Annotated in this window: 110 protein-coding genes, 1 tRNA gene, 1 pseudogene and 1 riboswitch (2 of these 113 running past the window's edge); of the genes and pseudogenes, 63 read left to right on the top strand and 49 right to left on the bottom strand. The window is 59.9% G+C overall.

Going from position 1 to position 112,168, the window contains the following annotated elements:
* From HTT03_RS17920 to HTT03_RS17935, 4 genes are all read left to right on the top strand, one after another.
* Positions 1-521, top strand: partial view of a M20/M25/M40 family metallo-hydrolase gene (locus tag HTT03_RS17920; protein ID WP_174861136.1) — the 3' end only. The gene continues 616 nt to the left of window position 1, outside the view; the window shows 521 of its 1,137 coding nt (coding positions 617-1,137); the start codon falls outside the window, past its left edge; the stop codon is at positions 519-521.
* Between the two features lie 121 nt (positions 522-642).
* Positions 643-858, top strand: a complete 216-nt coding sequence (locus HTT03_RS17925; protein ID WP_174861137.1) for a hypothetical protein — start codon at positions 643-645, stop codon at positions 856-858.
* A 124-nt stretch (positions 859-982) separates the two neighbouring features.
* Positions 983-1,957, top strand: a complete 975-nt coding sequence (locus tag HTT03_RS17930; RefSeq protein ID WP_174861138.1) for a glucokinase — start codon at positions 983-985, stop codon at positions 1,955-1,957.
* A 48-nt stretch (positions 1,958-2,005) separates the two neighbouring features.
* Entirely contained in the window at positions 2,006-3,286 is a 1,281-nt protein-coding gene (locus HTT03_RS17935) for a glycerate kinase type-2 family protein (RefSeq protein ID WP_174861139.1), read from the top strand.
* Positions 3,287-3,289: 3 nt separating this feature from the next.
* On the opposite strand, the gene HTT03_RS17940 is transcribed toward HTT03_RS17935, so the two are convergent.
* From HTT03_RS17940 to HTT03_RS17970, 7 genes are all read right to left on the bottom strand, one after another.
* On the bottom strand, positions 3,290-4,381 hold the full coding sequence (locus tag HTT03_RS17940) for a Zn-dependent alcohol dehydrogenase (RefSeq protein ID WP_174861140.1): 1,092 nt from the start codon (positions 4,379-4,381) through the stop codon (positions 3,290-3,292).
* 70 nt (positions 4,382-4,451) lie between these two features.
* Positions 4,452-5,663 (bottom strand): TCR/Tet family MFS transporter, encoded by a 1,212-nt coding sequence (locus HTT03_RS17945; RefSeq protein ID WP_174861141.1) that lies wholly within the window; start codon positions 5,661-5,663, stop codon positions 4,452-4,454.
* Positions 5,664-5,667: 4 nt separating this feature from the next.
* The gene (locus HTT03_RS17950; RefSeq protein WP_174861142.1) at positions 5,668-6,993 is read right to left on the bottom strand and encodes a lyase family protein; all 1,326 of its coding nucleotides are present in this window, start codon (positions 6,991-6,993) and stop codon (positions 5,668-5,670) included.
* A 2-nt stretch (positions 6,994-6,995) separates the two neighbouring features.
* Positions 6,996-7,799 carry a 3-oxoadipate enol-lactonase gene (gene pcaD / locus HTT03_RS17955; RefSeq protein WP_174861143.1) on the bottom strand — a complete coding sequence of 268 codons (804 nt, stop codon included), beginning with the start codon at positions 7,797-7,799 and terminating at the stop codon, positions 6,996-6,998.
* Positions 7,800-8,019: 220 nt separating this feature from the next.
* The gene (locus HTT03_RS17960; RefSeq protein ID WP_174861144.1) at positions 8,020-8,991 is read right to left on the bottom strand and encodes a threonine ammonia-lyase; all 972 of its coding nucleotides are present in this window, start codon (positions 8,989-8,991) and stop codon (positions 8,020-8,022) included.
* Complete coding sequence (locus HTT03_RS17965; protein WP_174861145.1) at positions 8,988-9,812, bottom strand: alpha/beta fold hydrolase; 825 nt, start codon at positions 9,810-9,812, stop codon at positions 8,988-8,990. Before HTT03_RS17965 ends, HTT03_RS17960 begins: the two co-directional genes overlap by 4 nt.
* The gene (locus tag HTT03_RS17970) at positions 9,812-10,498 is read right to left on the bottom strand and encodes a haloacid dehalogenase type II (protein WP_174861146.1); all 687 of its coding nucleotides are present in this window, start codon (positions 10,496-10,498) and stop codon (positions 9,812-9,814) included. The genes HTT03_RS17965 and HTT03_RS17970 overlap by 1 nt, the downstream gene beginning before the upstream one ends.
* Before the next feature lie 193 nt (positions 10,499-10,691).
* Between HTT03_RS17970 and HTT03_RS17975 the strand changes: the two genes are divergently transcribed.
* A complete protein-coding gene (locus HTT03_RS17975) occupies positions 10,692-11,129 on the top strand; it encodes an FKBP-type peptidyl-prolyl cis-trans isomerase (RefSeq protein WP_174861147.1) in 438 nt (145 codons plus the stop codon).
* 97 nt (positions 11,130-11,226) lie between these two features.
* Positions 11,227-12,342, top strand: a complete 1,116-nt coding sequence (locus HTT03_RS17980; protein ID WP_174861148.1) for a THUMP domain-containing class I SAM-dependent RNA methyltransferase — start codon at positions 11,227-11,229, stop codon at positions 12,340-12,342.
* A 182-nt stretch (positions 12,343-12,524) separates the two neighbouring features.
* Here HTT03_RS17980 and HTT03_RS17985 read toward each other — a convergent pair whose 3' ends face one another.
* Positions 12,525-13,316, bottom strand: a complete 792-nt coding sequence (locus tag HTT03_RS17985; RefSeq protein ID WP_174861149.1) for an enoyl-ACP reductase FabI — start codon at positions 13,314-13,316, stop codon at positions 12,525-12,527.
* A 9-nt stretch (positions 13,317-13,325) separates the two neighbouring features.
* Complete coding sequence (gene fabB, locus HTT03_RS17990; RefSeq protein WP_174861150.1) at positions 13,326-14,555, bottom strand: beta-ketoacyl-ACP synthase I; 1,230 nt, start codon at positions 14,553-14,555, stop codon at positions 13,326-13,328.
* A 166-nt stretch (positions 14,556-14,721) separates the two neighbouring features.
* On the opposite strand from fabB, the gene HTT03_RS17995 reads away from it, so the two are divergent.
* Together HTT03_RS17995 and HTT03_RS18000 are read left to right on the top strand one after the other, a co-directional pair.
* Positions 14,722-16,101, top strand: coding sequence for an NAD-dependent succinate-semialdehyde dehydrogenase (locus HTT03_RS17995; RefSeq protein ID WP_174861151.1), 1,380 nt, complete (start codon positions 14,722-14,724; stop codon positions 16,099-16,101).
* A gap of 66 nt (positions 16,102-16,167) precedes the next feature.
* Complete coding sequence (locus tag HTT03_RS18000) at positions 16,168-16,770, top strand: SDR family oxidoreductase (RefSeq protein ID WP_174861152.1); 603 nt, start codon at positions 16,168-16,170, stop codon at positions 16,768-16,770.
* Between the two features lie 297 nt (positions 16,771-17,067).
* On the opposite strand, the gene HTT03_RS18005 is transcribed toward HTT03_RS18000, so the two are convergent.
* Positions 17,068-17,424, bottom strand: coding sequence for a lysozyme inhibitor LprI family protein (locus HTT03_RS18005; RefSeq protein WP_174861153.1), 357 nt, complete (start codon positions 17,422-17,424; stop codon positions 17,068-17,070).
* Between the two features lie 167 nt (positions 17,425-17,591).
* Positions 17,592-18,101, bottom strand: coding sequence for a bifunctional 3-hydroxydecanoyl-ACP dehydratase/trans-2-decenoyl-ACP isomerase (gene fabA / locus HTT03_RS18010; protein ID WP_067261401.1), 510 nt, complete (start codon positions 18,099-18,101; stop codon positions 17,592-17,594).
* A gap of 162 nt (positions 18,102-18,263) precedes the next feature.
* Between fabA and irrA the strand changes: the two genes are divergently transcribed.
* Positions 18,264-18,683, top strand: a complete 420-nt coding sequence (gene irrA / locus HTT03_RS18015; protein ID WP_174861154.1) for an iron response transcriptional regulator IrrA — start codon at positions 18,264-18,266, stop codon at positions 18,681-18,683.
* Positions 18,684-18,737: 54 nt separating this feature from the next.
* Here irrA and HTT03_RS18020 read toward each other — a convergent pair whose 3' ends face one another.
* From HTT03_RS18020 to HTT03_RS18035, 4 genes are all read right to left on the bottom strand, one after another.
* Positions 18,738-19,355, bottom strand: coding sequence for a class I SAM-dependent methyltransferase (locus HTT03_RS18020; protein WP_174861155.1), 618 nt, complete (start codon positions 19,353-19,355; stop codon positions 18,738-18,740).
* A gap of 1 nt (position 19,356) precedes the next feature.
* Positions 19,357-20,136 (bottom strand): CDP-diacylglycerol--serine O-phosphatidyltransferase, encoded by a 780-nt coding sequence (gene pssA / locus HTT03_RS18025; protein ID WP_174861156.1) that lies wholly within the window; start codon positions 20,134-20,136, stop codon positions 19,357-19,359.
* Between the two features lie 9 nt (positions 20,137-20,145).
* The gene (locus tag HTT03_RS18030; RefSeq protein ID WP_174861157.1) at positions 20,146-20,838 is read right to left on the bottom strand and encodes a phosphatidylserine decarboxylase; all 693 of its coding nucleotides are present in this window, start codon (positions 20,836-20,838) and stop codon (positions 20,146-20,148) included.
* Between the two features lie 276 nt (positions 20,839-21,114).
* Complete coding sequence (locus HTT03_RS18035) at positions 21,115-21,984, bottom strand: hypothetical protein (RefSeq protein WP_174861158.1); 870 nt, start codon at positions 21,982-21,984, stop codon at positions 21,115-21,117.
* Between the two features lie 124 nt (positions 21,985-22,108).
* On the opposite strand from HTT03_RS18035, the gene miaB reads away from it, so the two are divergent.
* Positions 22,109-23,413 carry a tRNA (N6-isopentenyl adenosine(37)-C2)-methylthiotransferase MiaB gene (miaB, locus tag HTT03_RS18040; RefSeq protein ID WP_174861159.1) on the top strand — a complete coding sequence of 435 codons (1,305 nt, stop codon included), beginning with the start codon at positions 22,109-22,111 and terminating at the stop codon, positions 23,411-23,413.
* Positions 23,414-23,445: 32 nt separating this feature from the next.
* Here the strand turns inward: miaB and HTT03_RS18045 are convergent, their stop codons facing one another.
* Positions 23,446-23,790 (bottom strand): hypothetical protein, encoded by a 345-nt coding sequence (locus HTT03_RS18045; RefSeq protein ID WP_174861160.1) that lies wholly within the window; start codon positions 23,788-23,790, stop codon positions 23,446-23,448.
* 428 nt (positions 23,791-24,218) lie between these two features.
* Here HTT03_RS18045 and HTT03_RS18050 point away from each other — a divergent pair, with 428 nt between their 5' ends.
* The 7 genes from HTT03_RS18050 to metK all read left to right on the top strand — a co-directional run bounded on the left by HTT03_RS18050 (position 24,219) and on the right by metK (position 30,474).
* On the top strand, positions 24,219-24,794 hold the full coding sequence (locus tag HTT03_RS18050) for an OmpA family protein (protein WP_425506332.1): 576 nt from the start codon (positions 24,219-24,221) through the stop codon (positions 24,792-24,794).
* Positions 24,795-24,806: 12 nt separating this feature from the next.
* Positions 24,807-25,130 (top strand): hypothetical protein, encoded by a 324-nt coding sequence (locus HTT03_RS18055; RefSeq protein WP_174861161.1) that lies wholly within the window; start codon positions 24,807-24,809, stop codon positions 25,128-25,130.
* Between the two features lie 147 nt (positions 25,131-25,277).
* Positions 25,278-26,267, top strand: coding sequence for a PhoH family protein (locus HTT03_RS18060; RefSeq protein WP_174861162.1), 990 nt, complete (start codon positions 25,278-25,280; stop codon positions 26,265-26,267).
* A 4-nt stretch (positions 26,268-26,271) separates the two neighbouring features.
* Entirely contained in the window at positions 26,272-26,796 is a 525-nt protein-coding gene (gene ybeY, locus HTT03_RS18065) for an rRNA maturation RNase YbeY (RefSeq protein ID WP_174861270.1), read from the top strand.
* Between the two features lie 15 nt (positions 26,797-26,811).
* Positions 26,812-27,714 (top strand): hemolysin family protein, encoded by a 903-nt coding sequence (locus HTT03_RS18070; RefSeq protein WP_174861163.1) that lies wholly within the window; start codon positions 26,812-26,814, stop codon positions 27,712-27,714.
* Complete coding sequence (gene lnt, locus HTT03_RS18075) at positions 27,711-29,207, top strand: apolipoprotein N-acyltransferase (protein WP_174861164.1); 1,497 nt, start codon at positions 27,711-27,713, stop codon at positions 29,205-29,207. Before HTT03_RS18070 ends, lnt begins: the two co-directional genes overlap by 4 nt.
* A 31-nt stretch (positions 29,208-29,238) precedes the next feature.
* Positions 29,239-29,288: riboswitch (SAM-SAH riboswitch) on the top strand.
* Positions 29,289-29,292: 4 nt separating this feature from the next.
* Complete coding sequence (gene metK, locus HTT03_RS18080) at positions 29,293-30,474, top strand: methionine adenosyltransferase (RefSeq protein WP_174861165.1); 1,182 nt, start codon at positions 29,293-29,295, stop codon at positions 30,472-30,474.
* Between the two features lie 214 nt (positions 30,475-30,688).
* Here the strand turns inward: metK and HTT03_RS18085 are convergent, their stop codons facing one another.
* The 4 genes from HTT03_RS18085 to trmB all read right to left on the bottom strand — a co-directional run bounded on the left by HTT03_RS18085 (position 30,689) and on the right by trmB (position 33,983).
* Positions 30,689-31,324, bottom strand: coding sequence for a (d)CMP kinase (locus HTT03_RS18085; protein ID WP_174861166.1), 636 nt, complete (start codon positions 31,322-31,324; stop codon positions 30,689-30,691).
* Positions 31,321-31,818, bottom strand: coding sequence for a hypothetical protein (locus tag HTT03_RS18090; protein WP_174861167.1), 498 nt, complete (start codon positions 31,816-31,818; stop codon positions 31,321-31,323). Before HTT03_RS18090 ends, HTT03_RS18085 begins: the two co-directional genes overlap by 4 nt.
* A complete protein-coding gene (aroA, locus tag HTT03_RS18095) occupies positions 31,815-33,167 on the bottom strand; it encodes a 3-phosphoshikimate 1-carboxyvinyltransferase (RefSeq protein ID WP_174861168.1) in 1,353 nt (450 codons plus the stop codon). The genes HTT03_RS18090 and aroA overlap by 4 nt, the downstream gene beginning before the upstream one ends.
* Before the next feature lie 114 nt (positions 33,168-33,281).
* Positions 33,282-33,983 (bottom strand): tRNA (guanine(46)-N(7))-methyltransferase TrmB, encoded by a 702-nt coding sequence (gene trmB / locus HTT03_RS18100; protein WP_174861169.1) that lies wholly within the window; start codon positions 33,981-33,983, stop codon positions 33,282-33,284.
* Between the two features lie 143 nt (positions 33,984-34,126).
* Here trmB and HTT03_RS18105 point away from each other — a divergent pair, with 143 nt between their 5' ends.
* The 5 genes from HTT03_RS18105 to HTT03_RS18125 all read left to right on the top strand — a co-directional run bounded on the left by HTT03_RS18105 (position 34,127) and on the right by HTT03_RS18125 (position 38,597).
* Positions 34,127-34,942: a response regulator gene (locus HTT03_RS18105; RefSeq protein ID WP_174861170.1), complete on the top strand. Its 816-nt coding sequence runs from the start codon at positions 34,127-34,129 to the stop codon at positions 34,940-34,942.
* Positions 34,943-35,212: 270 nt separating this feature from the next.
* Positions 35,213-37,027: a 30S ribosomal protein S1 gene (gene rpsA, locus HTT03_RS18110; protein WP_343035880.1), complete on the top strand. Its 1,815-nt coding sequence runs from the start codon at positions 35,213-35,215 to the stop codon at positions 37,025-37,027.
* A 279-nt stretch (positions 37,028-37,306) separates the two neighbouring features.
* A complete protein-coding gene (gene ihfB, locus HTT03_RS18115; protein ID WP_174861172.1) occupies positions 37,307-37,591 on the top strand; it encodes an integration host factor subunit beta in 285 nt (94 codons plus the stop codon).
* Positions 37,591-37,941 (top strand): lipopolysaccharide assembly protein LapA domain-containing protein, encoded by a 351-nt coding sequence (locus HTT03_RS18120; RefSeq protein WP_174861173.1) that lies wholly within the window; start codon positions 37,591-37,593, stop codon positions 37,939-37,941. Before ihfB ends, HTT03_RS18120 begins: the two co-directional genes overlap by 1 nt.
* Before the next feature lie 8 nt (positions 37,942-37,949).
* The gene (locus HTT03_RS18125; RefSeq protein ID WP_174861174.1) at positions 37,950-38,597 is read left to right on the top strand and encodes a phosphoribosylanthranilate isomerase; all 648 of its coding nucleotides are present in this window, start codon (positions 37,950-37,952) and stop codon (positions 38,595-38,597) included.
* Positions 38,598-38,675: 78 nt separating this feature from the next.
* Here the strand turns inward: HTT03_RS18125 and HTT03_RS18130 are convergent, their stop codons facing one another.
* The 5 genes from HTT03_RS18130 to HTT03_RS18150 form a co-directional block, all read right to left on the bottom strand.
* On the bottom strand, positions 38,676-40,172 hold the full coding sequence (locus HTT03_RS18130) for a phosphohexomutase domain-containing protein (protein WP_174861175.1): 1,497 nt from the start codon (positions 40,170-40,172) through the stop codon (positions 38,676-38,678).
* A gap of 26 nt (positions 40,173-40,198) precedes the next feature.
* Positions 40,199-41,032: a 3-deoxy-8-phosphooctulonate synthase gene (kdsA, locus tag HTT03_RS18135; protein ID WP_174861176.1), complete on the bottom strand. Its 834-nt coding sequence runs from the start codon at positions 41,030-41,032 to the stop codon at positions 40,199-40,201.
* Positions 41,029-42,783, bottom strand: a complete 1,755-nt coding sequence (locus tag HTT03_RS18140) for a KpsE/RkpR family capsule polysaccharide export protein (RefSeq protein ID WP_174861177.1) — start codon at positions 42,781-42,783, stop codon at positions 41,029-41,031. The genes kdsA and HTT03_RS18140 overlap by 4 nt, the downstream gene beginning before the upstream one ends.
* The gene (locus tag HTT03_RS18145; protein WP_174861178.1) at positions 42,761-43,420 is read right to left on the bottom strand and encodes an ABC transporter ATP-binding protein; all 660 of its coding nucleotides are present in this window, start codon (positions 43,418-43,420) and stop codon (positions 42,761-42,763) included. Before HTT03_RS18145 ends, HTT03_RS18140 begins: the two co-directional genes overlap by 23 nt.
* Positions 43,421-43,620: 200 nt before the next feature.
* The gene (locus HTT03_RS18150; protein ID WP_246253597.1) at positions 43,621-44,427 is read right to left on the bottom strand and encodes an acyl-homoserine-lactone synthase; all 807 of its coding nucleotides are present in this window, start codon (positions 44,425-44,427) and stop codon (positions 43,621-43,623) included.
* A 228-nt stretch (positions 44,428-44,655) separates the two neighbouring features.
* Here HTT03_RS18150 and HTT03_RS18155 point away from each other — a divergent pair, with 228 nt between their 5' ends.
* Positions 44,656-46,116 (top strand): sensor histidine kinase, encoded by a 1,461-nt coding sequence (locus HTT03_RS18155; protein WP_246253600.1) that lies wholly within the window; start codon positions 44,656-44,658, stop codon positions 46,114-46,116.
* Between the two features lie 42 nt (positions 46,117-46,158).
* On the opposite strand, the gene HTT03_RS18160 is transcribed toward HTT03_RS18155, so the two are convergent.
* Complete coding sequence (locus tag HTT03_RS18160; protein ID WP_174861180.1) at positions 46,159-47,190, bottom strand: permease; 1,032 nt, start codon at positions 47,188-47,190, stop codon at positions 46,159-46,161.
* The gene (locus HTT03_RS18165) at positions 47,183-47,524 is read right to left on the bottom strand and encodes an ArsR/SmtB family transcription factor (RefSeq protein WP_174861181.1); all 342 of its coding nucleotides are present in this window, start codon (positions 47,522-47,524) and stop codon (positions 47,183-47,185) included. Before HTT03_RS18165 ends, HTT03_RS18160 begins: the two co-directional genes overlap by 8 nt.
* Positions 47,525-47,647: 123 nt before the next feature.
* Here HTT03_RS18165 and HTT03_RS18170 point away from each other — a divergent pair, with 123 nt between their 5' ends.
* Together HTT03_RS18170 and HTT03_RS18175 are read left to right on the top strand one after the other, a co-directional pair.
* Positions 47,648-48,247, top strand: a complete 600-nt coding sequence (locus HTT03_RS18170; RefSeq protein WP_174861182.1) for a uracil-DNA glycosylase family protein — start codon at positions 47,648-47,650, stop codon at positions 48,245-48,247.
* Entirely contained in the window at positions 48,228-49,022 is a 795-nt protein-coding gene (locus HTT03_RS18175) for an SseB family protein (RefSeq protein WP_174861183.1), read from the top strand. The genes HTT03_RS18170 and HTT03_RS18175 overlap by 20 nt, the downstream gene beginning before the upstream one ends.
* Positions 49,023-49,098: 76 nt before the next feature.
* On the opposite strand, the gene HTT03_RS18180 is transcribed toward HTT03_RS18175, so the two are convergent.
* On the bottom strand, positions 49,099-49,707 hold the full coding sequence (locus HTT03_RS18180) for a GcrA family cell cycle regulator (protein WP_174861184.1): 609 nt from the start codon (positions 49,705-49,707) through the stop codon (positions 49,099-49,101).
* 349 nt (positions 49,708-50,056) lie between these two features.
* On the opposite strand from HTT03_RS18180, the gene HTT03_RS18185 reads away from it, so the two are divergent.
* From HTT03_RS18185 to HTT03_RS18195, 3 genes are all read left to right on the top strand, one after another.
* On the top strand, positions 50,057-51,232 hold the full coding sequence (locus tag HTT03_RS18185) for an aspartate aminotransferase family protein (RefSeq protein ID WP_174861185.1): 1,176 nt from the start codon (positions 50,057-50,059) through the stop codon (positions 51,230-51,232).
* Positions 51,233-51,300: 68 nt separating this feature from the next.
* Entirely contained in the window at positions 51,301-52,206 is a 906-nt protein-coding gene (argF, locus tag HTT03_RS18190; protein WP_174861186.1) for an ornithine carbamoyltransferase, read from the top strand.
* Positions 52,203-53,225 (top strand): 2-dehydropantoate 2-reductase, encoded by a 1,023-nt coding sequence (locus tag HTT03_RS18195; RefSeq protein ID WP_174861187.1) that lies wholly within the window; start codon positions 52,203-52,205, stop codon positions 53,223-53,225. The genes argF and HTT03_RS18195 overlap by 4 nt, the downstream gene beginning before the upstream one ends.
* A gap of 31 nt (positions 53,226-53,256) precedes the next feature.
* Here HTT03_RS18195 and HTT03_RS18200 read toward each other — a convergent pair whose 3' ends face one another.
* Together HTT03_RS18200 and HTT03_RS18205 are read right to left on the bottom strand one after the other, a co-directional pair.
* Positions 53,257-54,738 (bottom strand): inorganic phosphate transporter, encoded by a 1,482-nt coding sequence (locus HTT03_RS18200; protein WP_174861188.1) that lies wholly within the window; start codon positions 54,736-54,738, stop codon positions 53,257-53,259.
* A 177-nt stretch (positions 54,739-54,915) separates the two neighbouring features.
* Entirely contained in the window at positions 54,916-55,377 is a 462-nt protein-coding gene (locus HTT03_RS18205) for an NUDIX hydrolase (protein ID WP_174861189.1), read from the bottom strand.
* A 137-nt stretch (positions 55,378-55,514) separates the two neighbouring features.
* Between HTT03_RS18205 and gndA the strand changes: the two genes are divergently transcribed.
* Complete coding sequence (gene gndA / locus HTT03_RS18210; protein ID WP_174861190.1) at positions 55,515-56,963, top strand: NADP-dependent phosphogluconate dehydrogenase; 1,449 nt, start codon at positions 55,515-55,517, stop codon at positions 56,961-56,963.
* Positions 56,964-57,187: 224 nt separating this feature from the next.
* Here gndA and truA read toward each other — a convergent pair whose 3' ends face one another.
* Complete coding sequence (truA, locus tag HTT03_RS18215; RefSeq protein ID WP_174861191.1) at positions 57,188-57,961, bottom strand: tRNA pseudouridine(38-40) synthase TruA; 774 nt, start codon at positions 57,959-57,961, stop codon at positions 57,188-57,190.
* Between the two features lie 89 nt (positions 57,962-58,050).
* Here truA and HTT03_RS18220 point away from each other — a divergent pair, with 89 nt between their 5' ends.
* Genes HTT03_RS18220 through HTT03_RS18230 form a run of 3 tightly spaced genes read left to right on the top strand, consistent with a single transcriptional unit; the run spans position 58,051 to position 60,943 of the window.
* Complete coding sequence (locus tag HTT03_RS18220) at positions 58,051-59,478, top strand: YcjX family GTP-binding protein (protein ID WP_174861192.1); 1,428 nt, start codon at positions 58,051-58,053, stop codon at positions 59,476-59,478.
* Entirely contained in the window at positions 59,475-59,939 is a 465-nt protein-coding gene (locus HTT03_RS18225) for a GNAT family N-acetyltransferase (protein WP_174861193.1), read from the top strand. The genes HTT03_RS18220 and HTT03_RS18225 overlap by 4 nt, the downstream gene beginning before the upstream one ends.
* Entirely contained in the window at positions 59,939-60,943 is a 1,005-nt protein-coding gene (locus tag HTT03_RS18230) for a YcjF family protein (protein ID WP_174861194.1), read from the top strand. The genes HTT03_RS18225 and HTT03_RS18230 overlap by 1 nt, the downstream gene beginning before the upstream one ends.
* Positions 60,944-60,947: 4 nt before the next feature.
* Here HTT03_RS18230 and HTT03_RS18235 read toward each other — a convergent pair whose 3' ends face one another.
* The gene (locus tag HTT03_RS18235) at positions 60,948-61,727 is read right to left on the bottom strand and encodes a sulfotransferase family protein (protein ID WP_174861195.1); all 780 of its coding nucleotides are present in this window, start codon (positions 61,725-61,727) and stop codon (positions 60,948-60,950) included.
* Positions 61,728-61,874: 147 nt separating this feature from the next.
* Here HTT03_RS18235 and HTT03_RS18240 point away from each other — a divergent pair, with 147 nt between their 5' ends.
* The 4 genes from HTT03_RS18240 to HTT03_RS18255 are packed head-to-tail and all read left to right on the top strand — an operon-like array spanning position 61,875 to position 67,147.
* The gene (locus HTT03_RS18240; protein WP_174861196.1) at positions 61,875-63,923 is read left to right on the top strand and encodes an HAD family hydrolase; all 2,049 of its coding nucleotides are present in this window, start codon (positions 61,875-61,877) and stop codon (positions 63,921-63,923) included.
* On the top strand, positions 63,920-65,077 hold the full coding sequence (locus HTT03_RS18245; RefSeq protein ID WP_174861197.1) for a glycosyltransferase: 1,158 nt from the start codon (positions 63,920-63,922) through the stop codon (positions 65,075-65,077). The genes HTT03_RS18240 and HTT03_RS18245 overlap by 4 nt, the downstream gene beginning before the upstream one ends.
* Complete coding sequence (locus HTT03_RS18250; RefSeq protein WP_174861198.1) at positions 65,049-65,993, top strand: glycosyltransferase family 2 protein; 945 nt, start codon at positions 65,049-65,051, stop codon at positions 65,991-65,993. Before HTT03_RS18245 ends, HTT03_RS18250 begins: the two co-directional genes overlap by 29 nt.
* The gene (locus tag HTT03_RS18255; RefSeq protein WP_174861199.1) at positions 65,990-67,147 is read left to right on the top strand and encodes a glycosyltransferase; all 1,158 of its coding nucleotides are present in this window, start codon (positions 65,990-65,992) and stop codon (positions 67,145-67,147) included. The genes HTT03_RS18250 and HTT03_RS18255 overlap by 4 nt, the downstream gene beginning before the upstream one ends.
* Here the strand turns inward: HTT03_RS18255 and HTT03_RS18260 are convergent.
* Positions 67,144-67,887 carry a helix-turn-helix domain-containing protein gene (locus tag HTT03_RS18260; RefSeq protein WP_174861200.1) on the bottom strand — a complete coding sequence of 248 codons (744 nt, stop codon included), beginning with the start codon at positions 67,885-67,887 and terminating at the stop codon, positions 67,144-67,146. The two genes, HTT03_RS18255 and HTT03_RS18260, sit on opposite strands and share 4 nt — an antisense overlap.
* A gap of 397 nt (positions 67,888-68,284) precedes the next feature.
* Here HTT03_RS18260 and ileS point away from each other — a divergent pair, with 397 nt between their 5' ends.
* Positions 68,285-71,302, top strand: a complete 3,018-nt coding sequence (gene ileS / locus HTT03_RS18265) for an isoleucine--tRNA ligase (RefSeq protein ID WP_174861201.1) — start codon at positions 68,285-68,287, stop codon at positions 71,300-71,302.
* 260 nt (positions 71,303-71,562) lie between these two features.
* Entirely contained in the window at positions 71,563-72,018 is a 456-nt protein-coding gene (locus HTT03_RS18270) for a methylated-DNA--[protein]-cysteine S-methyltransferase (protein ID WP_174861202.1), read from the top strand.
* Here HTT03_RS18270 and HTT03_RS18275 read toward each other — a convergent pair.
* Together HTT03_RS18275 and HTT03_RS18280 are read right to left on the bottom strand one after the other, a co-directional pair.
* The gene (locus HTT03_RS18275) at positions 72,015-73,457 is read right to left on the bottom strand and encodes an MFS transporter (protein ID WP_174861203.1); all 1,443 of its coding nucleotides are present in this window, start codon (positions 73,455-73,457) and stop codon (positions 72,015-72,017) included. The two genes, HTT03_RS18270 and HTT03_RS18275, sit on opposite strands and share 4 nt — an antisense overlap.
* Before the next feature lie 66 nt (positions 73,458-73,523).
* A complete protein-coding gene (locus HTT03_RS18280) occupies positions 73,524-74,219 on the bottom strand; it encodes a CDP-alcohol phosphatidyltransferase family protein (RefSeq protein ID WP_174861204.1) in 696 nt (231 codons plus the stop codon).
* A 269-nt stretch (positions 74,220-74,488) separates the two neighbouring features.
* Here HTT03_RS18280 and rpmB point away from each other — a divergent pair, with 269 nt between their 5' ends.
* A complete protein-coding gene (gene rpmB / locus HTT03_RS18285; protein WP_067268014.1) occupies positions 74,489-74,788 on the top strand; it encodes a 50S ribosomal protein L28 in 300 nt (99 codons plus the stop codon).
* 89 nt (positions 74,789-74,877) lie between these two features.
* Here the strand turns inward: rpmB and HTT03_RS18290 are convergent, their stop codons facing one another.
* On the bottom strand, positions 74,878-75,570 hold the full coding sequence (locus HTT03_RS18290) for an NAD-dependent deacylase (protein WP_174861205.1): 693 nt from the start codon (positions 75,568-75,570) through the stop codon (positions 74,878-74,880).
* A gap of 111 nt (positions 75,571-75,681) precedes the next feature.
* On the opposite strand from HTT03_RS18290, the gene HTT03_RS18295 reads away from it, so the two are divergent.
* From HTT03_RS18295 to HTT03_RS18320, 6 genes are all read left to right on the top strand, one after another.
* Entirely contained in the window at positions 75,682-76,557 is an 876-nt protein-coding gene (locus HTT03_RS18295; protein WP_174861206.1) for a carbon-nitrogen hydrolase family protein, read from the top strand.
* An 81-nt stretch (positions 76,558-76,638) separates the two neighbouring features.
* Entirely contained in the window at positions 76,639-76,857 is a 219-nt protein-coding gene (infA, locus tag HTT03_RS18300) for a translation initiation factor IF-1 (RefSeq protein WP_005978431.1), read from the top strand.
* Positions 76,858-76,946: 89 nt separating this feature from the next.
* On the top strand, positions 76,947-77,525 hold the full coding sequence (locus HTT03_RS18305; protein ID WP_174861207.1) for a Maf family protein: 579 nt from the start codon (positions 76,947-76,949) through the stop codon (positions 77,523-77,525).
* Positions 77,522-78,556 carry a ribonuclease E/G gene (locus HTT03_RS18310; RefSeq protein ID WP_174861208.1) on the top strand — a complete coding sequence of 345 codons (1,035 nt, stop codon included), beginning with the start codon at positions 77,522-77,524 and terminating at the stop codon, positions 78,554-78,556. The genes HTT03_RS18305 and HTT03_RS18310 overlap by 4 nt, the downstream gene beginning before the upstream one ends.
* Positions 78,553-78,744, top strand: a complete 192-nt coding sequence (locus HTT03_RS18315) for a DNA gyrase inhibitor YacG (protein WP_174861209.1) — start codon at positions 78,553-78,555, stop codon at positions 78,742-78,744. Before HTT03_RS18310 ends, HTT03_RS18315 begins: the two co-directional genes overlap by 4 nt.
* Before the next feature lie 115 nt (positions 78,745-78,859).
* Positions 78,860-78,934 (top strand) — tRNA-Phe (locus HTT03_RS18320).
* A gap of 108 nt (positions 78,935-79,042) precedes the next feature.
* Here the strand turns inward: HTT03_RS18320 and HTT03_RS18325 are convergent.
* From HTT03_RS18325 to HTT03_RS18340, 4 genes are all read right to left on the bottom strand, one after another.
* A complete protein-coding gene (locus tag HTT03_RS18325) occupies positions 79,043-79,369 on the bottom strand; it encodes a helix-turn-helix transcriptional regulator (protein WP_174861210.1) in 327 nt (108 codons plus the stop codon).
* A 485-nt stretch (positions 79,370-79,854) separates the two neighbouring features.
* Entirely contained in the window at positions 79,855-81,930 is a 2,076-nt protein-coding gene (locus HTT03_RS18330; protein WP_174861211.1) for an AAA family ATPase, read from the bottom strand.
* Positions 81,931-82,011: 81 nt separating this feature from the next.
* Positions 82,012-82,953, bottom strand: a complete 942-nt coding sequence (locus HTT03_RS18335) for a GIY-YIG nuclease family protein (RefSeq protein ID WP_246253603.1) — start codon at positions 82,951-82,953, stop codon at positions 82,012-82,014.
* Positions 82,954-83,086: 133 nt separating this feature from the next.
* Positions 83,087-83,614, bottom strand: coding sequence for a hypothetical protein (locus tag HTT03_RS18340; protein ID WP_174861212.1), 528 nt, complete (start codon positions 83,612-83,614; stop codon positions 83,087-83,089).
* 121 nt (positions 83,615-83,735) lie between these two features.
* On the opposite strand from HTT03_RS18340, the gene HTT03_RS18345 reads away from it, so the two are divergent.
* The gene (locus tag HTT03_RS18345) at positions 83,736-83,927 is read left to right on the top strand and encodes a hypothetical protein (protein ID WP_174860546.1); all 192 of its coding nucleotides are present in this window, start codon (positions 83,736-83,738) and stop codon (positions 83,925-83,927) included.
* A 23-nt stretch (positions 83,928-83,950) separates the two neighbouring features.
* Here the strand turns inward: HTT03_RS18345 and HTT03_RS18350 are convergent, their stop codons facing one another.
* A complete protein-coding gene (locus tag HTT03_RS18350) occupies positions 83,951-84,361 on the bottom strand; it encodes a response regulator transcription factor (RefSeq protein ID WP_217482856.1) in 411 nt (136 codons plus the stop codon).
* A gap of 321 nt (positions 84,362-84,682) precedes the next feature.
* Between HTT03_RS18350 and HTT03_RS18355 the strand changes: the two genes are divergently transcribed.
* From HTT03_RS18355 to HTT03_RS18365, 3 genes are all read left to right on the top strand, one after another.
* A complete protein-coding gene (locus HTT03_RS18355) occupies positions 84,683-85,279 on the top strand; it encodes a hypothetical protein (protein WP_174861213.1) in 597 nt (198 codons plus the stop codon).
* A gap of 132 nt (positions 85,280-85,411) precedes the next feature.
* Positions 85,412-85,981 carry a hypothetical protein gene (locus HTT03_RS18360; protein ID WP_174861214.1) on the top strand — a complete coding sequence of 190 codons (570 nt, stop codon included), beginning with the start codon at positions 85,412-85,414 and terminating at the stop codon, positions 85,979-85,981.
* Positions 85,982-86,096: 115 nt separating this feature from the next.
* Entirely contained in the window at positions 86,097-87,470 is a 1,374-nt protein-coding gene (locus HTT03_RS18365) for a hypothetical protein (RefSeq protein WP_174861215.1), read from the top strand.
* Between the two features lie 259 nt (positions 87,471-87,729).
* Here HTT03_RS18365 and HTT03_RS18370 read toward each other — a convergent pair whose 3' ends face one another.
* Complete coding sequence (locus tag HTT03_RS18370; protein ID WP_174861216.1) at positions 87,730-88,626, bottom strand: LysR family transcriptional regulator; 897 nt, start codon at positions 88,624-88,626, stop codon at positions 87,730-87,732.
* A gap of 84 nt (positions 88,627-88,710) precedes the next feature.
* Between HTT03_RS18370 and HTT03_RS18375 the strand changes: the two genes are divergently transcribed.
* From HTT03_RS18375 to HTT03_RS18390, 4 genes are all read left to right on the top strand, one after another.
* On the top strand, positions 88,711-89,892 hold the full coding sequence (locus HTT03_RS18375) for an MFS transporter (protein WP_174861217.1): 1,182 nt from the start codon (positions 88,711-88,713) through the stop codon (positions 89,890-89,892).
* Positions 89,893-89,955: 63 nt separating this feature from the next.
* Positions 89,956-90,927: a TIGR03571 family LLM class oxidoreductase gene (locus tag HTT03_RS18380; protein WP_174861218.1), complete on the top strand. Its 972-nt coding sequence runs from the start codon at positions 89,956-89,958 to the stop codon at positions 90,925-90,927.
* Positions 90,924-91,682: an aldo/keto reductase gene (locus HTT03_RS18385; RefSeq protein ID WP_217482857.1), complete on the top strand. Its 759-nt coding sequence runs from the start codon at positions 90,924-90,926 to the stop codon at positions 91,680-91,682. Before HTT03_RS18380 ends, HTT03_RS18385 begins: the two co-directional genes overlap by 4 nt.
* 903 nt (positions 91,683-92,585) lie before the next feature.
* Positions 92,586-93,782 carry a GAF domain-containing sensor histidine kinase gene (locus HTT03_RS18390; RefSeq protein WP_246253605.1) on the top strand — a complete coding sequence of 399 codons (1,197 nt, stop codon included), beginning with the start codon at positions 92,586-92,588 and terminating at the stop codon, positions 93,780-93,782.
* Between the two features lie 239 nt (positions 93,783-94,021).
* Here HTT03_RS18390 and HTT03_RS18395 read toward each other — a convergent pair.
* The 5 genes and pseudogenes from HTT03_RS18395 to HTT03_RS18415 form a co-directional block, all read right to left on the bottom strand.
* Positions 94,022-94,993: pseudogene (locus tag HTT03_RS18395) on the bottom strand (C45 family autoproteolytic acyltransferase/hydrolase); the annotation flags it as partial.
* A 151-nt stretch (positions 94,994-95,144) separates the two neighbouring features.
* Complete coding sequence (locus HTT03_RS18400; protein ID WP_174861219.1) at positions 95,145-96,218, bottom strand: extracellular catalytic domain type 1 short-chain-length polyhydroxyalkanoate depolymerase; 1,074 nt, start codon at positions 96,216-96,218, stop codon at positions 95,145-95,147.
* Positions 96,219-96,248: 30 nt separating this feature from the next.
* Positions 96,249-96,665, bottom strand: coding sequence for a CopG family transcriptional regulator (locus HTT03_RS18405; RefSeq protein ID WP_174861220.1), 417 nt, complete (start codon positions 96,663-96,665; stop codon positions 96,249-96,251).
* Positions 96,666-96,982: 317 nt separating this feature from the next.
* On the bottom strand, positions 96,983-97,201 hold the full coding sequence (locus tag HTT03_RS18780) for a ferritin family protein (RefSeq protein ID WP_244152098.1): 219 nt from the start codon (positions 97,199-97,201) through the stop codon (positions 96,983-96,985).
* Positions 97,202-98,026: 825 nt separating this feature from the next.
* Entirely contained in the window at positions 98,027-98,947 is a 921-nt protein-coding gene (locus HTT03_RS18415; protein WP_174861221.1) for a LysR family transcriptional regulator, read from the bottom strand.
* 228 nt (positions 98,948-99,175) lie between these two features.
* Between HTT03_RS18415 and HTT03_RS18420 the strand changes: the two genes are divergently transcribed.
* From HTT03_RS18420 to HTT03_RS18450, 7 genes are all read left to right on the top strand, one after another.
* Positions 99,176-99,571 carry a RidA family protein gene (locus HTT03_RS18420; RefSeq protein ID WP_174861222.1) on the top strand — a complete coding sequence of 132 codons (396 nt, stop codon included), beginning with the start codon at positions 99,176-99,178 and terminating at the stop codon, positions 99,569-99,571.
* Positions 99,572-99,583: 12 nt separating this feature from the next.
* Entirely contained in the window at positions 99,584-100,060 is a 477-nt protein-coding gene (locus tag HTT03_RS18425) for a VOC family protein (RefSeq protein WP_174861223.1), read from the top strand.
* 84 nt (positions 100,061-100,144) lie between these two features.
* Entirely contained in the window at positions 100,145-101,569 is a 1,425-nt protein-coding gene (locus HTT03_RS18430) for a Na+/H+ antiporter NhaC family protein (RefSeq protein WP_174861224.1), read from the top strand.
* A 34-nt stretch (positions 101,570-101,603) separates the two neighbouring features.
* Positions 101,604-102,536: a dihydrodipicolinate synthase family protein gene (locus tag HTT03_RS18435; RefSeq protein WP_174861225.1), complete on the top strand. Its 933-nt coding sequence runs from the start codon at positions 101,604-101,606 to the stop codon at positions 102,534-102,536.
* A gap of 6 nt (positions 102,537-102,542) precedes the next feature.
* Positions 102,543-103,721 (top strand): NAD(P)/FAD-dependent oxidoreductase, encoded by a 1,179-nt coding sequence (locus HTT03_RS18440; protein WP_174861226.1) that lies wholly within the window; start codon positions 102,543-102,545, stop codon positions 103,719-103,721.
* A 3-nt stretch (positions 103,722-103,724) separates the two neighbouring features.
* Positions 103,725-104,009: a (2Fe-2S)-binding protein gene (locus tag HTT03_RS18445; RefSeq protein WP_174861227.1), complete on the top strand. Its 285-nt coding sequence runs from the start codon at positions 103,725-103,727 to the stop codon at positions 104,007-104,009.
* On the top strand, positions 104,006-105,433 hold the full coding sequence (locus HTT03_RS18450; RefSeq protein WP_174861228.1) for an FAD/NAD(P)-dependent oxidoreductase: 1,428 nt from the start codon (positions 104,006-104,008) through the stop codon (positions 105,431-105,433). Before HTT03_RS18445 ends, HTT03_RS18450 begins: the two co-directional genes overlap by 4 nt.
* A 181-nt stretch (positions 105,434-105,614) precedes the next feature.
* On the opposite strand, the gene HTT03_RS18455 is transcribed toward HTT03_RS18450, so the two are convergent.
* Both HTT03_RS18455 and HTT03_RS18460 read right to left on the bottom strand, forming a co-directional pair.
* Positions 105,615-107,051 carry a hypothetical protein gene (locus HTT03_RS18455; RefSeq protein WP_174861229.1) on the bottom strand — a complete coding sequence of 479 codons (1,437 nt, stop codon included), beginning with the start codon at positions 107,049-107,051 and terminating at the stop codon, positions 105,615-105,617.
* Between the two features lies 1 nt (position 107,052).
* Positions 107,053-107,361 carry a hypothetical protein gene (locus tag HTT03_RS18460; protein WP_174861230.1) on the bottom strand — a complete coding sequence of 103 codons (309 nt, stop codon included), beginning with the start codon at positions 107,359-107,361 and terminating at the stop codon, positions 107,053-107,055.
* Positions 107,362-107,811: 450 nt separating this feature from the next.
* Here HTT03_RS18460 and HTT03_RS18465 point away from each other — a divergent pair, with 450 nt between their 5' ends.
* The 3 genes from HTT03_RS18465 to HTT03_RS18475 form a co-directional block, all read left to right on the top strand.
* Positions 107,812-111,072: a helicase-related protein gene (locus HTT03_RS18465; RefSeq protein WP_174861231.1), complete on the top strand. Its 3,261-nt coding sequence runs from the start codon at positions 107,812-107,814 to the stop codon at positions 111,070-111,072.
* A complete protein-coding gene (locus tag HTT03_RS18470) occupies positions 111,069-111,758 on the top strand; it encodes a DUF4391 domain-containing protein (RefSeq protein WP_174861232.1) in 690 nt (229 codons plus the stop codon). Before HTT03_RS18465 ends, HTT03_RS18470 begins: the two co-directional genes overlap by 4 nt.
* Before the next feature lie 71 nt (positions 111,759-111,829).
* On the top strand, positions 111,830-112,168 hold the start of the coding sequence (locus tag HTT03_RS18475) for a site-specific DNA-methyltransferase (RefSeq protein WP_217482858.1). 1,461 nt of this gene lie beyond the right edge of the window; the window shows 339 of its 1,800 coding nt (coding positions 1-339); its start codon is at positions 111,830-111,832; its stop codon lies beyond the right edge, outside the window.

Genomic DNA, 112,168 nt, shown 5'->3' on the forward strand with positions numbered 1-112,168 from the left:
CCGAAGGCCGCTCGGCGATTGCCGAAATGGCGAAGACGGTGGGAACGATAGAGGGGATGACCACCGAAGATTGTACCTTTTCGGTTGGGGTCTTTCATGCCGGTCAATGGGTGAACTGCGTGTCCTCGGTCTGCGATGCCGAAGTCTTGACCATGGCCAAGACCCAAGAGCAGCTGGATGCGGGCGTGGAAAAGATGATGGCGCTGAACTCGGACGAGGGCGATGTCATCATGGAAATCCACCGCGGCGTCACCCGCCCGGTCTGGGAGCCGGACCAGCCCGGCACGATGGCCATGCTAAAACTGGCCCAAGAGATTGGCCGCGAGATCGGGATCGAGATCACAGGCAGCTCTGCAGGCGGCGGCTCTGATGGCAACTTTACGGGCTTTCTTGGCCTGCCCACGCTCGACAGTATCGGCGTGCGCGGCAAGGGGCTGCACACGTTGGAGGAGCATATCTTTGTCGACAGTCTGACCGAACGGGCCAAACTGGCGGCAGCGCTCTTTTGTCGACTGACCTAGCAACACAGCCTGCGTATTTGGAACTTTGTGCGGGTTGAGGGGTTGGCCTGACAACGGGGCATGCGCGGCGTTTTCGCGCCTGCACCCTTCAGAACATCCGCAGCAAGGAAAGGGGCGATTTATGAGTCCGCCAGATACAAACCTCAAAAAGCAGGAGCGTCGGCATGTTGTGCCGCTTATTGGCATGGCGCTCGTTGTCATATTCGGCATTGCGATTATCGTCTGGTGGACGGGCGAGGAAGTTGCCACAGCGCCCGAAGACGGCACCGTTGTCGAGCAGGGTGAAACCGTCGAGGGCGAAGGGACCGTTGAGGTTCCGACCGCGCCGGCTGATTAATTCGCAGCTTGCCGGACAACTATTCTTAAAGCGAAGGCTCGGCGCGTGATACCGCCGGGCCTTCTTGTTGGTTGACCGTCTCTGCATTTCCGCACAGGCTGGTGCAGAGGCGCAGGGGGCATTTATGTGGTATCTCGTGGGTGATGTCGGCGGCACCAATCTGCGGTTGGCTGCGGTTGATGAAGGGGGCGAATTCAAGGCCCGCCAAAGCCGCAGCACGGCGGGAAAGGCCGCGCTAGCCGAGACCTGCGCCGCCCTGATCAGTGAGATGGGCCGCCCGCCCAAATCGGTCGCCATCGCGGCCGCTGGGGTGGTCGCAGAAGACCGAGTGACCTTTACAAACGCCGCGTTGAACATCACCAAAGCTGGCTTGGCAGAGGCTTGTGATCTCCCCGCCACTGATATCGTTCTGCTTAACGATTTCGAAGCCGCCGCATGGTCGCTTGCCACATTGGAGCCAGCGCAGGTTACCTATCTGCAAGGCGGACCGGAGCCAGAGCCAGGACCGCGGGTGATTATCGGCCCCGGCACCGGCTTGGGCGTTGGCGCATTGCTTTGGCGCAAGGGGCAGCCGTTGGCCGTTCCGGGCGAAGGGGGGCATATGCGGCTGACGCCCCATAGCATGCAGGAAGCGGCATATTTCGAAGCCCTGATTGCGGCGTGGCCTGAGGTTCAGATGGGGCAGGGGTTGGCTGTGGAAGCCGAAGCGATCCTTTCTGGCACAGGCATGCCAAAATGGTACCGCGCCATTGCCAAGGTGCGCAGGCGAGAGGCACCGCTTCAGACCGCAGCGGCAATCTTTGACGCAGCACAGGCCAAAAAGGATCAAAGCGCGATTGAGGCCGTTGCGCATTTTGCCCGCTACCTTGGCGGCCTGGCGGGTGATCTTGGGCTGATCTTTGGCGCGCGCGGAGGTGTGTTTATTACCGGTGGCGTGGCGCAGTCCAATCCTTGGCTTTTCACCCCTGATTTCTGCGATGCTTTTAACGCCGGAGGGCGGCATAGCAACTGGCGGCGCGATATGCCGCTGGGCCTGTGCCAAGACCCGGATTTCGGATTAAAAGGCGCGCGTAACTGCTTGTTCGCACGGGTGGATTGACAGCACCGCTTGAGGCAGGATGATCACGGCAACAGCCGGAGCCCCCTTATGCCAGACCGCCTTGAGCCGAAACGCCAATTCCTCGCCGATCTCTTTGACGCCGCTGTCGCTGCCGCCGATCCGCGCCGCATTTTACAAGGCGTCTTGCCGCCCCCTCCCAAAGGCCGAACCGTGGTGATCGGCGCAGGCAAGGGGGCCGCGCAGTTGGCGCAGGCTTTTGAAACGCTTTGGCCGCATCCCTGCGAAGGCGCCATCGTGACGCGCTACGGCTACGGCGCAGCCTGTCGCCATATCCGGGTGACGGAAGCAGCGCATCCGGTGCCGGATGAGGCGGGAATCAAGGCGGCGCATGCCTTGCAGGACTGCGTGGCGGATTTGGGGCCAGACGATCAGGTAATTGCCTTGATCTGCGGGGGCGGGTCATCGCTGCTGCCCGCGCCGCCCGACGGCCTCACTTTGGCGGATATACAAGAGTTGAACAGCGCGTTGCTGGCCTCTGGCGCGCCGATTTCGGTGATGAACGACATTCGCAAACAATTCAGCGCAGTGAACGGCGGACGGTTGGCCGCGCTCGCTTATCCTGCGCCGGTGTTAAGCCTTATCGTCTCGGATGTGCCGGGGGATGATCCGGGGATGGTCGCCTCTGGCCCCACGGTGCCGGGGCGGCCTGCGGCGCACGCGGTTTTGGCCGAGGTCGCGGCGCGGGGGATGGACCTGCCGCCGCGCTGTTTCGCTTATCTGCAAGCCTTGGCCGAGCAGGCACCGGCAGATGCTCCGCCCACGAATACCACCACCCGCGTGATAGCCTCTGCCGCGCTATCGCTCGAAGCTGCCGCGCAAAAGGCGCGGGGGCGGGGGGTGAACGCTTGGGTGCTGTCGGACGCGATTGAAGGCGAAGCGCAGGAGGTGGCGTTGGTCCATGCAGCACTGGCGCGTCAGACACAGCAAAGCGGGTTTCCTTATCCTGCGCCCTTGGTGCTGCTCTCGGGAGGGGAGACAACAGTCACCCTGCGCCACAAAGGTCGCGGCGGGCGCAACAGTGCGTTTGCCTTGTCGCTGGCCTTGGCGCTTGAGGGGCAGGAGGGGATCACGGCTCTGGCGGCAGACACCGATGGGATCGACGGGTCAGAAGACAACGCTGGCGCCTTTGCGGATGAAAAGACCGCCGCCCAGATGCGCAGCGCCGGGGTCGACCCACGCCATGCCCTGCAACACAACGACGCCTATGGCGCTTTCGCAGCAGTGGGAGAGCTGTTTCAAACCGGGCCGACCGGCACCAACGTCAATGATTTCCGAGCTATCTTGATCGGAGACTTGCCCGCGCAGTGACGTTTAAGTTGCTTGGTCGAACAGGATGACATTGCGCCGTGCAGCGCCGCTTTTGGTGTCTGCAATGGCCTCGTTAATCTGATCCAGCCGCCAACGGCCAGAAATCAGGCTGTCGAGTTGCAGCCGTCCTTGCTGGTAGAGGTCGACCATCCAAGGAATATCGCGCTGGATCACCACATCGCCCATCTTGGACCCGACCATCCCTTGCCCCATCGCGGCAAGGATCACTGGCTCATAGCTGGAGGCCGCACCGCTGTGGGGCATGCCGACCATAATAACCCGGCCACCGGGGGCGAGGTAGCGCATGGCCGTGTCATAGGCCGGGATCGCGCCCACGGTCACGATCACCGCATCAGCCCCGCGCCCCATGGCCTTGCTGGCGGCGCGCCAAGGTTTCGCTTCGGTTGCCAGCACCGTGTCCGTGGCCCCAAATTCGCGGGCCACTGCGAGTTTGTCTTCGGTCATATCCACCGCAACGATGCGCCGCGCGCCTGCGATCCGCGCGCCTTGGATCGCGTTCAGCCCCACGCCACCTGCACCGATCACCACCAGGTCCTGCCCCGCACGCAGCCCGGCTGCATTGACCACGGCCCCAACCCCAGTGATGACCCCGCAGGCGATGAGGCAGGCGGAGTCTTTAGGGATGTCGGGGGAAATCTTGACCACCTGCGAGCGGTCCACGACGACTTTTTCGGCAAAGCCGCCCGTTGCCATTGCTTGAAACAGCGGCGCACCGTCGCTGGTTTGCAACGGCCCTTCGGGGGCCTGCGGTGTGGTGCAGATCGTGGGCTGGCCAGAGGTGCAGCAGGCGCATTGGCCGCAAGCGCGGATCAGGGTGACCACAACGCTGTCACCTTCCGCCAAACCCTGCACATTCGGCCCCACCGCGCTGATCCGCCCGGCGGCCTCATGACCATAGACAGCAGGCAGCGGCCCGCCCCAAGCGCCTTCGGCAAAGGAGATATCCGAATGGCAAATCGCCACCGCATCCAGAGTGACTTCGACCTCGCCTGCCTTCGGCGGGCTGAGCTGGATATCTTCGATGGTCAGCGGTTGGTCGAAGGCGCGGCAGACGGCGGCTTTGATGGTTTGCAAGGGGGCTGTCCTTTGATCCGAGAGTGTTTGGGTGAGCGTGGCGCGGATTAAGGCAGGGTGCAAGTCGCGGTTACTCTGCCGCCACGTCTTTCGGCAGGGGGCGGCTGGCAAAGACCACCAGCCCGCCCACGGTCAAGAGCAGCGCCAGCAAAAAGGGCGCTCCGGGCAAGTAAAGCGGGGCGGCATCGCTGGTAAACCACGCGAAGACCGCGGTCATGGCGAGGGGTGAGATGATCATCGCCATTGCGGTGGAGGAACTGAGCGCGCCGTGTAACTCACCCTGCGCGTCGGCAGAGACGCGGGCCGACATGATGCCTTGCAGGGCGGGCGGGATCACCCCGGCCAACGCCGCGAGCGGTGTCATGATTAAAGCCCAAGTGCCTGACGTCAGCAGCGTGAGCGCCAGAAAAGCCGCGAGGGCAAAGATATGCCCCGCGATCACCGTGCCGCGTGCGCCCAACTGGCGCATAACCGGACCGATCAATCCCCCCTGAACCAGCGCCATCTGCACGCCAAACAGCCCCAGCGACAGGCCGATCATCGTCGGTGACCAGCCAAAACGTTCCTGTACGAAATAGGCCCAGACAGCCGGGTAGGCGGCAAAGCCAACGTGATAGATAAAATAAACCCCCAGCAGCCGCCCGATCCCCGGCAAACGGCCAAGCGCCTGCAAAGCCCCCAGCGGATTGGCACGGCGCCAGTCAAAGCGGCGGCGGTGTGCATGTGGCAAGGTCTCGCGCAGCACTCGCCAGCCCAGCAGCGCATTGCCCGCCGCCAGTGCCGCCGCGGCCCAGAAAGGCGCGCGGGTGCCGTATTCGCCCAAGATCCCGCCAATAAGCGGCCCCAGCACGAAACCTGCGCCAAAGGCCGCGCCGATCAGGCCAAAACGTGCCGCGCGGTCTTGGGCGGGCGAGATGTCGGCCATATAGGCCGAGGCCGTGGCATGGGTCGCCGCTGTCACCCCGCCAACCAACCGCCCGATCAGCAGCAGCCAGACGCTTCCCGCCAGCGCCATGACGCTGTAATCCACCGTCATCACCACCAGCGCCAAGAGCAGCACCGGACGGCGGCCAAAGCGGTCCGACAGCCCGCCCAGCACCGGGCCGAAAAGGAATTGCATCGCGGCAAAGCTGGTGGCCAAGACCCCGCCCCAAAGTGCGGCTTCGCTAAGATCGCCACCCCGCACCTCGCGGATCAGGTCCGGCATCACTGGCAGGATCAGCCCGACGCCCATCGCGTCGATCATCACCGTCAGCAGGATAAAGATCAGCGGCAGCGGCATCCGGTCAGAGTTTTTCCGCGCGGGCGGCGAAGGCTGTGGCGGCAGCGGGGGCTTGGCCCAATTGCGTCTCCGGGCGGAACAGGTCGATGGGCAGATCGGGGTAATCGGCCAGTGCCAAATCCGCCAGCGGCACACGTTTGTCGAGCGCGTCATGTGCAAGACCCTTGGCAACGCGCTGCGCCTCCGGGCGGGGCATACGCTCGGCCAGTGCAAAGCTCAGCGCTTCAGCATGGATCAACCCCAGCCCGCCATCAAGGTTGCGGTGCATTTGCAGCGGATGCGGCGTGATCCCGGCGCTGAGCCTTTTGGCGTGGTGCAAAGCGGAAGCAAGGCCCAGACAGACCTGCGGCAGGACCAACCATTCCGCAAACCACGCGCCGCCGTCCCGCTGATGTTGATGCGTTGCCGCCGCTTGCAGGGTGGCGCGCAATCCGCTGTGCGCATGGTTCAAAGCCACAAGTACAGAGGGCGACACCGGGTTTTGTTTCTGCGGCATGGTCGAGGACCCGCCGGATTGGCTCAGCGCCAGTTCCTGCGTTTCACTGTTGGTCAGCCCCAGCAGCGACTGCCCCATATGCGCCAGTGCCGCCATCACACGGCCCTGCCAATCGACGATGCGCAGGATCGGGCTGCGGTCGTTGTGCCAACTGCGTTTGGGGTCATTCAACCCAAGTGCGCGGGCGAGATCGGCGCGGGTCTTTGCGGGGTCGGGACCAAGGACAGATGCCGTGCCCGCCGCGCCTGAAAGCGAGACCCAAAGCGTGTCTTTGCGCAGATCGGGCAGCGCCGCGACCGCGCCGATCAGCGGCATGCCCCATTCCGCCAGCACTGCGCCAAAGGAGGTCGGCGTGGCGTGTTGGCCATAGGTGCGCGCGGGCATTGGCAGATGGGCGTGGTCCTTCGCGGCTTTGGCCAGCGCTTTGATCACCTCGCGCAGGTCCGCCTCGGCCAGCAGCAGCGCTTGGCGCAGGCGCAGCATGAGGGCGGTGTCGATAATGTCTTGCGAGGTCGCGCCCCAGTGGACGTATTGCGCATGTTCCGGCGCCTGCATCTCAGAGCGGAACTGGTCGAGCAGGGCCGGGACGCTGACGCCGTTCTGACCCGTTGCCTCAGCCAGCGCACCGGGGTCGACGCGGATCTCAAGGCTGGCGCGGTGGATCGCCGCGGCGCTGAGTTCGGGGATCACGCCTTGGGCGCCTTGCACTTTGGCCAACGCCCCTTCGACCAGCAGCATGGCGCGGACCGCCGCACTGTCAGTGAAAAGTCGCCCGGCCTCGCCGCAGTCGAACAGGCGCGCGTAAAGAGTGCTATCGAAAACGCTGGCGGCCATGGTTAGCCCTTCTGCTTGGAAATATGGCCGACGCTGGCGAGGAAGTCGTTCAGCGTATCGGCGTATTCTTGGGGTTGTTCGACGCAGGGCAAATGGCCCGCGCGGCGGATTAGTTTGAACTTGGACGCCGGGATCAGGTCCATCATCTCGCGCACCAGATCGGGCGGGGTGGAGCCGTCCTCGGACCCCGCGATGCCAAGCGCAGGCAGGCGCAGGCCGGATGTCGGGGTCATGAAATCGCTGTGTGAAATCGCCGCCGAGCATCCCGCATAGCCTGCGTCGGGCTGGCGCACCAGCATGTTGCGCCAGAGCGCCAGTTCGGGCGTGGCGCGGAAGGCCGGGGAGAACCAGCGCTCCATCACGGCATCGGCAAGGCTTTCGATGCCGCCCTGTTCCACCGCCGCAATCCGCTCGGCCCACATGTCGCGGGTGCCGATCTTGGTGGCGGTGTTGGACAGCACCAGCGCGCGGATCATGTCGAGCCGTTTGACGGCGAGCCCTTGGGCGATCATGCCGCCGATCGACAGGCCAACAAAGACGCAATCGCGCACATTGAGGTGATCGAGGAGGCGCTCGGTATCGGTGATGAGCGAGCCCATCGCATAGGGCGCGGGCGGGCAGGACGACAGGCCGTGACCGCGCTTGTCAAAACGGATGATGCGCAAGCCAGGGGCGAGCAGCGGCATGATCGGGTCCCACAGGCGCAAGTCCGTGCCGAGCGAATTGGCAAAGACCACCGGGGCGCCGTTTTCGGGGCCATCGACGCGGTAGTGGAGTTGGACGTCACCAGTGTCGAATATCTGCATGGGTGGTCTCCTTATGGCCCTTTGCCCGCCAGCATATAGCGCGATGGTCGGAGGGCAAAGGCGCAACCTTTCATAGGTGTCCCGCGCGGCGTTACGCGGGGCAGCATCATGCCAAACGCTTGTCTTCGGCCTGACCCGCCTACTGGGGCCGCGCGTCGCTTTGCCCCGGGGGTCGACGCTACTCTTCGCTCTGCCCCGTGTGCCCGCGCTACCCTGATCGTCAACCTAGCGTTTGAAGCGCCCGCGCAAACATATCCGCATCCACGTTCCCCCCAGAGATCGTAACGATCACATCATCCCCCTCAACCTCGTCCCCACGGAACAGCGCCGCCGCCAGCGCCACAGCGCCACCTGGTTCCGCCACCACCTTCAGCCGGTTAAACGCATGGCCCATCGCTCGCAAAGCCTCGTCATCGCTCACCACCAAACCCGGCCCAACCAGCCGCTGCAGGATCGGAAAGGTCAACTCCCCCGGCGCGGGGGTGACGATGGCATCACAGATCGACCCCAAAGCCTGCGCGTTGCGCTCGATCTTTCCAGACGCCAGCGAACGTTTGGTGTCGTCAAAACCTTCAGGCTCCGCCGGACGCACGCGAAACCCCGGTGCCTCGGCCTCTAACGCCAGCGCGATGCCAGAGGTCAGACCACCGCCGCCACAGCAAACGATAACCTCAGCCTGACCGATGCCCGCCTCGGCGGCCTGTTGGGCGATCTCCAGCCCGGTGGTGCCTTGGCCCGCGATCACCTGCGGCTCGTCATAGGGTTTGATCAGCGTGAGCCCGCGCTCTTTGGCAAGTTTCGCGCCGATCTCTTCGCGGCTTTCATTCGCGCGGTCATAAAGCACCACCTCGGCGCCATAGGCGCGGGTGTTGGCGATTTTCAGGCGAGGGCTGTCTGACGGCATGACGATCACCGCAGGCACGCCGTGCATCTTGGCCGCCAGTGCCACCCCCTGCGCGTGGTTGCCGCTGGAATAGGCGATCACGCCGTTCTTGCGCAGATCAGGCTCCAGCGCGGAAAGTGCCGACCACGCGCCGCGAAACTTAAAGCTGCCCGTGTGTTGCAGACACTCCGGCTTGACCCAGATGCGACGGCCTGCGATCTCGTCGAGGAATGGCGAGTTCAGCAGCGGCGTGCGACGCACATGCCCCTTCGCGCGGGCAGCAGAGGCGCGGATCATGTCGATGTTCATTGCATTTGTCCTATCCATTCGTGCAGCGCGGCAAGCGCTCCGGGTTCGTCCAGAAACGGCACATGGCCGCGTCCCGGCACCTCGACAGCAATCATGTCCGGCCGGCGGGCCTGCATTTCCAGTAGTGTTTCGCGGCTAAGCAGCGTCGAGTTTGCGCCCCGGATTGCCGCCAGTGGCAGACCTTCAAGCGCGTCGAAATCAGGCCAGAGGTCGGGTGGCGCGTGGCCCGAAGCGGCGGCCACAGCATCGCGCAGATGCGGGTCGTAGGTGATCTTCAACCCAGTCTCAGACTGCGTATAGTGCCGTTTGGCTTCCTCCAGCCAGCGCTCTTCAGGCACGTCTTCAAATTCGGGGAAGGCGCGGGCCATGGCGGCGGCAGCCTCGTGATGCGTTTTGGCCGATGGATTGCGGCCCAGATAGGCCATGATGAAATCGATGCCCTTTGGGTCAAGCTCCGGCCCGACATCGTTCAAGGCCACGCCCAGCAAACGGTCCTTTGCCGCCATGGCGAGTCCCATCGCATTCAGCCCGCCGCGCGAAGTCCCAAGGATCGCGACCTGCGACAGTCTCAGATGATCCAGCAGTTCAAGCACATCACGACATTCCACCGGCAGGCTGTAGTTTTGCCAATTGGGATCAAAATCCGAACGGCCACGGCCCCGGTAGTCCATGCGGATCAGCCGATATTCGGCGAGATGCGGGGCGACATAGTCGAAATCCGCACCGGTGCGAGTCAGCCCCGCAAGGCACAGGATCGGCTGGCCGCTGCCCTCGTCCGTGTAATGCAGCGACAGGCCGTCTGACGTGGTAAATTGCGCCATCACAACCCCGCGAGGGCCGGGATGCCGGTCAGGTCCTGTAGCTGATGTGCCGGTTTCCATGGCAACCGATCCACCGGATCGCCGCCGCGATTGACCCAAGCGGTGGTGAAGCCGTAACCTGTCGCAGCACCCGCGTCCCAACCGTTGGAAGAGACAAAAAGGACCTCTTCCTTAGCGCAGCCGAAATGCTGGCCCACCAAATCGTAAACCGACGAATCGGGTTTAAAGATGCCAACACTTTCGACCGAAAGCGACACGTCCAGCACCTCTCCGATGCCCGCTGATTTCACCGCACCGTTCAACATTTCCGGCGATCCGTTGGACAGGATTGCGGTGTTCAGCCCACCGTCTTTCAGCGCACGCAGCATGTCCGGCACCTCTGGGTAGGCCTGCAATTCCCAGTAGAGCGCTAGCAGACGTTTGCGCAGGGCGGGGTCTGCGTCTAGGTCCATCTTCGCCAACGCCCAGTCCAGCCCGTCCTGCGTGACCTGCCAGAAATCGCAGTGCGCCCCGGTGACGGCACGCAGCCATGAATACTGCAACTGCTTGAGCCGCCAGTGTTCCGCAAGCTGGGGCCAACTGTCGGCAATGGCGGCAAAGGCTGGCTCTGTCGCCGCTTCGCGCGCGGCTGAAGCCACGTCAAACAGGGTTCCGTAGGCATCGAAAGCGCAAGTGGTGATCGGCATTTGGCAATCTCTCCCATGTCTCGCGGGTAGAGTGACACGCGACTGCACCGGCGAAAAGGGGCGAAATCTGTCGTGCACCGCGCGGCGGGGGTTTACTCTCGGACATGCAATCCCCATGTTGCGTGGGTATTCGGAGCACCCGCGCAGATACGCGGCCTCCCCCCTTTCCCCCCATACAGATTGGAGACACCCGATGGCTGAGGTCAAATCCGGCGACACAGTACAGATTCACTATACCGGCACGCTGCAAGACGGCACCACTTTTGACAGTTCCGAGGGCCGCGACCCGTTGGAGTTCGTTGTAGGCTCCGGCCAGATCATTCCCGGCCTCGACAGCGCGCTGCCCGGCATGACGGAAGGCGATAAAAAGGTCGTGCAAGTGGCGAGCGAAGAAGCTTACGGCCCGGTCAACCCCGAGATGCGCCAAGCCGTACCGCGCGAAGGCATCCCGGCGGACATCCCCCTTGATCCCGGCACGCAGTTGCAGATGCAGACCCCCGAAGGCCAAGCGCTGCCGGTGACCGTGGTTGAGGTCGATGAGACCACCGTGACCCTCGACGCCAACCACCCGCTGGCGGGCAAAGACCTTCAGTTCGATATCGAACTGGTCAAGATCGCTTCGGCGGCCTGAGAATAGCGGCCGGGGGGACCTCCCCCCCGGCGTGTTTGCTAGACGCTAGGCGTCTTTTCCCCTCGCACCGCAGCACGTTGGGGCTTATGCAGGGGCCATGGATACCCCAGATACATTTGAGATTTTCCTTGTCTGCCCGCCGGGGCTTGAGGATTTGCTCTGCGCCGAGGCGCAAGAAAAGGGCTTTGCCGAAGCGCAGGCCCAGCCCGGTGGCGTGACCGTGCATGGCGGCTGGCCCGAGGTTTGGCGTGCGAACCTAGAGTTGCGCGGCGCGGGCCGCGTGTTGGCGCGGATCGGGGGGTTTATGGCCTTCCATCTGGCGCAGTTGGACAAACGCTGCCGCAAGTTTCCCTTTGGCAATGTACTGCGCGCCGATGTCCCGGTGAAGGTGCAGGTGACGACGAAGGCGTCAAAGATTTACCACGCCGGCGCGGCGGCCCAGCGGGTCGAGACGGCCCTGCGCGAGAGCCATGGTATCACGGTCGATGCCGAGGCTGCGCTGGTGCTGAAGGTCCGGATTGACGACAACGCGGTGATGTTCAGCATCGATACCTCCGGCGAGGCGCTGCACAAGCGCGGCCATAAGGAGGCGGTCGGTAAGGCGCCGATGCGCGAGAATATGGCGGCGCTGATGCTCCGGTCTTGTGAATATGCGCCGGGTGAGCCCGTGGTTGATCCGATGTGTGGATCGGGGACGTTTCTGATCGAGGCGGCGGAGATCGCAGCGGGGTTGAAGCCCGGACGCTCTCGGCGTTTCGCCTTTGAGGATTTGGCGAGCTTTGACGCTGCGGCTTGGGAAGAGATGCGCAGTGGTGGGGCGGTGGCCGAGCCTTCGGCGCGGTTCTTTGGCTCGGATCGGGACGCAGGTGCGATCCGGATGAGCACGGCCAATGCCGAGCGGGCCGGGGTCGGTGAGTGGTGCCATTTCGCCTGTCACGGGGCAGGGGAGGTGCAGCCGCCCGAAGGTTCGCCGGGGCTGGTCATTGTGAACCCGCCCTATGGGGGGCGGATTGGGAATAAGAAACTGCTGTATCCGTTGTATGGAACACTCGGTGAGACGCTGAAGGCACGATTCCGGGGCTGGCGTATTGGGCTGGTGACGTCAGAGCCGCCGCTTGCGAGAGCGACGGGGCTGCCGTGGAAGCAGCAGGGCCCGGCGATTGCGCATGGGGGGATGAAGGTCTGGCTTTGGCAGACGGATGCGTTGCGATAGCAGCCGAGGGCGATCGCCTGCCCGTCGGGTGGCGATTCCGACGGTGATCCGTCCCACTTTATGGTGCAGTGGTAACGCACTCTCGCAAAGGTGCGCCTAGCCTTACCAAATCGCCTCCCCGTGGGGACGGGTAGGCGATGGCCCGGCGCCTGCGGTTTGTTTGGGCCGAGGTCGTCAGACCCTTACAGGTTTTCCGCCTGCGGCATCCCCAGCACGTGGAACCCACCGTCGACGCGGATGATCTCCCCCGTCGTGCAGGCCCCCGCATCAGACGCCAGATAAACCGCCGTGCCACCAACAGCCTCCAACGTCGCATTCGACCGCAACGGCGCATTCTGATCCGTGTGCTTATAGGTCTTGCGCGCGCCGCCGATGGCCGCCCCTGCGAGGGTCTTCATCGGCCCCGGCGAGATGGCGTTCACCCGGATGCCCTCCGGCCCCAGATCATTCGCCAGATAGCGCGTCGCACTCTCCAGTGCGGCCTTGGCAACACCCATCACGTTGTAATTCGGCGTGACCCGGTTTGACCCCATGTAGGTCAGCGTCATCAAGGTGCCGCCATTTTCAACCATCAGCGGATGCGCGCGGCGGGCCACGTCGATGAAGGAATAGGCCGAGATATCCATCGAGTTTTTGAAATTCGCCCGGCTGGTGTTCAGGAACCGCCCCGACAACTCGGATTTGTCCGAGAAAGCAATGGCATGCACGACGAAGTCAATCGTCGGCCAGCGCGCGCCCAATTCCTCAAACGCGCGGTCGAGCGAGGCGTCGTCGGTCACGTCAACGTCAACCATAAAGTCCGAGCCAACGCTCTGCGCCAGCGGCTCAAGACGCTTGCCAAAGGCCTCGCCCTGATAGGTGAAAGCGAGTTCGGCCCCGGCCTCGGCCATCGCCTTGGCGATGCCCCAAGCGATGGAGCGTTCGTTGGCCACACCCATGATGAGGCCGCGTTTTCCTGCAAGCAATCCTGACATAACGCGCCCTCAGCCTTTGTACTTCGACAGGATCATCGACCCGTTGGTGCCGCCGAACCCGAAGGAGTTCGTCATCACTGAGTCGAGACCTGCATTGTCCACACGCTCCAACGCGATCTCGGAGGGATCGAGCGCGGGGTCGAGATTTTGCACGTTGATCGACTTCGCGATGAAATCGTTGTCGAGCATCAGCAGCGAAAAGATCGCTTCCAACGCCCCCGCAGCGCCCTGCGCATGGCCGGTCATCGACTTGGTGGAACTGACGGGCGGGGTGCTGCCCTCGCCAAAGACGCGGCGGACCGCTTCGATCTCGCCCACGTCGCCCACCGGCGTGGAGGTGCCGTGCGCGTTGATATAGCCGACCTTGCGGCCTTCGGGCAGTGTCTCCAACGCCAGACGCATCGCACGCTCACCGCCCTCACCGGAGGGGGCAACCATGTCATGCCCGTCGCTGGTGGCGGCATAGCCGGTCACCTCTGCATAGATCTTCGCACCACGCGCCAGCGCGTGGTCGAGGTCTTCCAGCACCAGCATCCCACCGCCGCCGGAGATCACGAACCCGTCGCGGTCCGCGTCAAAGGCGCGGCTCGCCGTTTCGGGGGCGTCGTTGTACTTGGACGACATCGCGCCCATTGCGTCGAAGAGGCAGGACAGTGTCCAATCCAACTCCTCACCACCACCGGCGAACATCACGTCTTGCTTGCCCAGCATGATCTGCTCAGCCGCGTTGCCGATGCAATGCAGCGATGTAGAACATGCAGAAGTTATCGAATAGTTAATGCCCTTGATCTTGAACGCGGTGGAGAGGTTCGCACTGACGGTCGAGGACATGCACTTTGGCACCGCGAACGGCCCGATGCGCTTGGTGGCGCCGGTGTCCTTCACGATGTTATGCGCAGCGAACATGGCCGAGGTCGACGGCCCGCCGGAGCCTGCGACCAGACCGGTGCGCGGATTGCTGATCTGGCTCTCATCCAGCCCGGCATCCTTGATCGCCTGATCCATCGCAACATAGGCATAGCCCGCGCCCGGCCCCATGAAACGCAGGGTGCGCTTGTCGATATGGTCGGCCAGATTGATCTTGAGCGTCCCGGCCACGCGGCTGCGGAACCCGTGTTCGGCCATCTCTGGGCTGGCTTCGATCCCGGATGTGCCGTTCTTCAGCGCTTCAAGCACTTCTTCGGCGTTGTTTCCGATGGATGAGACGATCCCCAACCCTGTGACGACGACGCGGCGCATGGGCAGCACTCCTTTGTTTTATCAACCCCCGGTGTATGACAGCACGGCAGGACGGCGCAAGCGGTTTGCCGCAGATTGACACTGTCGAAGCGCTGCTCAAAGTTCCGTGATGGAACGCCAAAGCTCTGGGCCGTGTTGGGTCTGCAACAGCCATAAGGAGACTTTGATGCCCGAGATCCAAACAGTGAACCCCGCAACGGAAGAGGTCATCGCGACCTATAACGTGATGTCCGAGGATGATGCGACCCGCGCGGTTGAAGCGACACATGAAGCGTTTCTTGAATGGCGCAAACTGACCCATGAAGACCGCGCACCGTACCTGAAAAAGATCGCTGAAAAGTTGCGTGAAAACAAAGACGAACTGGCAGAGCTCATGACCCGCGAGGTCGGCAAACTCTATCAAGACAGCTTAGATGAGGTCGACCTCTGCGCCGCGATCTTTGACTATACCGCCGATGCCGGCCCAGAGAAGCTGAAAGACGAGACCCGTGAGTTGATGGACGGCGCGAAGCGCGGTGTGGTGACCTACCAGCCGATCGGGGTGATCTACTCAGTACAGCCGTGGAACTTCCCTCTCTACCAGCCCGTACGCGTATTGGCCGCAAACCTGATGACCGGGAACGGCTGCGTGTTGAAGCATGCGCAGATTTGCACCGGCAGCGCCCTGCGTTTGAAAGAAATCTGTGAGGAGGCTGGCCTGCCGAAGGATCTATTTAACGTCGTCATCATTGATCATGACACCAGCGACAAGCTCATCGCCCATGATTTGGTACGTGGCGTGACGATGACAGGGTCGGACAAGGCGGGGAGCCATATCGGGTCCTTGGCCGCAAAACATCTCAAGAAATCGGTGCTGGAACTTGGCTCGAACGATGCCTTCCTCGTTCTGGACGACGCTGATATCGAAACCGCGGTGAAATTTTCCACTGCCGGGCGGATTTATAACAACGGCCAGACCTGTATCTCCGCCAAACGCTTTATCGTGACGGAGAAGAACTACGACGCTTTCGTTAGCGCTTTTGTTGATCAGATGGGCGCGATTGAGATGGGCGATCCGATGGAGGAGAATACCAAGCTCGGTCCGCTTTCCAGTCAGGAACAGTTGGAGGCCGTGCGCGATCAAGTGAAGGAGAGCGTCGACAATGGGGCCAAACTGCTCTGCGGCGGGGAAGTGCCAGATCGGACCGGCGCGTTCTATCCCTCGACGGTGCTGGGTGACGTGAAACCCGGTATGCCAGCCTATGACGATGAAATTTTTGGCCCGGTGGCAGCGGTGATCCGGGCAAAGGATGACGAGGACGCGATGCGCATTGCCAACGACAGCCGCTACGGCTTAGGCGGCGGCATTTTCTGCACCGACGAAGACCACGCGCTGAAACTGGCCCGCGAACAGTTCGATACTGGCATGGTCCGCATCAATGGCTTTGGTCTGGCAGATCCGAACATGCCATTCGGTGGGGTGAAAAACTCCGGCTATGGGCGTGAGCACGGCGGGTTTGGCATGACCGAATTCGTCAACGCCAAGGCTGTTTTCCTGCCCTCGTAAGCGCTCAAGGCAGACGGGCCAATGACGGTCCGTCTGCACTTTTATCCAGTTTCACGGAGGTTATTTATGACAATCAAAGTCCTCGTGGCAGGTGCCACTGGTAAAACAGGTCGCTTGCTCGTCAGCGAATTGAAAGACCGGGGCGCGATCCCGATCGCTTTGGTACGGAAGGGGTCCGACACCTCGGTTTTGCCTGAGGGAACCGAACAGCGTACTGGCGATCTGACGCGGTTGCACAGCGGCGTTTGCGATGGTGTCGATGCAGTGGTTTTCGCCGCGGGGTCCGGCGGCAGCACAGGTCCAGAGATGACGGATAAGGTCGACCGCGAAGGCGCGCAGCGCTTGGTAGATCTTGCGAAGGAAGCCGGGGTAGAGCGGTTTGTCATGCTCAGTTCGGTCGGCGCAGACAACCCGCCAGAAGATCATGAGATGACGCATTACTTAAAGGCCAAACAAGCGGCGGATGAACACTTGCAGGCCTCAGGATTGACCTATTCCATCCTACGCCCTGTTGCGCTGACCGATGATCCGAAAACCGATGCTGTGATATTGGGCGAAGGCGTGGACCAGCAGGCCAAAGCGCACCGTGCTGATGTGGCTGCCGTTCTGGCCGAGGCCGCTGTTACCGACCGTCATGCTGGTAAGGTACAGGAAATGCAGACGGCATAGGTCAGCCGGTACAAATAAACGGGGCCGCGTGGCCAGCGCTTTGCGTCGGGTGGAGCAGGATTAAGGTCAAATCGCTTCCAGGGGTGAAGGCACATGTGCATCACGCTGTCGAAGAAATATTCGGGGGGCAAAACGTCCATGTGGTTTCGTTTTCACCACTGATCTGGCTTCGGAGTAGATCCGCGATCGTTCTCGAAGCGCTTTGCAATCCATTTGTCTGAACGCGAGCCAACCGCCGGGATTTCGCCCAACTCAAGCAGGATGCGCGGCCCGTCGGCATGGTCCAGCAGCCCGCCTTCAGCGCAGCATGGCGCGGAACTCGGCATTTCTTTGACGAGTCATCTCCTCCATGCAGCCGTAGTAGATTGCTTGGTCGAGGCTACCACCATGACCCAGCTCCTGCTTACATTCTGCATCGCGCCGCTTTATCCATTGGCGCTGCTGGGCCAACAGAGCAGAGCCGGTGCCATTCGCATCGGCCCGGGGTTTGAGTCGGCCCCACAGTTGATTTAGTTCAGCATCGGCACGCTGCCATCGCTCGAATCCGCAGTTAGCTGCGTCCATCGAAGTCGTGCCTTTGCAGGAGGCCTGAGCTGACCCAGGTTCAGGCACAGTGGACAAAAGAACGGCAGCAAAGAGGAGTAAAATACGCATGGTAAAAACTCCTCCGCGAGACTTTGCACTATACCACAAAAACTTCGCATTGAGGATAGGTGCCTCGGCGCACCGATCTAAGGCGCGCCAAGGTCACCGAAAATGTGCATCACCAGATGCAGAGAGCTGGGTCACGTGGCCCTCTGTTGCATGCTGGCTACGGCAGCTTAGCTCTCGCTCAGCGCCACTTTCATGTCTTTTACCTGATAGATCACTTCGCCATCTGCCTCGACAATACCATCGGCCACGCCCATGGTTAGGCGGCGGGTCTGGATCGCCTTAGTGAAGTCAATTTTATAAGTCAGCATCTTGCGGTCAGGGCGCACCATGCCGGTCAGTTTTACTTCGCCCACGCCAAGCGCATAGCCGCGCCCCTGCCAGCCGCGCCAGCCAAGGTTGAAGCCGGTCAACTGCCACAGACCGTCGAGGCCAAGACAGCCGGGCATGATTGGGTTGCCGGGGAAGTGACATTCGAAAAACCAAAGATCCGGCGTGATGTCGAATTCGGCGGTGATATGGCCTTTACCATGCGCGCCGCCATCCGCTGAAACATCGGTGATCCGGTCCATCATGAGCATCGGTGGGGCAGGAAGCTGCGCGTTGCCGGGGCCGAAAAGCTCGCCACGGGCGCATTTCAGCAGATCTTCCTTGTCGAAACTCGTGGGGTAGTCGGCCATGCTGCGGCTCTCCTGATGGTAAATTGTGTGCCGCCTCGTCTAACACCCCGGCAATGCAGCCTGCAAGAGCCGCAGGACGCAGGCTGTGAGGCGCTTGGGGCGGTTTTTGTTTGAAAATTGGTGATTTCCTCCTTTATATGACTGTGGAAAGGCGGGAACGTGATGTCCGAACAGGAACATGAAGTTGGAACACGCTGGCTGGCACAGGCCGGGCTGCGTCCGACCCGGCAGCGGGTAACGCTGGCGCGTTTGCTGGTGGGCGACGGGCAAGATCGTCATGTCACCGCCGAAAGCCTTTTTGAAGCGGCCAAGGGTCAGGGCGATGCGGTGTCATTGGCCACGGTCTACAACACGCTGCGCGCTTTTTGTGATGCGGGCCTGTTGCAGGAAGTGACCGTTGACGGATCGAAAAGCTATTTCGACACCAACACCCATGACCACCCGCATTTCTTTTGGGAAGACGAGGACCGGTTGACCGATGCGCCCTCAGACCAACTGGTGATCGCGCAACTGCCCAATGCCCCCGAGGGGGCCGAGATCGCGTCTGTTGATGTGGTCATTCGACTGCGCCGCAAGACCTGACAGCGGAACGCTCGCTCGCGACGTTCAAAAAGGGCCGCCGCGTGACGGTTGCCTTTAGCCGCGTTTGCGCAGGACCAGAAAGGTCATCATCCCCATCGGCGGCAGGGCGCGTTCATCTTCGACGTGAAGTGCGTCTTGCTGCAAGACCCGGTCCATTTCGAAATCGGAGTGCCAGCCCAGCGTATTGGCAAAGGGCGCGGAGACCTTTTCAATAAAGGCCAATACGCCAGTGGTGCGCATGAAGTGATTGGCAATGACCACTTGGCCACCGGGTTTGAGCACGCGGGCGATCTCTGCCATCACCCGCTCTGGTTCCGGCACAACAGACAGCACATGCAGGGCGGCGATGGTGTCGAAACTGGCGTCAGGAAAGTCGAGGTCGCGGGCGTCCATCTGGCGCAGATCGGCCACATGCGTGACCCCCTCCTGCGCCACCCGTTCGCGGGCTTTGGCGAGCATGTCGGCGCTGAAATCGATCCCGGTGACAGACAGATGCGGCGCGTAATGGGGCAGGGACAGTCCGGTGCCGACGCCAACTTCCAGCACCGACCCGGCTCCTTTGTTGATATGGGCAACGACATGGCGGCGTCCGCCACTGGTTAATGCGCCAAAGGTTTTGTCATAGATCGGCGCCCAGCGGGCATAGGAAGATTCGACCGCATTGATGTCCATCTTAAACCTCTTTCTTGTCTTTCGGTTTGCGCCCCCGCAACAGCCCCCAGATCACCATGCCAATATAGGCGACACAAAGCGCCACAAGCGTGGTCCACGCATAGGTGGCCAAGGCTGCCGCAAAGATCGCCACGCCGACCAACAGGTATTTCACATGCCGACGTGAGACTTTGGTCGTCTTGAAGGACCACGTGGGGATACGGCTGATCATCAGAAAGCCAATCAGCACCATATGCAGGCAGATCAGCCAATCCGGCACGATAGGCCGGTTGTGAAAGGCGAAGGATAAGGTCATCGGCAAAAGCACCAAGAGCGCCCCGGCGGGGGAGGGGATGCCGGTAAAGAATGAGCCGGATTCACCCACCGCATCGCCGTTCTTGGCCCGCTCGGCCTCCGCCCGGTCGTTCACATTGAACCGCGCCAGCCGCACCACGCAGCAGACTGCATAGATCAGAACCGAAATCCATGCAGCACTGCGCATGTCCTGCAGCGCCCAGAAATAGAGGATCAGCGGCGGGGCCACGCCAAAGTTCAGGAAATCCGCCAGTGAATCCAGTTCAGCGCCCATCGGGCTGGAGGACCGCAAGAGCCGCGCCAGCCGCCCGTCCAACCCATCCAGCACACAGGCCAGCAGGATCAGTTGCACCGCCAGCACATAGTTGCCCTGCACGCCAAAGCGGATCGCCGACAGGCCCGCACAGATCGCGGTGATCGTCAGCGCATTGGGCAGAAGCTGGATAAGCGCAAGGTCCGCGCCGGTCTTTTCAGAAGGGGGGCGCATGCGGATATCCTAGACTGGGGTGGTTGCTGCCACCGGCGGTTTCAACTCGGCCAGCACGGTTTCCCCGGCGACCATGGTTTGCCCGATGCGGACCATAGGGTCGACGCCTTCGGGCAGGTAAACATCTAGCCGCGAGCCGAAGCGGATCAAGCCGAAGCGTTCGCCTGTCTCCAGCCCCTCGCCGGGTTTGACGAAACAGACGATGCGCCGCGCCACGAGGCCCGCGATCTGCACCACAGCCAAATCGCGCCCGTCGTCCATGCGGATGCACAGGCTGTTGCGCTCGTTGTCGGCGCTGGCTTTGTCGAGCGAAGCGTTGAAGAATTTGCCCGGACGGTAGGCCACGGCCTGCACCTTGCCTGCGACGGGGGCGCGGTTGATGTGGCAATTGAACACGCTCATGAACACACTGACACGGGTCAGCGGCACATCGGGCATCCCCAGTTCGGCGGGGGGCACGGCAGGTTCGATCAGTGAGACGATGCCGTCGGCGGGGCTGACGATCAGGTCGGGCCTATCCGGAGTGACACGCTCAGGATCGCGGAAAAAGTAGTAGCACCAGACGGTCAGACCAACGCCGATCCAGCCCAGCACGTCTGCGATGGCAAATAGCACCAATGTGACCGCAGCAAAGATCGCCACGAATTTAACGCCCTCGCGGTGCATTGGTTTGATGAATGTGTCGAGCATGTTGACGGACATCGGACCCTCCGGTGGTGGCTATCATCCGTCATAGGAGTAAAGCGCGTGAGTGCAAGGAGGTTTTGGGAACGGCGGCGGTTTGCGCGGGGCCGTGCAGTCTCGGCGGTAAGGGCAGCGCCCTCCCTAGGGGGGTGATCTTCTATCCGCGTTGTTCGCGATCATGCTGCTGAGAACGCTAAGGTAGCAGTTGATCGAAACGTTGCTAAATCACCCTCCGGGGGGAGGGAGACAATGCCCGGTGTGCCACCAGGCGGGACAGTTGCTATCGGAGCGTTTCTAAAACCACTGTCCGGGTTCCATCAGGCCCAAATCCAGCAACTGCCGAGAGTGCCACTCAAAGGGTTCGGAGTTGTGCCACTGGAAGGTGGAAATGTCATAGCGGCTGCCGGGGTTGCTCTTGAGCGCCTTGGCTGTGCGGAAGGAGCAGACCGCGACCGTGATATTGTGGTGCCACGGGCAGGCATAGGTGTTGTATTCTTCGTCGTTAAACGTGTGATCAGACCGCAGTTCCAGCCCCGGCTTGGCTCGGAAAAGCGGTATCCGGTCGATCTTGCGGCTCTCTGGCGGCACATGCTCCTCAAACCGCCAGCGCAGCCCGCCGAAGAAATCCAACTGCCGCTCCTTTGGATGCCCATGTTTGGCGGGATCGCTGCGCCCCAAGGCATAGTAGCCAGAGCGGTCAAGATGTGCCTGGTCGAGCGACACCGCACGGGGGTTGGCGTCTAGGTCCAGCGCGTAGAGGTCAACCACATAGGCGAGCATCGCATCGCGGCGTTCTTCGCTGTGAAAGGCCAGGAGTTCGACAATATTGCGCGTTTCGCAAAAGGGGTGGAACAGATATTCGGCGTTGTAGCAGTAATAGACCCACTGCCCATGCACCGCCGGGATCAACCGATTTACCGCCTGCATCAGCGCCGCTTCGCCGGAGGTGTCATAGTCCACCCGCAAAACCGTTTCTTGCAAGTCGCGCGGTAGATCAAAGCTCGGCGGCATCAGAGCCACGATCGATTTGAACCCGGCCTGCTGATGGTGGCGCAGGGTGGTGTCGACCTCAACATCATCTTCGACCAGCACCATGGCAATGGGGCCAGCATTCAGCGCCGCTCGCGCTTCTTTGATAAGATGATCAAGGTCGCGATATCGCATATGTCCCCGCATGGTCGCTCAATAGGGCAAGGTCGGTTAATTCCGGGTGCATTGCAAGATGCGCCCGTCGCTGCTATGCGGCGCCATCTGCCCAAAATCTGCCCGAACATGATGGATGCCCGCCATGACCCAACCGAAAAAGCTGTTCATCAAGACCTATGGTTGCCAGATGAACGTCTACGACAGCGAACGTATGGCCGAGAGCTTGGGCGGTCAGGGCTATGTCACGACCGACAAGGCCGACGACGCGGATATGATCCTGCTTAACACCTGTCACATCCGCGAAAAGGCGGCAGAGAAGGTCTATTCCGAACTGGGTCGCCTGAAGCCTCTGAAAGACGCGCGGCCTGATCTTAAGATCGGCGTGGCGGGCTGTGTGGCACAGGCCGAGGGCGAAGAGATCATGCGCCGCCAGCCTGCCGTTGATCTGGTGGTTGGCCCGCAAAGCTATCACCGTCTGCCCGAGATGGAGGCCAAGGTGCGCAGCGGTCAGAGCGCGCTCGACACGGATTTCCCTGCGGAGGATAAGTTCAACCATCTCAAAAGCCGTCCAAAGGCGAAACGCGCCCCGGCGGCATTTTTGACGGTGCAAGAAGGCTGCGACAAGTTCTGCGCCTTCTGCGTGGTGCCCTATACCCGCGGTGCCGAAGTCTCGCGCCCCGCCGAAAAGGTGCTCGAAGAGGCCCGCGATCTGGTTGAGCGCGGCGTGCGTGAGGTGACGTTGCTGGGCCAGAACGTGAACGCCTATCACGGCGGTATGACACTGGCCGGATTGATCCGCGCGCTGGCCAAGATCGATGGGTTAGAGCGTATCCGCTACACCACCAGCCACCCCAACGACATGGGCGATGACCTGATCGCGGCGCATGGCGAGGTGCCGGAACTGATGCCTTACCTGCATCTGCCCGTGCAGTCGGGGTCGGATCACATTCTGAAACGGATGAACCGCAGCCACACAGCTGAGAGCTATCTGAAACTGCTCGAACGCATCCGCGCGGCGCGTCCTGACATCGTGCTGTCGGGTGATTTTATCGTCGGCTTCCCCGAGGAGACCGAGGCCGATTTTGAGGCCACAATGGAACTCGTCCGGCAGGTGCGCTACGGCTATGCCTATTCCTTCAAATACTCCACCCGCCCCGGCACACCTGCGGCCGAACGCCCGCTGGTCGATCCTGCAGTGGCCGATGAGCGTCTGCAGCGTCTGCAAGGGCTGATCACCTCGCATCAGCAAGAGATTCAGCAATCCATGGTTGGGCGCGAAGTTTCTGTATTGGTAGAGAAAAAGGGCCGCTTGCCGGGCCAGATGCTGGGCAAATCGGAATACCTGCATGCGGTGCATATTGAGGATTGCACAGCCGAGGTCGGGGACATCCAGCGTGTCCGCGTAACCGAGGCGAAAACCAACTCTCTGGCTGCCGTTCTCGTCTGAAAGGGTGCGCGTTGCCGCGCACCCAAGCGGTATCAGTAGTTGTGCTTCCGGTGCGAGGCCGCATCCGCAAAGATACGCTCCATATGCGCTTTCAGCCCCGCCGGGTTGCCCACCAGACGGTCATCGCGGCAGACGCGTTCTGCGATGGCATGGGCGGTAGGGAAGTCATAGCCAACAGCCACAAGGCTATCGATAAAGACGCTGTTGGGGCGGTCCCAAATCACGTCACGCCACGGGCCACGGTAGCAGCTGACGTGGATTACATTGCCGGTTGGTACGGCGACCCCTTGGTTATGGTAGGCGTATTTCACGCCCCCGGCAAAAGCGGGCAGGGCAAGCAGCCCGGCCACGGCGGTTGCGAGCATCGTCTTCATCATCACATAGTCCCCCATTAAGAGTGCAGCAGTTGTCGGCTTTGGCAGAGCCGCGCGAAAGTCCCACCCTCGCGCTCCGATGCATAGAGGGATAGGCGTAGCGGTTTGTATTTCAAGAAAAATCGGCGCCACTGTTGCTCAGGGATGGACAGTCTCGCCGGGGGGGGCTTTGATTGTCGATGGAGGCGGGTCAATGGCGCGTTTTGCCTGCATCATTACCCGCGAAGGGATCGGAATGGGGCAGCAAGGACCGTGCCCTCAAAAAAGCAACAATTCTGAGAAATCGTTGTGACTGCCGCCAATTGAGCCACAAAATGTTGATAACACTGCTTCACAGGCGGCGGATTTTTGCCTAACCTAATGGAATATTGCCATGATGCGGCTCCGGCAAGGGGCCGAATTTGCCAAAGATTAACATAAGGACGAATGCTGTGGGAAACTATATTTCCAATGCGATGCGCGCGGTGGCCAGTCTGGCGCTCGCGGCGGCGCTGGCCGTGGCCGGCACGACAGCCGATGCCCAGACCCCGTCACAACAGGGCCGTGACAAAGGCGTCTATACGCCGACCATCTGGGTTGATCCCGATGGCTGCGAACACTGGGTGATGGATGATGGCGCCGAAGGCTATATGACGCCTCATGTCACCCGCCAAGGCATCCCAGTGTGCCGCCGGGGCAATGTTTGCGGTGTGATGGAGACGGATCAGTTCTTTGCCACCGACAAATACAACATTTCGCGGGCTGGTCAGGCGCGTTTGGCGAATTTCTTTAAGACGACGGGGGCCGTGTCCTACATCATCACCGGTCACACCGACAGCCGCGCGTCGGATGCCTATAACATGCGTCTGTCCTACAACCGCGCCAATGCCGTAGCGCGTATCGCCAATCAGGTTGGCGCAAAGATCGCGGATGTGCGCGGCTATGGCGAACGGATGCCCGCCGCCCCGAACAATTCCGCTGCAAACATGGCCAAAAACCGCCGTGTTGAAATTATCTGCATTCGCTGAAGGGACAGACAAGTGATTAAGACAAAACTTCTCATGGTCACCGCCTGTGCCGTCGGCCTGTCGGCCTGCACCGACTACGAAGGCGGGTTGGGCCGGGGCTATCCCTCGGACAAGACCTTTGACCGGGGCATCGACAAGAAGCACCTGAGCCAGCTTCAGGCGGGCATCTGGGTTGATCCAAACGGCTGTGACCACTGGATCATCGATGACGGTGTTGAAGGCTACCTCTCAGCGCGTCTCGACAAATTCGGCAAGCCGGTCTGTTCCGGTGTGGCACCGCCCACGCATACTGCTGGTCACTTCAAAGGTGGTTCGCGCATCAAGGACCCGAACTGACCTTGGCGGTGAATACCAAACACACCGGGCCGGAGCGCAATGCGCTTCGGCCTTTTTTGTCTCTATGGGTTGGTAATTCGACCCATTCTGCCTATTTCAACCCCTAGTGCTTCACAAAGGATATGCGCATTGCCTTCAACTGATCTGATGAGCCCAGACACCGCGGCCGAACGGGTGGTGGAATTTCCGGACAACCGCCTGTTGATCGACCTCTGCGGCGCTTATGACGCGCATCTGGCGGCCATCGAGAAGTCGCTTGAGGTGCAGATCATTCGGCGCGGCAATCACTTGCAACTTTTGGGCGATGGCGACGCCATCGAGAAAGCCGAGACGATGTTGAACGCGCTCTACGCGCGGCTCGAAGGGGGGCGCTCGGTCGAGGCAGGCGATGTCGATGGCATGTTGCGGATGGGCAATTCCGATGCTGATACCGGCGTGCGCCAAGGGGATCAGTTGGAAATGCCGATGGGCGAGGCGATTGAGATTCAGACCCGCAAAAAACGGGTTGAGCCGCGCACCGACGCGCAGAAAGCCTATGTGCAGGCGCTCTTTGACAATGAACTGGCCTTTGGCATCGGCCCTGCGGGGACGGGCAAGACCTATCTCGCGGTGGCGGTGGGCGTGTCGATGTTCATTGGTGGCCATGTGGACCGGATCATCCTGTCGCGCCCTGCGGTCGAGGCGGGCGAAAAGCTCGGCTATCTGCCCGGCGACATGAAGGATAAGGTCGACCCCTATATGCAGCCGCTTTATGACGCGCTGAATGACTTCCTGCCGGGCAAGCAATTGGCCAAGCTGCTCGAAGAAAAGCGCATCGAGATCGCGCCCTTGGCGTTTATGCGGGGGCGGACCCTGTCCAATGCCTTTGTCGTCTTGGACGAGGCGCAGAATGCCACGTCGATGCAAATGAAGATGTTTCTGACCCGGCTTGGGCAGGGCTCGCGTATGGTCGTGACTGGGGACCGTACGCAGATCGATTTGCCGCGCGGGGTGCAATCGGGGCTGCAAGATGCGGAGCGTCTGCTTAAGACCATCCCGAGCATCAGCTTCAACTACTTCACCTCCAAGGATGTTGTGCGTCATCCGCTGGTTGCCGCCATTATCGAAGCCTATGAGGCGGATTCGGGTGCCGCGTGACGTGATGGAGGATTTCGACGTTCTGATTGAGGACGACCGTTGGGATACGGTCGACCTTGAGCCACTGGCACATCGGGCGGCGGCGGCCACCTTGGGTCATCTGGGCCTTGCGCCTGCCACGGCGGAACTGACCTTGCTCGCCTGCGATGACAAACGCATCGCCGCACTGAACGAGGACTTTCGTGGCAAACCGCGCGCGACCAATGTGCTGAGCTGGCCCGCGGAAGAACGCGGCGCAGCAGCACCGGGCGGCGATCCGCTGCCTGTATCGCCGGGCGTTGACGGGATGCTTGAACTGGGCGACATCGCGCTGGCATATGAGACCTGCGCGGCAGAGGCCAAGGCGGGAGACAAACCGCTTGCCGATCACGTGACCCATCTTATTGTTCACGGACTCCTGCATCTTTTGGGCTATGATCATGAAAATGACCCTGACGCCCTGTTGATGGAAGGGCTGGAACGGGAAATACTTGGCAAAATGGGTCTGGATGACCCATATAAGGAAAGCGAGCCTCAAGGGCTCAGTTAACACAGACAGGACTCAATGGGCGATACAGACGGATCATCTGACGCGGCGCAGAGCGCGCTGCTGGATGAAGACAGCCAGAACCAACCGGACGACACAGCGCTGCGCACCGGTAATTTCTTCTCTCGCGTGTTTGAGGCGCTCAGCCCGTCAGACAGTGAGGACGACAGCCCCGAGGCCTCGGCACAGACCGAGCGGCCCAGCAGCCATGGCATGATCAACCTGCGCCGGATGCGGGTAGATGACGTGGCCGTGCCCAAGGCGGATATCATCGCGGTCCCGGCCAGCGCGACCTTAGAAGAACTGGTCGCCGTTTTTAAGGAAAGCGGCATGACGCGTCTGCCGGTCTATGACGGCACGCTCGACACGCCTGTGGGCATGGTTCACCTCAAAGATCTGGCGCTGAACCACGGCTTTAACGGCAAAACCACCACGTTTGATATAAACGGGCTGTTGCGCCCGTTGGTCTATGTGCCACCGTCGATGACAATCGGCGTCTTGCTGACCAAGATGCAGGCCGAACGCCGCCATATGGCGCTGGTAATTGACGAATACGGCGGGGTGGACGGGCTGGTGACCATCGAAGACCTTATCGAACAGGTCATTGGTGAGATCGAAGACGAACATGACGTCGACGAGGGCACCTATTGGACGGTGGAGAAACCCGGCACCTATCTGGCACTGGCCAAGACGCCTTTGGGTGATTTTGAGGCTGAGATCGGCCATTCGCTGACTGACCATGACACCGTGGACGAGGAAGAGATCGACACGCTCGGCGGGTTGGTCACGATGCTGTCGGGCCGGGTGCCCGCGCGGGGCGAGGTTGTCTTGCACCCCGACGGGCCTGAGTTCGAAGTGATCGACGCCGATCCCCGCCGCATCAAACGCCTGCGGGTGCGCACCCAAGGGGCCGGGGGATGATCCAAGGACTGGCGCGGCGGGGCCGGTTTCTGCTGGCCCCTCTTGCCGGGGCCATCGCAGCGGTTGGGCAGGCGCCCTATGATCTGCCGCTCCTGCTTTTTGCAGGGCTCATCGCGGCATTCTGGCTTTACCGTGCGCAGTCCGGCAGGCCTTGGCGGGCGGCACTGCTGGGGTGGGGCTTTGGTTTTGGCTACTTCCTCCATGCGCTGCAATGGATTGTCTCGCCCTTCATGGTCGATGTGGCACGACACGGTTGGATGGCGCCCTTTGCGCTGATCTTGCTGGCTGCTGGCATCGCGTTGTTCTGGGGGCTGGCATTCGGTGCCGCACGCTGGCTGGCACCGCGCCGGGTCTGGGTTCTGGCGGTCACTTGGGCTGCCGTGGAACTGCTCAGAGCCTATATCTTTACCGGCTTTCCTTGGGCCATGCCTGCCCAGGCTCTTGTGGGAGTTATGGCTGGGCAGGGCATGGCGTGGGTTGGTCCCTATGCGCTGAACCTCTGGCTTTTTTTCACTGCTGCTTTGTTGGTGATGCGCGGGGCTTTGACGGTGCGGCTGGGGCAGGGCGCTTTGGCGCTGTCAATGGCGCTGCTGCTGGTGCTGCCACCGCAAGCGCCGCCGGCACCGCTCACCGACAATGTGGTACGCCTTGTCCAGCCCAACGCCGCGCAGCGCGATAAATGGAACCCCGACACCTTTGAATTCTACTTCAAACGCCAACTCGACTATACCGCCGCCGCGCCCCAGAGCGCGGGTGCCGCGCCCGATCTGGTGATCTGGCCCGAAACCGCGATCCCCTGGGCGCTGGACATGGCCGGCAGCGCTTTGGCGGAAATTGGTGCTGCATCTGAGGTGCCGGTGGTGCTGGGCGTGCAGCGGCGTCAAAACATGCGCTATTACAATTCGCTGGTGGTGCTGGATGCCAATGGCGCGGTCGATCAACTCTACGACAAACACCACCTCGTGCCCTTCGGAGAATACATGCCCATGGGCGACCTCATGGCGCGGTTCGGCATCCATGGTCTCGCCGCGCAGGAGGGGAACGGCTACTCCAGCGGACCGGGCGCACAACTGGTGGACCTTGGTGCGCTCGGGACCGGGCTGCCGTTGATCTGCTATGAGGCGGTTTTTGCCCATGATGTGAACGCGGCACCAGAGCGGCCCAGCTTTCTGATGCAGGTGACCAATGACGCGTGGTTCGGCAAAGCGGCAGGGCCAAAGCAGCATCTGGCGCAGGCACGGATGCGGGCGATTGAGCAGGGGCTGCCGATGGCGCGCGCCGCGAACACCGGCATTTCCGCGATGATCGATCCCTGGGGTCGGGTAACCGCGTCACTGGCGCTCAACACCGAAGGTTTCGTTGATGCGCCGCTGCCCAAACCGCTGCCGCCGACCCTCTACAGCCGCAGTGGGGACCTGCCGCTTGCGTTGCTTTTCGCTCTCCTGCTCGCCGGGCTGGTCATGCGGCGCCGACGCGCCGGGAATGCTGATTGACCATCCACCAGCGGTTCTCTAAGCCTTTGACCGAGCATCACAACGGCTTCCTGACGTGATGCGTTATTTCATACTGGAGCACGACATGTCCCGTCAGAACTACACTTTCACTTCGGAATCCGTTTCCGAGGGCCATCCGGATAAGGTCTGCGACCGGATTTCCGATGCGATCCTCGACGCTTTCATCAGCGAGGAACCCGAAGCGCGGGTCGCTGCTGAAACCTTTGCCACCACCAACCGGGTCGTGATCGGTGGCGAAGTGGGGCTGGCCGATAAAGCCAAGCTTGATGAATATCTGGCTGGTGTCGAAGACATCGCCCGCGCCTGCATCAAAGACATTGGCTATGAGCAGGACGAGTTCCACCACGCGACATGCGAGATTACCAATCTGCTGCACCCGCAGTCCGCGCATATCGCTCAGGGCGTTGATGCGGCGGAGGGCAAGGAAGAGGGTGCCGGCGATCAGGGCATCATGTTCGGTTTCGCCACCGATGAGACGCCAGAGTTAATGCCCGCGCCGATCCACTATGCCCACGCGATCCTGCGCCGCTTGGCTGAGGTGCGCAAAGACGGCACCGAGCCGACCCTGCGGCCGGATGCGAAAAGCCAGCTTTCGGTGCGCTATGAGAACGGCAAACCGGTGGGCGTCAGTTCCATCGTCTTGTCCACCCAGCACGAGAGCGAAAAACAAACCAGCGCCGACATCCGCGATATTGTGGAACCCTACATTCGCGAAGTGCTCCCTGATGGCTGGATCGACGCGGACACCGCTTGGCATGTGAACCCGACGGGGGTTTTTGTCATCGGCGGACCGGATGGGGATGCCGGGCTGACCGGACGCAAGATCATCGTCGACACCTACGGCGGCGCGGCCCCTCATGGCGGCGGCGCGTTTTCGGGCAAGGACCCGACCAAGGTCGACCGTTCGGCGGCCTATGTCGCCCGCTATCTGGCAAAAAATGTCGTGGCTGCCGGGCTGGCAAATAAATGCGCTATCCAGTTGAGCTATGCCATCGGGGTCAGTCAGCCTCTGTCGATCTATTGCGACACCTATGGCACCGGCGATGTCCATGACGCTGCCATCGAAAAGGCGATCCGTCAGATCATTGACCTCACGCCGCGTGGCATTCGCGAGCATCTGCAGCTGAACAAGCCGATCTATCAGCGCACCGCGGCCTATGGCCACTTTGGCCGGGCGCCGGATGCGGATGGCGGGTTCAGTTGGGAACGTCGCGACCTCGTCGACCAGTTGAAGGCTGCCGTGTAAACCGCCATGACAGCAGATAAAAAGGCCGCCGCGGCATCGCCGGGCGGCCTTTTACATGCCTGCAGGTCGGCTCAGCCTCGCGCCTGCGGGTCGGCTCAGCCCTGCGCCTGCGGGTCGGCTCAGCCTCGCGCCTGCGGGTCGGCTCAACCCGGCACCTGCGGGTCGGCTCTGCCTCGCGCCTGCGGGTCGGCTCGCCCCGCGCCTCCGGGTCTGCTTAGCTTCGCGCCTGCCGCGTGGCCTCTACCATCGCCACGGCGGCGGCAATCGCATCATTAATCGCCATCTCTGTCGTGTCGATCTGTTTGGCATCCTCGGCGGGTTTCAGCGGCGCTTGATCGCGGCTCATGTCGCGCAAATCGCGCTGCCGCACATCTTCAAGCACGTCGTCATAAGTCGTCTCGATCCCCTTGCCTGTGAGTTCGGCAAAGCGCCGCTCTGCACGGACTTCGGGGCTGGCGGTGATGAACAGTTTGACCGGCGCGTCGGGGCAGATCACCGTGCCAATGTCGCGCCCGTCCAGCACTGCGCCGCCCGCGCGGGCCGCGAAGCTGCGTTGAAACCGCACGAGCGCGGCGCGCACCGCCGGGATCACCGCGACCTTGCTGGCCTCCTGCGCCACATCCGGATTGCGCAGGCTGGGGTCTTCCAGATCAAAAGGGGCGAGTGTCTGCGCCGCTTCTTCAGGTGCCATCCCTGCCAACGTCTTGGCCGCAACGGCGCGGTACAGCAGTCCGGTATCTAGATGCGCAAAGCCAAAATGTGCTGCGACCGCTTTGGCCACCGTGCCTTTGCCCGCTGCCGCTGGCCCGTCGATGGCCACGGTCAGACCGCCAAATGTCTCGCCTGTCATTGCGTTGTCCTTTCTTTGCGGGTCCAAAGGAGCAGCGCCGCCCCTAGACAGATTGCCACTATGGCCCATTTCGCCTGAGTGAACAGGCTTGCAGTGGCGACCGATTGGCGCGTGATCGCCTCCGGTCCCAACTCCAGCAATCGTCCGATTAACATGTTCTCCATGTAATCCGCCGCCAGATAGAGCGCGACCGCGAGCGTCAACGCCAGCCGAAGTCCGCCACGCGTCCTGCGCCGGAACCACAGCAGTAACAATAGCGATAGCAGCGCGGGGAAGGCCGTATCTCCGAGCCGGAACTGGGTCTTATAGAGAACCGTTTGCTCAGCGGTGAGCGCCGCCAGATAGGCCCGCGCCTCGTCCAGCCCATAGCCCAACACCCGCGCATCAAAGACGCCCATCCCGTCGGCGCGTAGCCGAAGCTCGGCAAAACCTGCCAGAGTGGCAAAGGCCACCACCGTCAGAAGCGCCAACAAGGACAGTCCGCGTCTTGTCACGCCGACAGACGCGTCACCTGCGCGCCCAGCTTGCTCATCAGCGGCTCAAAGATCGGGAAGGACGTGGCGATCGGCCCGCCATCATCTACCTGCACTGGCTTTTGCGTGACCATGCCGAGAATCAGAAAAGACATGGCGATCCGGTGGTCTAGGTGGCTTTGGCAGGTCGCACCGCCCGCGATATTGCCGTGGCCGCGCCCTTGGACAATCCACCAATCTGGCCCGTCTTCAACCTCGACACCATTGGCGCGCAGACCGCTGGCCATGGCGTCGATCCTGTCGCTTTCCTTGACCCGCAGTTCCTTGACGCCGCGCATCACAGTTTCGCCCGTGGCGCAGGCTGCGACGACCGACAGGACGGGATATTCGTCGATCATACTGGCCGCACGCGCGGGGGGAACTTCGATGCCATGCAAGTCGGGCGAGAAACGGGCGCGCAGGTCTGCTACTGGCTCGCCGCCTTCAAGCCGCTCGTTTTCATAGGTCAAATCCGCGCCCATCTCACGCAATGTAGTAAAAAGCCCGGCGCGGGTGGGGTTCAATCCGATGCCCGGCACCAGCACATCCGAGCCCGGCACAATCAGCGCCGCACAGACCGGGAAGGCCGCCGATGAAGGGTCGCGGGGCACTTCGATATGCTGCGGCTTAAGCTCGGGCTGGCCGGTCAGCGTGATCACACGACCCGCATCTGTATCCTCGACCGTGATCTCGGCGCCAAAACCGGCCAGCATTCGTTCGGTATGGTCCCGCGTGGCCTCGGCCTCGATCACCACTGTCTTGCCCGGCGCGTTCAGCCCCGCCAAGAGCACGGCTGATTTCACCTGTGCAGAGGGCATGGGCACCTCATAGCGCACCGGCACAGGCTCAGCCGCGCCCACCAAGGTCATCGGCAAACGCCCTCCCGCGCGGCCCACGGCCTGCGTGCCAAAGAGCGCCAGCGGATCGGTGACCCGCGCCATAGGGCGGCTGTTAAGGCTCGCGTCCCCAGTGAAGGTCACGCTGATCGGAGAGGTCGCCATCGCCCCCATAAGCAAGCGCACCCCGGTGCCGGAATTGCCGCAATCGATCACATTGTCGGGCTCGGCAAAACCGCCAACGCCGACACCGTGGACCGAGTAGGAACCGCCGCCGTGGTCAATCACTTCCGCACCGAACGCCCGCATGGCCTTCGCGGTATCGAGCACGTCTTGGCCTTCGAGCAGCCCGGTGATGGTGGTCTCGCCCACGGCCATTGCGCCCAGGATCAGGCTGCGGTGGGAGATGGATTTATCCCCCGGCACTTCGGCAGTGCCGTTAAGCGGCCCGCAGGCGCGGGATGACATCGGAATGGGGCTGCCGTGACTGGACATGAGGTACCTCTGATCTGCTCAAGGCCCCTATTATCGCAGGCGGGCGGCAGCGTCCATCACCACCGGCCAGCCGTGATCGGAAACAACTCACACCGGAGGGCGATCTATTTCGTCTCAGCGTTTGCGGAAGGTCAGATAGTGTGGCGTCCGCCCTTCGCGCAGGGCTTTTTGCTCATAGCGGGTAGAGAGCCAATCGTCCCAAGGCTGCCGCCAATCCTCCGGCCCTTCGGCCAACCAATCGAACCCATGCTGCGGCACCTGTTCCAAGGTTTGCCGCACATAGTCCTCAATATCTGTCGCTACCCGAAAGATCGCACCGGGTTTGAGCACGCGGGCCAGAGGCTCCAAATGCTCAGGCGTGACAAACCGCCGCCGGTGGTGGCGAGTCTTGGGCCAAGGGTCGGGGTAGAGCAGAAACGCCCGGTCGATCGAGGCTTCGGGCAGCACGTCAAACATATCGCGCACGTCGCCGGGGTGGATCGCGAGGTTATCGACCCCAGCACGCCGGATTTTGCCCAGCAGCATTGCCACACCGTTGATGTAAGGCTCACAACCGATGATGCCGACATCGGGGTTGTTGCCCGCCTGATGCACCAGATGCTCACCGCCGCCAAAGCCGATCTCAAGCCAAACCTTGCGCCCGCCAAACAGACCTTCAAGGTCCAGCGGTGTGCGGTCGGGGTTGGCGTCCCAATCGACAGCACCCGGCGACAAGGGCGCGAGGTCCTCGTCAATATAGGTCTTTTGCGATTTCTTCAGGGACTTGCCTTTAAGGCGACCATAGAAATTGCGGCGGGGGCGTGTTGTATCACTCATGCGCGCTGATGTAGCGGCACTGCAACGCTACCGCAACGGTCTAGTGCAAAACCGCTTTAGCTGGGCAATTCTATCAGCCGTTAACGCTTTGTTAGCCTCCCCATCTCTAGCATGAGGTTAGGGATTGGAAAAAGGATCGACATATGACGGTGGCCAGCCAAGAGACCTCTGCGGGCAGGCAGGCTGCGATACAGGCCGGGGCGCGGGCCGAAGCGATGTCTGGCCCTGCGGCGCGGATACTGATCGTTGACGATCACAAGTTTGACCGAATGCGCTTGAAACGGCTTTGCGGCGGGTTGGATTTCGCCACCCGTTTGGCCGAGGCTGACAGTCTGGCGGCCATGGCCCGGGCCTTGGACGAAGGGCGGTATGATCTGATCCTGCTGGATTACAATCTGCCCGACGGCACCGGGCTTCAGGGGATGGATATAATCCGCGCACATGGCAAGAATGCCGGGGCCGCCACGGTGATGATCACCGGCACGGACCAGACCGAGGTCGCGATTGCAGCACTGCGCGGTGGGTTTTGCGATTACATCGACAAAGATGAATTGTCCCCCGCCACTCTGCGCCGTTCAGTGATCAACGCCCTTCAGAAAAGCACATTGCAACTGGGGCTTGAGACGCAGGAATTTCAACGCAGTCAAGTTGAGGAGCTGTTGCAAAAGTTTTCCGGCGAAGGCGCGGAGGAAATCAAACCAATCGTGAGCCTTATGTTAGGCCAGATACGCGACCTGCGCGGGCAGGGTCCAACAGAGGCCGTGGCCATCGCTGACGGGCTGGCAGATATGGAACGTTCCTGCTTGCGCCTGTGGGAGTTTCTTGAGGATCTTAGCAGCTATGAAGCTGACAATCTGACCAAGGAAGCGCTTGCTGACCTGCAATGCGTGCGCGGGCTTGGGGCAGGGCGGCGCAAGCCGGGTGGTAAGCCGCCTTCTCCGTTTCGGGCAGGCCGCTGACGGGGCTGGTGGGGAGGGTAGTCGGGTTCATAGCGGGTTAGATTGGGTCATCTGAGCGGCCCGGACGATCTGCAGCGCAGGTTTCGCAAACCTGCGCTTTCTTCGCGCAAGACCGCCGTTCTACGCTTGGCCCTTGCGAGAGCGGCGATTATCCCCTATACGCGCCTTGTCTAAGGGGCGGTTACAGCTTCGGACGCGATATAACGGGCAGGGTCGGTTTCAACCGGCCCTATTTTGTTTGCGTCTGACTGCGGCGCCACGCTTGCTCGCGTGGACCACCGCTGTGCCTTTTCGCCGGTCTTTGTCCGGTGCGATCTGCACGGTGCCACCACAACGACCAATTGCAACTCCAGACCGGCGGAGACAACCGCGCGGCCAGAAACATTTGATAAGGATACGAAAAGCTACATGACTAAAGCAATGGACGAATTCGAAGCGCTTCTGAACGAAAGCTTTGAAATGGACACGCCCCAAGAGGGCACAGTCGTCAAAGGCAAGGTGATCGCTGTCGAAGCGGGCCAAGCCATCATCGACGTCGGCTACAAAATGGAAGGCCGCGTTGAGCTGAAAGAATTTGCTGATCCCGGCGAATCCCCCAAAATCGAAGTTGGCGACGAAGTCGAAGTTTTCCTTCGCCAAGTCGAAAACGCGCGTGGCGAAGCTGTTATCAGCCGCGAAATGGCGCGCCGTGAGGAAGCCTGGGATCGTCTGGAAAAAGCCTATGCCGCAGAAGAGCGTGTCGAAGGCGCGATCTTTGGCCGTGTCAAAGGTGGCTTCACCGTCGACCTCGGCGGCGCAGTTGCGTTCCTGCCTGGCTCCCAAGTCGACGTCCGCCCCGTGCGCGACGCAGGCCCGCTCATGGGTCTCAAGCAGCCGTTCCAGATCCTCAAGATGGACCGCCGTCGTGGCAACATCGTGGTTTCGCGCCGTGCGATCCTCGAAGAGTCCCGCGCCGAACAGCGTGCCGAAGTCATTGGCAACCTGACCGAAGGTCAGACCGTCGATGGTGTGGTCAAGAACATCACCGAATACGGTGCGTTTGTTGACCTTGGCGGCGTTGACGGCCTGCTGCACGTCACCGACATGGCATGGCGTCGCGTGAACCACCCGTCCGAGATCCTGTCGATCGGCGAGACCATCAAGGTTCAGGTCATCAAGATCAACAAAGAGACGCACCGCATCAGCCTTGGCATGAAGCAGTTGCAAGAAGATCCGTGGGATCTGGTTGGTGCCAAGTACCCGCTGGAATCCGTCCACACTGGCCGCGTGACCAACATCACCGACTACGGCGCATTCGTCGAGCTGGAGCCGGGTGTCGAAGGTCTCGTTCACGTGTCCGAAATGTCTTGGACCAAAAAGAACGTGCATCCCGGCAAGATCGTGTCCACCAGCCAAGAAGTCGAAGTCATGGTTCTGGAAATCGACAGCGCCAAGCGCCGCGTTTCCCTTGGTCTCAAGCAGACCATGCGCAACCCATGGGAAGTCTTTGCTGAGACCCACCCCGAGGGCACCGAAGTCGAAGGCGAAGTCAAGAACATCACCGAATTCGGTCTGTTCGTTGGTCTGCCCGGCGACATCGACGGCATGGTTCACCTGTCGGACCTCAGCTGGGACCAGCGCGGCGAAGAAGCGATCCAAGACTACCGCAAAGGTGACGTGGTTCAGGCAGTCGTCTCCGAAGTGGACGTCGAGAAAGAGCGCATCTCGCTGTCGATCAAGAACGTCGGTGGTGACAAGTTCGCTGAAGCCGTTGGTGGCGTGAAGCGCGGCTCCATCGTGACCGTCACTGTGACCTCCATCGAAGAAGGTGGCATCGAAGTCGAATACGAAGGTATGAAGAGCTTCATCCGTCGTTCCGACCTCAGCCGTGACCGTGCCGAACAGCGCCCTGAGCGTTTCTCGGTCGGTGACAAGGTTGACGTGCGCATCACCAACGTCGATGCCAAGGCACACCGTCTGGGCGTCTCCATCAAGGCGCGCGAGATCGCAGAAGAGAAAGAGGCGGTACAGCAGTACGGTTCCTCCGACTCCGGCGCGAGCTTGGGCGACATCCTTGGTGCGGCGCTGAAAGGCGACGACGAGTAAAGATTTTTCACCTTTCGGTGAAAGAACGAAGGCTCCGCATGGTAACATGCGGGGCCTTTTGCCTTTTAAGCCTACATTCGAATCGCGCGATGAGCGGGGCGCCCTGTTGCACCCCGGCTGTCTGCTGACGGGAGGTGAGCCTTTGATGAGGCGGAAAAGAGCCGAAATAACAGGGTCTTCGCCGCGAAAAAACAATAAAGCATGTCGCGGAACACCTTCCCGACTGATGCGTTATTTCCTATAGTCTTAAAACAAATCCATAATCTCGGGGGACGTGCCATGATCCGGTCGGAACTGATCCAGAAGATCGCTGACGACAATCCACATCTTTATCAACGTGATGTAGAGCGGATCGTGAACACTGTTTTTGACGAGATCACGAGCGCCATGTCACGTGGTGATCGTGTCGAACTGCGTGGCTTTGGCGCGTTTTCGGTCAAGAAACGGGATGCCCGCGTGGGCCGCAATCCCCGGACGGGCGAGACGGTCAATGTCGAGGAAAAGCATGTGCCCTTTTTCAAGACAGGCAAGCTCCTGCGTGACCGGCTGAACGGAAAAGATTAATGCGCTACATTCGTTATGCCTGCATCGCGCTTTTTGCGCTGGCCCTTGTCTCTGTCGCTCTGGCGAACCGCAACATCGTCACGCTACAGGTCTTGCCGACAGAGATTTCCGGCTGGTTTGCCGTAAACCCAAGCGTGGAACTTCCGCTGTTTATCGTAATCTTGGGTAGCATCATTGTTGGCCTGTTGGTTGGCTTCGTTTGGGAATGGATTCGCGAGCACGGTCATCGGGCAGAGCTTGCACGGCAGGCCCGCGAACGGCGGCGGCTGGAGCGTGAAGTGATCCGCCTGAAAGAAGAAAAGCATCAGGGCAAGGACGAGGTTCTCGCGCTTTTGGATGAAGCGGGCTGATCGGTCCAATGCCTAAGAATGTGAATGTTAAAATCTGCGGTTTGACCGATCCCGCTGATGTGCCTGCGGCGTTGCTTGCCGGGGCGCGGACGCTCGGATTTGTCTTTTTCGAAAGATCCCCCAGACATCTGTCGCTAGAGGCGGCGGCCCATATGACGGAAGCGGTGCCGGACGGCATTTGCAAAGTGGCACTTACTGTTAATGCCGACGATGCGGCGCTGGATGCGCTGCTTGCCGCAGTGCCGTTCCTCGATATGTTACAATTGCATGGCCGCGAAAGCCCTGCGCGAGTTGCTGAGGTAAAGGCGCGTTACGGCCTGCCGGTGATGAAGGCCATCGGCGTTGCAGACCGCAGTGATTTGGCTGCGCTGAACGATTACGTAAGTGTGGCCGATCAACTTCTGATCGATGCCAAACCGCCCAAAGACGCGGAATTGCCGGGCGGCAACGGGCTGGCGTTTGACTGGCGTTTGATCGCTGGGCGGCGTTGGCCGAAGCCGTGGATGCTCGCGGGCGGCCTGACAGCTGAGAATGTGGCCGAGGCGATCTCGCTCACTGGGGCACGTCAGGTCGATGTGTCTTCGGGCGTGGAAAGTGCGCCGGGGGTGAAGAACCCTGAGCGCATCAGAGCGTTCTGTGCCGCGGCCTTGAAGTAGAAACGCCCGCGACCGGCGCGGGCGTTGGGGGCATTTGACCCCGCCTCTCAGTGATACATTAGCGCTTATAGAGGGCGATCAGATCGACTGATCGTAGTCCCCCACGCCCGGCTCGCTGCGAATTACCGCGTCAATATCGGCGAAGATGGCCCGCATTTCCGCCTCAGATTCTGGGCTTTCACAAACCACGACAAGGTTGGGCGTGTTGGACGATGCCCGCACCAATCCCCAGCCGCCATTGTCCAGCATGACCCGCGCGCCATTAACGGTAATGACGTCGGAGATCGCGCGACCACCGATTTTGCCGCCTTCGTCGGCCATAGCGACGAGTTTCGCCACGATCCGGTCAAGGATGTCGTATTTCTCGGTATCTGATGCATAGGGCGACATGGTGGGCGTGCCCCATGTTTGGGGCAGGGCGCGGCGCAGGTCGGACATGGACATATCCGGGTTGCGGTCCATCAGCTTGCAGATTTCCACAGCCACGCGCATGCCGCAGTCGTAGCCGCGGCCAATCGGTTCCGCGAGGAAGTAGTGGCCGGATTTCTCAAAGCCTGCCAGTGCGCCCAGTTCCTTGACGCGGCGTTTCATGTGGCTGTGGCCGGTTTTCCAATAGTCCGCTTTGGCACCGTGTTTTTTCAGCTCTGGGTCAGAGGCGAAAAGCCCGGTCGATTTTACATCCGCGACAAAGGTACTGTTCGGGTACAGTTTGGCCAGATCGCGGGCCATGATGACGCCGACTTTATCCGCAAAGATCTCTTCGCCCTCGTCGTCCACCACGCCGCAGCGGTCGCCATCGCCGTCAAAGCCAAGCGCGAGGTCAGCGCCGGACGCTTTGACGCTCGCGGCCATGTCATGCAGCATTTCCATGGCTTCGGGGTTCGGGTTGTAGTGCGGGAAAGTGTAGTCGAGCGTGTTGTGGCTATCGACCACTTCGACGCCAAGGCGGCGGAACAATTCTGGTGCGAAGGCTGACGCGGTGCCATTGCCCGTGGCGCAGACGACCTTGAGTTTGCGGGTCATTTTGAAGTCACCGACAAGATCATCGAGATAGGCTTCGCGGACCCCTTCGACAAATTCATAGGCCCCGCCCGGACGCGGCTGGCCGCGACCTTCGAGGACGATGTCGCGCAGTTCGGCCATCTCGTCGGGGCCGTGGGTGAGGGGGCGTTCAAAGCCCATTTTCACACCGGTCCAGCCGTTGGGGTTGTGGCTGGCAGTAACCATCGCCACGGCGGGCGCATTCAAGTGGAACTGGGCAAAATAGGCCATGGGCGACAGGGCTGGGCCGATGTCCTTGACCGTGATCCCCGCTTGCATAAGGCCCAAGATCAGCGCGTTTTTGATCGCCAGGGAGTAGTCGCGGTAGTCATTGCCCACGGCGATGACAGGCTCGATCCCACGCGCGTGCATCTGGGTGCCGAGGCCGAGGCCAAGCGCTGTGATACCGGGTAGGTTAATGTCGTCCGGGTACTTCCAGCGCGCGTCATATTCGCGGAACCCGGTGGGCGTGATCATTGGATCGCGCAGAAATTCCCATGTGTTCGGGGTCACGGTGGAGGCCGGTTTAGTCACGTTTAATACTCACTTTGTCGAAAAATTTAGAAGCTAAGGGGGTTGTTCTTCGCCAAGGCGTCAAAGTCCATCAGCAGCTTGATAAGCCCCGGCATCTGATCAAGGTAGATCATATTCGGGCCGTCGCTTGGGGCGCGGTCCGGGTCTTGGTGGGTCTCCATAAAGATCGCCGCCACGCCGATCGCCGCCGCAGCGCGGGCCATGACGGGCGCAAACTCGCGCTGGCCGCCGGAGGAGCCGCCTTTGCCGCCGGGTTGCGCGACGGAGTGGGTGGCATCCATTACCACCGGATAGCCAGTCTGGGCCATCTGCGGCAGGCTGCGCATGTCGGCGACCAGCGTGTTGTAGCCAAAGGTCGTGCCGCGCTCGGTCAACAGGATGTTTTTGTTTCCTGTGCTTTCTATCTTATCGACGATGTTTTGCATTTCCCACGGCGCAAGGAACTGGCCTTTCTTGACGTTCACCGCCTTACCCGTCTCGCCCGCAGCGAGCAGGATGTCGGTCTGCCGGCTGAGGAAGGCGGGGATTTGCAGCACGTCCACCACTTCACCCGCCTGAGCGCATTGGGCTTCGTTATGCACATCGGTCAGCACTGGCACGTCATTGGCCCGCGCCACGGATTGCAGAACCTGTAGCCCTTTTTCGATGCCCAAGCCGCGCTTGCCCGAGAGGGAGGTACGGTTGGCCTTGTCGTAGCTGGCCTTGAAGATGAACTGCGCACCAGCCGCGTCACAGGCTTCTTTCAGCACGCCCGCGATCATTTGCGCGTGGTCTTCGCTTTCCAACTGGCAGGGACCCGCGATCACGGTGAGGGGGCGGTCATTGCCGACGGTCAGATTTCCGATGCGCAGTTGGGTCATGAGGTTACCTGTTCTCTAAGGATGGATGCTGTCAGGGACAACATCAGGTAGATGCCTGCAAAGATAAGAAAAGCCAATATCGTGTTTTCGAACTTGCGCGGGTAGGTGGCCTCATCCGGCGCGACCGGGTTCACCGCTACCGTGAGGTAGCGAACCTGTCGACCAGCTTCTGTACGGGCTTGTTCTAATGCTGTTTGCGCGCTTTGCAGGACCATATCTGCGGCCGCCAAATCGGCCTGTGCAAGCTGTGCTGCGACCGCCTGTTGGGCCAGCGAATTTTCGCCTTCGGTGGCGGTGGTCATGCGCTCGCGCAATTTGGTGAGCTGTTCGCGCAGCCGGCGGACATCCCCGCGCGCACCATCGACCTTGGCCTTGTTAGGACGCTGGTTGTCCAAAAGAGCGGCCAGTTCAAGTTCCTTTTCGATCAACAAGGTCTCGTAATTGGTGATCTGTGTGCGGATAGAGGCGATCATCGCCTCTGGGTCGACGTTGTTTTCGACCTGTAGTTTGATCAGCGCCTCTTGCGCGGCACGGCGGTTCGCCTGTGCGGTTTCGAACCCTTGCAGCGCATCGGCCATGCCATCGTCGCGTTTTTGTTTGCTCAGATTGTTAACCCGCTCTTCGGCATAGGTCAGCAGGCGTTCTGAAAACTCCTCCGAGACCTCCGGATCGGCGGCGATCACTTCCATCCGGATCACCCCCTCGGTCGGGTCGTATCCGATTTTAACGTTCTTTTTGTACGCCTTGTAGGCTTCCTCATTGGTCGGACTTTCGCTCAGGCGCTGGATCGGGTCGATTGCAGGGTCCGAGTAATGCGCCCGAAAATCGGCATCCTCGTCAAGGCGAAGCATCGCGTCTTTGGATTGCAAATAGGCCTGCGTGGCGATGCTGTCGGCGCTATTGGCAAATTGCGTGGGCAGCAGCCCTCCGAATGGGCTCGCCCCACCGCCGCCTTCGTTCTGGATGATTAGAAACTGGCTTTCGGTCGCATACATCGGGGTAGCGATTTTGTAGAAATAATAGCCCGCCATAAAGGTTGGCAGCAGGACAAAGAAAGCCAACCGGACCAAAAGGAGCGCACCTTTCTTGCGGCGGCGGCGGGTAATGTCGCGCTGAATGTCAGAGATCTCGCGCTGGCGGCGCTCGGCAGGGCTGACGTCAGTTGAGGGAACATCGCGTCCACCTGCTGGCGTCGTCTGCGGCAGTTGAATCCGTGCGCCGCCGGGGCGGGATTTCGTAGCAGGCAGATTGGATTGCCCTGCACCTGGACCGCCGTCTTGCGGAACGACCAGTTCAAGCATGTTGGACCGTTGAAAGGGGTCGATCCCTCTGGCGCGCAGGAGCCGCACGGCGTCGAAATCCGAGGTCGGGGCCAATCCATGTTTCTGCGCCACGCGCCGGGCCATGCGCAGTTGGCGTCCGGTAAGACCCTCGCGGCGGATCGAGTCGATGTCTTGCTCGTCCGAGACTTCATTGGCTGAGGACACTTCGCCCGCACGCGATTGGTCGCCGTCAGCCTGAGGGGGGACGGTTGTGCGCGGTTCGTCTTGCGGGGGCAGGTCGCGTTTGGACGCGCTCGCGCCCGCAGGGCTGCCCGCCACCGAACGAAGGTTTCTGTCCGGCTTAGATGGCGCAGTGTCCTTGGCATCGGGTGTTTCGGCACGCTGCGCCGTTGCCGCACTGCCAGTGCTGGCCGAGGGAAGCGGGGCTTTCCGAATGCGGAATTTCCTAGCCTTGGGTTTCGTAGTCATAGAGCTGTTTCGCTTCTTCCAAGGTGTCGAACATATGCAGTTTTCCGTTCACCAAAACACCGGCGGAACGGGCAAATTTTTCAAGCGTCTGCGCCTGATGCGAGACAATGATGATCGTAGTAGTGCGCAGCCGTTCTTGCAGGATATCGCCTGCTTTGCGATTAAATTCGACATCCGTTGTGCCGGGCATGCCTTCGTCAATGAGGTAAATGTCAAAATCAAGCGCGAGCATCAGGGCGAATGAAAACCGCGCGCGCATGCCTGCCGAATAGGTCCCAAGTGGTTGGTCGAAATATTCACCAAGTCCGCAAAGCCAACGGCAAAAACTCTCTACGTAGTCAGGGTCGAGCCCATAAAGCCGGGCAATGTAGCGGGCATTTTCCATGGCGGAGACCTTGGTCACCACGCCGCCCATGAAGCCAAGCGGGAATGAGATGTTGCATCCCCGCCTGATCTCACCTTCATCCGGTTTTTCGAGCCCGGCCATCATGTTGATCAGGGTCGTCTTGCCGGTGCCATTGGGTGCGAGGATGCCCAGCGAATGTCCCAGTTCCACACGAAAAGACACCCGATCAAGAATGACCTTGTGCTGGGAGCCTGTCCAAAACGACTTGGACACATTTTCAAATTCCAGCATTCCCTGCTCCGGTTGGTGCTGTCGTGGCCCTTTGGCGCCTCCTTGTACCAGAGGTATGTTAACGACCTATCCACCGATTTTGACAAGAATATGTCGAAATGTCCCTGAAAGCCACAGGGCCGGCTTAATCACCCGCTGATCTATCGCCGTTTTGGCCGAGATCAGCAGGAGGCCGGAATTTTTCAGGTTTGGAGGAAGCCTTAGTGCAGCTTGGCCAAACCTTTGCCTGGAGCGTGGTCGTGGATATAGGTGACATTCATCAAGGCGGCCTGTGTGCGGTCGCCGTCGATATTCTGCACAGGGCCCACAGGAACGGCGCTCATCAAGCGCAGGCGGGTCATCCAACGGCTAAAGGCGGCAGGGACGATGCCGAGCACATGGCTCGCGCCCATCGAATAGGCCACGCTGGCCATTTGGTTCATCAACATGCGCTGCACGGCGATGCGGCGATGGGCTGGCACCGCGGCAGTCAGGAAAAGCCGTGTGGCTTCCCAGATGTCGTCTCGCACCGGGGCTTTGAAAAACAACACATCTTGCGGAATGTCGGGCAGCATCCCTAGTTGTGCATCGCGCAGCATATAGCTGTAATGCGCACAGGTTGAAGTTGTGGGCATCAGCCGCACACCGCCCAGTACCTCGCCATATTCATGCAGAACGATCCAGCGGGCGCGGGGAGTGTCGTATTGGTCGAACTCCATGCCATCCACATGGGGCAAGTCCCAGCCTTTGGCGTCGATAAATATCTCGCGACGTGCCCGTAAAAAATTAACGAACAATTCACCATGCTCGTGCATGTTCAGGAACGACAGCGTCGTGGCTCGAATATAGGGATTTTGCCGGGCTAGAGCTTCGGGGCTGAAGGGGTCTTGTGCAGGATCTTGTGCAGTAGCAGCCTTGCGCAGAATGCGTTTGTCCTGCTTTTCCAATGCGCTGGCGTCTTGTGGGGTCAGTTCCGGTAGAACGTCTTGCCATGATCTGCCGCGAAATGTCCTGTCTTGTAAACTCATGCTCCTGCCTCGGATCTTGTGATTATTTCCGCCTCTGTGGCGAGGCTAACTTCTAGTTGCATTAAATAGCCATAGTTCTGTCTCATTTACGTGAGAAGATGGGTCAAGAAACGCGTCTCTGACGGGCTTAGATGCTGAAATGTCACATCTTTCGGGCGCATCCGTTGGCAGAATGCCATCTACGAGCAGACGATCGAGGAATACGAGAGCGCAATGTCGCAAGAGCAAATGACCTACGGACCCTCTCACGCCCCCGCCTTGGCCGATGCCACCAAGGTCAAGCAGATGCGCGATTATTCGCAGGTCGGCGTGAACCTCTTCTGGCAGCGTCAAATGATCTTTGCGGCGGCGATTTGCTTGTCCGCATTTTACTACGAATTGTGGTTGGCAGTTTCGACGCTCGTTCTGATCGCGATCTCAGAAACCTATGATTACATTCTATTTTTGAACATCACCCGTTGGCGGGGGCGCAGCCCGCGTCTGGCCAAGATGTTCATGCGAAGGGTCTATATCAGCACGGTGCTCAGCGCCGGTACGATCAGCTATTTCGCCCTTGGCATTGCCTTGCAACAAGGGGCGACGACGCATTTCTTGCCCTTGTTCTTCCTGTTCACCGCTGCGCTTTTTGCGTCGATGAACAACCATCACGTGTTGCCTGTGCTGATGCTGCGGTTGGCGATCTATGGGGCGACATTCCTGTTCATCCCGATTTGGGACATCGTGCGCACGGGTGCTAAGATCGAATCGGAACTTTGGACCCAGCTCTTTACGGTCGTATTTGTTCTCTATTTCATCATCGATTGTTCGCGAATCTTCCTCAAGATGTACCGCACGAACATGCGCCAGCTTGAAGAGCTTAAGGCCGAGCATGAAAAGACCAAAATCGCCTTTAAGGCGAAGACGGAGTTCGTCTCGACCATCAGCCATGAGCTGCGCACGCCGATGACCTCGATCAAAGGCTCGCTGGACATGGCCTGTGCGGGTGTTTTGGGTGAGATGACGCCTCAGATGGAAAAAGTGTTAAAGATCGCGCAGCGCAACTCGGCGCGGCTGACATCTATCATTAACGAAATTCTCGACCTGCAAAAGTTCGAGGCTGGCAAGATCAGTTTCGAGATTGAGCCTTTGGAAGTGCAGACTGTAATCGAAGATGCGATTGAATTGAACCAATCCTTCGCCAGCAACCTCAACGTAACACTGCGTTATGCAAAACCTTCGGAAAGTGCCGGGATTGCGACCGATGAAAAGCGGTTACAACAGGTAATGTCGAACCTTCTGTCGAATGCGGCCAAGTTTTCCCCGGCAGGGTCGACGGTTAAAGTCACCTCGCAGGTACAGGATGGCATGATGCGGATCAGCGTGATCGACGAAGGCATCGGTCTTGCTGAATCCGAGCGAGAGAAGGTCTTTGATGAGTTTTCGCAGATCGACTCGTCGGACCAGCGTGCTGTGGGCGGCACCGGGTTGGGGATGAATATCTCCAAGCGGATCATTGAGGCGCTTGGCGGGCAGATTGACTATTTCAAGAACGAAGGCGCGGGCACCACATTCTATATCGACCTGCCGTTGAACGACGGCAAAGGCAGCGAATTGGCCCAAGAAATCGCTGTGCGCGAAATTGTCAGCGGCAAAAGCGCGCTAGACGAAGCCTCAGATCAGGGGCGCATTACCGCGAAATCTGCGGCCTGAATATAGGGCCGGGGGCCAAAGCGCCCCCGGCTGCCCTGTGGATCAGGCTACCGCCTGCCAAGCCATACCCGCCAGCAACGCACCGATAAGAGCGAAGCCGAGATAGGCCGCAAAGACACGGGGTTTGACCAAGGCCCAGACCGCAATGGCTGCCGGGATACAGCTGACCCCGCCCGCAATGACAAAGGACATGGCGGCCCCTTGTGTCATGCCTTGAGCAAGCAAAGCGTCGATTAGCGGCACAGCTGCATGGCCGTTGAGATAGGCCGGAGCGCCCACCAAAGCCGCCAAGAGGATCGGCATGAAGCCATCGCCGCCCAATACGCCTGCGATCCATTCGGCGGGCACATAGGTCAGCATCAGAGCTTCGACCACATAGGCAAGTGTTAACCATTTGAACAGGAAGAGCGCATTGCTCAGGGCTGTTTCGTTAAAGCTCGCGCGGCGGTCGGGCTGCTGCCAGAAGGCCCAAACCGGCGCGCCGGAAAACGGTTTTGCCGCAGAGCAGCAACCGCCTTTTGCGGGTTGCGTACGCAGCGGGTCGTTAAAGAGCGGAGTTCGCGCGAGCGCCATGACAGTAAAGCCACCCAGCAGACCGACCCCGAGTGCGGCGAGGGTTTTCGCAAGGGCAAAGTCAAGGCCCAAGGTGCCTGATGTGATCGCGAACATGGCGGGGTCCATCAGCGGAGACGCCAGCCAGAACGCCATCACCGCGCCCAGCGGTGCCCCAACTGCGAGTAGGGCGGCAATGAAGGGAATCACTTCGCAACTGCAAAAGGGAGACAACCCGCCCAGCAAAGCGGCCATAACCACCATACGCGCCGGGTTTCCTTCAAACGCGCGGGCGAGCAAACTCTCGGCGCCGCTGGCCTTGAGGTAAGCCACCGCCAAGACAGCAAATGCGATGAACGGTGCGGTGCCGAAAAGCGCTTGAGCGGTAAAGGTAAGGGTGGGGACAAACTGTGGCGGATCGAGCAGTGCCACCAGTGCGAGCATTGCTGCTGTGGACCCCCATGCGCCTTTGAGGAAGAAAGCCCGGCGCCGAGGGGGGAGGGCATGTGTGGTCTCAGCCATGGTCTGCCTCCTTACAGTCGGTAACCGCGTCAGCGCAACATTCGGTCAGCAAAAAGTTCGCCAACGCCTGTACTTCTTCATAGGCGACCGCTGCGCAGATCGTGCTGCGGCCCTGTTTTTCTTGTTTTACCAAGCCCGCAGAAGCCAAGAGTTTGAGGTGATGGGTCAATGTTGAGCCGGTAACGCCGGTGCGCTCGCCCAATGTGCCGATGCTCAAGCCGGCTGATCCGGCGCGGACCAAGGTACGCAGGACCATCAGGCGTTGTTCTGATCCAAGTGCGGCAAAGCTGCTCGCGGCGAGGGTGAGGGCGGGGGGTGAGGTTTCGTGTTTCATATTTCTAGAATTATCGAAACGACTGCTTTGCGCAAGTTGTATTTCGATATTTCTCGAAATATCCGCAAAGCGGACCACTGCACGATCCCTTTTTTATTGCCGCCGTCCCCCTATCTATGCGCCATGAAAGACATCCGAGATGACCTGCACGCTTGCCGCCTATGTGCCGAGCGTTTCGCTGTTACGGCGACCCAGCACCGCCCCCGGCCGATCGTTTGGTTCAAACCCGGTGCGCGGCTGCTGATAGCCAGCCAAGCCCCCGGCAAACGCGTGCATGAGGCGGGCAAACCCTTTTGGGACAAATCCGGCACCCGTCTGCGCGAGTGGCTGGGGCTGGATGAGCCGACATTCTATGACCGCAATCGCGTGGCCATTGTGCCGATGGGATTTTGCTTTCCGGGCTATGACGCGAAGGGCAGCGATCTGCCGCCGCCGCGCATCTGTGCGCAGACATGGCGCAAGCCAGTGCTTGAAATGTTGCCGGACCTGCGGCTTACCGTGCTGATCGGGGGCTATGCGATGAAATATCACCTGCCCGATTTCCGCAATGTGACCGAGGCCGTGGCGGGGTGGCGCGACCATCCGCCGGGGGTCTTTGCCTTGCCTCATCCGTCTTGGCGCAATACCGGATGGTTGAACAAGAATCCCTGGTTCGCGGAAGAGGTCCTGCCCCGTCTGCGCGCCGCCGTGTCCGAGGTGATGAATGACCGAAAAGAAACTTGACGCCACACCGTTGGACGACGCCCATGCTGCGATGATGGCCGCGCCCGAGGATGACGCCGCCCGTCTGCGCTTTTACGAACGTATCGCGGATGTGGAGTTGTTCATGTTGCTTAAGGATGAGCCGCAGGGCGACCAGATCAGCCCGGTGTTGCTCGACGACAGTTATGTGATCGTCTTTGACCGCGCCGCGCGACTGTCGGCCTATGTGGGGGCGGCGTCGCCCTATGTGGCGCTTTCGGGGCGGGCGATTGCCGCGATGTTAGAGGGTCAGCCCTTGGGCATGGCGGTGAACATCGGCGTGGCACCCTCGGAGATTCTGTTGTCTGCCGAAGCGATGGACTGGCTGCGCGATACGCTGGCCCATGCGCCGGGAGAGGTCGAGGCCGGGATCGACCGTGTCTTTCCGCCGCAAGGTCTGCCGGAAACATTAATCGCGGCGATTGACGCCAAGCTGGCCACGGCCACAGGCATGGCGGCTGGGGCTTTCCTTGTGGGGGTCGACTACAGCGGCGGCGGGCGCGGGCATTTGCTGGCTTTCGTGGGCGCAATCCCACGCGCACAGGATGCGCTGGTGCGGGCAGCCTCGGAAGCGCTGACCTTTTCGGGGATTGAGGCGGGCGCGATGGATGTGGGCTTCTTTGGCCTCAATGACGCGGTGGTAGAGAAACTGGCCCGCGTGGGGCTGCGCTTTGATCTGCCGCAGATAGAGCCTTTGCAGAACACGCCGCGCATGGCGCCCGGCAGCGATCCGGCGAAGCCGCCGAAACTGCGCTGACCCTACCTTAGGGCAAAGAAAAAGGCGGGCGAGGCGCTTCCGCCCGCCCGCCTTGTCTCATTTTCCGGAGCCGATCTTAGCGGCGACGGTCGCGGCGCGCGCTCATCGGTTGGAAGGCGACGCCGACATGGGCTTCGCAATAGGGTTTTCCCTGTTGCACGGGTAGGCCGCAGAACCAGAAATCATCGGTCGCGGGGTCGCCCACGGGCCATTTGCAGGTACGTTCCGTGAGTTCCATCAAGCCGATTTTCTTGGCCTTCTTTTCGACTTCGCTGACCTTGGCCAAGGCCTCCGGGCTGATCTCATTGGCCGAGGGCTGCGGCGGCAGGGGCTGGCCTGCGGGGATAATCTGCTTGCGGGCAGGCAGCTTGGGTGCCGGGGCTGCGGCGGGCTCTTCGGCTTCGGGCTCGGGCGCGGCTTCGACCTCTGGCTCAGAGGCGGCCTTCGCGGCGGGCTTTGGCTTGGCCTCAGCCTTGGGCGCTGCGGGTTTCGCTTTGGCCTCCGGCTTAGCGGTGGCGGCAGCAGCGGGCGCGCCTGCGGTGCGGTTGGACAGGCCCAAACGGTGCACCTTGCCAATCACGGCGTTGCGCGTCACCCCGCCCAGTTCTTTTGCGATCTGGCTGGCGGACTGGCCTTCGCCCCACATCTTTTTCAGTGTCTCTACGCGCTCATCAGTCCAGGACATATGGGGTTCCCCAGTTAAAAAGCGGTCCCCTAGCCCGGACCGCTTTGTCAGTGTATCGGCCCCCATTTTATCTTCTGGGGCCGCAGGTGCAAGCGCCGATCCCTTTGGGATGCGGCACGGTGCGATTGGGGCTTTACGTGGGGGATCAAGCGCGGCTATGCAAGCCCTATGATCAATTGCGCCACATATCCTATCCGACGACGCACCGTCCGATAACTGCGCGGCCCCCTGTGGCCTGATCCGCAGCATGCGTGCTGCACCCTTTCAAAAACCACCAAATCCCATTGACCCTGCGCCGACCCCATGCCCTTTTACCGGCGTGACATGGCCCTCTTTCAAGGACAACAAGATGATCGCTTCCGTTCTGCCGACCTACAACCGTGCCCCAATGAGCTTTGTAAAAGGCGAAGGCACATGGCTGATCGAAGCGGATGGGCGACGTTTTCTCGACCTTGGCGCGGGGATCGCGGTCAACGCGCTTGGCCATGCGCATCCGGCACTGGTCAAAGCGCTCACTGATCAGGCGCAGGCGCTGTGGCATACCTCGAACCTCTACCATATCCCGCAGCAAGAGGCGCTGGCAGACCGGCTGGTGGCCGAAACCTTTGCCGACACCGTGTTCTTTTGCAATTCCGGCACCGAGGCCTGCGAATTGGCCGTGAAAATGGCGCGCAAGCATTTCTACGACAAGGACCAGCCTGAGCGCGTTGAGATCATTACCTTTTCTGGCTCTTTCCACGGGCGTTCCTCTGCCGGGATCGCGGCTGCGGGGTCTGAGAAGATGACCAAAGGTTTCGGCCCGCTGCTGCCAGGGTTTGTGCACCTCGACCTCGGCGACAGCGAGGCGCTGAAGGCTGCAATTTCCGATAAGACCGCCGCCATCATGGTGGAGCCGGTGCAGGGCGAGGGGGGCATCCGCGCCATTCCTGACGCTGAGTTGCAAGAGATGCGCAGGCTTTGTGACGAACACGGGCTGCTGCTGATCTTGGATGAGGTGCAATGCGGCGTGGGTCGGACGGGGCGGCTCTTTGCCCATGAATGGGCGGGGGTGACGCCTGACATCATGATGGTTGCCAAGGGCATCGGCGGGGGCTTCCCGCTGGGCGCGGTGTTGGCGACGGAAAAGGCCGCCGCAGCGATGACGGCGGGCTCGCATGGCTCGACCTATGGCGGCAACCCGCTGGGCTGCGCGGTGGGCTCGGCGGTGCTGGATATCGTGGCCGAAGAGGGTTTTCTGGCCGAAGTGAACCGCAAAGCAAGCCTGATGCGCCAGCGTCTTGAGGGGCTGGTCGCGGAACATCCGACCGTCTTTGAAGAGGTGCGCGGCGTGGGGCTGATGCTGGGCCTGAAATGCAAGGTCACCAACGCAGATGTCGTGGCGGCAGGCTATGACGCGGCGCTGATCACCGTCCCCGCCGCCGATAATGTGATCCGTCTGCTGCCGCCGCTGACCATCAGCGACGACGAGATTTCAGAGGCGCTGCACCGTCTTGATGCCGTCGCCCGTAGCCTCACCCCCGCATAATTCTCAACCCAGACATTCCTTGGGTCTGGGGCCTTTTGGCTCGGCACCCGCAAGACAGAGACATCCTTATGAACGATTTCCTCGACATCCACGAAACCGACCCGGCCGCGCTGCGGCAGATTATCGACAGCGCCATCGCGATGAAATCCGCCCGCCAAGGTCGCCCCAAAGGTGCGCCGGATGATGAGCAGCCGCTGAAAAACCATATGGTCGCGCTGATCTTTGAAAAGCCCTCGACCCGGACCCGCGTGTCTTTCGACGTCGGCGTGCGCCAGATGGGCGGGCAAACCATGGTGCTCTCGGGCGCGGATATGCAGTTGGGGCACGGTGAGACAATTGCCGACACCGCCCGCGTGCTGTCGCGCTATGTAGATATGATCATGATCCGCACCTTTGAGGAGGCCACGCTTTTGGAGATGGCCGAACATGCCACCGTGCCGGTGATTAACGGGCTGACCAACCGGACGCACCCCTGCCAAATCATGGCGGATATCCAGACCTTTGAGGAACATCGCGGCCCGATCAAGGGGCGCAAGGTGGTCTGGTCAGGCGACGGCAACAACGTCTTTGCCAGCTTCGCTCATGCCGCCAAACAGTTCGACTTTGATCTGACCTTCACCGGCCCCCAGCCGCTTGACCCGGAACCAGCGCTTGATGGTCTTTATACCATTGAACGCGACCCGCTAAAGGCGGTGGAGGGTGCTGATCTGGTGGTGACGGACACATGGGTCAGCATGCATGACCCCCAATCCGCCCGCGAACGCCGCCATAACCAATTGCGCGGCTATCAGGTGAACGACGCGCTGATGGGCCGCGCCAAGCCGGATGCGCTGTTCATGCATTGCCTGCCTGCCCACCGGGACGACGAGGCGACCTCCAGCGTCATGGATGGCCCCCATTCGGTGATCTTTGATGAGGCTGAGAACCGGCTGCACGCGCAAAAGGCGGTTATGCGCTGGTGTCTCGGGACGTGAGTGATGGCCCCCGCATCGTTGTCGCGGGCGCGGGGGCCGCGGGCTGTTTTATCGGTGGGCTCTTGGCAGCCGGCGGGCGGCGCGTGACCCTGCTGGCCCGCCCGCGCATTCAGGCCGAGATCCGCACCCATGGGCTGACCCTGACCGACTTTCGCGGCATGGCCGCCTATCTGCCATCAGATGAGCTTACGCTTGCGGGCGATCCGGCCTGCCTGCGCCATGCTGATATTGTGTTGGTGACCGTCAAATCGCGCAGTACGGCGGCTGTGGCCGCCCAGATTGCGCAGCATGCGGAGCCGGGAACCCAGGTGGTCAGCTTGCAAAATGGCGTGCACAACCTTGCCGTGCTGGCAGATGCCCTGCCGGGGTTTGACCTGCGGGCTGGTTTGGTCCCCTTCGATGTCGTGGCTTTGGGGCAGGGGGGCTATCACCGCGCCAGCGGGGGCGATCTGGTGATTGCGCCGGGGCCGATCGATCTGACCGGGGCGCTCACCGTTCCGGGGCTGGCTGCGCAGGCGCGTCAGGATATTGAGGCGCTGCAATGGGGCAAGTTCCTGTTCAATCAGTTCGACGCGCTGAATGCGCTCAGCGGCTTGCCCCTGCACAAGCAATTGCATGACCGGGACTGGCGCCGCCTGATGGCCGCTCAATGGGCCGAGGCCCATGCGGTGCTGCGCGCTCAGGACATCGTGGCCAAGCTGACTTCCACGGTGCCACCGCGCCTCATGCCCGCGCTGCTGCGTTTGCCGACGCCGCTGTTCACGCAGGTAGCGGCGAAAATGCTGGAATTCGATCCGCAGGCGCGCACGTCAATGGCCCAAGACCTCGCCGCCCGCCGCCCGACCGAGATCGGCGCTCTGCAGGGCGAGGTGCAGCGGATGGGTCAGGCCTTGGGGCGGGCCACGCCGGTCACGGATATGGTGTTGCGGGTCATGGGCTGGGCCGAGCTTGCGGGTGAAGGTCTGCCACATTTGCCCGCCACCGCCCTGCGTGCAGAGATTACAGCAGGGTCGCGCTAGGCAAAAGAAAAGGCGCCAAAAGCGCCTTCCCTCAGTTAACAAGCGTGTTGAGCAGCCAGAACACGATGCCCGACAGCAGCGCAGCGGCTGGCACGGTGATGACCCAAGCCGCCACGATGGTCATGAAATGCGAGCGGCGCACCAGCTTGCGGCGGCGGCGTTCCTCAACCGCGATGCGTTTGACCTCGCCCGCCTTGCCACCGATCTGACGCAGACGACGCTCCATATGCCATTCGCGGTAAAAGCCTACGCCGAAGACCCCTCCCACGGCGATATGGGTCGACGACACAGGCAGGCCCAGCCAAGAGGCGACAATCACGGTGATCGCTGCCGAAAGCGCCACGCAATAGGCGCGCATGGGGTTCAGCTTGGTGATCTGGCTGCCGACCATGCGGATCAGCTTCGGGCCAAAGAGGAACAGGCCAAAAGAGATGCCAAAGGCGCCGATGATCATCACCCAAGTCGGGATATTGACCTTATCTTCAAAGCCACCAAATTCACTGGCATGGACAATCGCGGCCAGCGGGCCAACCGCATTGGCCACGTCATTCGCCCCATGCGCAAAGCTCAGCAGCGCCGCAGAGAGCACCAGTGGCAGGCCGAAGAGGATTTTGACCGAGCGGTTGCGGTTCTCCATGCCCTCAGACTTCTGGCGGATCAGCGGGGCAGAGATGGCATAGGTCACCAGACCCACGACAAGACCAATGACCAGCGCCAAAGGCATGTCGATGGCGATGATCTTTTTCAGACCCTTAAGCGCCAAATAGGCGGCAAAGACCCCGGCCATGATGCCCACCAGCACCGGCACCCAAGTGCGTGCGGCTGCGATCTTGTCGTCTTGATAGATGATGCGCGCTTTGATGAAGGCGAGAAACATCGCCGCGACGGCCCCGCCCAGGACGGGCGAAATCACCCAGCTTGCGGCGATCATACCCATCGAGCTCCAGTTCACCACGCCAAAGCCAGCGGCAGCGATGCCCGCCCCCATGACGCCGCCCACGACGGAGTGTGTGGTCGAGACCGGCGCGCCGACCCAAGTGGCAAGGTTCACCCACAGCGCCGAGGAGATCAGCGCGGCCATCATGGCCCAGATGAAGATGCGGTTGTCTGCCACACTGGCCGGATCAATGATGCCCTTGGAAATGGTCGAAACCACATCGCCCCCCGCGAGCAACGCGCCTGCGGATTCGCACAGCGCCGCGATCACGATGGCACCGCCCATGGTCAGCGCATTGGCGCCCACTGCCGGACCCATGTTATTGGCCACGTCATTCGCGCCGATATTCACCGCCATATAGGCGCCAAACACTGCCGCTGCGATAACGACATAGCTGGAAGGCTGCTGCCCAAAGAACATCGCCGCGACCGCCCCGGCCACCACGATAAAGGCCAGCGCAATGCCCGGCCCAACGAGGGGGCGGGCAACATAGGTGGCGGCCAGTTCGACCTGTGAAATTCGGTTAAGGTCTTTGTCCAGTGTCTTCCACTGGCTGCCTTGCGGTTCATTCGCCATGCTGTCGTGATCCCTCAAAAGGTCGCTTTGTACCGACTTGAGGTGGCATAACGATGCCTTTGGCGCAAGCCGTTCTGTCGCGAAACGGTCATTGCGACCTTGGGTTGTTCAGAGGTTGGGAGGGCTATTGCCGTGTTATATACGGCGGGCCAAAGTGCCACGGCCCGCAGTGCTGTCTTAGCCAAAGGCGTTGAGAATGGCTTTAAGGTCAGGCTCATCCACCAGTTCAGCGGCCTCCTGTGGCGTGAACCAAGCGCGCTTGCGCATGCTTGCATCAGGGTAATCTTCGCTCAGGTCACGCACGCGGGTCAGATAGACCTGTGTCGTCACCGGCACTGTTAGCCCTTCGCCCAGACCTTTGTCATATTCAAAGATTCCCATCGGCTCGGTCTCAATATCGGCCTTGGTCACCCCGGCCTCTTCCCAAGCCTCTTGCAAAGCGGCACCCGCACCATCAAGACCGTCAATCGGCCAGCCCTTGGGCATGATCCAGCGACCGGTATCACGGCTGGTAATCAGCAGAACCTTTTTGCCTTCCTCTGTGTCGCGGTAGCACAGGGCCGCCACTTGCACCCGCTTGGGGCGTTTGAAGATCGGCAGAACCATGTCCTGCCATGCGCGTTTAAAAACATGATTCATGAACTAACTAAGCCTCGGTCGGGTGTTTTTCTTGTTATGCTTGCATTATATAGTATTTCCCGACGCAAATCAAACTGTTGCGCTGCACGTCCGAAGCGGTGACGGTGTGACCCGGCAAGAGATGAGGCATTGTTAATATGGCACATGGCACGCAGGCGAAAAACCAGACAGCACCGCGCGGTGGCGCAGATATTGGGGTTTATGGTCTGGGGACCATGGGCTCGGCGCTCGCGCTTAACCTTGCCGACAGCGGGTTTAACGTTGCGGTCAGCAACCGCGAGGCCGACTGGATTGCGCCATTTCTTGCCGAAGCCGGGCCGCTTGCCGAGCGATTGACGGGGGCCGAGCGGCTTAAGGATTTTGTCGCCGCGATCAAAGCACCGCGCAGTATCTTGTTCATGATCCCTTCCGGCGCGCCGGTGGATGCGATGATTGAGGCGATCAAACCGCTGCTAGAGCCGGGCGATACGCTGATCGACGGCGGCAACGCCGATTTCCACGACACCCGCCGCCGAAGTGCCGAGTTGGATGGCACAGGGCTGCATTTCGTCGGCATGGGCGTATCTGGCGGGGAGGCAGGCGCGCGGTTTGGACCGTCGATGATGGTGGGCGGCAGCGACCACTCATGGCAGCAGTTCCGCCCGATGGCCGAGGCGATTGCCGCGCGGTTCGACGGCACACCCTGCGTGGCGCATCTAGGCCCTGATGGGGCGGGGCATTTCGTCAAAACGGTGCACAACGGCATTGAATACGCCGACATGCAGATGATTGCAGAGGTTTACGGTCTATTGCGGGATGCCGGGGGGCAGGGGGCGGTTGAGATCGGGAATCTCTTTGCTGAGTGGCAGAAAGGCCCGCTTAGTTCCTATTTGATCGAAGTGTCCGCTGCGGCCTTGCTGTCGGTGGATAAACAGACCGGCGCACCGATGGTGGATGTGATCCGTGACCAAGCGGGTCAAAAAGGCACGGGCCGTTGGACCTTGATCGAAGCGCTGAAGATGGGGCAATCGGCCAATACCATCGAAGCGGCTGTCGGCGCACGCGGCTGGTCGAGCGAAAAGGCCGTGCGCGAGATGGCCGAGCCTCTCTTGCCCGAAGCGGTACAAGATGCGCCGCTGCCAGAGACGGATGATCTGGAGCAGGCCTTGCTGGCCGGACGGATCATTGGCCATGCGCAGGGCTTCCGTATCCTCACGGCGGCTTCCGAAGAGTTTGACTGGCAACTGGACCTTGCGCGTATTTCCGAGATTTGGCGGGCGGGCTGTATCATCCGCTCGGCATTGCTGGATGAATTTGCCGACGCCTTTCGCGGAGAGCTACCGGGTGGACACTTGATCCTTGCCCCCGCCATGCGCAAGCGGTTGGAGCACAGCATCCCCGCCCTGCGCCGTGTGGTGGCAGCAGGGGCGCTGCTGGGCGTGGCACTGCCTGCGCTGTCGGCGGCGCTGGCGTGGTACGACAGTATGCGCCGGGCGCGGGGGACGGCGAATATGATCCAAGCGCAACGCGATTTCTTTGGCGCACATGGGTTTGAGCGGGACGGCGAAGAGGGCAAGTTTCACGGCACGTGGAATCCGCTGCCGTAAGAGCGCTGACAGGCCCGGGATTAAGCTAAAGACACCGGGCCATTGCTTGCCCGTCCGGTCAGGCCAGAGGCGCACCTTTTCTTTTCAATAGGCGTACCTTTGTTGCGGCGGGAGGCAATTTTGCTATGGGCGAGATGTCTCAAATTAGTCGTGAGACATCTGCATCATAAACTTGCAAGAACCAACCGTAGGATCGCTACCTCGCGGGGAGGCGATGGGCCTCGTTATGCCTTAGCAAACGGGTCCACCGGGTAACTCACATGGACCAGATAAAGCCCCTCCGGCGGGCAAACTGGCCCGCAGGCGGCCCGGTCCCGCGCTGCAAGCGCCGCTGCCATATCCGCCACGCTCCAAGACCCCGCCCCGACACGCTCTAGCGAGCCGACAAAACTGCGCACCTGATTGTGCAGGAATGACCGCGCGCGCACGTCGAAGTGATACTCCGTCCCGCCCGGTGTCTCGACCTGTGACACCTGCAACCGATCCAGCGTTTTCACCGGGCTTTCCGCCTGACAAACGGTCGAGCGGAAGGTGGTGAAGTCGTGCTTGCCCACCAGCAAATCTGCCGCCGCCTGCATTGCATCGACATCGAGCGGATGTTTGATCTGCCAGACCAACCCGGCCTGATGTACCGCAGGGGCGCGGCGGCTGAGAATGCGGAAGTGATAGCGCCGCTCCAGCGCCGAGAACCGCGCGTGGAAATCATCGGGTGCCAAGACGCAATCGGTGATTGCGATGGGCTGGGGTTTCAGGTGGTAGTTCAACGCCTCGCCCAACCGAAAGGGCGACCAGTCGCGCGCCAAGTCGCAATGGGCGACCTGAGCCAGCCCATGCACGCCTGTATCGGTGCGTCCCGCAGCGGCAATCGTGTGCTCGCCCGGTTCTAATCGGGCCAAGGCGGCCTCGATGGATCCTTGGACGGTGGGCAGGTCAACCTGTCGCTGCCACCCCTTAAACGGCGCGCCGTGGTATTCGATTTTCAGAGCATATCTGGGCATGAACCGGGCCTTAGCGCGGGTGGGCGCTTCTGGCAATCCCCGCTTGCCAGCCCTATGTTAACGCCAAAGACAAAGGGACGGGCGCAGCTTTGGGTATTACGGGCATTGCCGACGGCATTTGGCGGCAGTTTGAGAATGTCACCGACACGGTGGGCGAGACGTTTTTCGAACCGGTCATTCGGCTGGGCGTCACTGGGCTTGCGCGTTCGGGCAAGACGGTTTTCATCACCTCACTTGTGGCGAACCTTCTGGACCGGGGCCGGATGCCGGGGCTTCTCGCGGCCTCAGAAGGGCGGATCGAAGCGGCGTTTTTGCAGCCGCAACCTGACGATACCGTGCCGCGCTTTGATTATGAGAACCACCTCGCCGCGCTGACTGGCAAAACGCCGCATTGGCCGGAAAGCACGCGGGCGATTTCGGAACTGCGGCTGTCGCTTAGGGTGCGGCCCAATGGGCTGCTGGCTGGGCTTCAGGGGCCGCGCACTTTGCACCTTGATATCGTGGACTACCCCGGCGAATGGCTGCTTGATCTGGCGCTGATGGATGTCTCCTATGCCGAATGGTCCGCGCAGGTATTGCAGCGGATTGCAAACCGCGAAGAAGCGGCGGGCTACCGCGCCTTGGCGGAACAGACCGACCCTCATGCCGAGTTGGACGAGACCACCGCCCGCAGGCTTGCCGACAGCTTTGCCGACTACCTGCAAACCGCCCGCAAGAATGGCTATTCCGACTGCACGCCGGGGCGGTTCTTGCTGCCCGGAGACCTTGCAGGCTCGCCGGTGCTGACCTTCGCACCGCTGCCCGGCTCGGACGGAGCGCCGCGCAAGTCGCTGATCCGCGAAATGGCGCGACGGTTTGAGGCCTATAAGAAACAGGTCGTGCAGCCCTTTTTTCGCGATCACTTCTCAAGGATTGACCGGCAAGTGGTGCTGGTCGACGCGCTTGGCGCGATCCACCAAGGGCCGCGTGCGGTGGAAGACCTGCGCGGCGCGATGGCCGATATTTTGGGCGCGTTTCGCCCCGGAACGAATAATTTCCTCACCACTCTGCTGCGCGGCAAACGGGTGGAGAAAATCCTCTTTGCCGCCACCAAATCCGACCATTTGCATCACAGCCAGCACCCCCGCCTGAGCGGTATCATGCAAGCGTTGATCCGAGAGGCACGGGACCGGGCTCAATACGCGGGCGCCGGCACGCGGGCCATGGCGATTGCCAGTTTGCGGGCCACGACCGAAGATGTGATGACCCATGGGGGCGAGCAGCTCGATGTGGTGCGCGGCACCTTGCTCAATGATGATGAAACGCGCGGGCGGCAGGCGGCCTTCTATCCCGGCGAGTTGCCCGAAGACCCGGCACATTTGCTAACGCCTGCGCGGCAGGGCGCGCAAGATTGGTTGGGCGCAGACTACCAGATCATGCGCTTTGCCCCGGCGGTGCTCGACCTGCGCGCCGGCGACGGGCCGCCGCACATCCGGCTCGACCGCGCGGCGGAATTTCTGATTGGGGATCGGCTATGAGCGCGGTGTTGACACGGGCCGCCACCTTACGTCCGGCGCAGCCTTTAGACGCTGGCACAGTCGGAGAGATCATGACCGACTTTGCCCGCAACGCGGGCTGGTTGCCACGTATCCACACGGCGGCAGAAGACATCGCTCACGCGGATGCGATGATCGCGCGAGGCTGGGTGACAGTGGCCGAACAAGACGGGCGCATTGCAGGTTTTGCAGCCTGCGAAGGGGCTGAGTTGGACGCGCTTTATGTGGCGAAATGCGCAAGGGGGCAGGGGGTTGGCTCTGCGCTTTTAGACCGGCTCAAGGCCACCCGCCCGGCGCTGACCTGCTGGACCTTTCAAGCCAATACCCCGGCCATCGCTTTCTACAAACGGCACGGATTTTCAAAGACGGCGCAGAGCGATGGCAGCGGCAATGACGAAGGCTTGCCAGACCTGACATTGCATTGGCAAAGGGAGGCCGCGTAATGGCCCGAGGACCGATCCTGTTTGACCTTGAAGGCGACAGCAAGCCGCAGCCTTCGGTGGCCGAGGCCCAGCCTGTGCCGGATGTAGAGTTCGAAGCGCCACCGCCCAAGGGCCAAGCGATGCAGATCGCGGCGCAATTGGCGGCACGCAAACCGTCCAAACTGCTGCGGCTGTTTTGGGCGCTGGCGGGGGCGCTGATCACGGCGTTGGTATCTATCGCGGCATGGACATTCGTCACCGATCTGATGGCTCGCTATCCGCTGCTTGGCTGGGCGATGACCCTGTTGCTGGGGGCGTTCTTGCTGGTGCTGGCGCTGCTTTCTTTGCGCGAACTCGCCGCGTTTGGCCGCTTGGCGCGGTTGGATGGGCTGCGCCATGACGCGGGTGAGGCGTTGGCCCAAGCGGATCTGGCGGCCGCCCGCAGCGTAACGGACCGGCTAGAGGCGCTTTACAAACATCGCGAGGATACCCGCTGGGGCCGCGACCGGCTGGCCGAGTTGCGCGGCGATCAGTTCGATGCAGAAGCCCTGATCGGATTGGCCGAACGCGAGGTCTTGGCCCCCTTGGACCGCGCCGCCATCCGCGAGGTTGAGGCTGCAGCCCGCCAAGTGGCCGCCGTAACAGCGCTCGTGCCTTTGGCCTTAGCCGATGTCGCCGCCGCTTTGAGCAGCAACCTGCGCATGATCCGGCGGATTGCGGAGATTTACGGCGGGCGGTCGGGTTTTTTCGGCTCGTGGCGGCTGACCCGCGCGGTGCTGTCCCATCTGGTGGCAACAGGTGCCGTGGCGGTGGGGGACGACCTGATTGAGCCGCTTTTGGGCGGATCGCTCGTGGCCAAATTGAGCCGTCGTTTTGGCGAAGGTCTGGTGAACGGTGCGCTGACTGCCCGCGTGGGCGTCGCAGCGATTGAGGTCTGCCGCCCCTTGCCCTTTGCCCGCGAAAAGCGCCCCGGCGTGCGCGGGATCATCAAACGGGCTTTGACCGGGGTTTTCGGGAAAGAGTGAACGGCTAGGCAGCAGCCGCCTCGCGAACTGCCCGGAGGGGGTGCTGAACCAGCCCCTTCCACGGCGCTACCTTCAGCCCCGGCAAATAACCCCATTCCTGCGCCATTGCCGCCTGCGCCTCGGTCATGGGCGGAGCGCCGTGATAGGGCAGGTTGCCGTCCGCTATCGCTTCGGCAGGTGCAGCACCGCGCAGGTCGAGAAAGGCTGCAATGCGGCGCAGGGCGTGCGAGGGGTCCGCGATGATGTCTTCGTAGCGAAGGATCATCACCGCATGAAGATAGGGCAGGTCTTGCACCAATTGCGCCTGTGCCGCCAACCAGTGATCGATCAAGGCGGGCGCAGGGGCATCGACCCAAGAGGCAACAGAAGCCGCGACCGCTTCGGGGTGGCGCAGAACCACGATAAACTGCGCCATAGGAAAGAGTTGCTGCATCAGCCGCATGCGCGTCAGATTAACCGGGGATTTTTCGACCCGCCATTTCAGATCAGGCGCGAACCACGGCGCCCAATCATGCTCCAGCCTTTGCCGTGTTTCCAAGCTGTTTAGCGGGTGCGTTTCGGTCAGATGTTCCGCCGGGTTGGTTGCAAAATGCATGGGCCGTCCCGATTGGGCCGTATGTGCGATGGCCCCTTGCAGATAGACACCTTCATTCTCAGGCGCGGCAGAACCGGTGATGCCGCCCGCACCGGGCAGCGCATTGGCCAGGCGGTTGACCAAAGAGGTGCCAGAACGATGCAGCCCGCCAATAAACAAATAGCGCGGCGGCATCTTCACAGGTGTCATGCAGGCAAAACTTCGCTGTTCTCAGGGCAGGGATGACAAGGGAGATAGCGTGGTTTGGCGTGGCTTCCACAGGCAATCGAGTTAACATTTGTTATCGGAACGTAACTGGCCTGAACGGGGCTTCCCCACCGTAAGGAGGCCCGTTTCATGTTCATTTGCCACATCGCTCTGGGGGGCTGTTTGACAGCTCCGAATGTCAACTATGGCGTTACGGAAGACACCGGCGGCCATATTGCCTATATCCTTGGTGCAGCCCGCGCACAGGCGGCGCGCAGTGATGTGAAAAAGGTCCAGATCGTGACCCGCGCCTTTGAGGATCCGTCCTTGGGGGCGGTCTACGCACAGACCGATCAGCAAGTGGGGCGGGGGCTGTCGATCCGTAGGCTTTGGACGGCTGAGCGTGGTTATTTGAGCAAGGAGAACCTTGCAGCTGAAATCCCGGCATTGACCGAGGCCTTTCTGGACGATCTTGCAGCGGCAGAGCGTAAACCCGATGTGATCCATGCACATTTCTCGGATGCGGCAGAATTGGCCTTGGCCGCGCGCGAGCGGTTTGGCATCCCGGTGATCTACACGCCCCATTCCTTGGCGTTGAGCAAATCCTGCGCGGTTGTCGATGAGCAGCGCGTCGTGGCGGAGCGCCGGGCGCTGACGCAGGCAGATGCGGTGGTGCTGTCCTCCCGCGATGAGGCAGAGCACCAAGTTGCGGCCTACGGTGATGATGCGCAGGCGCGGGTGCATCGGGTCTCGCCCGGAGTGTCCCTGCGGCGTCCGGCTGCACAGGGCGCGGGCCGTGCGTTGCTTGCCGATACGCTGAGCGATCTTGACCGTCCGTTGCTGCTCGCCGTGGCCCGTCCGGTGGCGCGCAAGAACCTGTCGACCTTGGCGCGGGTCTATGCCAACAGCCCGGAGCTTCAGGCGCGGGCGAACCTTGTGATCCTCGCGGGGCAGCACGGCGATCCGCTGCAAGCGAATTCTGAAGCGCGACAGGAATTGGACCAGTTGCGCAGTCTGTTAGCGCGAGAAGATCTGCGCGGCAAAGTAGCGCTCCCGCCGCAGCACACGCAGACAGATGTGGCGGCACTTTACGAAGGCGCAGCGCAAAGCCGGGGGATTTTCGTCAATCTTGCCCTGCATGAACCCTTTGGCCTGACCATGTTAGAGGCGGCGTCACATGGGCTGCCAGTGGTGGCCACGCAGGAGGGTGGCCCTGCGGATATCGTAGCCGACCTTGGTCATGGCATCTGCGTGCCACCACGTGACGAAGCCGCCATCGAAGACGCGCTGCTGCGGTTGCTGGACGACCCCGCGCAATGGGACGCAGCCGCACAGGCGGGCAGGGCGCATGTGTCGCGCTACGATTGGGCCGAATGGGCGGCGCAGGTCCATTTGATTTGTCAGGACATCCAGCGCCCTCAAACGATCCGCCGTGCGCCGGTAATGCTGGCGAGCGATATCGACAATACCTTGACGGGCTGTGTCCCTTCGGCTGGGTTGTTCCGCGGCTGGATCACGCGGGACGCACCGCTTTTTGCGGTAGCGACAGGGCGATCCTTGCCCGAAGCACGGCGGGTCCTGCGCGATTGGGAGCTTCCGATGCCGCAGGTTTTTATCACCTCCGTCGGGACTGAAATCTATCTGCCGGATGCGCAGGGGCGGTTGTGCCTCGATACGGTTTTTGCCCGCAAGCTCGATGCTTCGTGGCGCCGGGCGCAAGTGCTGCGGGCCTTGCAGGACTTCGGCTTTGACTGGCAGCCCGAGATTGAACAGCGGCGATGGAAGCTCAGCGGCTTTGGCAATGCGCGGACCGCACGGCGGCTTGAGCGGCATCTGTGCCGTCGGGGCGTCGAAGCCCAAGTCGTTGCCTCACATGGCCGGATGATCGACGTCCTGCCTGTGGCTGCGGGCAAGGGGCCTGCGGTCTGCGCTGTGGCGAAACGCTTGGGCGTGCCGATGGATCAGGTTGTCGTTGCGGGCGACAGCGGCAATGACTTCGATATGTTGCAAGCGGTCGAGACCGGACCGGGGCGTGGTATCTTGGTGGGTAACGCGATGGACGGGATGCGCGAGCGGCTCCGGGGGGCGCGGCTTTATCATGCGCGGGCGTCCCATGCGGCGGGTGTGTTGGAGGGGTTGGAGACCTTTGGCTTCGCGCAGAACGCCATCGACGCGGATAGCAAGTTGGTGGCGCAATGACACGACCTATCGGTTATTTCGTGCATCATCAGGGGCGCGGCCATGCGGAGCGTTGTGCGGCAGTGGTCAACGCCCTGCCAGCGGCGCAGCCGGTGACGGTGTTTTGCGCACGCCCCGACATCTTCCCAAACTTTACACGCCCGGTTGAGGTGGTGGCCTTGCCCTCGCTTTTCGAAGCATCGGGAGAGGAGGATATCAGCGATTTCACCTCGGCCCCCGATACCGTGCATTGTGCGCCGCTTGGTTGGCCCGGCATTCGCCGTGCGATGGCCACGTTGGCCAGCTGGTTTGACAGCGCTAACCCGGTGTTGATGATGAGTGATGTCTCGGCAGAGGTGGCGCAACTGGCGCGGCTGTGTTCGGTGCCGCATGTGAAAGTGTTGCAACATGGTCTGCGGGATGATCCGGGGCATCAGGCGGCCTATGACGGGGCGGTGGGGCTGCTTTGCCCGGCGGCACGGGCCTTGGCCCAGCCGGACTGGCCGGAGCGGCATTTGGCGAAAACCCATTTTGCAGGCGGATTGGGCGTCGAGGTCCAGCGCCCAGACAGCGCGCGGCGGGCAGCGGCGCGTGCGGCGCTTGGGGTGGCCCCCGAGCAGCGGTTGGTTGTTGTGATGTCAGGCGGGGGCGGCACTGGCTTTGCGTCGGCCCCCTTTGGGATCGCGGCGCGTGCGATGCCTGAGACCGCTTTTATCACCATCGGGCAGATGGCGCGGGACTGGCATGCGACCGAACCGGCCAATCTGCAACATCACGGCTGGGTGAAAAACGCGCCAGACTATCTGGCTGCTGCTGACTTGGTTGTGGCCTCCACAGGTAATACCACCTGTCATCAGATACTTGCCGCCGAAACGCCTTGGCTTGCCGTTCCAGAATGGCGTTATTTCGATGAACAGGTGGAGAAGGCCCGTGCGCTCGACCGCGCCGGCGCCGCGCATCACTTGCCGAGTTTTCCTGCGTCGGCCGGACAATGGCGTGCCGCGTTGCAGCAAGCCCTTGCCCGCCATGACCTCCAAGTGCAACGCGCGTTGGTCGATGAGAATGCCGCAGCGGGAACCGCGCGCTGGCTGGGGGAATTGACCCAGCGACTGCTTTCTAAAACAGCTATTGAGACAGGAGACATAAATGACGTCGTTCACCCCATCCGCGCCTGAGACGACCAAGGTCAGCGCCCTCACGCTTGCCCGCGGGCGGGACGCACATCTGCGCAATGTTATCATCGGGCTGACCCGTCAGACCCGGCAGCCGGATGAACTCGTCATCGCGGTTATGCAAGATGAGCTTTACGGCGATCTACCGCAAACCGATTTCCCGATCCATCAGGTGAAAGTCACAGGGCGAGAACTGCCGCTCTCGCGCGCGCGCAACACGGTCGCGAAGACCGCCAAAGGCGATTGTCTGGTATTTTTGGACGTGGACTGCATCCCCGCACCGGAATTGATTGCGGATTATATGGCCTACGCCATTCCCGGAAACGGGCTGATTATGGGTGAGGTAAATTACCTTCCTGCCGGCACCGCATTAGAAGGCTGGTCCTATCACAAACTGGAGGCCGTCGCGGTGCGCCATTCTGACCGGCAAGGGCCGCCTGCGGAAGGGCTGAAGCGCTGTAAGGATTATCGTTGTTTTTGGTCGCTCAATTTTGCCATTCATCGCGAAGATTGGAACCGCTCCGGCGGCTTTGATGAGCGCTTCACAGGCTATGGCGGCGAAGATACCGATTTTGGGCGGGAGTTGGACGAGCGCGGCGTGCCGATCTATTGGGCCAAGGGCGCCAAAGTGTTTCACCAGCATCATCCCCATTGTATGCCGCCGATCCATCACATCCCCTCTATCCTACGCAATACCGAGATTTTCGCCGAAAAATGGGGCCACCGCACTATGAACCATTGGCTGACCGCATTCCGTTTGATGGGGTTGGTTGGCACCGATGGCGACACACTGGTCCAACTGCGCGCGCCGGATGCGGAGGATTTCGCGCTCTGTGAGCAGCAGTCCGATCAGCCCTATGCCAATACGGCGCGGGTGCTGCGCTATCTGCGGGGCGAAGAACGGATCGCGGCGGAATGACCCTGCGCATCGCTATTGTTGGCCATATCCGCCATCCCATCGCACCGCCCTTCAAAGGCGGGATGGAGGCATTTACCCATGCGTTGGCGCAGATGCTGGTTGGGCGGGGGCATGATGTGACCCTGCTGGCCAGCGGCGATAGCGCGGCGGGGCTGCCCACGGGGGTCAAGCTGCTACCGCTTTGCGAAGCGCATTACGATGCGCGTTACCCTTGGCATGAGTATCACGGCACAGAGGCGTTAAACGATCACCTTGATGAGTGCTATGCCCGCGCAGCACGGCTGCTGCTTGAGGGTCAGTTTGACGTCGTGCACAACAACACCTTGCACCGTTTCTTGCCAAGATTGTCTCGTGCCGAGCGGGTGCCGATGGTGACCTCACTGCATATCCCTCCGTTCAAGGTTCTGCGCCAAGCGGTGACGGACGGTGCCGCACCTTGGCATCTAACCACCGTTGTGTCGGAGCGACAGCGCGGCATCTGGCATCCCGAAGGAGCACCTGCGACGGCGCATGTCGTCCACAATGGCATTGACCTTAGCCATTGGCGACAGGGTGGGGCCGGGGATGGCAGCGCCGTTTGGGCGGGTCGCATTACCCCGACTAAAGGCACAGATTTGGCCGCGCAGGCGGCGCAGCTGGCGGGCGTGCCACTGCGCATCTATGGGGCGATCGAACATCGCGATTACTTTGAGCAGACCGTCAAACCGCATCTATATGGACATGTCGAATACGCCGGTCATCTGGACACCGCTGCTTTGGCCGAGGCCTATGGCCGCGCCTCAGTCGCGCTTTTTACTCCGCAGTGGGAGGAGCCCTTTGGCCTTGCCGCTGTTGAGGCAATGGCGACAGGCTTGCCCGTTGCCGCAACGCCCCACGGTGCGGTCGATGAGGTGATCGGAGAGGCCGGGGTGATTGCGTCTGATGATACGGCCGCCGCTCTCGCAATGGCGCTCAAGCAAGCGCTAGACATCCCGCCAGCGCGCCCGCGCGTCCGCGTCGAGCGTTTGTTTGACGCACAACATATGGTGGCGAAATTTGAAGCGCTCTATCACAGATCGGTTTCAGAACGTCATGCCGATCTGGCCCAGAGAACCTATCCCGATTTCGCGCTGCGCGTCGAAGACCATCCTCAACTGGCTGTTGCGGCAGGTTAGCGGGCCGTGTCGGGCATATAGAGATAGGCGGCGTCGAAGTTGCCGATCTTGAACAAGCCTTTGCGGTCGTGGATGGTTAGCTTGCCGCCCGCCACCGTGCAGCAGCCATGTTCGCGCAGGTCGCGCAGGGTACGGCTGACATGGACCGATGTCAGACCAGTCGCATCGGCGATGTCGGCCTGTTTGAGCGTGAAGGGCAGAATGTCGCGCTCCGCTGCGAAAGCGGCCGTCATTCGAGCGTCATATTCACAGAAAAAATTCGCCACCCGCGCCAGAGCCCGCATGGCACTGTTGCGCATCACCCAGTGCCGATGGATCGACGCATCGACCAAAGTCATCAGCCAAAGTTTTCGTGCAAGCTCGACATTGCCATTCAGCAAATCTTGCAACGCGTTATGGCAAATTTTGGCGACGCGCGTCGCGGTGAGTGATACCACGTCATGGTCCAACTGCTTGAGCGGAAAGGCATGAAGATCGACAAACTCACCGGGAAATTGCAACGCCACCACAGTGCTGCGCATCCCCCGTCCATGCGGCACGCTGCGGGCCACCAGACCATCAAGCAGCAAAAGGCTATGGTCTAGCAGATCACCACGGTGGCTGATGACATCGCCCGCCGCATACTCGACCTGCACCGACAGCAGCGGCACGAGCATTTCCCACTGTGCAGAACTGAGGTGATCGACCATGCCAGCAGGCTTAACGGTCAGACTAGGAGGGGAGCATTGATTGAATGTCACGTGCAGGCCTTTCCACCCTTCAATATAGACGCGATTTCCATAAATTCGGGGGCCACGCGCGTATTCTTTGATTAATGGCGCGTATGGTACTGTTTTTGCCGGGTATTTCAAGGTCGGGGGACGGGCGCTTATAAAATGTTAAGCGCAGTCTAAGCTGGATCACGAGCAGAAAGCGGGGATTTGCGCTGTCAGTTGGGCCGGGCATGGCGCGGTTTCGGGGGGCTTGTCGGGGCAGGGGGGGCTGTTTATAAGCGGGCCTATGACACGCCTCACCGCGATCATTATTCGAATTATATCCCCGGCGCTCTGACCAATTGAGACGCCGGGCCGAGGTGTTTGAGCCGCTCGCACCGAACCAGATTGAATATCCCCCCAAAATGCCTAAAGGACGCCCCCCATGTGCGCCGAGACCCCCGACTATAAAGCCACGTTGAACCTGCCCAAAACCGATTTCCCCATGCGCGCCGGATTGCCCAAGCGCGAGCCCGGCTGGTTGGAGCGGTGGGAAAAGATCGGCGTCTATGACCGCCTGCGCGAGAAAGAGGGCCGCACGCCCTTCACCCTGCACGATGGTCCGCCCTATGCCAACGGGCATCTGCACATCGGTCACGCGCTGAACAAGACGATCAAGGACATGATCGTGCGCTCCCATCAGATGATGGGCTATGACGCGCGCTATATCCCCGGCTGGGATTGCCACGGCTTGCCGATCGAATGGAAGATCGAAGAGCAGTACCGCAAGAAGGGCCGCGATAAGGATCAGGTGCCGATCAACGAATTCCGCGCTGAGTGCCGGGATTTTGCGGCCAAATGGGTCGACGTGCAGCGTGAAGAGTTCAAGCGTCTGGGCATCACGGGCAATTGGGAAAACCCCTATCTGACGATGGATTTCCACGCCGAGCGGGTGATCGCCGAGGAATTCATGAAGTTCCTGATGAACGGCACGCTCTACCAAGGATCCAAGCCCGTGATGTGGTCGCCGGTCGAGAAAACCGCGCTGGCCGAGGCCGAGGTCGAGTATCACGACAAGGAAAGCCACACCGTTTGGGTGAAGTTTAAGGTCGCAGATGTCAAAAAACAGGATCGGTTTTCCGAAGTGCCTGGCTACGACCCTGGGGATATGAAATATGAAATGGCTATTCAGATGGAGTATTCTGATAGCCAGCGGGCGAAGGATCTGATTGGCGCACACGTCGTCATTTGGACCACAACGCCTTGGACAATGCCGTCGAACAAAGCAGTGGTTTACGGCGAGGATATCTCTTACGGCCTGTACGAAGTCACCGCGACGCCTGAGGAGTGCTGGGCCAAAGTAGGCGAGCGGTTCCTGCTAGCCGACGATTTGGCGGCAGATGTCTTTGCTCGCGCACGGCTTGAGGATGGCATGTGGCAGCGTGTGCGCGGTGTCGAGAATGACGAACTGGCCAAGATCTCCCTCCAGCACCCGCTGGCCGGGGCCGAAGGCGCAAACGGCGAATGGGACGATCTCCGTGATTTCCGCGCCGCCGACTTCGTGACCTCGGACGAGGGCACCGGCTTCGTGCACTGCGCGCCTTCTCACGGTCTGGAGGAATACGAGCTTTACCGCGATCTCGGTATGTTGCCGCAGGTCATCACCTACAACGTCATGGAAGACGGCCGTTTCCGCGACGATCTGCCGTTCTTCGGCGGCAAGGCCATCCTCAAGCCGAACGGCAAGGAGGGCAACGCCAACAGCGCGATCATCGACAAACTGGTTGAGGTTGGCGGGCTGCTGGCGCGCGGCAAGATCAAGCACAGCTACCCGCACAGCTGGCGCTCCAAAGCGCCGGTGATCTACCGCAACACGCCGCAGTGGTTTGCCGCCATCGACAAGGAGGTCGGCGACGGGCTCGACCAGAACGGTAAGACGATCCGCGAACGCGCGCTTACTTGTATCGACAAGGTCAACTGGGTTCCGAAGTCCGGCCGCAACCGCCTGCATTCGATGATGGAGGCGCGGCCCGATTGGGTGCTGAGCCGCCAGCGTGCCTGGGGCGTGCCGCTGACCTGCTTCGTGCGCAAGGGCGTCGCGCCCACGGACGAGAACTTCCTGTTGCGCAACGAAGAGGTGAACCAGCGCATTGTGGAGGCTTTCGAGGCCGAGGGTGCCGATGCGTGGTATGCGGAAGGGGCCAAGGAGCGGTTCCTCAAAGGTATCGTCGACCCGGCGGAGTTCGATCAGGTAACCGACATCCTCGACGTCTGGTTCGACAGCGGCTCCACCCATGCCTTCACCCTGCGCGACCGTGAGGACGGGACCGAGGACGGCATCGCGGATGTCTACATGGAAGGCACCGACCAGCACCGTGGTTGGTTCCACTCTTCGCTACTGCAATCGGTCGGCACCACCGGCCGCGCGCCGTATCGCAACGTGGTGACCCATGGCTTCACGCTGGACGCCAAGGGCATGAAAATGTCCAAGTCCATCGGCAACACCATCGTGCCCGAGAAGATCGTGCAGCAATACGGCGCGGATATCCTGCGGCTCTGGGTGGCGCAGACCGATTACACCGCCGACCAGCGCATCGGGGATGAGATCCTCAAAGGCGTGGCCGACAGCTATCGCCGCCTGCGCAACACCATGCGCTATATGCTGGGTGCGCTGAGCGATTTCACCGAAGCGGATCGCGTCGATCCTGCCGATATGCCTGAGTTGGAGCGTTGGGTGCTGCACCGGGTGGCGGAGCTCGACAAGGTCGTGCGCGACGGTTTTGCGCGTTTTGACTTCCAAGGCGTGTTCCAGGCGGTGTTCACCTTTGCCACCGTCGATCTCTCGGCCTTCTATTTCGATATCCGCAAGGACGCGCTCTATTGCGATGGCGACACCCTGCGCCGCCGTGCTGCACGCACGGTGCTGGATATCCTGTTCCACCGTCTGACCACATGGCTCGCGCCGGTGCTGGTCTTCACGATGGAAGAAGTCTGGCTGGAGCGGTTCCCGGGCGATGAGTCTTCGGTGCATCTGGTGGACATGCCGGAAACGCCAGAGGCTTGGCTGAACCCGGAACTGGCGGCGAAATGGGCCAAGGTCCGCGCGGCGCGGCGTGTGGTAACAGCGGCGCTCGAAGTGCAACGGACGGAGAAGGTCATCGGGGCGTCGCTTGAGGCGGCACCGGTGGTGCATGTCGATGACGCAGCACAGCGCGCCGCTTTGGAAAGCGTGTCTTTCGAGGACGTCAGCATCACCTCTGACATCACCGTGACCCGCGATGCGGCTCCGGCAGAGGCCTTCCGGATGCCAGAGACACAAGGCGTGGCTGTGGTGTTTGAAAAGGCCGAAGGCGCCAAATGCGAACGCTGCTGGAAGGTGCTGCCCGATGTCGGGACGCATGAGTATCCCGGTGTCTGTGGTCGCTGTGACGAGGCGGTGCGTGAGGCTTTGGCGGAAGCCTGAGACGTTTCAGGAGAATGACAAAACGGGCGTCGGGATAACCGGCGCCCGTTTTTCTTTGACCGATCGCAAATGCCCCGCCCGCGGAAACCACGTGCATCGCCCTCCCTCCCCCCGGAGGGCGATTTTGCGGCGTTTCCACAGATCGCGCCTTTAGCGTCTCTTGCAAGTCCATGCCTGCGGGAAAAGTAGGAACGCCCACCAGGGAGGGCGATGCCCTCAGTGCCCTTTCGCGGGCGTGATTTCTGGCGCAGAGTGGGGCAATGAAACAAGCCTCCCTTTCTACGCCCTTCGGCGATCTGATCGTCACTGAGGAAGACGGCGCGATCACGGCGCTCGGTTGGGGGCAGGCGGCGGGGCAAGACCGCTCGCAGCTGCTCGACACCGCTTTGCAGCAAATTAATGACTACGCGGCAGGCCAGCGCCAGCGATTCGACCTGCCACTGCGTGTCACCGGCAGCGAGTTCCAACGCGCGGTCTGCGCTGCCATCGCGGCCATTCCCTTCGGCCACACCCGCACCTATGGCGAGATTGCCCGCGACCTCGGCGTGCCAGCGCAAGCTGTGGGCGGAGCCTGTGGCGGCAATCCGATCCCGATCATCATCCCCTGTCACCGGGTGATGGGGGCCAAGGGGCTGACCGGCTTTAGCGGGGCGGGCGGGGTAGAGACCAAGGTGGCTCTGCTCCGACACGAAGGCGCGGGTGGGCTGCTGATTTAGTCCAAAGTTTCGTCATAGGGGTGCCGCCGCACCAGCCCCAACATGGCAAGCAGCCCGGCCAAGGCCAGTGGAACGCAAGACAGGAAAAGCCAACGCCCAACGTCCTGCGCCTCTGCCGTGCTGTCCATGGACAGAAAGCCCGAGGCATTGGCGACGATCCCTAAATATGCCGCGCCGAGCGCATAGCCCAAACGCTGTATCGTCGGCATCGCGGCTGAAACACGCTGCTCTTCGGACTTGGGCACGAGGGCCGTAACCCGGCGCAGAATAAAGGTCCAAGCCAGCCCAAAACCGCCGCCCTCAAGCAAGGCGAAAACCGCGATCAGCCACAACGGCCCTTGCGGCACCGCATAGGCAAACCCGGCAACGGCGAGGGTCGTCATCGCCATTCCTGCCACGATCCACATCCGATCCTGTCGCTCTGGCGCGCCGCTGACGATCACTGCGGTTAAAGTCCAACCGACGGAGGACGCCGCGACGATATAGCCTGCGATCAGCGCCGATGTACCATGCACCGCGACCATCAGCAGCGGGCCATAAGCGAGGATTGCCACCGTCGCCATCGACAGCAAGAGCAACATCAACAAGGTCGCGCCTGCTGCGTGACGCGGATCCACAGAGGCTGCGGGCAGCAGACGGTCGCTCCCGGCGGCATTGTCACGCCAAAAGAACCAGCTAAGACAGAGAAGCCCGGCCGCGACATAGAGTGTGGTGCTCACCGGTTCGACCCGCACACCGCCGAGCGAGATCAGCACAACTGCAAGACACAGAAGCGCCAGACGGGCGATTGGGAAACGGTCCATTTCAGTCGCCGCTGTGGGCCGCGCGATCCCGCCGCGCAGGGCGATCCACAGCGCGAGGCCAAAGGCTTGGGCCGCGAAGAACCAGAACCCCAAGCGCCATGTTGCATATTCCACGAAAAAGCCGCCAATCAGCGGGCCGAGAAAGGCTGATATGCTCCAGAAGGTCGAGACAACCGCCAAAGCGCGGGCGGCGTAGCGGCGTGGAAACAGGACGCCAAGTGCGACAAAGCTCATCGCGACCAAACCGCCGCCGCCCAACCCCTGAAGCCCGCGCCCGACCAAAAGCACCATCATCGACGGGCTGACCGCGCTAAGGGCGCATCCGGCACCGAAAAGCACCGCTGAGAGGCTCATCGGCCCGCGCAATCCGTAGCGCATCGTCAACAATGCGGTGGCCGCACCGGCGACGATTGAGCCAATCTCGTAGATGGAAACGCTCCAACTAACGAGGGCCGCGCCGCCGATTTCAGCGACGATAGAGGGGAGCATCGTGGCCACGATTAAGCTGTCTGCAGCGTGGAGCCAAACGGCCAAGCATACCAAAGCCAGCGAGGCCGTATAGCCGCTGCCCAGAAACTCACCCCAAGACACATAGGCGTTTGACGTATCTATAGAATCAGGGGCGGTCTGCGGCATCTTGGTCTCCTTTGTTGAGACCTGTCTGATGCTTCAACCTAGGTTGAGGTCAAGGGCTTATACGCCTTAGGCGTCCTTTGCCGGGATCAATTGCTGTGCGGCACCGGCGCTAACCAAATAAAGCGAAGTCACGACCAAACCCCAATGCGCCCAGCTTTCGGGATGGAAATTCACCCAAGCGGACCAGCCGGCAAAGAAGGTCCATGCCAGCGCCATGGGCAGGGTCACCGCGCGCCAGCGCTCTGTCCGGACAGGGTGCACGAATTTGATCGGAGCGAACATCGCCGCAGAAAGGATGGTCACGATGATCAGGCTGACCCACCATTCGGGCGCGAGGGCAAAGAGCACCAGCACCAGCATGTTCCAGCAGCCGGGGAAGCCTTTGAAAGAATTGTCCTTTGTCTTCATGCGCGTGTCTGAGAAGTACATGACGCTGGTAAAGGTGATGATGATAATCATCGCCCAACCGCTCCAACCATCCATCAGACCGGACGTAAAAAGCGCAAAGGCCGGGATAAAGACATAGGTTAGATAGTCGATGATGAGGTCCATCAAGACGCCGTCAAACTCAGGCGCGTTGGTCTTCACATCATATTTCCGCGCCAGCGGCCCGTCGATCCCGTCCACGAAAAAGGCAATCACCAGCCAGAGGAACATAAGGTCCCACTTTTCTTCAACAGCGGCGAGCATCGCCAGCATGGCGAGAACGGCACCGGTGGCGGTGAAAAGGTGAACGAGGAGCGCGCGCATCTGTAAAGTCATGGTTGTGCATCGCAAATCCGCCGGGCGGATGCAAAGGAAACTCTGTATCCTATGGCAAAAAGCGGCCCATTGATGCAAAACGCCTATCGCCGGTGGATAGACTTTGGCCAAAACGCAGGGGAAAAGCATCCATCGACCGCGCTTCGGGTTGACGCCTCTCGCGATTCCCACTAAAGCCAGCGGACCAATTCAGGGTCGGCTCTGCGCGGCCCCTATCGTATGTGTTTCCCCGGATCGCTGGGAGGGCACAACAGCAAAAGGATGAACCCATGTCGCGCCGTTGCGAATTGACCGGAAAAGGCCCGATGACGGGCAACAATGTAAGCCACGCCAACAACCGCACCCGTCGCCGGTTCTTGCCGAACCTCAACGACGTGTCGTTGCAGTCCGAGGCACTGGGCCGCGCGTTCAAGCTACGCATCTCTGCAGCAGCTCTGCGCAGCGTTGACCACCGCGGTGGTCTGGACAAGTTTCTGGCGAAAGCCAAGGACGTTGAACTGTCCGACAACGCGCTGAAGATCAAGAAAGCGATCGCCAAGTCCAGCGCCACGGCTGATGTGCTGAGCTAAGGCTTGATGCTTTGAAGATTGGGGCCTCGATCCGAAAGGATCGGGGCCTTTTCGTTTCGGGGTTGAGACGGGGTGCTGATCGCGCGACGTTACGCGCGCAAGATCTCTGCCACCCATTCCGGTACGGTTTGGCTGGCGGGGCCGATGCGGTGTTCGGCAAACTGATTGCCCACAGCAGACTGCTCCAGATTGAACTCCACCGTATGCGCCCCGGCGCGGCGGGCTTCGGCAACGAAACCGGCGGCGGGGTAGACATTGCCCGAGGTGCCAATGGCCGCAAAGATGTCGGCTTGGGCCAGATGATCAAACAGCGCGTCCATGTCATAGGGCATTTCACCGAACCAAACGATGTCAGGCCGCGCGGCTGGGGCGTTACAAGCGGGGCAGGGGTCACCCGGCGCCATGACCATTGGTGCAGGCCAGCGGTGGTCACAGGCGGCGCAGAGCGCACCTTTGAGGCTGCCATGCATGTGCATCACCTTTTGCGAGCCGCCCTGTTCGTGCAGATCATCGACGTTTTGGGTGATGACCACCACCTCACCGTCTAACTCAGCCTCCAGCCGTGCCAGCGCACGATGCGCGGCATTGGGTGCGACCTCTGCCGCTTGTGCGCGGCGCGCGTTATAAAAATCGACCACCAGCTTCGGGTTGCGGGCAAAGGCTTCGGGCGTGGCCACGTCTTCGACCCGGTGCTGCGCCCAGAGCCCATCGGAAGCGCGGAAGGTCTCAAGCCCGCTTTCAGCAGAAATGCCTGCGCCGGTGAGGATAACGATCTTGGTCATGGCTCAACCTTCCCTGATTTGCGCAACGCTTTCAAGCTGACGCCCAACATATCGCCCTTGAAGCCCCCGTTAAAGCCTCGCAAACTGCCGCGAAACAGAACGGAGCCTGACATGAAAATCGCCACCGCTGCTTATCCACTCGACGTTCTAACGTCTTGGGCGCAATACGAGGATAAGCTGGCCCATTGGGTTGCTGAAGCGGCGGTTCAGGGGGCGGAGCTGCTGGTCTTTCCTGAATATGGCGCGATGGAGTTGGCCACGCTTGATGGGGCGGATGTGGCAGGGGATTTGGAGCGTTCGCTCTATGCTGTGTCCGACAAATTGGAAGAGGCGGACCGTCTGCACGCCAGACTGGCCGCCGAGCATAACGTGCATATCGTCGCAGCCTCTGGCCCTGCCGCGACCGAGGGCCGCCCGGTCAACCGCGCCCGGCTGATCACCCCTTCGGGCCAGATTGGCGTGCAGGACAAACAGATCATGACCCGTTTTGAACGCGAGGAATGGGGCGTGATCGGCGGCAACGCCTTGCAGGTCTTTGACACGACCTTGGGCAAGATCGGGATTCTAATCTGCTATGACAGTGAGTTTCCGCTGTTGGGCCGGGCTTTGGCCGACTGCGACGTGATCTGCGTGCCAAGTGTGACCGAAACGCTGGCGGGCTATTGGCGGGTGCGGATCGGCTCTATGGCCCGCGCTTTGGAGAATCAGTGCATCACGGCGATGTCGTCGGTCGTAGGCGCCGCAGATTGGTCGGAGGCTTTGGGGCAATCTTACGGCGGGGGGGGCATCTTCTGCCCGCCGGATCGGGGCTTTCCGCCCACTGGCGTGCTGGCTGTGCGCGAGGTCAACGCCCCCGGTTGGACCATCGCAGAGGCCGACTTGGCGCAGGTCGCAGAGGTGCGTGCGGATGGCATCGTGCTGAACCGGCGCGACTGGCAAGACCAGATCGGCCGAGATGGAAAAGCGATAAACGTCGCTTTGCGCTGAATCCCTCTTGAAAAACTGGCAAAATGCGCCCATTTAAGCCTGCGCCCTCAAATTGGAGGGTTTTGTGTTCAAGGAGAGACCATGGCCAAGGAAGATACGCTCGAATTTCCCGGTGTCGTGAAGGAACTCCTGCCTAACGCGACGTTTCGGGTCGAGCTGGAAAACGGCCATGAGATCATCGCGCATACGGCAGGCAAGATGCGGAAAAACCGCATCCGTGTTCTGGCTGGCGACAAGGTTCAGGTGGAAATGACACCCTATGATTTGACCAAGGGTCGGATCAACTATCGCTTCAAGTAAGCGGCACCGCGTTCGCGCGTTGCGCGGCGCAGGCGGGGCCGTGCGCGGCCCCGACCGGGCTGCCGGCCTCAGGCAAAGAGGCCCCTAAGATGCAATTCATTCTCGGATCAGGATCGCCGCGCCGGTTGGAGCTTTTGGCCCAAATCGGTGTGGTCCCCGATGCCATCCGTGCCCCCGACATTGACGAAACCCCCCACAAGGCCGAACTGCCGCGCCCCTATTGCGCCCGTATGGCACGCGAGAAAGTGGCAGCTGTGCCTGCGGACGCGGAAGACATCGTGCTTTGCGCTGATACCACCGTGGCGATCGGGCGGCGTATATTGGGCAAGCCTGAGGATGAGGCCGAGGCGGAAGCCTTTTTGCGGCTGATGTCGGGGCGGCGTCATAAGGTCATTACCGCCGTCGCCGTGAAGCGGGGCGAAAAGCTCTGGCAGCGCGATGTGCAGAGCACCGTAAAAATGAAATCCCTTTCCGAGCCGGAGATCCGCCGTTACCTCGCCACCGGCGATTGGCGCGGTAAAGCGGGCGGCTATGGTATCCAAGGCCCTGCCGGCGCGTTGATCCCATGGATCAGCGGCTCATTCACCGCAATCGTCGGCCTGCCTTTGGCCGAATCTGCGAACCTGCTGCAAGCGGCAGGCTACCCATTTGACGGAGGTGCCGCATGAAGGGCCGAACGATCATTCTTGACCATCTTGGCGATATTGAAGCCGCAGCTTTCATGGTGGACGGCAAGCTCGATGATTTTCTCGTGGATAGCGACGCGCCGCGCGTTGGCACCGTGTACCGCGCGATTGCGGATCGTCCGGTGAAGGGGCAGGGGGGGATGTTCCTTAAGACTCCCGACGGCGCAGCATTCCTGCGACAGATCAAAGGCCTGGCGCCCGGTCAGGCGATTCTCGTGCAGGTTTCGGGCCACGCCGAGCCGGGCAAGGCAATCCCCGTAACGAACAAACTGCTGTTCAAATCACGCTACGCCATCGTGACGCCCGATGCGCCGGGGCTGAACATCTCGCGCTCTATCAAGGACGAAGAAGAGCGCGACCGGCTGCTTGAAATCGCTCATGAAGCTGCGGGCGGGGCCGATCTGGGTCTTATCCTGCGGTCGTCCTGCACCGGTGCCGATGCAGACGATATTGCTGACGACATCGCAAATATGATGGCCTTGGCCGATACCGTGGCCAATGACGATGGGCAGGAGATGGAAGTGCTGAGCGAAGGCGATGGCCCGCACCTGCTCGCATGGCGTGACTGGACCGCGCCCGCCGAGGTGGTGACCGAGGCTGGGGGCTTCAGCGACCACGGCGTTTTGGAAGAGCTGGACCGCGTGGCCTCGCCGCAAGTGCCGCTTGGCAGCGGAGCGTCGATCTTTGTCGAGCCGACCCGCGCGCTTGTGGCCGTGGACGTGAACACCGGCAGCGATGCATCGCTCGCCGCTGGTGTGAAGGCCAATATGGCCTGCGCCCGCGCATTGCCCCGCGCCCTGCGCCTGCGCGGCCTTGGCGGGCAGATTACGCTCGATCTTGCCCCCATGCCCAAGAAAGACCGCCGCACCTTTGAAAGCGCCCTACGCGCCGCCTTCCGCGCCGATGACGTGGAGACCGCGCTGGTCGGTTGGACCCCGCTGGGGCATTTTGAACTCCAACGCAAACGCGCACGCCCGGTGCTGGCGGAGGTTTTGGCAGGAGGCCATCAATGAGCTGCCCGATCTGCAAAGCCCCAACTGTCAAAGCCCACCGCCCCTTCTGCTCGCGCCGCTGCGCTGACATCGATCTGGGCCGCTGGTTCAACGGCAGCTACGCAGTCCCCTCGCGCGACCCGGAAGATGTGGAAGCCGCGATCGAAGCTGCCGAAGCAGCCCAAGACCGCCCTGCAAAGCCTCATTAACAAAAGATAATTTGCCTTTTGGCAAAAGAAGTGAGTTTCAGGGCAAAATGGGGCTGGACACCCCGCGCCACAGGCCCTAGAACCCGCTCACCCGACCTCGAAAGAGGTGACCCGTGCCCGGGTAGCTCAGGGGTAGAGCAGTGGATTGAAAATCCTCGTGTCGGTGGTTCGATTCCGCCCCCGGGCACCATTTAAATACTCCATACTTTCAATGGTTTGCATGTGTTTTTGCATGAGCTTCCTCCTTCTTCTATTTGCTATCTTTTCGCTCAGTGGCACACTGGTGGCACAGAGCATCTTACATAGGCGGCGACTTCGGCGTTTCCGTGTGGTCCGAAGAACGCTGTTTCGTGTCTGAGTCTACAGGATCAAACTGTTTCGTCCACTCCGCCCGATCTCCCTCAACCATCGCGACATAGGCGTTCACCTCAGGCACGACAAACCGGGTGCTGCAATTTTCGTTGAACGGGTTGCCGAATTTGTGTTTGCGCGGAAAATCCGGGTTTTCCCTGTGCCAACGGTCAATCGTGGCGCGGGAGACTTCGAAAAGCCGCATGAGGTCCTTGATAGTGCAGTAGCGGCGGCCTGAAAGCCATTTCGGGAGTGAAGTGTTCGTATCTGACATTGTGTCTATCCTTGGTTGTTTAAGTTGATCGGCACCGACAAATGGAAGGGGTCGGCTCACTGATCTCAAAGATAATGAACACTCGTGGACGGATCACGGCAGGATCCCCAGCTTTTTACCGTGGCAATGTCGAATCCAGTGGATTGTGTGCGCAAATGAAAATGAATGACCGCCGTTTGGTGTGTGAAGCGGTTGGTCTGAAGGTGATGGACTGAATTTGATGCGTTACTCTTTATATGGCTGGGGGTGGACAATTGGGTGTTTGTTTATCTTTGAAGAGGCCGAAATACCGCGGCCTCTTGGGGCTGCAAAGCTGATGGTTTTGCAAGTGTGCGGCGCGAAAGCGCCTTAGTTGTTCGGTGGCTCAGGCCACCGCGTTTTCTCCAATAGTTTTTGTGTAGGTGGTGGTGAGGTGTAGTGTTCTTTTTGCCGGAGTAAGCGGCTGTGTGGCGAGAAGTGGTTTTTGTTAACTATAATAGCTACCTCTATGGCGGCGCATTTTCAGGTGTTGGGGCGGAAGTGTTTTCAGTAACGCGCTGAAGAAGCTGCGCAATTTCAGAACTGCGCATAGACCTCTTTTCGACAAGTTCGCTGGCGAGGGCATCCAAAACATGTTGATGCAGCCGCAGGATTTCTCCGGCGCGTTTTTCCGCCTTCATGATGCGTTGGCGAACGCGGTCACGGATCGCTGGAGTGGCAAGATGAAGCGCATCAGGGTTTGCGTGCCAGACCGGCCCCGCATGGCCGAGGCCATATGTCGCCTCGATGTCCACGGCATGGCGGGTCGCAAGCGCCAGATCGGATGTTGCAGGCCCGCCGGCGCCCGCTGATACTTCGCCGAGCATAAGACGTTCCGCCGCTCGCCCCCCCAAGGAGTAGACGATCTCATCTTCGATATCGCAGAGGCGGCTTTCGCTTGATTGCGCGCGGCGATAGATTTGGCCGCCGTCGCCGGTGATCAGAATGCGGTCGATGGGTCCCAAGTCCAGAGCTTTGCCGATGACAGCGTGCCCCGCTTCATGAACCGCAATTCGCCATGTGCGATTGTGGTTTTCATCGGCGCTGCCGATGTTCAATTGGTCTTCCAGCATCTCGACATTCAACAGCTTCCTTTCGTGTCGCGCGTTGGAGCGGGCAGCACGAATGGCAGCGTCAATATCCGCAGCACTGTGGCCCACTGCGCGATGGGCGAGCTTCCGAAGTTCGTGGTCGGCAATGTCTTTGCTTAAGTGATGGGAGAGGATCGCATGCAATGCTTCAGAATCCGGCAATGGAACTTCGATCTTGATATCCATGCGCCCTGAACGCAGCACGGCGGGATCCATTCGGTCGACATGGTTGCAGGTGCCGACAACGATAACGCCTTCTCGCTGCGCGATCTGATCCATCTCTGCGAGAAAAGCCGTGATCACTTGAATGCGGTAATGAGACGCATGACGGTCGTCATCTGTTCGCGACCCGACCGCGTCGATCTCGTCAATCACCAGAATGCAGGGGGCATTGCGGCGCGCTTTGGCGAAACTCGCGCGCATTTCGCGCAGCATATCCCCAAGATGGCCCGCTGCTTGCCATTCTCCGAAACTACCGGTCACTATGGAAATTCCCGCGCTGTTGCCCATCGCGCGGGCCAGCCATGTTTTGCCGGTGCCGGGCCCACCAAATAGCAACAGGGAGTGGCTCAGCTCATGCCAGGCGGTTTTCCCGGCACGCCAGTCCAACAGATCAGCAACGATACGCCGTGCTGCTGTCAATGCGGAGCTATCGCCCGTCATATCTTCAAGGCGGGGACCGTTCTCTTTGGCGTTACGATACGTCATCCTCCGCAAGCGTTCCACGGCTTGATGAAGAGCGGGGGCACGCGTGGCAGCGCAGATATCAACGGTGCCGAGAGCCTTCATAGCGCTTTCTGTCGGCAGGGCCGCACGGGTATTGCCAGCGTTGGCGAGCTGGTCAGAGAGATGTCCATAGGCCAGAAATTTCAGGAGCACATCATGCGTGACATTTGAGAAAGCAAGAGTGGTGGGGGCAATGGCTTTCAAATGAGCAGGCAATGTCATGCCGTCAGGCTGCAGTATGATAACCGGCTCGATCTTGTCGACGCTATCGACCAGAATACGATCGAAGCGCGACTGTGCATTCTTCGCAAGCGCGCCTTCGGCCACGTCCGGCTCAATGATAAGCCATCGTGTTGGGAAGGCACTTTTCAGTGTGTCTTTGATCAGCTGCAGGTCTTCGATAGCAATGTCACGGATGACGGTAATGGCACCGCATTGCGCACTTTCCTGCTCTTGATCTTGCGAGCCGAAGGTCGCTGCCAACCTGACGCCAGTCAACAGCTGTCGGGCAGGCAAATACCGCGATGGAAGATCCGTGCGTTCAGAGAATTGTTTCGCTGGAACAGGACCTTCGAGTTTCTGAAAAAGAATATCCAGCTCCGAGGGCTCGTCGTCTTCGTCGTCCAGAAAACGGGATGGGGCGAGGCCATGATGACGGCGCAAGCGTTCAATCAGAATGTCGGCGAATGCCGCCCAAGTCGGCGTGTTTTCGATGAGATGGGGCATGGGGAAGCCCTCCATATAATATATGCATAGGTGATCTCCGGTCGTTTGACCGGAGAAACGAAAAACAATTTCGGCACAGGGCTATGATGCGCGCACGCTCGTCGGCTCAGCGAGCGCATCAAGCTCTGCGAGGATCACAGGGGTCAGGGCAATGTCATAGATCTCAGATTTCACCTTGATCTGGTCTGCAAAAACCGAATGAGAGACAACGGCATCTGGATAAGTGTCGCGCAGCTTTTTGTGCAGACGCTGTTCCAGCTGGATAGCCTGCTGTCCTGTGTCCACCGGAACAGTTTTCAGGATTGTGCAGGGCATTTTTTTGTCCAGAACCAGTTGGTCGCGAAGGCGCCCGATCGGGTTGTTGGAGTAGCCCAATTTAATCAGTTCGCGGCTGTTCGGCAGAGTAAAGCTCATCGCATATAAATGGCTTGGAGCAGCGGTCCAGATTTTGCCACAGCCACCACAGGAAAAGCGGCCCGTCTGAAGGTTTGCCCGTGCAATCCGCTGCTCGTGCCCGCAGTCCGAATGACGGTAGAGCCTGTAGTTCGGATCGCTCTTTGGATCGGGCCCGAGAAGTTCCCAACCACGTTTCGCGGCTTCACGCATTTCAGAATCTTTATGGCAAACATTGCACCGGAGGTCGGTTTTACCTGCTGCCACACGTTCGACGAATTCGAATTGGCGGCGGATTTTATGACCACATTGCGCTTGATAGATAGCATAGTGGCGGTCATCTGGGCATCGGTAAAGGAAGGTCAGACCCGCAGCCTGTGCAGTCAAAATCCATTGTTTTTGCACGCAAGCAGAACACAGCGGTTGCGCGGACATCAGCGTGAAAAGCCTGACTTTGATCAGTTCGCCGCAATGCTGGCAGCGCAGCGCGAGATGAAAACGGTCAACGATGCGGGCGACAAGTTCGTAGCCTTTGTTTTGTGCCGCCTCAATCCAGTGAGGCATCAACTTGCCAGGATAGACAGGGACAGGAGAGCCGGAAATTGTGAGTGTATTGATGAAGTCGGTCATGAGGAATCCTCCGAGGAATCCGCCGCTGCAGCGCACGTCAAAAGGCGCGGCGCAGGCAGGCGGCCGTTTTATGAAAATATGATGAAGTGGGGTCCTTCCCGATGCGGGAAGGATTAGAATTTACCGGCTCGTTTTAGAAGGCCGCGCCCAAGTCGTTTTCCGGCGGTTCATCAATATGTGGGCCATCGACAGGTCCGCCATCAAACAATGGCAGACTGATCATCGCATCGATAAGATGGCGCCCATGAATCAGAAGCCCGTTGCGGTGCATTGCCGTCGACGAAATCCCGAAGGCCTGAAATTTGGTGAAGAACGCCACCTGCATTTGGAGGTGGAGCGCCCGGGCACCGCCAGGTTCTTCGTGCCCGATCATTGCGTCCGCAAGCAATGCCATGCGGCGCAATGGCTGGTCCTCACGGACCAAGGCAGGCAAGCTATGCACGTTGATCAAAGCCTCTGCGAGCTCTTCAAATGCCTTCTCAGTATCCTCGGCCCAGATCGCGTAAGCGGGGTCCCTGCTGTATGCGATGTCTTCGAGATCGCGTTCCGCAACGATGAACGCATGCATCGTTTTAAGAACGTTATGAAATGCCAGAGACATTGGGGTTTCGTTCGGGGGTTCATGCCCCTGTTCGGGCGTGATAGTAAATTGTTTAGTCATCAGAGTTCTCCTAGCGAATGACGATGATCAGGACCTTGGTAAGAGTGCCAGCTCTTGCCTTGGTCCGCCCAGTATGTAATGTTGTAATCAGATAGTCAAACAGTTTTGAGGATGATTCGACATGTCTGAGCAAAAAAAGACGATCGGCCGGCCGAAAACCGACACCAAACCAGTGATGATCCGGATGGAGCCTGAAATGATCGACGATATTGATGCGTATCGCCGGACCCTTGATGATATACCAACGCGACCGGAAGCCATGCGGCGTATTTTGGCGAGCTTTTTGGATAGCTGGAAAGAGGACGGGAGCTAAGATGGCATCTCCCCTCCGCTTTGTCAGATCTTGAAAAGCCCCGCGCTAATGCAAACCGCAACCGCATGTATTTTTGATTTTACACCCAAGCGAGCACAAGCACGCCGCGTGTAAAATGCGACCGTCGCTTCTGACAGATCTAGAAGTTGAGCGGTCTCCCAAGTGGTTTTGCCTTGGGCGGCCCATGTGAGCACGTCAAGCTCTCGTGGGGCGAGATAAAGCACGGCTTGCTCTGATGTATCACCTGTCTTGCGGGCCCGGCCGGTTTGCGGACGGGTTACTTTGCCATCCGTGGCTCCGGACATATGGTGAAGGATGAGTGTCGCTGCGCCAACTGACCGTGAACCGCTGATGGTCTGATCAAGCCGCATCTTCGTACTTTGATCGATGCCAATTGGCGCTATTTGGCGAGTAATTTTGAAATCGTAAAACATGTTCTGCCCCTCCGTGGATTTGAGAGGCAACCCGGCTCAGCAGCCGGGTGTTCGAAACTCTGCACGCGAGCACAGAGCGCTGCCACCTTTGGGCAGAGCCTTGGACATACGTGACAACCACCCGGCCAGATGTAATCCTGGCGGGCTCGCATGGTTTGGAGTTTCGACGCCCCGAAGCACGGATTTGGCCGTGCTCTGCTTACAGTTTCGCACGACCGCGATGCTGACGCAAACACGATACCTCTGTTTGGTGGTATTTTAATGTGTGTGAGGTGCTGAAATACTTAAATTATTCTGCTTGAGATAATTGGAGGGGCCGATATGAAATTCTATTCCGCATTTTTCTGTATGGTATCAGGGCTCGGTCTCGCCGCATCGGCTGCTCCCGCAGCGGCCACCCCCGCATCCTGCGTGCTCGAGGTTGAGGGCAAATCTTATATCGACGGTCAATGTTCTTTCGAGCTCCTATCCCGTGACGATGGCAGCTTTAAAATCATGGGCGCCGCCAGTGACTATTTCGCCTACGTGTATGTCGAAGGTGAAAATCGGGCCACCGCCCATTGGAACGAGATTGCGGGTGTGAACCGCGCCCACACGCCACTTGGTGCGTTGCAGCGTGATGGGGCCTGCTGGGTCAGCGATACCGCGCGTATTTGCGCGACGGCTGTCGTGCAAAAGACAGAGCACCCGCCGTTTGGCAAATGGGATTGCGAAGTCATGGGGTTCACTTTGGATGCTCAGACTTACAACGTCTCAGGTAAGGAATTTCCTGTCGTCCAGATCAATAAGCTTGGAGACGAAGGCTATTATGTGGTGCTGCCAGATAACTACGGCGTTGGCTTATTCGAAATCCAAGAAAATAGTCTGGTCTGGTATTCACAAGCCAGCGGCGACATATTTGATTGCCGTAGAGAATAAATGTCAATTGTTCTCATGAATTGATCGTTTCCGATCAGATTCCCGCAACAGTCTAAGCCAATTGCGCTTTTTTGCCGCCTGTGTCCGCATGCTTGTGCGGGTGGAAAAATTTTCACCAAAGGAGATCAGTATATGAAGAAAGCAACATTTACCCAAGGCTACGACCTTACCCCAGAAGGTGATCAGACACTCGTGAGCTTTCGGGGCGATGGTATTTCCTGGGGGGGCTATATCGTTTTTCCTTTGATTTTTTTAGGGCTATCCACACTTTTCGGCACCCCTTTCTGGCCCCTCCCGTTGGTGCTGATACTGGGGATGGGATACCTGATTTATCTGATGTTTCAGCGTCAGACTTTCACGTTGACGCCGGATGGGATCATCAAAAACGGTGCAGAATATGAGCGGGACAAGATTTCCGAAGTTCTGATCGACAACCCTATGGACAAAGAGGTTACTATTTCCGGTGGCCCTTCAATGATTATCGGCGGAACAGGTGCAGCCGGTGCTTCGATGGCGGTGATGGGTGCTATGGCGAATGCGACGACCTCGACCGCTCTGGGGGCGAATATGGCAATCGCAAGATCGTCTGCAAAACGCCGTTTTCGTGTGCGGATCCGTTACGGATCCAAGGTTGTGACCTTGGGCCGGAACCTGAAACGGGACCGCGCTATCGCGATTTTTGACCTGCTCACACAGGAATAACTTGCGGTTGTCGTAGGGCTCTACCGGAACGTTTCCGAAAATCCAAATGGCGTGGAAAGCAGTGCTTCCGCGTCCTTTTCCACCAATTTCAATTACCAAATAAGAGGAACAGACTATGAATAAGAATTTCGCATATGCATTGGGGTTTGGCCTCGCTATTGGTTCGCCAGCCATGTCGGAAACCTATCTGAACCCCGAGCAAGCCTGGTGGAACACGTTCTTTCAGGCTGTCGATGGCACGACGCCTGACTATGAAGCGATTGCCAGAAAAGACCCTACATACCTTTCAGCAGGTGAATTCGACCGCGCAACTGTGTTGCAGGAGGTCATCGCGCGCTTGCAGGCTGAACAGGCAAATATCGATGTTGAGGCAGCGGAGGTCACGATTTCGATCCGGGCGCAGTTGGGCGACTACAGCGTCGAACACAACGGATTCCCCGTGAGCCTTTTTTCGCAGAATTCGCACATGAAATATGGTTTCAACCAGCTGTTTTTCCGGAACTGGTCAGACTTCAATGTCTTTCCGGCAACCATCGACGAGGGCAAGGCGCTGCGCGAGCGCATTGGCAAACAAGCCCTGACCGCCGAGGTCACCATGACGAACTTCCAGAAATCGACGACCCGCCCCAACGCATATGACGGTTTCGTATCGCGGGTTGCTTATTTTGCTCGGGACGGGCTTCCCATCGCCGAATACAGTGCAACTGAAGAAGCACCACTCGCCGACGACGTTCAGGCCGAGATGGTAAATGACGCACGGTCCGCACTTCTTGAAGCGTCAGGCATTCCCGCATTGGGAACCCCCTGGGTGGAGGCGAAGGAAATGTTGATCGAAGCCTATCCGTATGTCGCCAGTGACGATTTCGCATATACGGATAGCGGTAAGATGATCGCCTATCGCTATGATGCCGGACAGCTTGTCACCGATGAGGATCATATTTCTGATCGGCCGTTTCGGGTGTTCTTACAGCAAGTCGATGGTCCGTGGCGAACAACGGCCGGTTTCAGCGGCAGCAGTATCATGGCGGGTATGAACAGCGCCTATTCTGTCGACATCAAAGGAACTGGGCCGGGGCTTGCGTGCTATACGCCCGAGATCAACGACCGTTGTGCCGTGCTCGAGTTCTCCCCTGCGGATGGCGGACATGTTCTGACCCGCGCACACGGCGTGATCGAAATGGAGCGCGCGGACACACCGCAAATGGCGATCGCGGCTCTGATTGGGGCTGATACAGCCGCAGCTTTCGAGGGCTTCACCACCAAGCTCGGATATGATCCGGAAGAGGTTAAGCAGGGTGTTTCTGTGAAGTATGGCGGAAATGGCGGTGTGGAAGCTTATGCGGCTGGCGCGGGAGAAACGAAAGACGAAACCCCGTTCTACGATCCTCTGGAGAATACCCGCGGGATGAATGCCATCAACCGTGAAATCGCGATCTTCGCAGTGGATGGTGCAGCAACGCGGATGCCGGTGATTTTCGTTCTTCAATAAGTGCGCATCGCCCTACGAAATCGAGGCAGGTTGGACGTAAAGTTGACCTGCCGGTGAGCCGCATGCACTATAGCTGTCCCAGCCTCTGATCGTCATGAACGGCCCTTTCCAGCCGTTCGTTTGGCATCGCGCCGCTGCAGTGCAGCGTCCAAGAAGCGGACATCCAAAAACATGCCGATATAAGACTGACTGAAAATAACTCTTTGCGGCCAGGCTTTGCTCGTCATCGTTATGCATACTGAAAGCACGTGGGAATAACTCAGCCTTCGCTAATGGTCGCCAACCAATCCAGAAAAACACCCAACCTTCGCAACCCCGAGACGCGGGTAAGGTAGAGGGCTGAGATATCCAACGGGGCGGCGTCAAGCTGGCCCGGAAACAGCTCAACCAATCGGCCCGCATCGATGTCATTTGCGATCATGAAATCGGAAAAACGCGCGATGCCCAGACCGCCTAATACCATCTGGCGCACGGCCTCTCCATTGCCTGCGGTCACCGCGGGTGGCACCGTCACGGGGGTGGGCAGACCAGTAAAGCGCAGCGTGTTGATGTGATCTGGTGCCGCGAAGCGCACTTGCTCCAGCTTTGCGATGTCGGTTGGTATTTTTGGCCAGCCTTTGCGATCAAGATATTCCGGCGCAGCCACCAATTTCCAAGCCGTGCGCCCCAGGGGGCGGTGCAGCATGTCGCTATCAGGTAGCTGCCCCAATCGAATGGCAACATCCGCGTGACTGCCGATCAGGTCCACCAGCGCATCAGTCATGTCGATCGAAAGCTGGATGCCGGGGTATTCCGCACGAAACTCGGCCAGCCGCGGGGCGAGGACATGCAGGACGTAAGGCACAGGCGCATTCACACGCAGTGGTCCGGCGGGGGCCTGTCCACTTGTTGCGATCTCTTGCAGGGCTTCGCTGCGATCCAAAATCTCGCGCGCCTCGGCCAGAACGGCAGCGCCTTCGGGGGTGATCTCGATGGACCGCGTAGTCCGGCGCAGGAGTGTGACTTTCAACTGCTCTTCCAGCCGCGTCACTGACCGGCTGAGTGTTGAGGCAGACACCCCTCTGCGCCGCGCGGATTCAGCAAAGCCCCCATCATCGACGATCCCGACAAAAGCAGCCAAGTCCCCCATGCGCAGCAATTCGTGCAGTTTCTGCAATGATCTATTCCAAACTTGTCTGTTATCGCAACAGATAGCGACTGGCATATGTGGCGTCGACATCAAATTTATTGGAGAAAAGCGATGCCCCTTGCCCTTTGGGCGCTGACCATCAGCGCTTTCGCCGTCGGAACGACCGAGTTCGTTATCGTTGGCTTGCTTCCCACCATCGCCGCCGATCTTGGCGTTTCGATTCCTTCTGCTGGCCTGTTGGTTAGCCTCTATGCGCTTGGCGTGACCATCGGCGCGCCAGTGCTGACCGCCATGGCAGACCGAGTGCCGCGCAAGACGTTGTTGCTGCTCTTGCTGGCGTTGTTCACGCTCGGCAATGCTTATGCCGCCTTTGCGCCGGATTACGGCAGCCTCGTCGCTGCGCGCTTTATCACCGGTCTTGCCCACGGTGTTTTCTTTGCCATCGCCTCGACGATCGCCACCGATCTGGTGGAGCCTGAAAAGGAAAGCTCGGCCATCGCACTGGTGTTCCTTGGTTTGACGGTCGCACTGGTGACGGGTGTGCCCTTGGGGACCTTCATCGGCCAGAACTTCGGCTGGCAGTCGACCTTCCTTGGCGTTGTCGCGCTTGGCGTGATTGGGTTCATCGCTTCTGCCATCTTGGTGCCCGCCAATCTGACCAAAGCTGCCTCGGCAGGAATCAAGGCGCAATTGCAGGTGCTGACTTCGCCGCGCCTTCTGCTGGTCTATCTGATCACGGCTGTGGGGTATGGCGGCAACTTCATCGCCTTTACCTTCCTCGCGCCGATGCTGAACGAAGTCACGGGTCTGTCTGCCGGCGCGGTTAGCCTTGTGCTGCTGCTCTATGGTGCATCTGTCGCCGTAGGGAACATCGCCGGCGGTAAACTGGCTGACCGTATTGGTGCAGTGCCGTCCCTGACGGTGATCTTTGCTGGCCTTGCGATATCACTGATCGCACTTGGTGCCTTCCTTACACACCCAATTGCAGCCATCGCGGTTGCGGCCTTCTGGGGCGGCTTTGCCTTCGCCAACGTGCCGCCTCTGCAATCCTATGTCGTGCAAATTGCGCGCGAAGTATCCCCCGGTGGGGTGGATGTGGCGTCCGGTTTGAACATCGGTGCGTTCAACCTTGGTATCGCAGGCGGCGCATGGGCTGGTGGACTTGTGGTGGAAGGCGTCGGCCTTGCCGCTGCGCCTTACATCGCCGCTGGTGTGGTGGTGGTCGGGATCGTTTTGGTGCGCCTGTCCGGCCGCCTAAACACAACAATATCCCAAGCAGTTGCTGCTGAATAACCTCACTTGCCCTGCCGTATCTTTATGGCGGCGGGGCAAATCATTGAACTGGAGGTTCGTATCATGTCTGCCCTCAATCTGATTTACAAAGACCGCATGACTTTTGGCATTGAATTGCCGCTGGACCGCGATTGGTCTGAAGCCGGGCAACGCCGTGCCCGTATCGAGGGGCGCCCCTTTGGCGTGCCAGACATCTCAAACCCTGCCACGGAAGTAGAGCTGGCCGAAAGCCTTGGTTTCGATGCGATCTGGCTGCGGGACGTGCCGGTTCACGATCCCAGCTTCGGGGATGCGGGACAGGTCTTCGATCCGTTCCCCTATCTCGGCTTTCTTGCAGGCCACACGCGGCGCATTGCACTTGGCACTGCGGGTATCGTCCTGCCGCTGCGGGATCCGATCATCCTGGCCAAGATGACGGCCAGCCTGCACCATCTGTCGGGCGGGCGGTTTATCCTTGGCATTGCGTCCGGGGACCGTCCGGTGGAATACCCTCTGATGGGGCTCGACTATGAGGACCGCGGAGCCACCTTGCGCGATCGCGTCGACCAGATGCGCACCCTCTGGTCAGGTGACGCGCTGCAAGGACCACAAGGCCCCGTCACCGTGCGCCCCTATGTTCCAGAAGGTATCCCGATGGTCATGGCCGGGATGGGACAGCAAAGCCTGCAATGGATCGCCCGCACATTGGACGGCTGGTTCACCTATCCGGGCCCTCCCGATCAGGCCGAGCGCCGCCTGTCGATGTGGCGTCAGGCGCGCACTGATGCTGGCCTACGCCCCGCGCCAGTCCTGACCGCCATGCACTTGGATCTTGACCCTGATCCCGATGCGCCCTTCCGGCCGATCCAGTTCGGGGGCCGTATGGGTCGCAATGCTCTAACCACTCACGTTCGTTCCCTGCACGCTGCAGGGGTCGCCCACATCGCCTTTAACCTGCGCCAGTCACAGCGCGAAATCGAAGACGTTCTGGCCGAGTTGGCCGAGCACGTCATCCCTGAGTTCACCGAGCAAAATAATAAGGAAACAACACTATGAGTATCACCCTTAACGGCCCCGCCCAAATTCCGTCCTTGGGGTTCGGCACCTTTCAACTTGAGCAAGATACCGTGGCCGACATGGTGGCCGCGGCTCTTTCCGAAGGGTTCCGCCATATTGATACGGCGCAGGCCTATGAAAACGAAGAACAAGTCGGCGAAGGTTTGCGCCGCGCCGATGTCCGCCGCGATGAAGTGTTCCTCACCACCAAAATCCTGCCCGAGCATTTCTCGCCAGAAGCCTTCACCGCTGCCGCCGATGCGTCGTTGAATCGACTGGGGACGGACTATGTCGACTTGCTGCTCCTGCACTGGCCCTCAAAGGAAGTCCCGATTGCCGACACCATAGGCGCATTGAATGCTCTGATTTCTGCGGGGAAAGTCCGCCATGGGGGCGTGTCGAATTTTACCATGGACATGGTCGATCAAGCACAGGCTGCGTTTAACACGCCATTGGCCGCCAACCAGATCGAGCTGCATCCGCTGATCGACCAAACACGGACGATCGCTCACCTCGCCAGCAAGGGCATTCCCGTTGAGGCTTACTCGCCACTGGCGCAAGGGAAGGTCATGGAGAACGCCACGTTGCGCGAGATTGCCGCCGTGCATAATGCAAGCCCGGCCCAGATTGCATTGGCCTGGGTCCTGACGCGCCCGATGAGCATCGCGTTGCCCAGGACCGGTAACAAGAACCGGCTTGCCGACAACCTTGGTGCAGCGGATATCATGTTGAGCAGAAGAGATCGCCAGCATTGATGCTCTTGGTTCAGCCGAAGGGCGCTTAGTCAGCCCGGAAACGCTCGCACCAGTTTGGGATTGATTAGTCACTGGTCCTGCAGAAACCCTGCAGGACCTATACCCGTCGACTTCAGCCTTCGGCCCGGAGCTGACGCTCGGTTCGGTTCCGAAATACTGCAGCTGCGGCGAACCAAGCCGCCATTCGTAGCAATAGCAAATCTTGCGTCGTCATCCATGATGATCTGCCACTTAGCCCGCGACCTCGCAAGTGGACCTTTCGCAAGTGCAATGGATAATCGCCAACGACTTAGCGTAGGATATCAAAGTCTGCTCAGCTCCCTCAAGTCACCCGCGCACAGCCCCCATTCCGAACCAAGGCCTGTGCGGACCTATAACGGCCAATCTTGGCTTGTCATTTCGGTTCGTTTCCTTTCGGCCCCCGCGGGCTAAGTCATCATGAAGGCGTAGCTCAAGGTCACAGCAGCCCATTATGCTTTCAGCGCGAGAAAAGAGAGACACGGATGACAGTTCGCAAATCCCCTCAAGAACCCTCAAAACGAGAGACTATCGCCGAGCGGACCAGTGCTGCCGCAACCGAAATCATCGGCAAAGAAACCAGCCAACGATTGCAAAAGACTGCTCGGCTGCGTGCAGCCCGGTTGTCGCAAGAGCAGGCTGGGCTTTCCAGGATTTCAAAGACAACCTGACGATACCCGCGCCATCTAATTCCAACAGTTTAGTCTGGAAGTCAGGTGGCAATACATCCTACTGGTCGCCACCATGGTAAGAAAAACCTTGCCGTCGCGGATTTAGTCCCCTGCGGCGCTCTAAAGACGCCCGCTAATCTGGCTGACTTTGGGTTGGCGACGCGCTAAGGTTCAACATCGGCTCGAGCCTAACTTAAGTCAGTAGAGGTAGCACTTGTTAGAACAACATGACTTCCGGGCCGACATCGACGCTGTCGGTCGCAGCAACGCAATTCTTACCCTTTTAGAAACCGTCGCGTTGGCCACCGGGATGGGATTTGCAGCAGTCGCACGAGTTACTGAATCTCGGTGGGTAACTTGTCGTGCTATCGATCACATTTCATTCGGACTGATGCCCGGGGACGAGTTGGATGTCGAAAGCACCCTTTGCCACGAAGTGCGGGAATACAATCAAGAGATCGTTATCGACGATGTCCATGACGATGAAACCTATGTCGACCACCACTGTCCTGCTCGCTATGGGTTTCGTGGCTATATCTCTGTCCCAATCTATCTTCAGGACGGATTCTTCTTCGGCACTCTATGTGCCATCGATCCGCAGCCTCGTAAGCTGAAGAATGACCGCGTACTGTCGATGTTCAGACTTTTTGCGCAGATTATCGGCGAGATTCTGGATGCCGACGAGGAACTGACCGCCAGCCGAGAGGCCGTGGCACACGAACAAGAGCTGGCCCGTATACAAGAGCGTTTTATTGCCATCCTGGCCCATGATTTGCGCAATCCCGTCAACGCGCTCAAAGCTGGCCTCCGTCTGATAGCGCGGCGTAATATCGATGATAAGACGATTGAGCTGGTCGACCTGATGCGTGGCTCAGCCAATCGGATGGAGCGTCTGATTGAAAACCTTCTCGATCAGGCCCGCCGTCGCCAAGGCGAGGGCATCGTTATTGAGAAAACCTTGAGCTCAACCCTGAAGCCGGCTCTGCACCAGATTGTGACAGAACTTCAAGCAGCGGCACCGGACCAGAAGATCGAAACCAACATTGATCTCCTTGAACCAATCGCTTGTGACGTGCCTCGTATATCTCAAATGTTTTCGAACCTTCTGGCGAATGCGGTGACCCACGGGGCTTCGGGTGCGCCCATCCAAGTGGAGTCCACCGCGACAGCAGAGCTCTTTTCGCTCTCGGTCACCAATTCGGGAAAGAAGATTTCCGATGACATGTTGCCCAGTCTTTTCCTACCATTCGAGCGCCGCAAAGACCGCCCGAGCCGAGAAGGGTTGGGGCTGGGACTTTTTATCGCCTCCGAAATCGCGAAAGGGCACGGTGGCACCCTGGACGTGTCATCAGAAGACAACCGCACTGTCTTTACCTTCCAGATGCCCATCCGGGAAGCGACAACAACTTGAGGATCTGGAATTTTGGTTGGGGCTGATCATCGACACGCCACGGATACTCGAAGCGTCAGTTTTTAAGGGACAACTCAGTTCAAGCTCCCATCAACAGTCTCGGCAGCCTGCCGAAACGCTCCCCGCCCATACCGGACCTTAACCGGGGTCTCAGTCAAGGTCCGGTCCCGATACGCAACATTCTCATTTTGTTTATCAAGGTCGTTAGGGGTAGATCGTCACAGGCCCTCGGTTCCCCGTCAACTTGTGGGCAGATATGCAGCGATCTCTCGGCCCCTGCCCGCCGCGTAGTCCTGCACCACTTGGGTCCAGTTGATCCTCGCAGCTTGGGCCCAGTCTACCCCGGCATATTGGTCTGGCATGGCGCTGGCGACAGCGCCTCGTGTAGTGGATGGGCCATAATCCACGATCCGCTGCCCCTCCGCAAAAGCGTCAAGATGTTGGTCCCATCTCTCCCCTTTCAGGGTCAGCCCCAAGCTCCGGGTCAGCGGGTTGTATTCCGCGGTGAACAAAGTGCCAAACCCCTCCGCGTAGCGGTCCTGCAAGAGCGGCGGGCGAAGGAACTCGCGGTTGAGCCTGCGCGGTGCAACGCGCAGCCGGTCCAGATGGGCGCGGCGTTCAAGGCTGCGGGTAAAGCCCGGCCGGTCAGCTTGGGTCGGCGCGGATTGATGGTTGGTGGCAATGGCCTTTGGCAACAGTCGAATGCCCCCGCCGGGAGACAGTTCGACGCTTGCCGTGCGCCCCGAAGCATCCGCGAGCACAAGATTATACGCCATATGCGAGGGCACGCGCTGCAAGACCTCCAGCGCCTCTGGCACGCTGTCGCAGGTTTCCAAGATGTAGCGCAGAATCGTAGTCACGCCAAAGCCCACTCCGGTTTCAGACCGTCCGCCATAGGCCAGCGCCACGGTGAGCCCCGCGTCGTTGATCCCGTCAGACAGACCCCAGAGAAACTCAACCATCCCCATCACTGCGCGGCCAGACCATTCCGTCTGCAACAGCAGCCCCTCGTTCAGCTCTGGCGACAGGTCATAGTTGCGCAGCAGCCGGACGTCATCGGCATCGGAGGTGGCCGCGAGCGAACAGCCGCCCAAATAGGTCGGCGGGCACCAAGTGGACAGGAACCGCACGGCACGGTCCGAACCACCGGCAATCAAGACCAGGCGATCGTAGATCGGGACCAGTTCTGGCATATGGCTTTCCATGGCCGCCCGGCAATCTTCCCTGGACGGGCCGTGGTCGCCTCAGCGGGCTGTGAACCATGCCTCATAGGCAGGCCAAGACCGCTGCCAGCGCGCCGCCCATTTGGGGCCAGGGGTGGCCTCGGCAACGGCGTCAAAAGTCAGTGTCATCTGGGTCATATCATGCGCCCTTTATGGGTTGCTGAAAGAAAAAGCGGATCATTTCCGCGCTGGCGTCCGGGCCTTGGGGGTCCGTGTAAGACCCCTCGGCCTGACCGCCGGACCATGCGTGGCCAAGCCCGGTGACCGTCCAATACTCAACCGTTGAGGTGCCCGTTTCGGCCGCAGCGCGCAGGATGGAACAGGACCGCCCGCCATGGGTGCCCTGCGTGACAGTCTCAAGCGTCTGACCCGGCCCGATGTCTTGAACCTGCCGCACCACCGCCTCGCCATTTGATGGATGCACGGTCGCATCCGAGGTGCCATGAAAGACAATTGTCGGAATATGTGATGTCTTCTGCACAGGCGCCGCCCTCGGCCCTGCCATAGCCGTAAAGGCAGAGGCTACGTCCTTTGCCGACCCATAGGCCAGACCCGAATGCACCCCGACGGCGGCAAAGACGTCTGGGTAGGTCTCTCCCAAGATCACGGCCATCGCCGCCCCCGCCGACAGCCCCGCGACAAAGGTGCGATCCGGCGCGATGCCGTAGGCTGCACAGACGTGGCGGGCGATCCCCGCAAGGATCGCAGGCTCACCCGCGTCGCGGCGTTGATCCCCCCGGCTGAACCAGTTCCAGCAGGACTGCGTGTTGTTGCGCCGCGACTGGGCCGGGTAGACCACGATAAAGCGGTGTTTTTCGGCCAGTTGGTTCATGCCGGTGCCCGCGGCAAAGTCCTCGGGCGTTTGTGTGCAGCCGTGCAGCATGACCACGACGCCACTTGCGCCCTCGGTCGCGGATGCTGGGATATAGCTGCGGAAACTTCGACTGCCTGCCGCGCAGGTGAATGTATCGCTGAGAAAGCTGGCGCCTGCGGGGATTTCGGGTGTCGAGGCCGCGGGTGATGGGGTGGCGGCCCCCAACTTTGCAAAGAGATCGCTGATCGAGGCCATGGCAGGCAGGTCTGCTGCATCCATGGGCCCGGCCTGCACGGCAAGCCCATGCTGTGCCAAGGTGCGCTGCACCAGATCATTGGCGGCGATCAGGCGTGCGTCAGGGGTCGCCCGGCGCTTGGCACCGGCGTTAAAGAGTTTCATCTTATTTGTCCTTATCAGGGGGAGCGCATCTTACTTGATGCGGTCGGCAAGTGCCTTTTTGATATCTGCGCTGGCCTGTAGGGCGCCCAACACGGTGATGGACCCGATGGTGTCGCGTGCCAGTTCCGGTGTCACATCTGAAGCAATCCGCGCCAGCCCGACCACTTTGACGTGCAGCACCTCTCCGGCCGCTTTCAGCGCTTCCAGATCAGCCACCGTATAATCGCGCAGACCCAATTCCATCGTGTGGCGCTCAAGCGATTTGCTCACCACCTCCACATGGCTCTCAAGCTGGTTGCGGATCGCTGTGCGGATCAGGTCGCTCCGGTTCGAATAGAAACCTTCCTGCACCAGCAGGTCGATCCGTCCCAAATCCACATAGCCAAGGTTGATCGTGATCTTCTCGCTGTCTGGGGTCTTCTCACGCAGTTGCCGAATATTGCTCATTGCTCAATCTCCATCCGTATGGATGGTATATGGATGCCAAATCGTCAAGTTGCAAGATCGGACGACAGTTAAGTTCGCTTGGTCGCGCACCACTTGGTGCGCCGGGACAACGGTAGCTTCTGCAAGGGCTCCGAAGTGAGGCCCAGCATCACTACCGTAAGCGTAGATATCGCCATCGTCACGTATAGCTGCTGCAAAGTGGTTCACCGTTCCCCGAGCCGCAGGCTGTCACTATCCATCCTGTGCGCTCGTGCTCTTTACCGACATAATGGAGGAGCGGTGGCGCAGGAGTTGCGCCGCCGCGTGATGCAGGCGTTTCAGCTTCCCGCAGCTTCCATCCAGGAATGGTGACGTCGTTCGTCGGCCAGACCCTTCTCGATCACGGGGCGCAGCTCGGCATTGGTGACGGCATTGTCGAGAGCCTGCTGGTAGGCGGCGACGGTATCGTCCTCATTTGTCTTCATCGCCTTGAGAATTGCACCGTTCCCGGCGATATCCGCCAGCGCCACCTTTCCGGCTTTCAGCCACTGCTTCATGTCGCCCTCCATGGGCTTCTCGACACCCAAGCTGTCGGCAATGCGGCTACGGTCTTGGGCGTGGGCCTCATGGTCGCGGCAGAAGCTTTCGATCTGCTCGCGATAGTCCGCGTTGTCGAGTCACTCAATGGTCGTGTCATAGGCCGCGATGGCGTCGTGCTCCAGAATGAGCAGGTTCCTCACGACGTCGGCAGCGTTGCCTTCGGTTCCAACGGTTGTCGGCATGGTCGGTCTCCTTTTCCGATTATTTCTGCTGTTCGATCTGGTCGCCCGAATGTGGCCGGGATTTGCCCCCCTTTTGGTCAACGACAAGAAAACGCCCATCCATAATCAGTGTTCCATTCACCTGAGCTGTTCATCGGTGGAGGATTAGAGAGGCTCTGGAAACTTCGATAAGCGGACATCTATTCCCCGCGCAGCGAAGGTCCGATCTCCGCCTTTCATTCCAAAGGCCCTCGCAATCGCAGCGCAAACTGAGCAGCGGCAGCGAACGGCAGGAAAGTCCGCATTGCCGTCCTTCACCTGCCACCTCAACGCCGGTGCCATTTCCAACAGCAATGAATGGCAGGAAGGAGCCCCAAACTGACCGCGTAAGCCGTGGAGGCTTCGCAGTGGCAGCATGGCGCGCTTGGTGCGGCCGGCCCTTAGCCGACATTCGTGTAAGGCGTGGCAGATGGCCGGTCCCAACCCATACGCGACATTCGTATCAGCCGCAGCAAAAGCCTTAAGGTAGCCCGATACCCGTCGATCTTCCAGAGGTTGTGGCACTGACCTTAACCTCAACGCGCTTCGTCTGTGACCTTGCCCATGAATTAACTGTGCAAGTCATTCGTTGGAAGACGACAGCGCTGAAGGAAGCAAACGTTTGCGAATTTGGTCGGCCAGTTCGCTGAGATGCGCGGGGAAGCGCCTATTACGGCGAGCAAGGAGGTGGACGTATACGGATTGGAGTTGAGGCGCCTGAATAGAAACTGCAGAGAGTTGTCCGCAGGCAAGTTCCGCGCTAACGCTGAAGGCTGGCAAGACAGTGATCGCGCGGTCTGCAAGTGCCATGCGTGCGAGCAGAGCGATCGAATTGCTCGTGACGACCGGTGAGATCAAGAGGCCGTTGTTGATCGCTGCCTCGTCAATCATCTGGCGTATACGGAAATTCGACCCCATCAGCGCGAGCGGTTCGGCGCAAAGCTCTTGCATTGTCATGCTACGGCGCTGCGCCAAGCTGTTCTCCGTGTTCATGATTGCCATCAACGGAACCGTTGCGCGATAGCGCGAGACGATCTGCGGATGCGAGACGGGATGAAAACCGACGCCGAAATGCACCTCATCCTCAAGTAGAAGGCGCATCATGCTCGTGGTGTCTGTGACACTGACTGTCAGATTGATCCCGGAATAGTCGTCCATGAAGTGATCCAGCGTGTCGTAAAGCGCAGGTCCGAGGAACCCTTCGCCAATGGCGATCTCGACATGACCGGTTCGCGCCGTCGAAATTTCGAGAAGCTGCCCCTCTAACAGTTCCAAGCCAGTTTGACGGGCACGGTAGTAGTCAATGACTGCGTGGCCCGCGTCGGTCAGGCTGATCTCGCGACGGCCATGTTCGATCAAAGCGGTTCCGATTTCCGTTTCGAGCTGGGCGATCTGTCGGCTGACCGAAGACGGGGCAATCTCCAGGAAATCCGCTGCAGCACGCATCGAACCGCTGCGCCAGGCTTCGTATAGGAAATGGATTCGGTGATCGTTGACTTTCATTTCATCCGGTCGGTCGAGAGGTGGCTTATGTTAGTATGTTAAAGTAATTAAAAATGTGTTGCAAAAAGCGCAACTACTATCAAGAAATTCCGTTATTGATTGCAACATTTCTCTCGGATGTAATGGTTATTGCCGTCGCCTCGTTCCTGAAAATCGGGGCGAACAGTGCGGCAAGCCGGCGTCAGACAGGCAGACATACCACATACAAAACCACAGAGAGGACACCTAATGGAAACCCGCGAAATCAACCCTTGGAGCTGGCAAGATGCCTTCGGGTTTGCCCATGGCCGCGAAGTAACCCAGGCAGGCCGTATTCTAACGTTGTCTGGCCAATGCGCTACGAATGCTTCCGGCGTTCCTCAGCATCCCGGCGATATGGCTGGGCAATTGTCCCTTGCTGTCGCCAATCTGGGCGAAGTGCTGAAACGAGCCGGAATGACCTATGCCAACGTGCAGGGAATCCGCATTTTCACAACCGACATGGACGCCACACTGGAGAATTGGGGATCGCTGATCGGCCCGTTCGTGGCCCTGGGTCATCGCCCGGCCAGCACGCTGGTCGGTACAACTCGTCTGTTCTCGCCCGATCTAATGGTCGAGATCGAAGCCACTGCGTGTGCTTGAGGAGGACCTGATATGATCCGTGGAATCCATCACCCGAGCCTCACCACCGACGACCTCGACGCTTTATTGTCCTTCTATAGCGACTTGCTGGGGTTTGAGGTTATCTCGTCATTCGGCTGGGAAACAGGAAGCGACCTGTCCGAACTGGCAGGCAACATCACCGGCGTGACCGGGTCCACCGCGCGCTCGGCGCTGTTGAAAGCCGGCAACGCCTATCTGGAAATCTTCGAATACACGCAGCCTCTATCGGCGCGCAGCGACACGCCCGCGCTGTCGAACAAAGGCATCGCCCATATCTGTTTCGACAGTGACGACGTGAAGGCCGATCACGCTCGACTCAGCGCCTCCGGGGTCACCTTCAAATCGGAACCTATCGACGTCGGCCCAATGCGCGTTTGCTACTGTCAGGACCCCGATGGGAATTTTGTCGAATTGCAGCAGATCACAGATCCGCAAAGCGGCTTGTGCCTCCCGGGATACGAAGCCTGAACAACATCTTTCGCCTTTCGCCGGAAGGCGCTGCACAAAAACAAAGACCGGCGTAAAAAGACATAACCAACAAGGAGGTTCGTTATGAACCAACCCACTCTTCAGTTCCGAGGAGGACTGGGTATGGCGTTTCTGCCGCCCGTCCTGTTCCTCATCTCCTGTTTCGTATATTTCGTCGTATTCAAGGCCTTCGATATGACTGCATTGGCAATGGGGGGCTTCGTGTCCCTGTTAATCGGCGCAGTTTTCGCGAAGAACTACAAGGAATACTGGGCGCAGGTCATGAAAGGCATCAGTGGCGAAAGCGCGGTTGCCATCGTCGTTATTCTGTTCATGGTCGGCATGATTTCGGCGCTGATCAAGGCGACGGGCGTGGCCACCGGCTTTGTTTGGCTGGCACAGGAAGTCGGGCTGAACACCGGCTATTATACGGTCTTCGTGTTTGTCGCGGTCAGCCTGATTTCGATGGCGACCGGGTCCTCAATCGGTACGATGTTCACCGCCTTCCCGATTTTCTACGCGGCGGGTCTCGCCATTGGCGCAGCCCCCGGCCCGCTCGCAGGGGCGATCCTGTCGGCGGCCATTCTCGGCGACAACCTCGCGCCGATTTCGGACACCACCATTATTTCCTCGTCGAGCCAGAGGTTCCGTTCGAAAGATGCGGTGGCCGATGTTGGCGGCGTGGTCAAACACCGGGCGCGCTATGCGCTGCTCTCAGCAGTGATCTCCGCTGTCTTCTTCCTGGTGGTGGGCATGGCGACGGCGCAGGACACTGGGGTTGCCGAATTCTCCGCAACCGCCTCGCCTTGGCCGTTGCTGATGCTGATCCCGGTTGCGATCATGCTGATCGTTGCGATGATCTCCCGCGACATTTTTCTCGCCGTCACGGTCGGCTTGGTTCTTGGTTCTCTGACAGGGCTTGCGTCCGGTCTCCTGCATGTGAGGGACATTGTCGGTGTTTCAGACGGGGCGCCTTCTGGTTTTCTGTATTCCGGTGTGTCCGGGATGCTGGGCACAGTTGCTCTGGTGATTTCCGTCTTCGGGATCATGGGGGTGCTGCGTGGTGCCGGGATCATGGAAATGGTCGTCAGCAAGCTGACAACCGGCCGACTGGCCTCGACCCCGCGTGGTGTCGAAATCGCCATCGGTCTTGGCGTTTCCGCGACCACCCTGCTCTTCGGGGGCGTGAACTCCGCCTCGATGCTGACTTTCGGCCCGATTGCCGACGAGCTTGGCGCCCGCGTCGGCCTGCACCCTTACCGGCGCGCCAATGTCATGGATTGTTTCGCCCTTGGTCTGGCCTCCGTCGTGCCGGTGCTCAGCGCCTATCTGTTCATCGGAGCGTTGCTGACCTCGGGGTACGAGGGTACGCCGGCGCAATCCACTTTTGCGCTGTTCCCGATGACCATTTACCCGCTGGTGCTGACCGTGGTGATGTTCATCGCAGTGATGACCGGCTGGGGCCGTCGCTTCGAAGGAGCAGACGGGGCCACCAGCAAGACTCAATAACGACCTGACAACGCAGGCACCGAAAGGATTTCCCATGGACCGTAATTCTGTCGACTGGACCGGATATATCCCGGCCATCACCACCCCCTTTGACCGCAAGGGACGTCTCGATCTTGATGCCTTCGACGGGCAGATGGAATGGCTAAGTGCTGAACGTATGCACGGTGTCATTCTTGCTGGCACAAGCGGCGAGTGGTTCAGCATGAGCTCAAAGGAACGCGCGGCTCTCTTCGAGGCCGGGGCGCGCTACCGCAAAGATGGGCTCTGGGTCATCGGTGCCTGCAATTCCTACACGTCTGCCGAGGCGATCACCCATGCGCATGCGGCGGAAGAGGCGGGGCTCGACGGTATCCTGATCACCCCTCCGCCCTATGTCGTGCCGAACCGACGCGAGATCGTTAATTTTTACCGCGCGGTGTCGGATGCGACCGACATTCCGATGACAGTCTACAACTGGCCGCGCGGGTGTATTGTCGACATGGACACGGATCTGCTGGACGAGTTGGCGGATATTAACAATGTTGTGGCGATCAAGAACTCGACCGGCAATTTTGCAGGCTTCCTGACCGGCATGTATCGCTTGGAGGACCGGGTGCGCTACTTCGGCCTGCCGACCAGTGAACTGGGGGCCGATCTGGCGCTTCTCGGGCATGGTGACGGTCTGATGGGATCGGGCGGTGTCTTGGGGGCGGATCATCCGGACTTCTGGCGCGCGATTACCGCTGGTGACCGGACCCGTGCGATCGAGTTGGGCGAAAGAGACAGGGTGATTATGACGGAATGGTTCCGGCCCGATTACGGCGTCCAGTTCGGCAATCAACAGGCGATCATGAAAACCGCCCTGCGTCTGCGCGGCGTTCCGGCCGGCTTCGTGCGTGATCCGCTGATGGAGCTTTCCACCAGCGAGGTGGCGCGGATCGAAGCGACGCTGCACAAGCTGGGAATTAAAACCCAAGCTCTGGCCTGATCGCCCATGACCCGTGGTTACGATACAATTGTCATCGGCGGCGGCCTGCTCGGCTGCGCCACCGCCTGGATGATTGCCCGGGACGGTGGACGGGTCCTCCTGGTTGAACGCGACCAGATCAATCAACACGCTTCCGGCAGCAATGCCGGAAGCCTTCATTTCCAACTCGAATACCGGATGATCGAACGCGGGGTCGAAGCGGCACGCAAAGCCGCGGAAGCGATGCCTTTGCACCTGCAGGCGGCCCAGCTCTGGTCCGACCTGCCGGGCCTCTGCGGACAGGACATAGAGGTCAAGCAGACCGGCGGGCTGATGATTGCAGAAAATGCCCAGCAAGTGGAATTGCTGGAGCGAAAAACCGAGATCGAGCGTAGCTGGGGGCTCGACAACCGGATGATCGACCGGGCGGAAATCGACCGGATTGCCCCCTATCTGTCGGACCGCGTGGTGGCGGCGGCCCTTTGCCCGACCGAGGGCAAGGCCGATGCGCGCACCGCTGGTCCCGCCTTGGCCCGCGCCGCTTTACAGGCCGGGGCAGAGATCAAGACCCGGACCGAGGTGACAGGGCTCGTCCGTCAGGGAGGGCGCTGGCATGTGTCCGTGGCAACGGCGGAAAGCGCACAGAGGGCCATTGCCGAGAGTGTGGTGATCGCGGCGGGTGTTTGGACGACGCGAATGGGACAGATGATGGGAGCGCATCTGCCGACAATCCCGCTGGCGCTGATGATGACGGTCACGCAGCGCGTGCCGAAACTGATCCCGCATCTCGTGCAACATGCCGGCGGGCGGTTGTCGCTGAAACAGGCGCTGGACGGCAATATTCTGATCGGTGGCGGCTGGCCGGCACGGCTGATCCGTCACCGGGACGGCGAACCGAACTTCGACGCCAAGCCAGAGCTGTTGACGACGTCCCTGTCCGGCAATGCCGATATGGCGATCCGGGTGCTGCCCGATCTGTCGCGAATCCCGGCGATCCGCAGCTGGGTCGGCACCACGACGGTGACACCGGATCAATTGCCGCTGGTCGGGCCCGTCCCGGGGCAACCCGGGGCCTTCGTAGCAACCGGGGGATCAGCTTTTACCCTTGGGCCAAGCTTCGCCCAGGCGCTGGCTGCTCTGATCGAGTGTCGACTGCCGGAAACGGATTTGCAGGCGTTCGATCCGGCACGCTACGGGAGGCAATAAGACATGGTCAAGGCACGGCGACTGGCAACGAAACGCGGCGGTGACTTGCGGATTACCTTCGAAGGCGAAACCATCACGGCTTTTGAGGGGGAGACACTGGCTTCGGCCCTGTTGGCCGCGGGCGTTGCCGCCTTCAGTCTGACGCGGACGGGCGAACCCCGACTGCCATTTTGCAACATGGGCACCTGTTTCGACTGTGCCGTACGGGTCGATGATCGGGAGCTTGTACGCGCGTGCCTGACCGACGTGCGTGAGGGCATGCAGGTGAGACGGCAGGAGGTCAAATGACACAGGATTTGGCAATTGTGGGTGCGGGACCCGCCGGAATGGCCGCGGCTCTTGCCGTGGCAGAAGCTGGGTTTTCGGTGGCCGTCGTTGATGAACAGGCGCGAGCCGGGGGGCAGATTTTCCGTCGCCCCCCGGAGGCTTTGGGCGAGCGGCACGGCAGCTACCGTCCGTACCCTTGGGCGCGCGAGCTGATTGAGCGTTTCGAAGACCATCCGGGGATCGAGACCCATTTCCGATCGACCGCTTTTGGCGTGTTGCGCGACCGGGACGGGTTGGCGTCAACCGCTCTGGAGCTGGCCGTCAGCACCCCCACGGGGGGGCGCAAGCTCACGTCGCGGCGTCTCTTGTTGGCCACCGGCGCCTATGACATGCCGGTCGCCTTTCCCGGCTGGACCCTGCCCGGAGTGATGACCGCCGGCGCGGTGCAGTCACTTCTGAAAAGCCAGAAGCTTTTGGCGGGACAGCGGGTCGTTGTCGCGGGATCGCATCCAATCCAGCTCATTCTTGCCGCTCAGCTGCTGGATGCGGGGGCCGAGATTTCCGAGATCGCATTTGCGCGCGATCTGCCGGGATTGGTCGAGATGGCACAAAGCCTGCCGGCCATTCCAGGCCATGTGTCCATCTTCGCCGAGGGAATGCGTGCATTGGCAAAAATTCTGCGCCATCGCGTTCCGATCTCGCGCCGGACGGTGGTAAGCGAAGTAGTGCGCACGGATAATACGTTGGAGTTGCGCCTTTCCCAAGTCGATTCGGATTGGAAGAAAACCGGCGCAGATCACCGGGTTGAGGCCGATGTCCTGGCCCTCGGTTATGGGTTTACGCCGTCAACAGAACTGGCCCGGCAAGTCGGCTGCGATCTCAGCTGGAATTCGGCAGGGGGCGGCTGGACCGTCTCGCATGATGCGGGCTTTCAAAGCTCTGCACCGGATGTTTTCGTTGCTGGTGAGCCGACGGGCGTGGCCGGTGCAGAACGCGCCTGGGCCGAGGGGCATATGGCGGGGCTAACCATTGCAGCTTCGCTCGGCGCGGCGATCCAGCCTGCCACGCTTGCGCGGGCCAGACGACGTCTCGCCGGTGCTGCGCGATTTGCCGGCGTGATGCATACGATGTTCGAACCGCGTCGCGCCGCATTGGCCGAATTGTCTCGGCAAGAGGAGACGGTGATCTGCCGATGCGAAGAAATCCGCAACGGGACAATCGAGGATGCGCTGCAAAACAACCCTTTTATGCAATCGGCAAGCGCCGTGAAACTGGAATGCCGCAGCGGCATGGGCCCCTGTCAGGGGCGCTATTGCGAAGAAACTGTAGCGGCGCGCATCGCCGCCATCCACGAGACGTCGATTGAGGCTTCGGGGTATTTCAATGCCCATCTACCGGTGAAACCTGTGCCGCTTCAGGACTACCGAGATATCGGAGATGAATAGGCTTCAAGTTTTGGTGCGGGAAGACACGGAGCGACCGATACTTACCGCCGCAGACGTCCTTTCGTGCAGACCAATAGCATCACGATGCTGCGCATTACCGCTGTTCGGCCGAGGCGCAGCGAAGGTCCGCTCCCCGCCCATTTTGAGGGTCCCGAAATCGCGTTGTTCATCCCAGTCACACTCAGAATTCAAGGTCATCATGATCTGCGTCGGCATCTTTAGTTCGGGGGTGTTCTGGCAGTTGCTTTAGATAGCCCTCCTGAAACGCGAGAGCCTCTGCGCCGCCCCTCAAGGCCTTCACGTCATAAGCTGAAACTCTGACAGCGCTCATATCATCAAAGACCACCACAATTGCGGTGTGATCGCGTGCTATTTTTGCTTTCCATCCGGATGTATGCTCAGCTGCTACCGCGCATACCCGCCTCAAAAGCAACGCAGGTGTTAATCGATGGGGTGTCCCAGCATCGTCATCAATCGGTTCATCTTCTTCTCTTGTTTGACCAGCTGATCCTGCATGATGTTGGTCAATGTTTCCGTTTGCCGGCTCAGCTTCGTAAACGCTTTGGTCATTTCCGCGTGCTGTGCCTGATACGTTTGCTGCGTTTCGATCAGCTCCCGCAGCAGGCTGGCCAAGCGCTCGCCCAAGGCTTCCCTCTGGTCGTCCGGCCTCGTCAGGAGGTCGATAAGAGGGTAGAGGCCCTCCACTTTTTTGTGCGTCTGCAGCAACTGCTCGAATATCACTTTGGATGGTTCCGGCAGGTCGAGTGGTGCGTGTTGATCTGATTGTTTGGTCAAGGAGCTTCTCCATTTTTGGGGTTCGAAATATGTCGATAAGTGTCTCGCAATCGAGGGCGTTGCGAAGCTTACGAAGCGTGCCGCAAAAGCTGAGCCGCTGGCGGAGAACGCGTGGCTTCCAAGCAGGACCGAGTGCGCCGCTAAACAACTGTGCGTCAGCCGTCGAAAATGCGTATGCTTGGGTGCCAAAGGTGTTGGCCTTTTCCTGACCACGGAACGCACTGTTTTGCTCATCAAGATGTTGGTTCAAGTCGGCCAGAGTTTCGGGCTGCTTCCGAAGAAAGATTTGTTGCAGGTCTTTGTGCAATGCGGCGGTAGTGGCTTTGGTTAATCTGCGTCCCGGTGTGACGGGTTCGAGGCGGGGTAACGCATCCGGATCGAAATATGCGGGCGGCGCCAAGCCAAGCATCGAGCACAGATGTTTATGAACTGCTTCGCTTTTGGCGGATGATCCTGTGAATGTGAGAGACCGCCCCGCGAAATCTCGAAGGACGATTGCGGTATGCACATGATCGCAATTCCCGTCAGTGTGTCTTTTGGCAAACCAAGGGATCATCTCTGGGTCTAACCCCAACATCGTCATCGCCGTTGCTACCGTCCGTTTCCAGATATTCTTCGCCGCCTTAACCCCGATGGGCAGTGACAGCGTCATGTGCAGAAATCGGGGTTCATCGGGCTGGGCGGCGGCCAAATCGCGAAACCGTTTGAACAGATCCCGACTGCTGCGGTTCGGGATCGTCCCCCCGATAGGCTCGGCTCCAGCCCTGTTGATGTAGCGATTGAGGCGATCGGGGTCATCGTGCATTTGAATATACGGGCGCATCTCAATCTCCTCGCAATTCGTCGGTAATCGCGTCACAAGCCTCAATGATTTTCCGAACCGCTTTATCTGCTCTGCGTCCAGTCAGCCGCCGATTGTGGCTTTCATCTTCCGCAAGAAATTCATTTGCGAGCAGGCCAAGCCGTCCTATCTGTGCCGCAATTCTGGAGAGGTCTGCAGATGGCTCCTGCAGCACGCAGTCGATAATATAAGCGGATCGAGTGCTATATCGCGCCGCCGTCTGCCCCGCTGCAATCGCAGCCTTCTGTTCAGCTGTCGGGTAGATCTTCCACGGCGTTTCTTTCTTTGGCATAGAGCTTGTCCTTCAGGGGTTGGCAATCGTCAGATGCTCCGGATGCCCGCCCAGCATGCAGTGATAACCTCACGGCATTGCCGAACACGGGTTCCTGAATGACGTCGGATCGCGCTCACCTTCCAGACTTAAGAAAGCAATTCATTCTGTCATCAGTGAATCTCGTCTATTGTGAACCAGTATGTCGCTTTCCTGTGGATAGAGGGCCTGGGTCCACTTTGTTGCGCTATAGAGAAGGCATCATGCTGGCCGCGCGTATCCAGAAAGTTTATCTATGACCGTTTTTTTGTTCACCTGCGGCAAGGACCTAAGGAGGGGGGCTAAAATTATGTTTTACTAAGATTGGTGAAGGCCGGAATCACTCGTCAAAAGGTGTTGATTGCATTGCACATTTACGCTCTCCGAGTAAGGTATGGATAAGAAAACCTTATCTGGTGATGGAGCCCAACTTTGCGAATAATCGACAATACTACGACCCTCCTGGGAGACGACCTCAAGCGCGAGCTTGCAGGGGGGACGAAGTTACGGATAGCTGCGGGTTGCTTTTCGATCTACGCTTTTGAAGCCTTGAAGTCCGAGTTGGAAAAGTTGGACGAATTTGAATTCCTTTTCACCGAACCCACATTTGTTGCCAACGGCGCGATAGATCGCATCAGAAAAGAAAAGCGCCAATTTTTTATTCCGAACGGGCGATCCAGTAGTGCTTTGTCCGGTAGCGAGTTTGAAATACAATTGCGCAACAAAATGACCCAGCGCGCCGTGGCTCGTGAATGTGCTGAATGGATACGCAGGAAGGCGTGCTTCAAATCAAACGCGACCTCTGGCCCTATGCAACAATTTGCGCATATTCAGAAAACCGATGCAAATACTGCCTACATGCCGCTGTCCGGCTTCACGGCTGTCGATCTTGGATATCAGCAAGGTGACGCGATTTCGAATTACACGCAAGTCATGGACGAGCCTCAGTTTGCGCAAACTTACCTGAATCTGTTTGACCAAATCTGGAACGACAAAGAAAAGTTGAACGATGTAACTACTGAAGTTTTAGAGCATATTGAGGCGGTCTATCAGGAAAACCCAGCGGAACGGGTTTACTTCATGATCCTCTTTAACCTGTTCAACGATTTTCTGAGCGAGATTGATGAGGACGTCCTGCCGAAGGACCGCACTGGATATCAGGAAAGTCTGGTCTGGAAAAAGCTGTTCAATTACCAACGAGACGCCGCTGTCGGGATCATCAATAAGCTTGAAACCTACAATGGTTGTATTCTCGCCGACAGTGTTGGGCTTGGTAAAACCTTTACGGCCCTTGCGGTCGTCAAATATTACGAACTGCGCAACAAGGATGTGCTTGTCCTCTGCCCCAAGAAGCTTGCGGACAACTGGCGAAATTACAATGCGAACCTGACCACGAACATTTTTGCGAAGGACCGGTTTCGCTATGACGTGCTGTCCCACACTGACCTATCACGGACATCTGGCGAGTCGTTCGGGATGCGCCTCGATCGTGTTAACTGGGGGAACTACGATCTTGTGGTCATCGATGAGTCCCATAATTTTCGGAACAACGATGTCTATAAGGACAGAGAAACGCGATATCAGCGATTGATGGAGAAGGTCATCAAAGCGGGGGTGAAAACCAAAGTTTTGATGCTGTCTGCCACCCCGGTGAACAACCGATTTACCGATCTGCGAAACCAGCTGGCCTTAGCATATGAAGGGCATTCAGACGCACTTAGTAAAAATCTCAAGACCAAAACGAGCGTAGAAGAGATATTTCGCCGTGCTCAGGCAGCATTCAACGTATGGTCGGACCTGCCTCCAGAGCAACGAACGCCCGCATCAATCCTGCGGGCGCTCGATTTCGACTTCTTTGAACTTCTGGACGCGGTGACAATCGCGCGGTCTCGCAAACATATCGAAACTTTCTACGATACCGCTGACATCGGGACTTTTCCGACGCGGTTAAAGCCGCTGTCCCACCATTTACCCATCACCCATCGACCGGATGTGATCGGGTTCAACGAGATTTTTGCGCAGTTAAGTGCGCTCAAAATGGCCGTCTACGCCCCGGTCAATTACATTCAGCCCAGCAGGCTGAAGAAATATGAAGACCTTTACGACACCAAGACCGAAGGTGGCAAAGGCACGTTGAAACAGGCAGACCGCGAGAAAAGCCTTCAAACTTTGATGACGACCAACCTGCTCAAGCGGCTGGAAAGTTCAGTCTACGCTTTCCGCAAGACCCTTGGTGCCCTTTCTGGTAATATTGGACGGACACTGGAGGCTATAGAACGGTTTGAAGCTTCTGGTGTCCTCGGGGCAGTCGATGAATTGGATGTCGACTTCGAAAGTGCCGCTGAGGAAGACGACGATTTCGCAGACTTCTCTGTTGGCAAAAAGATCAAGATTGACCTGGCTGACATGGACATAAAGGCGTGGAAGCACGAACTGGCGGCGGACAAGATTATCATCGACGGCCTAATTGTCGAAATGGAGCGCGTCACCCCCGATGATGATGCCAAACTCCAGCACTTGATAGCCGAGATCGAAGGCAAGATGGCTAATCCACTGAACGCCGGTAACCGCAAGGTGGTCGTCTTCACCGCCTTCGCAGACACAGCAAACTACCTGTTCGCCCAGCTTGCTCCCCATTTCGCCGAGGCGCAGAACATCCATACCGGAATTGTCACAGGCTCGGGCGGTCCCAGGACAACGCTCAAGAGAACGTATGACTTCCAATCCGTCCTGACCCTCTTTGCACCCCGTGCGAAAGAAAAGGACAAGATCATGCCAGATGATCCAGCCGAGCTGGACATTCTCATTGGCACTGACTGCATATCAGAAGGCCAAAACCTTCAGGATTGCGACTACCTTATAAATTATGACATCCACTGGAATCCCGTGCGCATCGTTCAGCGGTTCGGACGGATCGACCGGATCGGCTCGCCGAATACGCAAATCCAGCTTTCCAACTACTGGCCCGACATCAGCCTTGATGAATATATCAACCTCAAAGAGCGGGTCGAGAACCGGATGCACATCGTCGATATGGCGGGCACCGGCGAGGATAACGTGCTTACCTCCAAAAGCTCGGACGTTGCCTATCGCAAAGACCAGCTTCAGCGCCTTCAGGACGAGGTGATCGAGCTGGAGGACGTCAAGACAGGCATTTCCATCACCGATCTGGGACTCAACGACTTCCGGATGGACTTGCTGAACTACCTCAAGACCCATGATGATCTGCCGCGTATGCCGAATGGCTTGCACACGGTTGTTCCCGCCGATCCGCAACGCGGGCTTGTGCCCGGCGTGATCTTTGCGCTGCGCAACATCCACGACAGCGTCAACGTCAACCAGCAGAACCGCCTACACCCCTATTACCTGATCTACATTGGCGAGGATGGCGAGATTGTCGCTGACCAGATGCAGGTGAAACGCCTGTTGGATCTGATCCGAACGGGCTGCAAAGGCCACACTATTCCATTTCGCGACCTTTGCACCGCTTTCAATGCGGAAACGCAGGACGGGCGCAACATGGGGGCCTATTCAGACCTGCTGAACAGCGCGATCAAATCCATGATTGAAGTGAAAGAAGAACGCGATATCGACAGTCTGTTCTCGGGTGGGCATACCACCGCCCTAACCCAGACCATCGCGGGGTTGGAGGATTTCGAGCTGATCGCCTTTATCGTGGTGCGTGCGGAATGACGGCGCTTTACCAATACCCGCCCCAGACCGCGTTGAAACGGGTGATCCCGAAAACACGCATTTATGACGGGGCCAAGGCCAGCACCGCGCTGCGTGAACGTTTCGTGCGCGAGGTGGACCAGATCGTCTGGGCGCATAAACTCGCCCCAGAGACACTGAACCTGCCTGCCACCGCCGCCGTGCCGGAAATTCAGGTATTCCGCCTGACCCTCAAGGGCGACAGCCTGCATGACGATATCCTGCGCGCCATTGATCGCGCCATTCCCTTCCCTGTGATGCTTGAACTTCTGGCCGGGGAGCGGATGCAAGCCGCCGCCGCCTTCAAGCGCCCGTCTGATGCCGCCACAGGCAAATGGGTGGTGTCGGATCATATGCGCGGCGCTTGGGTTGGGCGTGAGACGCCGCGAAACCCCCTGCCTGTCGCGGTGACGCTGGGCGCGCTGTATGAGGGGATGTTGTCGCCATTGATGCCTGTGGCGCCTGTTGCGGGCGAGGATGTGGAAACCCGCCTTGCACGAGCGGCGCAAATCAAGGCAAAAGAGCGTGAGATTGCGCAGCTTCAATCAAAGCTGAAACGCGAAAACCAGTTTAATATCAAAGTGACGCTGCATGGCCAACTGGCCGAGGCGCGGGCAGAATTTGAACATATGAAGACGCCGAATAGGGGCGATAAGGGGACACCATGACAGATGAAATCGAAAGGCTGAAAATGCACAGCCCCGACCTGACCCAAGACAATATCGCCAAGATCCGCGCCTTGTTCCCCGGCTGCGTGACCGAAGCGGCGGGGGAGGATGGCGCGCCGACGCTGAAGGTGGATTTTGACCAACTGCGGCAGGAATTGTCGGACAGCATCGTGGAGGGGCCGCAGGAGCGGTATCATCTGGACTGGCCGGGCAAGCGGCAGGCGCTGATCACCGCCAATGCGCCAATTGCAAAAACCCTGCGCCCGTGCCGCGAGGAGAGCGTGGATTTCGACACGACCCAGAACCTGTTCATCGAGGGCGACAACCTTGAGGCGCTCAAGCTACTGCAAGAGACCTATCTGGGTAAGGTCAAGATGATCTATATCGATCCGCCGTATAATACAGGGAAT

It is taken from the genome of Sulfitobacter maritimus (genome assembly GCF_013346665.1).
Lineage (GTDB): Bacteria > Pseudomonadota > Alphaproteobacteria > Rhodobacterales > Rhodobacteraceae > Sulfitobacter > Sulfitobacter maritimus.

Bases quoted from the DNA above. Each gene is read 5' to 3' on its own strand.
- HTT03_RS17925 (WP_174861137.1), top strand. From the start codon at position 643: ATGAGTCCGCCAGATACAAACCTCAAAAAGCAGGAGCGTCGGCATGTT.
- HTT03_RS17930 (WP_174861138.1), top strand. From the start codon at position 983: ATGTGGTATCTCGTGGGTGATGTCGGCGGCACCAATCTGCGGTTGGCT.
- HTT03_RS17935 (WP_174861139.1), top strand. From the start codon at position 2,006: ATGCCAGACCGCCTTGAGCCGAAACGCCAATTCCTCGCCGATCTCTTT.
- HTT03_RS17945 (WP_174861141.1), bottom strand. From the start codon at position 5,663: ATGCCGCTGCCGCTGATCTTTATCCTGCTGACGGTGATGATCGACGCG.
- HTT03_RS17950 (WP_174861142.1), bottom strand. From the start codon at position 6,993: ATGGCCGCCAGCGTTTTCGATAGCACTCTTTACGCGCGCCTGTTCGAC.
- pcaD (WP_174861143.1), bottom strand. From the start codon at position 7,799: ATGCAGATATTCGACACTGGTGACGTCCAACTCCACTACCGCGTCGAT.
- HTT03_RS17960 (WP_174861144.1), bottom strand. From the start codon at position 8,991: ATGAACATCGACATGATCCGCGCCTCTGCTGCCCGCGCGAAGGGGCAT.
- HTT03_RS17965 (WP_174861145.1), bottom strand. From the start codon at position 9,812: ATGGCGCAATTTACCACGTCAGACGGCCTGTCGCTGCATTACACGGAC.
- HTT03_RS17970 (WP_174861146.1), bottom strand. From the start codon at position 10,498: ATGCCGATCACCACTTGCGCTTTCGATGCCTACGGAACCCTGTTTGAC.
- HTT03_RS17975 (WP_174861147.1), top strand. From the start codon at position 10,692: ATGGCTGAGGTCAAATCCGGCGACACAGTACAGATTCACTATACCGGC.
- HTT03_RS17980 (WP_174861148.1), top strand. From the start codon at position 11,227: ATGGATACCCCAGATACATTTGAGATTTTCCTTGTCTGCCCGCCGGGG.
- HTT03_RS17985 (WP_174861149.1), bottom strand. From the start codon at position 13,316: ATGTCAGGATTGCTTGCAGGAAAACGCGGCCTCATCATGGGTGTGGCC.
- fabB (WP_174861150.1), bottom strand. From the start codon at position 14,555: ATGCGCCGCGTCGTCGTCACAGGGTTGGGGATCGTCTCATCCATCGGA.
- HTT03_RS17995 (WP_174861151.1), top strand. From the start codon at position 14,722: ATGCCCGAGATCCAAACAGTGAACCCCGCAACGGAAGAGGTCATCGCG.
- HTT03_RS18000 (WP_174861152.1), top strand. From the start codon at position 16,168: ATGACAATCAAAGTCCTCGTGGCAGGTGCCACTGGTAAAACAGGTCGC.
- HTT03_RS18005 (WP_174861153.1), bottom strand. From the start codon at position 17,424: ATGCGTATTTTACTCCTCTTTGCTGCCGTTCTTTTGTCCACTGTGCCT.
- fabA (WP_067261401.1), bottom strand. From the start codon at position 18,101: ATGGCCGACTACCCCACGAGTTTCGACAAGGAAGATCTGCTGAAATGC.
- irrA (WP_174861154.1), top strand. From the start codon at position 18,264: ATGTCCGAACAGGAACATGAAGTTGGAACACGCTGGCTGGCACAGGCC.
- HTT03_RS18020 (WP_174861155.1), bottom strand. From the start codon at position 19,355: ATGGACATCAATGCGGTCGAATCTTCCTATGCCCGCTGGGCGCCGATC.
- pssA (WP_174861156.1), bottom strand. From the start codon at position 20,136: ATGCGCCCCCCTTCTGAAAAGACCGGCGCGGACCTTGCGCTTATCCAG.
- HTT03_RS18030 (WP_174861157.1), bottom strand. From the start codon at position 20,838: ATGTCCGTCAACATGCTCGACACATTCATCAAACCAATGCACCGCGAG.
- HTT03_RS18035 (WP_174861158.1), bottom strand. From the start codon at position 21,984: ATGCGATATCGCGACCTTGATCATCTTATCAAAGAAGCGCGAGCGGCG.
- miaB (WP_174861159.1), top strand. From the start codon at position 22,109: ATGACCCAACCGAAAAAGCTGTTCATCAAGACCTATGGTTGCCAGATG.
- HTT03_RS18045 (WP_174861160.1), bottom strand. From the start codon at position 23,790: ATGATGAAGACGATGCTCGCAACCGCCGTGGCCGGGCTGCTTGCCCTG.
- HTT03_RS18060 (WP_174861162.1), top strand. From the start codon at position 25,278: ATGAGCCCAGACACCGCGGCCGAACGGGTGGTGGAATTTCCGGACAAC.
- ybeY (WP_174861270.1), top strand. From the start codon at position 26,272: ATGGAGGATTTCGACGTTCTGATTGAGGACGACCGTTGGGATACGGTC.
- HTT03_RS18070 (WP_174861163.1), top strand. From the start codon at position 26,812: ATGGGCGATACAGACGGATCATCTGACGCGGCGCAGAGCGCGCTGCTG.
- lnt (WP_174861164.1), top strand. From the start codon at position 27,711: ATGATCCAAGGACTGGCGCGGCGGGGCCGGTTTCTGCTGGCCCCTCTT.
- metK (WP_174861165.1), top strand. From the start codon at position 29,293: ATGTCCCGTCAGAACTACACTTTCACTTCGGAATCCGTTTCCGAGGGC.
- HTT03_RS18085 (WP_174861166.1), bottom strand. From the start codon at position 31,324: ATGACAGGCGAGACATTTGGCGGTCTGACCGTGGCCATCGACGGGCCA.
- aroA (WP_174861168.1), bottom strand. From the start codon at position 33,167: ATGTCCAGTCACGGCAGCCCCATTCCGATGTCATCCCGCGCCTGCGGG.
- trmB (WP_174861169.1), bottom strand. From the start codon at position 33,983: ATGAGTGATACAACACGCCCCCGCCGCAATTTCTATGGTCGCCTTAAA.
- HTT03_RS18105 (WP_174861170.1), top strand. From the start codon at position 34,127: ATGACGGTGGCCAGCCAAGAGACCTCTGCGGGCAGGCAGGCTGCGATA.
- ihfB (WP_174861172.1), top strand. From the start codon at position 37,307: ATGATCCGGTCGGAACTGATCCAGAAGATCGCTGACGACAATCCACAT.
- HTT03_RS18120 (WP_174861173.1), top strand. From the start codon at position 37,591: ATGCGCTACATTCGTTATGCCTGCATCGCGCTTTTTGCGCTGGCCCTT.
- HTT03_RS18125 (WP_174861174.1), top strand. From the start codon at position 37,950: ATGCCTAAGAATGTGAATGTTAAAATCTGCGGTTTGACCGATCCCGCT.
- kdsA (WP_174861176.1), bottom strand. From the start codon at position 41,032: ATGACCCAACTGCGCATCGGAAATCTGACCGTCGGCAATGACCGCCCC.
- HTT03_RS18140 (WP_174861177.1), bottom strand. From the start codon at position 42,783: ATGACTACGAAACCCAAGGCTAGGAAATTCCGCATTCGGAAAGCCCCG.
- HTT03_RS18145 (WP_174861178.1), bottom strand. From the start codon at position 43,420: ATGCTGGAATTTGAAAATGTGTCCAAGTCGTTTTGGACAGGCTCCCAG.
- HTT03_RS18150 (WP_246253597.1), bottom strand. From the start codon at position 44,427: ATGAGTTTACAAGACAGGACATTTCGCGGCAGATCATGGCAAGACGTT.
- HTT03_RS18155 (WP_246253600.1), top strand. From the start codon at position 44,656: ATGACCTACGGACCCTCTCACGCCCCCGCCTTGGCCGATGCCACCAAG.
- HTT03_RS18160 (WP_174861180.1), bottom strand. From the start codon at position 47,190: ATGGCTGAGACCACACATGCCCTCCCCCCTCGGCGCCGGGCTTTCTTC.
- HTT03_RS18165 (WP_174861181.1), bottom strand. From the start codon at position 47,524: ATGAAACACGAAACCTCACCCCCCGCCCTCACCCTCGCCGCGAGCAGC.
- HTT03_RS18170 (WP_174861182.1), top strand. From the start codon at position 47,648: ATGAAAGACATCCGAGATGACCTGCACGCTTGCCGCCTATGTGCCGAG.
- HTT03_RS18175 (WP_174861183.1), top strand. From the start codon at position 48,228: ATGACCGAAAAGAAACTTGACGCCACACCGTTGGACGACGCCCATGCT.
- HTT03_RS18180 (WP_174861184.1), bottom strand. From the start codon at position 49,707: ATGTCCTGGACTGATGAGCGCGTAGAGACACTGAAAAAGATGTGGGGC.
- HTT03_RS18185 (WP_174861185.1), top strand. From the start codon at position 50,057: ATGATCGCTTCCGTTCTGCCGACCTACAACCGTGCCCCAATGAGCTTT.
- argF (WP_174861186.1), top strand. From the start codon at position 51,301: ATGAACGATTTCCTCGACATCCACGAAACCGACCCGGCCGCGCTGCGG.
- HTT03_RS18200 (WP_174861188.1), bottom strand. From the start codon at position 54,738: ATGGCGAATGAACCGCAAGGCAGCCAGTGGAAGACACTGGACAAAGAC.
- HTT03_RS18205 (WP_174861189.1), bottom strand. From the start codon at position 55,377: ATGAATCATGTTTTTAAACGCGCATGGCAGGACATGGTTCTGCCGATC.
- gndA (WP_174861190.1), top strand. From the start codon at position 55,515: ATGGCACATGGCACGCAGGCGAAAAACCAGACAGCACCGCGCGGTGGC.
- truA (WP_174861191.1), bottom strand. From the start codon at position 57,961: ATGCCCAGATATGCTCTGAAAATCGAATACCACGGCGCGCCGTTTAAG.
- HTT03_RS18225 (WP_174861193.1), top strand. From the start codon at position 59,475: ATGAGCGCGGTGTTGACACGGGCCGCCACCTTACGTCCGGCGCAGCCT.
- HTT03_RS18230 (WP_174861194.1), top strand. From the start codon at position 59,939: ATGGCCCGAGGACCGATCCTGTTTGACCTTGAAGGCGACAGCAAGCCG.
- HTT03_RS18235 (WP_174861195.1), bottom strand. From the start codon at position 61,727: ATGACACCTGTGAAGATGCCGCCGCGCTATTTGTTTATTGGCGGGCTG.
- HTT03_RS18240 (WP_174861196.1), top strand. From the start codon at position 61,875: ATGTTCATTTGCCACATCGCTCTGGGGGGCTGTTTGACAGCTCCGAAT.
- HTT03_RS18245 (WP_174861197.1), top strand. From the start codon at position 63,920: ATGACACGACCTATCGGTTATTTCGTGCATCATCAGGGGCGCGGCCAT.
- HTT03_RS18250 (WP_174861198.1), top strand. From the start codon at position 65,049: ATGACGTCGTTCACCCCATCCGCGCCTGAGACGACCAAGGTCAGCGCC.
- HTT03_RS18255 (WP_174861199.1), top strand. From the start codon at position 65,990: ATGACCCTGCGCATCGCTATTGTTGGCCATATCCGCCATCCCATCGCA.
- ileS (WP_174861201.1), top strand. From the start codon at position 68,285: ATGTGCGCCGAGACCCCCGACTATAAAGCCACGTTGAACCTGCCCAAA.
- HTT03_RS18270 (WP_174861202.1), top strand. From the start codon at position 71,563: ATGAAACAAGCCTCCCTTTCTACGCCCTTCGGCGATCTGATCGTCACT.
- HTT03_RS18275 (WP_174861203.1), bottom strand. From the start codon at position 73,457: ATGCCGCAGACCGCCCCTGATTCTATAGATACGTCAAACGCCTATGTG.
- HTT03_RS18280 (WP_174861204.1), bottom strand. From the start codon at position 74,219: ATGACTTTACAGATGCGCGCGCTCCTCGTTCACCTTTTCACCGCCACC.
- rpmB (WP_067268014.1), top strand. From the start codon at position 74,489: ATGTCGCGCCGTTGCGAATTGACCGGAAAAGGCCCGATGACGGGCAAC.
- HTT03_RS18290 (WP_174861205.1), bottom strand. From the start codon at position 75,570: ATGACCAAGATCGTTATCCTCACCGGCGCAGGCATTTCTGCTGAAAGC.
- HTT03_RS18295 (WP_174861206.1), top strand. From the start codon at position 75,682: ATGAAAATCGCCACCGCTGCTTATCCACTCGACGTTCTAACGTCTTGG.
- infA (WP_005978431.1), top strand. From the start codon at position 76,639: ATGGCCAAGGAAGATACGCTCGAATTTCCCGGTGTCGTGAAGGAACTC.
- HTT03_RS18305 (WP_174861207.1), top strand. From the start codon at position 76,947: ATGCAATTCATTCTCGGATCAGGATCGCCGCGCCGGTTGGAGCTTTTG.
- HTT03_RS18310 (WP_174861208.1), top strand. From the start codon at position 77,522: ATGAAGGGCCGAACGATCATTCTTGACCATCTTGGCGATATTGAAGCC.
- HTT03_RS18315 (WP_174861209.1), top strand. From the start codon at position 78,553: ATGAGCTGCCCGATCTGCAAAGCCCCAACTGTCAAAGCCCACCGCCCC.
- HTT03_RS18325 (WP_174861210.1), bottom strand. From the start codon at position 79,369: ATGTCAGATACGAACACTTCACTCCCGAAATGGCTTTCAGGCCGCCGC.
- HTT03_RS18330 (WP_174861211.1), bottom strand. From the start codon at position 81,930: ATGCCCCATCTCATCGAAAACACGCCGACTTGGGCGGCATTCGCCGAC.
- HTT03_RS18335 (WP_246253603.1), bottom strand. From the start codon at position 82,953: ATGACCGACTTCATCAATACACTCACAATTTCCGGCTCTCCTGTCCCT.
- HTT03_RS18340 (WP_174861212.1), bottom strand. From the start codon at position 83,614: ATGACTAAACAATTTACTATCACGCCCGAACAGGGGCATGAACCCCCG.
- HTT03_RS18345 (WP_174860546.1), top strand. From the start codon at position 83,736: ATGTCTGAGCAAAAAAAGACGATCGGCCGGCCGAAAACCGACACCAAA.
- HTT03_RS18350 (WP_217482856.1), bottom strand. From the start codon at position 84,361: ATGTTTTACGATTTCAAAATTACTCGCCAAATAGCGCCAATTGGCATC.
- HTT03_RS18355 (WP_174861213.1), top strand. From the start codon at position 84,683: ATGAAATTCTATTCCGCATTTTTCTGTATGGTATCAGGGCTCGGTCTC.
- HTT03_RS18360 (WP_174861214.1), top strand. From the start codon at position 85,412: ATGAAGAAAGCAACATTTACCCAAGGCTACGACCTTACCCCAGAAGGT.
- HTT03_RS18365 (WP_174861215.1), top strand. From the start codon at position 86,097: ATGAATAAGAATTTCGCATATGCATTGGGGTTTGGCCTCGCTATTGGT.
- HTT03_RS18375 (WP_174861217.1), top strand. From the start codon at position 88,711: ATGCCCCTTGCCCTTTGGGCGCTGACCATCAGCGCTTTCGCCGTCGGA.
- HTT03_RS18380 (WP_174861218.1), top strand. From the start codon at position 89,956: ATGTCTGCCCTCAATCTGATTTACAAAGACCGCATGACTTTTGGCATT.
- HTT03_RS18385 (WP_217482857.1), top strand. From the start codon at position 90,924: ATGAGTATCACCCTTAACGGCCCCGCCCAAATTCCGTCCTTGGGGTTC.
- HTT03_RS18400 (WP_174861219.1), bottom strand. From the start codon at position 96,218: ATGAAACTCTTTAACGCCGGTGCCAAGCGCCGGGCGACCCCTGACGCA.
- HTT03_RS18405 (WP_174861220.1), bottom strand. From the start codon at position 96,665: ATGAGCAATATTCGGCAACTGCGTGAGAAGACCCCAGACAGCGAGAAG.
- HTT03_RS18780 (WP_244152098.1), bottom strand. From the start codon at position 97,201: ATGAAGCAGTGGCTGAAAGCCGGAAAGGTGGCGCTGGCGGATATCGCC.
- HTT03_RS18415 (WP_174861221.1), bottom strand. From the start codon at position 98,947: ATGAAAGTCAACGATCACCGAATCCATTTCCTATACGAAGCCTGGCGC.
- HTT03_RS18420 (WP_174861222.1), top strand. From the start codon at position 99,176: ATGGAAACCCGCGAAATCAACCCTTGGAGCTGGCAAGATGCCTTCGGG.
- HTT03_RS18425 (WP_174861223.1), top strand. From the start codon at position 99,584: ATGATCCGTGGAATCCATCACCCGAGCCTCACCACCGACGACCTCGAC.
- HTT03_RS18430 (WP_174861224.1), top strand. From the start codon at position 100,145: ATGAACCAACCCACTCTTCAGTTCCGAGGAGGACTGGGTATGGCGTTT.
- HTT03_RS18435 (WP_174861225.1), top strand. From the start codon at position 101,604: ATGGACCGTAATTCTGTCGACTGGACCGGATATATCCCGGCCATCACC.
- HTT03_RS18440 (WP_174861226.1), top strand. From the start codon at position 102,543: ATGACCCGTGGTTACGATACAATTGTCATCGGCGGCGGCCTGCTCGGC.
- HTT03_RS18445 (WP_174861227.1), top strand. From the start codon at position 103,725: ATGGTCAAGGCACGGCGACTGGCAACGAAACGCGGCGGTGACTTGCGG.
- HTT03_RS18450 (WP_174861228.1), top strand. From the start codon at position 104,006: ATGACACAGGATTTGGCAATTGTGGGTGCGGGACCCGCCGGAATGGCC.
- HTT03_RS18455 (WP_174861229.1), bottom strand. From the start codon at position 107,051: ATGCGCCCGTATATTCAAATGCACGATGACCCCGATCGCCTCAATCGC.
- HTT03_RS18460 (WP_174861230.1), bottom strand. From the start codon at position 107,361: ATGCCAAAGAAAGAAACGCCGTGGAAGATCTACCCGACAGCTGAACAG.
- HTT03_RS18470 (WP_174861232.1), top strand. From the start codon at position 111,069: ATGACGGCGCTTTACCAATACCCGCCCCAGACCGCGTTGAAACGGGTG.